The sequence below is a fragment of the Denitratimonas organivorans genome (genome assembly GCF_037478135.1).
Lineage (GTDB): Bacteria > Pseudomonadota > Gammaproteobacteria > Xanthomonadales > Xanthomonadaceae > Denitratimonas.
In genome coordinates this window covers 56,111-137,142 of record NZ_JBBHDV010000008.1, presented here as the reverse complement: position 1 = coordinate 137,142, position 81,032 = coordinate 56,111, and the positions used below count along the sequence as shown (strand labels likewise).

Genomic DNA, 81,032 nt, shown 5'->3' with positions numbered 1-81,032 from the left:
CTGCCCCCGCTTGACGGTGTTCGGGTGTGATTAGAGGTGTGGTGGGCGGGGGTGGTGTTGTGTGTGGGGGGCGGTCCCCCCCCCCGAACCCACCCCCCACCTGAGTCGCCGGCGGGGGGGGCGGGGGGGGGGGGGCCCCCCCCCGGGCGGGGGGGGGGGGCGCGCCCGCCGCCCCCCCACGCTACGGGGTTCGAAGCAGATGACGAGGGATTGATGGCATTCCGATTGCGATGGCCGGCCTGGCTGATGCTGGTGTTGCTGGCCGCCTGTGGTGATGCCGGCCAGGCACCCAGCGCGCAGCAAGTGCCCGTTGCGGCAGAACAGCCCCCGGCGCCTGTGTCCGCCTCCGCCTCCGCCGCATCGTCGCCGGATGGGCCGCAAACCGTGCCGCAAACGGAACTGCTCGCGGCATCCGCGCCCGGTGTCGAACAGGATGGGCATGAGCTGCCGGAAGAGTTTGCGGATGATGGCCAGGCCGGCTCATTGGAGGAGCGCATCGATCAGATCCGGGCTTTGCTGGAGACCGATTCGGCCAGCGCGGCGCGACGCGCGCTTCGTCGTGCACTGGATGCGATGCAGGCCATGGCGGCGGCAGACGTGACGGAAACGGTCGGCGCAGCTGACACAGCGGCCACTGCGGCCACAGCGCAGGGCGAGGAGGGCACAGCGGAAGACATCGCTGCGCAATTGGCCCCATTGGCGTCCCGTGCTGCCAGGCGCTTGCTGGGATGGAACCGGTTGGCACTGGCGCATGGCGGCGGCGCGCTTTCGCCGCGTGACCTGCCGCTGTTGCAACGCTGGGACGCAGAGGACGCCGAGGTGCAGGCGCTGGCCGCGCATCTGGCGCGGATCGAACAGGCCAGTGCCGTGTTGGCCGAGGCCAGGAGTCTGATCGAGGCCGGGCAGGTGCTGGAGCCGGCAGCGGAAAACGCAGTGGCGAAACTGCACCAGGTGCTGCGGATCGATCCGGACAACGTCACCGCCCGGCATCGCCTGGCGCGGGTCGAGGACAGTTTCCTGCGCGCGGCGATTTCGGCCGCCCGAAACAGCGATTTCGCCACCGCCGAAGCACGGCTGGCCGATGCCGGCCGGGTGAGGCCGGGTTCGGCGCTGGTGCTGGATGCCGCCACCCGTGTGGTCGAACTGCGTGAACAGGAGGCGCAGCGCTGGAAAGCCCGCATCGCGATGGAACTGGCGGCCGAGCGGCCCGATGCCGCCGAAGCGCTGCTGCCGCAACTGGATGCCGCCACCCTGGACGAGCGCGATGGCCAGTTGGCGCGTGCCGAAATCGAGCGGGTACGGCGGTACGGTGCCTACGATGCCGGCCAGTTGCTGTCCGATGTATTGGCAGGCGGCGGCCAGGGGCCGGGCATGATCGTGTTGCCGGTCGGGCGCTTCATGATGGGCAGTCCGCGCAGCGAGGACGGTCGCGAGCCGGCCGAAGGGCCGCGGCATGCAGTCACTTTCCAGCGCGGCTTCGCGCTGGCGCGCACCGAAACCACGGTGGCGCAATTCCGTGCCTTCGTCGAGGCCACCGGCTATCGCAGCAGTGCCGAGCGTGCGCGCAGTTCGGTGATCTATGACGAGCGCACCGGCGCCATGGTCGAACGGCGCGGGGTGGACTGGCGGCATGATTACGTTGGCAACCGTGCTGCGGCCGACGAGCCGGTGTTGCATGTGTCCTGGGAAGATGCCAGCGCCTATGTGCAATGGCTGTCGGACCAGACCGGCGCACGCTATCACCTGCCGAGCGAGGCGCAGTTCGAATACGCCCTGCGCGCCGGCAGCAGTACCCGTTTCCCCTGGGGTGACGGCGCTCCTCCTGCACGGGTCGAGAACCTGACTGGCGATGGCGATGTCTCGCCCGGCGGGCGGCGCTGGAACAACGCCTTCAGCGCTTACGAGGACGGCTACTGGGGGCCGGCGCCGGTGGCGCGCCACCGCAGCAACAGCTTCGGCCTGAGCGACATGAACGGCAATGTTTCCGAATGGGTCGAAGATTGCTGGCACGACAGCTACGCGCGCGCGCCGCGTGACGGCAGTGCCTGGGTCAATCCCGGTTGTGCGCGGCGGGTGGTGCGTGGTGGTTCCTGGGGCAGCTCGCCGGAACAGACCCGTTCGGCCTTCCGCGCATCTTCGCCGGCAGCGGCCACCAGTGCCCGGGTCGGCTTCCGCGTCGCACGCGAGCTCTAGCAGCGCGCGCCATTGCCGGCGGTCGCCGACATCAGGATGCTGCAAGGGCGCCGATTCTGGCACCATCGGCACCTTCTGATCCTGACAGCCGGAGCGACACCATGAACACGATGCGCCAGGGCCCCGCCACGCCACGTCGGCGCGGTGGTTTTCGATGGTGGGTGCTGATCCTGTTCGCGCTGTACGCCGGCTACTACTGGTTCTCCAACCAGCAGGATGCGGCCTTTACCGGGCGCACCCAGTTGATCAGCTCCGACCCGCAGCAGGAGGCGGCGATGGGCTTGCAGGCCTACCGCCAGATCCTGTCTGAATCCAATGTCGTGACGCAGGGCCAGTTGCCCGGTCAAGTCCGCGACATTGCTGCCCGTCTGATTCAAGTCGGGCCACGGGTCGAGGCCGATCTGGCCGCCGCGCGCGGGGTCAAGCCGTCGATCCAGTGGAATGCCTTCGACTGGGATGTGAGCGTGATCCAGTCCGATCAGGCCAACGCCTTCTGCCTGCCCGGCGGCAAGATCGCGGTCTACACCGGCATCATTCCGGTGGCGCAGAATCTGGATGCGCTGGCGGCGATCATGGGGCACGAGATCGCACATGCACTGCTGCGTCACAGTGCCGAGCGCATGGCGCAGCAGAAGCTGGCGCAGATCGGTTCGATGGCCACCGGCATGGCGGTCAGCGACATGGATCCGCAGCAGCAGCGCGCGGTGATGGCGGTGATGGGTGCCGGTGCGCAGTACGGCATGCTGCTGCCGTTCTCGCGCGAGCACGAAAGCGAGGCCGACGAAGTCGGGCTGATGCTGGCGGCGGCGGCCTGCTACGACCCGCGCGAGGCGATCGGCCTGTGGCAACGGATGGGACAGCTCAGCGCCGGACAGGCGCCGCCGGAGTTCATGTCGACCCATCCCAGCGGCGAAACCCGCATCGCCCGCTTGCAACAGCTGATGCCGCGTGCGCTGGAGATCCGCCAGGCGTACTGCGGCAACTGATTGTCATTGCCGCGCCCGGGCTGCGAACCGGGTCGCACTATGAACTCCCTCCATGGGCCTGTGTTGCCGCTTCAAGTTGGTGCATGCGACAATCCCGGGTCTTGGTGGGACGGATTTTGCAGTGCAGCATCCGCGCCCGCCGGCCGCGAGCCGGGTGCGGATGCTTTTTCCAGAGCGCCAACCGCACGGAACGCCAGCGTGATCGCCCCCTTCTCTTGGAAGGCGCGGATCGGGCTGGTCGAACCGCCCGCATCGCGGCATGCCGACGCGCCAGTGGCGCGATGAACGGTTGCAGACCTGCTGCAACGCTGCTCGAGTCGAGGATGACGTGCTGGGCGAATATCTGCCGATTCTTTTGTTCCTGATCGTGTCCGCGGGCATTGGTATCGCCCTGCTGGTCATCGGAAGCCTGTTGGGCCCACGGCAGCCCAGTGCAGAGAAACTCTCCCCCTACGAATGCGGCTTCGAGGCATTCGAGGATGCGCGCATGCGTTTCGACGTGCGCTACTACCTGATCGCCATCCTGTTCATCGTCTTCGATCTGGAAATCGCCTTCCTGTTCCCCTGGGCCGTGGTGTTCAAGGATCTGGGCATGCAGGCGATCGTGGCGATGACGATTTTCCTGGGCATCCTCGTCGTGGGCTTCGTCTACGAGTGGAAGAAGGGCGCACTGGACTGGGAGTGAGACGATGAGCATTTCGCAGTTTTTCCATAATCCCGAACCCCTTGGCCGCGTCGACGACATCCTGTTGCCGGAGGGCGAGAACCCGCTGCTGGAGCGTGGCTTTGCCACCACTTCGGTCGATGCGCTGCTGAACTGGGCGCGTACCGGTTCGATGTGGCCGGTGACCTTCGGTCTGGCCTGCTGTGCGGTGGAAATGATGCACGCCGGCGCCGCTCGCATGGACCTGGACCGCATGGGTGTGATCTTCCGCCCCAGCCCGCGCCAGTCCGACGTGATGATCGTGGCCGGCACCCTGGTCAACAAGATGGCCCCGGCACTGCGCAAGATCTACGACCAGATGTCCGGCCCCAAGTGGGTGATATCGATGGGCTCGTGCGCCAACGGCGGCGGCTATTACCACTATTCGTACTCGGTCGTGCGCGGCTGCGACCGGGTGGTGCCGGTGGACGTCTACGTGCCCGGCTGCCCGCCCACGGCGGAAGCCCTGGCGCACGGCATCCTGCAACTGCAGAAGAAGATCCGCCGCACCAACACCATCGCGCGCTGAAGCGCCGTCGTCACCCGTCTTTAAGGAAGGCAGCGGTTCCATGGCCGAGCCAGAAAACACCCTAGCGCAGCGTCTGCAGGCCCGATTCGGCGACCGGATCGTGGAATGCATCGAGCACACCTACGCCCATGCCCACGGCGAAGTCACCCTGGTGGTGGCGCCCGACCGCCTGCTCGAAGTGGCGCGCGTCCTGCGCGACGAGCCGGAATTCGGCTTCGAGCAGCTCACTGACCTGTGCGGTATCGACTATCTGGGCTACGGCCAGGTCGAATGGGACACCGAAGACGCCACTTCCGAAGGTTATTCGCGTGGTGTCGAAGGCCTGGGTCCGGGCCGTTTCGACTGGGATTCGCGCCCGCGTCCGGACCGCCAGGCAAAGCGTTTCGCCTCGGTCGTGCACCTTTTGTCGATCCGCAACAACCAGCGTCTGCGTCTGCGCACCTACGCCGGTGATGATGCGCTGCCGGTGATTCCTTCGCTGGTGGATGTGTGGCCGGGCGTCAACTGGTTCGAGCGCGAGGCCTTCGATCTGTTCGGCATCGTCTATGAAGGACATCCGGATCTGCGCCGCATCCTGACCGACTACGGTTTCGTCGGGCATCCGTTCCGCAAGGACTTCCCACTGATCGGCAATGTCGAAGTGCGTTACGACGCCGAACAGGAACGTGTCATCTACCAGCCGGTCACGATCGAGCCGCGCGTGCTGGTGCCGCGCGTGCTGCGCCAGGACTCGCGCCGCGAGCAGGCCGAAGCCGAAATCGCCAACGCGGCGGCGGGGAAATAAACCATGCAGGAAATCCGCAATTACAGCCTGAACTTCGGCCCCCAGCATCCGGCCGCGCACGGTGTGCTGCGCCTGGTGCTGGAGATGGAAGGCGAGGTCGTGCAGCGTGCCGATCCGCACGTCGGCCTGCTGCATCGCGGCACCGAAAAGCTGGCCGAATCCAAGCCGTTCAACCAGTCGATCGGCTATATGGATCGCCTGGACTACGTCTCGATGATGTGCAACGAGCACGCCTATGTGATGGCGATCGAAAACCTGCTCGGCATCCAGGTGCCCGAACGTGCGCTGTGGATCCGCACGATGTTCGACGAGATCACCCGTATCCTCAATCACCTGATGTGGGTCGGTGCCAACGGCCTGGATCTGGGCGCGATGGCGGTGATGCTGTACGCCTTCCGCGAGCGCGAGGAGCTGATGGACTGCTACGAGGCGGTCTCAGGCGCGCGCATGCATGCGGCCTACTACCGTCCCGGTGGCGTTTACCGCGATCTGCCGGATCAGATGCCGCAATACAAGGAAACCCCGTGGCACAAGGGCAAGGAGCTGAAGCGCCTGAACGCCTGGCGTGAAGGTTCGATGCTCGATTTCCTCGACGCCTTCTGCGACGACTTCCCGCAGCGCGTCGATGAATACGAAACCCTGCTGACCGAAAACCGCATCTGGAAGCAGCGCACCGTCGGCATCGGTGTGGTGTCGCAGGAGCAGGCGCTGGCCTGGGGCATGACCGGCCACATGCTGCGCTCCACCGGTATCGCCTGGGACGTGCGCAAGAAGCAGCCTTATGCCAAGTACGCCGAAGTGGACTTCGACATCCCGGTAGGCACCGCCGGCGACTGCTACGACCGCTACCTGATCAAGGTGGCCGAGATGCGCGAGTCGGCGCGCATCATCAAACAGTGCGTGGCCAAGCTGCGCACCCTCGAAGGCCCGGTGATGATCCGCGATTTCAAGATCGGACCGCCAAGCCGCGAGGAAATGAAGACCGACATGGAAGCGCTGATCCACCACTTCAAGCTGTTTACCGAAGGCTATGTCGTGCCGGAAGGCGAGACTTATGCCGCGGTGGAAGCGCCGAAGGGCGAGTTCGGCTGCTATCTGGTGTCCGACGGCGCCAACAAGCCGTTCCGGGTCAAGCTGCGTGCACCCGGTTTCGCCCACCTGTCCTCGATGGACGAGGTTGTGCGCGGGCACATGCTGTCGGACGTGGTGGCGATGATCGGCACCTACGACCTGGTGTTCGGCGAGGTGGACAGGTGAAGCCGGCAATCGGGAATCGGGCGTGGGGAATCGGGAAAGCGCAGCTTGCGTGCGCTCCGGTGTCTCGCACGTCCAGGCGCGTGCGGCCCTCGCGCGGTTCGGTGTTTCGAGCACCCCGAGGCATCCCTTCCGGCGGCTGTGCACCCGCTTTTCCCCATTCCCCATTCTCCATTCCCGATTCCCCATGAAAGCAACCGGCAATTTCGAGGCGGTCAAGGATGTCGATCCGCAGGTGGTGCTGAGCCAGCAGACCCGCGATCACATCGACCTGTGGTTAACCAAGTTTCCACCGGAGCGTTCGCGCTCGGCGGTGATCCAGGGCCTTTTTGCCGCGCAGGAGCAGAACCAGGGCTGGCTCAGTGATGAACTGATCGCCGCAGTGGCGCGCTACATCGGCATCGAGCCGATCTGGGCCTACGAGGTCGCCACCTTCTATTCGATGCTGGAGACCCGCCCGGTCGGCCGCAACAACGTCGCGCTGTGCACCAACATCTCGTGCTGGCTCAACGGTGCCGAGGACATCGTCCGCTATTGCGAAAAGAAACTCGGCATTTCGCTGGGCGAAAGCACGCCGGATGGCCGCATCTACCTCAAGCGCGAGGAGGAGTGCATCGCGGCCTGCTGCGGCGCGCCGGCGGGAACGGTCAACGGCCATTACCACGAAAAGCTGACGCCGGAAAAAATCGACGCCATTCTCGATTCACTGGAATGACACGCGCGCGGCCCTTCGCCGCGCACCTTGGATGAACCGCGCCGGGCCCGCCCGGTGCACTGGAATAAATCGGAACGGTCATGGCATTCGGACCTGTGCCCCAGGAACACAACGTCGTCTACACCACGCTGCACTTCGATCAGCCGTGGACGTACGAAAACTATCTGAAAACCGGCGGCTACCAGGCCTGGCGGAAGATCCTCGAAGAGAAGATCCCGCCGGAACAGGTGATCGAGATGGTCAAGCAGTCCGGCCTGCGCGGCCGTGGCGGCGCGGGTTTTCCGACCGGCCTGAAGTGGAGCTTCATGCCCAAGGGGCCGGGCCAGAAGTACATCCTGTGCAACTCCGACGAATCCGAGCCGGGCACCTGCAAGGACCGCGACATCCTGCGCTACAACCCGCATGCGGTGCTGGAAGGCATGGCGATCGCCTGCTACGCGGTCGGTTCGGATGTGGCCTACAACTACCTGCGTGGCGAGTTCCACCACGAGCCGTTCGAGCGTTTCGACAACGCCCTGAAGGAAGCCCGTGAACACGGCTGGCTGGGCGAGAACCTGCTGGGCAGCGGCGTCAATGTGCAGATCCACGCCGCGCTCGGCGCCGGCGCCTATATCTGCGGCGAAGAAACCGCACTGATGGAGTCGCTGGAAGGCAAGAAGGGCCAGCCGCGCTACAAGCCGCCGTTCCCGGCCAATTTCGGCCTGTACGGCAAGCCCACCACGATCAACAACACCGAAACCTATGCCTCGGTGCCGGCGATCATCCGCAATGGACCGGAATGGTTCATGGGCCTGGGCAAGCCGAACAATGGCGGCGCCAAGGTGTTCTCGGTGTCCGGTCACGTCAACAAGCCGGGCAACTATGAAGTCCGCCTCGGCACGCCGTTCTCCGAGCTGCTGGAAATGGCCGGCGGCGTGCGCAACGGCAACAAGTTGAAGGGTGTGATCCCCGGCGGCTCGTCGATGCCGGTGCTGCCGGCCGAGATCATGATGGACTGCACGATGGACTACGACTCGATCCAGAAGGCCGGTTCCGGCCTGGGTTCGGGTGCGGTCATCGTCATGGACGAAACCACCTGCATGGTGCGCGCCTGCCAGCGCATCAGCCGTTTCTACTACTACGAATCCTGCGGCCAGTGCACCCCGTGCCGCGAAGGCACCGGCTGGATGTTCCGCGCGCTGAACCGCATCGTCGAAGGCAAGGCCACGCTCGATGACGTGAACCTGCTGCGCAGCATCGCCGGCCAGATCGAAGGCCACACCATCTGCGCCTTCGGTGAAGCCGCCGCGTGGCCGGTGCAGGGCTTCCTGCGCCACTACTGGCACGAGTTCGAGTACTACGTGAACCACGGCCGTTCGATGGTGGACGCGCGCGCTGGCTCGGAGGTTGCGGCATGAACCTGCATACGGACTGCGCCGCGGGAATCGGGAGTCGGGAATCGGGAATGGCAACGATCGTCTCCCGCTTCTCCCCATTCTCCATTCCCCATTCTCCATTCCCTGCTCCGCAAGGAGTTGCCGCATGAGCGCTCAAACCACGCCGACCACGCCGCCGCCGGCGCCGGAAGGACACGTCAATATCGAGATCGATGGCGTGCCGATGACCGCACCCAAGGGCTCGATGATCATCCAGGCCGCCGACAAGGCCGGCATCCCGATCCCGCGCTTCTGCTACCACGAGAAGCTGCCGATCGCGGCCAACTGCCGCATGTGCCTGGTAGACGTGGAAAAGTCGCCGAAACCGGCACCGGCCTGCGCCACCCCGGTGATGGACGGCATGAAGGTCTACACCCAGTCCAAGCGCGCGCTGGATTCGCAGCGAAACGTGATGGAATTCCTGCTGATCAACCACCCGCTGGACTGCCCGGTCTGCGACCAGGGCGGCGAGTGCGAATTGCAGGATCTGGCGATGGGCTATGGCCGTTCGGTCAGCCGCTTCACCGAACGCAAGCGCGTCGTGCCCGACGAAAACCTCGGGCCGCTGGTGGCCAGCGACATGACCCGCTGCATCCACTGCACCCGCTGCGTGCGCGTCACCACCGAAATCACCGGCACCTACGAACTGGGCGGCATGGACCGTGGCGACCGGATGGAGATCGGCACCTATATCGGGCGTGCGATCGAGAGCGAACTGTCGGGCAACGTCATCGATGTGTGCCCGGTCGGCGCGCTGACCAACAAGCCCTTCCGTTTCCGAGCCCGCCCGTGGGAGCTGATCGCGCGTGAATCCATCGGCGTGCACGATGCGCTGGGCTCGAACCTCTGGCTGCATCTGCGCCGGGGTGAAGTGCTGCGCACGGTGCCGCGCGACAACGAGGCGATCAACGAGAACTGGCTGTCCGACCGCGACCGCTACAGCCATGCCGGGCTGGCGGCGGCCGACCGCCTGCAGGTGCCGATGGTGCGCCATGGCGACGACTGGCAGGAAGCCAGCTGGGAACAGGCCCTGGCGCGCGCCGCCGAGCTGATCGGTGCGCAGTCCGGCGATGGTCTGGGCGTGCTGGTGCATCCGTCCACCTCGAACGAGGAGGGCGCGCTGCTGGCGGCATTGGCGGCCGGTGCCGGCAGTGCCAGCATCGACCACCGCATCGCGCAGTCCGATCTGGCCGATGCGCCGGTCGCGCTGCCGTTCCAGATGCCGCTGGCCGATATCGAAAATGCCGATGTCATCGTGCTGGTCGGCTGCAATCCGCGCCACGAGGCGCCGATGCTGGGTCACCGTATCCGCAAGGCGCAGCGTACCAGTGGCGCCAAGGTGGTGGCGATCAACCCGCTCGACTTCGATTTCCATTTCGCCTGCGAACAGCGCCATATCCTGGCGCCGTCGGCGCTGCCGGATGCGCTGCTTGGCGTGGCGGCGGCGGCCGGCGCCAGCCTGCCGGCGGAAGCGGCATCCACGCCGATTTCCGCTGCCGATGCCAAGGCCATTGCCGAACTGCTCGCTGGTGCCGCGCGCGGTGTCGTGATCCTGGGCGAAGCGGCGGCCATGCATCCGCAGGCGTCCTGGCTGCGCGCCGCGGCCACGGCGTTGACCGAACGTACCGGCACCGCCCTGAACCAGCTTCCGATCGGCGCCAACGCCGTGGGTCTGGCGCGCGTTGGCGTGCTGCCCGGCGCACGCGATGCGGCAGCGATGCTGGCCGGTCAGTCCTGCAATGCCTATGTGCTGTACGGGATCGAACCCGAACACGATTTCGCCGATACCGCCACCGCGCTGCGCGCCCTGTCGCAGGCCAAGGTGGTGGCGTTCACCGCGTTCGCCGACGAAACCACGCGCAAGCTGGCGCAGGTGATGCTGCCGATCGGTCTGGCGCCGGAAATCGACGGCAGCTGGACCAATGTCGATGGTGTCACGCAAACCTGTGCGGCGGCCGCGAAGCTGCCGGGCCAGGCCCGTGCCGGCTGGCGCGTGCTGCGTGCGCTGGGTGGCCAGATGAAGCTGGATGGATTTGATTTCGTCGAGCTGGCGCAATGGCGCGAGCGCATGACGGTGCAGGATGTGGCCGCCGGCAAGGGTCTGGTGCAGCGCCCGGAAAAGACCGCTGCCGGCCTGGAAGCGGTCAGCACCCGCGCGATCTACGGCAGCGATGCATTGCTGCGCCGCTCGGCGCCGCTGCAGGCGCATCCACTGAGCCGCGGTGCGCGCATCGTGCTGAATCCGGAGGATGCACAGGCGCTGGGTCTGGAAGATGGCGCCATCGCACGGGTGGATGACGGGCGCGGCAAGGCCGGCCTGCCGCTGGAGACCAGCGTCCGCGTTCCGCGCGGCGCGGCATGGATCGAAAAAGGCTACGCCGCCACCGCCCCGATTGCGGGTAGCGGCGCATCGCTGACGGTGACGAGGGCCTGAGCGTGTTCGAACTTCTGAGCCAACCCATCGGCCTGCTGCGCGAGTTCTTCCTGAACTTCGGCACCATCGGCCTGCTGTTGTGGACACTGATCAAGATCCTTGCGGTGGCCGTGCCGCTGATCATCTGCGTGGCGTTCTACACCCTGTTCGAGCGCAAGATCATCGGCTGGATGCATGTGCGCCACGGGCCGACGAATATCGGCGGCATCTTCGGCATCGGCGTGATCCAGCCGTTCGCCGACGTGTTCAAGTTGCTGTTCAAGGAAGTGGTCACGCCGACCAATGCCAACACTTTCCTGTACCGGCTGGCACCGATCCTGACGCTGGCGCCGGCCTTCGCGGCCTGGGCCGTGGTGCCGTTCGAGGATGCGATGGCGCTGTCCAACGCCAATGCCGGCCTGTTGTACCTGCTGGCGATGACCTCGATGGGCGTGTACGGCGTGATCATCGCCGGCTGGGCCTCGAACTCGAAGTACGCCTTCCTCGGCGCGATGCGCTCGGCCGCGCAGGTGGTCAGCTACGAGATCGCGATGGGCTTTGCCCTGGTCGGCGTGCTGGTCTGCGCCGGCAGCATGAACATCACCGAGATCGTGCGCGCCCAGCAGGGCAGTGCCGGCCTGTTCGACTGGTTCTGGCTGCCGCTGCTGCCGCTGTTCCTGATCTACGTGATTTCCGGTGTGGCGGAAACCAACCGCGCGCCGTTCGACGTGGCCGAAGGCGAGTCGGAGATCGTCGCCGGCTTCCACGTGGAATATTCCGGTTCGGCGTTCGCGATCTTCTTCCTGGCCGAATACGCCAACATGATCCTGATCAGCTTCCTGACCGCGATCCTGTTCATGGGTGGCTGGCTGTCACCGTTCCCGGTCTCGTGGGGCGTGCTGGGTGAGCCGGGTATCTGGTGGCTGCTGCTGAAGGCGCTGTTCTTCGCATTCTGCTTCGTCTGGTTCCGCGCCACGTTCCCGCGCTACCGCTACGACCAGATCATGCGTCTGGGCTGGAAGATCTTCATCCCCATCACGATCGTCTGGATTCTCGTGGCCGCGTGGATGGTCCATCTGGGCTGGGTCAAGGCTGGAGTCTGAGGCATCTCATGAACCGCATCGTTTTCTATCTCAAGAGTCTGCTGCTGATCGAGCTGTTCCAGGGCTTGTGGCTGACGACCAAGTATTTCTTCCGGCCCAAGTACACGATGAACTATCCGGCCGAGAAAATCCCGCAGTCGCCGCGCTTCCGCGGTCTGCATGCGCTGCGCCGCTATCCGAACGGCGAAGAGCGCTGCATCGCGTGCAAGCTGTGCGAGGCGGTGTGCCCGGCGCTGGCGATCACCATCGATTCGGCCCCGCGCGAGGACGGCACGCGCCGCACCACGCGCTACGACATCGACCTGTTCAAGTGCATCTTCTGCGGTTTCTGCGAAGAGAGCTGTCCGGTGGATTCGATCGTGGAAACCCATATCCACGAGTACCACTTCGAGCAGCGCGGCGAGAACGTCGTCACCAAGTCTCAGTTGCTCGCCATCGGCGACCGGCTGGAACCTGAAATCGCCCAGCGCAAGGCGCTGGATGCGGCTTACCGGTGAGGACCAAGACATGACCGTTCAACTGGCTGCCTTCTATGCCTTTTCCATCATCACCGCGCTGGCTGCATTGGCGGTGATCAGCGTGCGCAACCCGGTTTATGCGGTGTTGAGTCTGGTGCTGACCTTCTTCTCCACCGCCTGCCTGTGGCTGCTGCTGGATGCCGAGTTTCTCGCGATCGCACTGGTGCTGGTGTACGTGGGAGCGGTGATGGTGCTGTTCCTGTTCGTGGTGATGATGCTCGACGTCAACGTCGATCCGTTGCGCGAGGGTTTCGCCCGCAATCTGCCGGTGGCGATCGTGGTGGCGGTGATCATGGCGCTGGAAATGATCGCGCTGATCGGCGTCAAGCGTTTTGGGCAACTGGTGGATTCGCCCGATCCAGCGCTGGCGGCCGGCATGCCGAATCTGGAATGGATCGGCCGTTCGATGTTCACCGATCACCTGCTGCCGTTCGAGGTGGCCGCGGTGCTGCTGACCGTGGCGATCATCGCCGCGATTGCGCTGACCCTGCGCCGCCGCGCCGGTACCAAGCACCAGAACGTTGGCCACCAGGTGCAGGTGCGCAAGGCCGACCGCCTGCGCATGGTCAAGATGGATCCCGTTGTGAAGGAGCGCACCCCATGATTTCGCTCGGTCATTACCTGGCGCTCGGCGCGGTGCTGTTCTCGATCAGCGTCGCGGGCATCTTCATCAACCGCAAGAACGTCATCGTGCTGCTGCTGTGCATCGAGCTGATGCTGCTGGCGGTGAACGTCAATTTCGTGGCGTTCTCGCGCTTCCTCGGCAACGTGGATGGGCAGGTCTTCGTGTTCTTCATCCTCACCGTGGCCGCTGCGGAAACCGCCATCGGCCTGGCGATCCTGGTGGTGCTGTTCCGCAACCGCGGCAGTATCGGCGTGGATCAGATCGATTCGATGAAGGGCTGACCAGAATGAGCTGTTGCACCGATTCCCGCTGTGCGGCGAGGGGAACCAATCCGTGATTACCCAGAACACCCTCCTGACCATCGCGCTGGCACCTCTGGTGGGCGCCATCGTCACCGGTTTCTTCGGTGGCCGGCTCGGCCGCCAGGCTTCGCACTGGATCACGATCCTGGGCGTGGCGCTGTCCTGCGCGTTGTCGATCAAGGTGCTGCATGCACTGGTCGCCGGCGGTGCCGCGCCGTACAACGCCAATGTCTACACCCTGTTCGACGTGGCCGGCTATTCGGCCCATGTCGGCTTCATGGTCGACAAGCTGAGCGCGATGATGATGGTGGTGGTGACCTTCGTGTCGCTGCTGGTGCACGTCTACACCATCGGCTACATGAAGGAAGACCCGGGCTACACCCGCTTCTTCAGCTACATCTCGCTGTTCACCTTCTCGATGCTGATGCTGGTGATGAGCAACAACTTCCTGCAGCTGTTCTTCGGCTGGGAAGCGGTGGGCCTGGTGTCGTACCTGCTGATCGGTTTCTGGTTCAAGAAGCCGAGCGCGGTGTTCGCCAACATGAAGGCTTTCGTCGTGAACCGGGTTGGCGATTTCGGTTTCCTAGTCGGCATCGCGGCGGTGGTGTTCTGGTTCGGCACGCTGGACTACGCGCAGGTGTTCACCAGCGTAGGCACGATCGAGGGCCGCAGCTTCACGCCGTGGGGTGATACGCAGTGGTCGATCGCCACCTTCATCGCGATCTGCCTGTTCATCGGTGCGATGGGCAAGTCGGCGCAGGTGCCGCTGCATGTGTGGCTACCCGATTCGATGGAAGGCCCGACCCCCATTTCGGCGCTGATCCACGCCGCCACGATGGTGACCGCCGGCATCTTCATGGTCGCGCGCATGTCGCCGATCTACGAGCTGTCGGAAACCGCACTGGCCTTCGTGCTGTTCATCGGTGCCACCACGGCGCTGTTCACCGGCCTGATTGGCATCGTGCAGAACGACATCAAGCGCGTTGTGGCCTATTCCACGCTGAGCCAGCTGGGCTACATGACCGTGGCGCTGGGCGTGTCGGCGTATTCGGCGGCGGTGTTCCATCTGATGACGCATGCCTTCTTCAAGGCGCTGCTGTTCCTGGGGGCTGGCTCGGTCATCATTGCGATGCACCACGAGCAGGACATGCGCCGCATGGGTGGCCTGCGCAAGTACATGCCGATCACCTTCATCACCATGGTCATCGGTACGCTGGCGCTGGTCGGTACGCCGTTCTTCTCCGGCTACTTCTCCAAGGACTCGATCATCCTGGCGGCGCAGGTCGCGGCCGGGCAGGGTGGCTGGGTCCAGACCTATGGCTACTGGGCGGTGCTGCTGGGCGTGTTCGTCACCAGTTTCTACAGCTTCCGCCTGCTGTACCTGACCTTCTACGGTGAAGAACGCTTCCGCCATGCGGTCGAGGCGCCGGCCGGACACGAGGTGCACGATGAGCATCATGGCCAGGTGCACGAGCCGCACGAGTCGCCGTGGGTGGTGACGCTGCCGCTGGTGCTGCTGGCGATTCCGTCGATCCTGATCGGTTTCTTCACCGTCGGCCCGATGCTGTTCGGCGATTTCTTCGCCGGTGCGATCTCGGTGTTGCCGGCGCATGACACGCTGGCCGCTGTTGCCAGTGCGGTCTGGCACGACGAAAACGGCTGGGTGTCGGCCGCGATCGGTTTCGGCCTGCACTTCTGGGCCTCGCCGGTGTTCTGGCTGGCGTTCGCCGGCTTCGCGCTGGCCACATACATCTATCTGTTCAACCCCGGTCTGGCGGACAAGGCGCGCCAGACGCTGGCGCTGCCGGTGCGGGTGCTGGAGAACAAGTACGGTTTCGATGATCTGTGGATCAAGGGCTTTGCCGGCGGCAGCGTGGCGCTGGGCCGGGCGCTGTGGAAGCGCATCGATGCCGGCCTGATCGACGGGGTTATCGTCAACGGTTCGGCGGCGCTGGTGGATCGCGTCGCCGGCATCGCGCGGACCGCGCAGACCGGGCGCGTCTACCACTACGCGTTCGTGATGATCGTCGGACTGATCCTGCTGCTGGGCGCGCTGCTGCTGGCGCTGCGCTGACAAGAACTCCAAGGACATAACGCACCATGTTGCCCCAAGGTTATCTTCTGAGCGTGTTGATCTGGCTGCCGATTTTCGGTGGCGCAGCCACGCTGCTGTTGTCCCGCAAGCCGGAGGCGGCGCGCTGGTTCGCGCTGGCCGTGGCGGTGGCTACTTTGCTGATCGGCATGCCGCTCTATACCGCGTTCGACATGGCCTCGCCGGCGATGCAGTTCGTGCAGGATCTGGCCTGGATTCCAGCTTTCGGCATCCGCTATCACCTGGGTGTGGACGGTATTTCGGTCGCGCTGATCCTGTTGACCGCGTTCACCACGATCCTGGTGATCATCGGCGCCTGGCGCGCGGTGCCGGATCGCTTCCCGCAGTACCTGGCGGCGTTCCTTATTCTTGAAGGCCTGATGATCGGCGTGTTCGCGGCGCTGGACACGATCCTGTTCTACGTGTTCTTCGAAGGCATGCTGATTCCGATGTTCATCATCATCGGTGTCTGGGGCGGCCCGCGCCGCGTCTATGCGGCACTCAAGTTCTTCCTGTACACCTTCCTGGGTTCGATCTTCCTGCTGATCGGCCTGATCTACCTGTACATCAAGGGCGGCAGCTTCCAGTTCGCCGACCTGTACGCGCTGCCGTTGGGCGGCACCGAGCAGATGTGGCTGTTCTTCGCGTTCCTGATCGCATTCGCGGTCAAGGTGCCGATGTTCCCGGTACACACCTGGTTGCCGGATGCGCACGTCGAGGCGCCGACCGGCGGCTCGGTGATCCTGGCGGCGATCATGCTGAAGATCGGCGGTTATGGCTTCCTGCGCTTCTCGCTTCCGATCCTGCCCGATGCCAGCGCCGAATGGGCCTGGCTGGTGATCGGCCTGTCACTGGTGGCGATCGTCGTGGTCGGTCTGGTGGCGCTGGTGCAGCAGGACATGAAGAAGCTGGTGGCGTATTCGTCGATCGCGCACATGGGCTTCGTCACGCTCGGTACCTTCGTGGCGCTGGCGCTGGTGCGCGAGGCCGACAACGGCGCTGCCGCGCAGCTCGGCCTGCAGGGCGCGATGGTGCAGATGATCAGCCACGGTTTCATTTCCGGTGCGATGTTCTCCTGCGTCGGGGTGCTGTACGACCGCATGCACACACGCATGATCAAGGACTACGGCGGCGCGATGACGATGATGCCGTGGTTCGGTTTCTTCATGATCTTCTTCGCGATGGCCAACTCCGGCCTGCCGGGCACTTCCGGTTTTGTCGGTGAATTCATGGTCATCGTCTCGGCCTTCCAGAACAACGTCTGGATCGCGGTGGCGGCGGCCAGCACGCTGATCATCGGCGCCGGCTATTCGCTGTGGCTGGTGAAGCGGGTGATGTTCGGGCCGGTGGCCAATCCGAACGTGGCCGCGCTGACCGACATCAACCGGCGCGAAGGTTTCGTGCTGGGCGCGTTCGCCGCGGCGGTGCTGCTGCTGGGTGTGTATCCCAAGCCACTGACCGATCTGATGCAGTCCTCCATCGCACAACTGGCGGTGCAGATCGCCACCTCGAAGCTGTAAGGAAAGGTTGATGATGATTACTTCCGCCGACTTCCTGCCGCTGCTTCCGGAAATCTTCCTGCTCAGCGCCACCTGTGCGCTGCTGCTGACGGACCTGTTCATCAGTCCGTCGCGTCGCGGTCTGGTGCATTTCCTGGCGCTGGCAATCCTGGCCGTGACCGCGATCCTGACGCTGCGCGGCGTGCCCGGTGTGGACCTGCCCGTGCGCGTGCTCTCCGGCAGCTTCCAGCGCGATGGCGCCGGTGACCTGCTGAAGCTTTTCGCCTATCTGGCCACGGCGTTGACCTTTGTCTATGCGCGCCCGTATCTGAAGGATCGCGGCCTGTTCAAGGGCGAGTTCTATCTGCTGGTGCTGTTTGCCTTGCTGGGCATGATGCTGATGATGTCGGCCGGTACCCTGATCGTGGCGTATCTGGGGCTGGAACTGCTGGCGCTGTCGTCCTATGCGCTGGTCGCGCTGGATCGCGACAACCGCCGCGCCACTGAGGCCGCAGTCAAGTATTTCGTGCTCGGTGCGCTGGCCTCGGGCATGCTGCTGTACGGCCTTTCGATGCTGTACGGCGCCACCGGCACGGTCGATATCGCACGCCTGTACGAAGCTGCATCCGCGCTGCAGGGCGAGGATCGGACCTTGCTGCTGTTCGGCGTAGTGTTCGTGGTGGTCGGCATTGGCTTCAAGTTCGGTGCTGCGCCGTTCCACATGTGGCTGCCGGATGTTTACCAGGGCGCCCCGACCGCGATGACGCTGTTCATCGGCTCGGCCCCGAAGCTGGCCGCGCTGGGCCTGGCCTACCGCCTGTTCGACAACGCCGTCGGCGGCATCGACATGAACTGGCAGGTGACGCTGGCCTGGCTGGCGGCACTATCGCTGGTGCTCGGCAACCTGATCGCGATCATGCAGACCAACCTGAAGCGCATGCTGGCCTACTCCACGGTGTCGCATGTCGGCTTCCTGTTCCTGGGTCTGGCCAACGGCACGCCGGAAGGCTATGCCGCCGCCGCGCTGTATGCGATCTGCTACGCGCTGATGGCGACCGGCTCGTTCGCCGCGATCATCCTGCTGGCACGGCAGGGCTTCGAAGCCGAGGAAATCTCGGATTATCGGGGTCTGTTCCGTACCCATCCGTGGTTCGCGCTGATGATCCTGCTGCTGATGTTCTCGCTCGCCGGCGTGCCGCCGCTGTTCGGCTTCTGGGCCAAGCTGGCGGTGATCAGCGCCGCAATCGATGCCGGCCTGCTGTGGTTGGCGATCCTGGCGCTGGTGTTCGCGGTGATCGGCGCGTTCTACTACCTGCGCGTGGTCAAGGTGATGTTCTTCGACCCGCCGTCCGATGATGTGCGGATCGAGCCGCAGGCCGATGTGCAGCTGCGTTGGGTGTTCTCGGCCAATGCGCTGGCGATGCTGGTGCTGGGGCTGTTCTGGAGCCCGCTGATGGAGATGTGCCTGCGCGCCTTTGGCGCCGCCTGATACGGCTCACGGCCCGGCTTCACCCGGTTGCTGTCACACATCCTGATCCGAAGGCCGGCATTCGCCGGCCTTCGGCGTTTTCGGTCGTGTGAGATCCATGTCCTGGTCGAAAATCAGGATGGACAGGCTCTGTGAAAGGACCTGCGGCGCGGCCTTGGGCGTGATGGGTGCTCTCAGAGTAGGTCGGCTCAAGCGCCGCAGGTGCGGAGCCGACAGCGGCTCGGGGTTGTCAGGATGAATTGTCGGCTCCACCGCTTCGCGGCTTGAGCCGACCTGCGGTGCACGGCAGCGCCATGCAGCAACCATCCGGGCCTCAACCGGGCAGCAGCCGCCCGACCAGCTCGATCACTTCATTGGACAGCGCCGCGCTTGCGGCGATCGTGCCGCAACCCAAGACCCACGCCACCAGCAACAATACCCCGTCACGTTCGATCAGCGCGATCGCGTAGAGCAGCAGCAACAGCGCGAACGGGTAGTTGGTTAACGGGATCGGCAGCGACAGCAGGATGCCCAGCGCGATCAGTTGCAGACCGGAGAACATGTGCGCAGCCACATGCTGCGTCAGCGCGGTCATGCGTGGCCGGCAGAGTCGTTCCAGACGCCCGAGAAAACGTTGCATGCGTTGCGCGAAGCGGCCGAGCGTGGTGCGCAGGATCTTTTGCTGGCGCGCTCTGCGTGGCAGCCACGGCGCTTGCAGGGTCAGCAGCATCTGGATGCCGATCACGCTGACCAGCGGACCGGATACCGCGCCGGCACCGATGGGCAGTGGCAGGAAGGCCGGCAGCAGCACCAGCATCAGCAGCACACCGTAGGCGCGGCTGCGGAAGCGCGACAGGATTTCGTCCAGCGTGATGCTGTCGCCGCTGCCGGATTGCGCCAGCATCGCCAGCATCGTGCTGCAGCGCAACGGCATGTCGGCGTCGGGCGGTGGCAGCGTTGGCGAGGCCGGGCTCACGCCCTCGTCACGCCGTGGAGGTTGGGCAGCATGGGTTTCACCGCATCAATCCAGGTTCAGATCCGGCGTATCGGGTTGCCGTTGCACCAGCAGCTGGTCGATCCGGGCGCCGTCCAGATCGACCACTTCAAAGCGCCAGCCGGAATGTTCGAACCACTCGCCCGGCGCCGGAATACGGCCGAAATGCGCCACCACCATGCCGGCGGCGGTGTTGTAGTCGTGCTCGTCCTCGTTCGGCATTTTCGCCAGATCCAGCAGTTCGCGCAGGTCTTCGCTGGAGAGGCTGGCATCGACCAGATAGCTCCCATCGCTGCGCTGCACCACCACGGCGTTCTCGCTGGCATCGATTTCCTGCTGCTGCATCTGGCCCAGCACCGCGCTGATCAGGTCGTTGAGCGTGACCAGGCCTTGAAGATCGCCGTATTCGTCGACCACCAGCGCCATGTGTGCGCTTTCGTCGCGGAAGATTTCCAGCAGCGTCAGGGCGCGGGTGGATTCGGTCACGAACAGCGGTTCGGCCAGATCATCGAGCAGGCTGTCGATATCGTCCGGGCGAGTCAGCAGGCGCACCAGTGATTTGGTTTCCATGATGCCGACCACATCGCTGTCCGAGCCGCGATAGACCGGATAGCGCGAGTAGGGATGCTCACGCAGCACCTGGATGTTCTCTTCGTGGCTGGCTTCCAGATCCAGCCAGGCGATGCGGGTGCGGGGCGTCATCAGGTTTTCGGCGGTGCGGTCGCCCAGGCGCATGACCCGGTTCATCATGTTGCGCTCGTCGGCGTCGATCAGGCCCTGCTCGTGGCCTTCGGCCAGCAGCATGCGGATCTCTTCTTCGGAGACCTGCGAGGCAGCGGTGTCTTTCAACCGCAGCAGACGCAGCAGGATGCTGACGCTGTGCGAGAGCAACCAGACGAAGGGTGCAGCCACGCGCGACATCGCCTGCATCGGCAGCGCGACATTGCTGGCGATGCGCTCGGATGCCAGCAGCGCGATGCGCTTGGGCAGTAACTCGCCGAACACGATGGTGAAAAAGGTGATCAGGCTGACGCTGACGGCCAGCCCGATGCCATGCGCCAGATCCGGGCCGATGCCCAGCGCGCCAAGGCCGGCCGCGATACGCGCACCAAATGCGGCACCGCCGAACATGCCGGTCAGGATGCCGACCAGGGTGATGCCGACCTGGACGGTGGAAAGGAAGCGCTCGGGCTGTTCGGCCAGTTCCAGCGCGGCGCGGGCACGACGGCTGCGGCTGGCCATCTGGCGCAGTCGCGGGCGGCGCGAGGTGACCACGGACATCTCCGACAGCGCGAAGAAACCATTGGCCAGGATTAGCAGGGCAACGACGACAAGTTCGAGTGTCATGGGTCGCCGGCACAGGGCCGACACGGGGTTCCTTGCAATGGTGGCGTGCCGGGATGGCGGCAAATGCGATCAAACTATGCCACAAGCGACGTGGAAACCGCGCCCGGCACTGTCTCGAAATTGTCTTTGCGCGGTAAACTTGGCGTCATATGGCGCCACCGCGCCCGGCGCCTCCCGAAACATCGGGTTGCCGCCGCATGTATTCCCCTTCAAGAGCGACGACCGATGTTTTCCCTGCAAACCATTTTCGGCAAGGGCGACCGCTTCTATGCCCTGCTCGAATCCGCCGCGATGGCGGCGAGCCAGAGCGCCGAAGCGCTGCAGCACCTGGTCAAGGACCACGGGACCGAGGCCACGCTGACCGAGTTCAAGATCGCGCGTCAGCGCGAGAAGGAAGTCTCCGAGCAGATCAGCCAGGCGCTGGTGGACACCTTCGTCACGCCGCTGGAGCGCGAGGACATCGAAGCTCTGGGCAATGCCATCTATCGCATCCCCAAGACCATCGAAAAGTTCGCCGACCGCTACGCGCTGGCTAGCGAGAAGCTGGAGAACATCGACTTCGGGCCACGCGCGGCCATGCTGCAGCAGGCCGCTGAGTTGGTGGTGGAAATGGTGCGGCTGCTGCCAAAGATGCGGATGGAGCCGATGAAACGCCTCTACGACCGCCTGCGCAATGTCGAGGCCGAGGCCGACCGGCTGATGCTGGAAACCTACCGCGAGGTGTACTCCGGCCAGTACGACGGTCTGGAAGTGCTGCTGATCAAGGACTTCTTCGAACTGCTGGAAAAGGCCATCGACCGCTGCCGTACCGCGGGCGAAGTCTGCTACCAGATCGTGCTGAAGAACTCCTGAGGCGCGCCCCATGCTCACCCTGGTACTGATGGTGGTGCTGTTCGCGCTGGTGTTCGAGTACATCAACGGCTTCCACGACACCGCCAACTCGATCGCCACCGTGGTGGCGACCAAGGTGCTTTCGCCGATGCAGGCCATCGCGCTGGCGGCCAGCATGAACCTGCTGGGTGCGCTGGCCGGCACCGCGGTGGCCAAGACCATCGCCTCGGGCCTGATCGATGCACAGGTGGTCGAGGTGACCTCGCAGGTGCTCATCTGCGCGCTGTCCGGCGGCATCATCTGGAACTTGATTACCTGGTATTTCGGCCTGCCTTCGTCCAGCTCGCACGCCCTGATCGGCGGCCTGTGCGGCGCCGCGCTGGGCGCTGCCGGGACCGACTGGAACGCGATCATCTGGGTCGAATCCGCGCAGCCGTGGTGGAAGGGCGCCGGTCTGCTGTGGAAGGTGCTGGTGCCGATGATCACCTCGCCGGTGATGGGTTTCTTGATGGGCTTTGCGATGATGGGCCTGCTGTTCGCGATCATCGCCGGCATGGCCGCCAGTGGCGGGCCGTTGGCGCGGCTGGCGCGGCCGCGCTGGGTCAATTCGTTCTTCGGCAAGGCGCAGATTGCTTCGGCCGGCTACATGGGGTTTGCGCACGGCCTGAACGACGCGCAGAAGACGATGGGCATCATCGCGCTGGCGCTGGTCAGCGCCGAGGCGACCGGCACGCTCAGCGACCTGCCGGCCTGGCTGGCCTTCCTGCATCCGTCCGAAGAAGCCCTGACCGAAGGCGATATCGACACCTGGATCAAGTTCACCTGCGCCATCGTGATGGCCGCAGGCACTGCCGCTGGCGGCTGGCGCATCATCAAGACACTGGGCCACAAACTGGTCAAGCTGCACCCGATCCACGGCTTCGCGGCCGAGGCCAGTGCCGCTTCGGTGATCACGCTGGCCTCCAGCCTCGGCATCCCGGTTTCGACCACGCACAATATTTCCGCCGCGATCATGGGCGTAGGCACGGCCAAGCGCCTGAACGCGATCAAGTGGGGCGTGGTGGAGCGCATGATTTGGGCCTGGATCCTGACGATCCCGGCTGCCGGCGGCATCGCCTATCTGATGATCAACACGCTGCGTTCACTCGGCTGGGCCTGAAGACGCGTTGCCGGATCCGCTGCGCGCAGCGTGATCCGGCCCGTGCTGCAGGCATAGGTTGGGGTTCGCGTGCTTACGCCAGCCTATGCGGTGATTCGACGGCTGATTCCCGTCGGCTGGAAACGAAAAGGGCACCTTGCGGTGCCCTTTTCGTTATTGCTGATGCGCGGTATGGCGGCAATGGAGGCGCAGCTTACTCGGGCTTCGGGGTGGTTGCGGTGCTGCGCGGCAGGGTCGGGTATTCGACCTTGGGCTGGATACCGGTCAGGGTTTCCAGGAAGCGCGCGATCGAGCCGGCCTCGTCATCGGTCAGGGTGTGGCCGAGCTGGCTGGAGCCCATGATCGCCACGGCCTGTTTCAGATCCCAGACTTCGCCGCTGTGGAAGTAGGGTGCGGTCAGGGCCACGTTGCGCAACGGTGAGGCGCGGAACACGTATTCATCGGTGGCGGTGTTGGTGACCGAGAAGCGGCCCTTGTCCTCGGCCGGCAGGATGTCCGCGCCGGGGCGCTGGATCACGCCGAACGGGAAGTAGGCCTGGCCGCCCAGGTTCACGCCGGAATGGCAGGCGATGCAGGCCTTGTTGATGAACAGCGACAGGCCCTGACGCTCTTCCGCGTCGAGCGCATCATCGGAGCCCTTCAGAAACAGGTCGAAGCGCGAATCCGGTGTCACCAGCGTGGACTGGAAGGCTTCGAGCACGCGCGCCATGTTGTCGAAGGTGACCGGTGATTCTTCGCCCGGGAACGCGGTGCGGAATGCTTCGACATACTCGGGCATGCTGCGCAGCGTGATTTCCACCTGCTCGGGCGTGTTGTTCATTTCTACGCTGGCCTGCACCGGGCCCTTGGCCTGTTCCATCAGGTCATCGGCGCGGCCGTCCCAGAATTGCGCGGCGTTGAACACGGCGTTGAACACCGTGGGCGAGTTGCGCGGACCCTTCTGCCAGCCGTGGCCGATCGACACCGGCACGTTGTCGGCGCCGCCGGTGCCGATGCTGTGGCAGGTGTTGCAGCTGATGATGTGGCTGCGCGACAGGCGGGGTTCGAAGAACAGCATGCGGCCCAGCTCGATCTTTTCCGGCGTGATCTTTTCGCCTCGGATTTCCGTGGGCGGGTCGGGAATCGGCTGGAAGATGGCGCTGGCCATCGAACGCAGCTCGGCGGCAGCAGGGGCGCTGGTGTTTTCCTTGGCGATGGCCAACGCACTGACCGTGGTGGCCAGTGCGGCGGCAAGGGCCAGGGTAATCGGGCGGAAATGTTTCATGGTGGGCTCCTTGGCTGGCGGGGGGGTGATGTCGGATTCCTGTGACCATGACATCGCAGAAGCGCGTTGCCGGTGTTGACTGCGATCAATCGCGGCTGGCCGCGCGCACCGCTCTTCAGCGCCGGGCGTGCTTCAGTTGCCCAGCTTTTGTTCCAGCGCCGCCAGTGCCAGCGGCGTACCGGCATCGGTCCAGTGCCCGCGGTGATGCCGGCCACCGATGCGGTCGCGATGCATGGCATGACGCAGCAGTGGCGCCAGCCGGAATGCGGGCGGATGGCCGTGGATGTCGTCGCGGGAAAATGCCGCGCGCCAGCCCGCGAACAGGGCGGGGTCGATCAGCGCGATGCCCGAGTAGGTCAGGCGCGGGCCGTCGCCATCGGGTGTCAGCCGGCCGGCGTCATCCAGATGGAAGTCGCCGGCGCTGCCTGCCGGGGGATCGACCATCACCAGCTGCGCAAGATCGGCCGAAGGAAGCGCCAGGTCGGCGAAGTCGACGTCGGCGTGGATATCCCCATTCACCACAAGGAACGGGGCATCGCCGAGCAGCGGCAGCGCGTTCAACAGGCCGCCACCGGTTTCCAGCGCACTGCTGCCTTCGTACGAATACGTGATCGACACGCCGAAATCCGCGCCATCGCCCAACATCGCGGGAAACTGCTCCGCCAGCCAGGCGGTGTTGATCACCAGTTCGCGCACGCCGGCGGCCGCGAGCGCTTCGATGTGGTGCACGATCAGCGGCTTGCCAGCGACCGGCAGGAGGGGTTTGGGGCAGGTGTCGGTCAGCGGGCGCAGTCGCTGGCCGCGCCCGGCGGCCAGGATGATGGCCTTCATGCCGGCAGCGCCATGGCCGGCACCCGGGGCAGCACATGGCGTTGAAGCAGTGCCTGCAACGGCGCCAGTTCTGGATAAATGGGCATTACCTGCATCAGATAGGTGATGAAGCGCGCTGCGTCGGCGACGTAGCGCGATTTGCCGTCGCGGTGGTGCAGGCGGGCGAAGATGCCCAGCACCTTCAGATGCCGCTGCACGCCGATCAGGTCGAAATCGCGCCGGAAATGTGCGGCGTCAGGCAGCGGAAGGCCGGCAGCGGCTGCGGCTTCCAGATAGGCGCTGATCCAGGCGTCGACCTGTGCTGCCGGCCAGCTGGTGAAGGCATCCTTGACCATGCACAGCACGTCATAGGCCATCGGCCCGCTCACCGCGTCCTGGAAATCCAGCACTGCCACACCATCGGGCAACGGCATCAGATTGCGTGGCATGAAATCGCGGTGCACCAGGATCTGCGGCTGGCCGAGGAAGGCATCCACGAGAACATCGGCCAGCTGCGCCATTTCGGCCTGCTCCGTGGCATCCAGTTCGACACCCAGATGACGGCGCAGGAACCATTCTTCGAACAGTCCGAACTCGCGCCGCACCAGCGCCGCGTCGTAGCGCGGCAGCCAGTCCGGCGGGGGGATGCGCTGGATGCGCAGCAGCTGTTCGAGCGCCTGTGCGAACCAGTGTGCGGCGTTGTCGCGGTCGAGTGTTTGCAGCAGTGTCGGACCGCCGAGGTCTTCCAGCAGTAGCAGGCCGGATGTGACATCGCGCGCCAGGATCTGCGGAACCCGCACGCCGCCGTCATCCAGCAGCTGGTGCAGGCGCAGCCAGGGACGTACGTCCTCCAGCTCGGGTGGGGAATCCATGACGATGGCGCTGTGTCCATGGCCGTCGCCACTGCGCCAGTAGCTGCGAAAGCCAGCATCGGACGAGGCCGCGGACGGTGCCGTGGCAGTGGTGCCCAGGTGCTCGCGGACGAAGGCCATGCGCAACGCGGCGCGCTGGGTCGAAGCATCGTTGTCAGGCGTCATCCGAGCAGCTCCCGCACATGTTCCACGCAGCTGTCACGCAAGGCCGCGATGTCGTAGCCGCCTTCCAGCACCGACACCACGCGGCCGTGGGCGTGACGTGTGGCGATCTGCAGCAGTTGCCGCGTGATCCACGCGAAGTCTTCGGTATCCAGGCACATATCGGCCAGCGGATCGGCGCGGTGTGCGTCGAAGCCGGCCGAAATCAGCAGCAGTTGCGGGCGGAAATCCTCCAGCTCCGGCAGCAGTTTCGTGTACCAGGCGGTGCGGAAGGCTTCCGAGCCCGAACCCTTGGGCAGCGGCAGGTTGTGGATATTGCCGGCGCCGCGCTCCCACGCCAGGCCGCTGTACGGATAGATGCCGCGCTCGTGCGTGGACAGGTACATCACGGCCGGGTCGTCCTCGAAACACGCTTGGGTGCCGTTGCCGTGGTGCACATCGAAATCCACGATCGCCACGCGTTCCAGAAAGTGCCGTTCGATCGCATAGCGCGCCGCCACCGCAGTGGCGTTGAACAGGCAGAAGCCCATCGCCGCATCCGGCGAAGCATGGTGGCCGGGCGGGCGGACCGCGCAGAAGGCGCGTTCGCATTCGCGCATCATCACCGCGTCCACCGCGGCGCAGGCGGCACCGACCGCACGCAACGCGGCCTCGGCGGAGAATTCGTTCATCGCAGTGTCCTGGTCCAGCGTGCGGCGACCCTGCACCGGCGTGTCCAGGATGTTTTCGATATGCGCCTGGGTGTGCACCAGGCGCAGTTGCGCGCGGGTGGCGGCCGGTGCATTGCACCATTCCACGCCACGCAGGCCGGCACCGCGCAGACCCTCGATCACCGCCGCCAGCCGCATCGGCGACTCGGGGTGGTGCTCGCCGTTCTCGTGCTTGAGGCAGACCTCGTGGGTGTAGATGCGCAGGGTTTCAAGCGACTGGTGGATGGCCGTTACCTCTCACGCAGTGCTGGCTGCCAGAGCACTTCCTGCCCATCATCGGCCCGGCTCAGCAGCCGCGCCAGCACGAACAGCAGATCGGACAGGCGGTTGACGAAAGCCAGCGCCTGCGGCCGCACCGCCGCCTCACGCGACAGCGCTACCAGCAGGCACTCGGCACGCCGGCAGGTGGTGCGCGCCAGATGGCAATGCGCGGCAGCCGGATTGCCGCCGGGCAGGATGAACTCCTTCAGCGGCGGTAGCGTGGCGTTGTGCTGGTCCAGACGTTCTTCCAGCCAGGTGATGTCGGCGTCCACGATTGCGGCATGACCCGGTATGCACATCTCCGCGCCCAGATCGAACAGCATGTGCTGCACCGCGACCAGTTCCTGCCGCACGGCGTCGGGCAGGCTATGGGTCAGCAGCAGGCCGAGCCAGGCGTTGGTTTCATCCAGCGCGCCCAGCAGACGGATGCGGGCGCTGTCCTTGGGCACGCGCTGCCCATCGCCCAGGCCGGTGCTGCCGGCATCGCCGGTGCGGGTGTAGATCTTCGACAGACGATGGCCCATGGAATGGCTCCGGAAAAGGTCAGTGGACGCTGCCGATGCGATCCGCCTGCGGCCGCGCGAGCCCGACGGCCAGCGCCGCGGCGTGCAGCAGTGCCGCGATGCCGACGTACATCGTCGTGACCTTCAGGAAGGGCAGGTACCAGTGCCCGAAATTGGCCAGCCATCCGTCCATGCTGGGCGCCGCGACAACATCGCTGAGCCAGTAGAAGCTGGCGTTGGAGATCAGGAAGCACAGGCTGACGGACAGCGGCAGGATGACCGCCAACGCAGCCAGCGTCTTCCAGCGCAGCCCGGCATCGTGTCGCGCCAGCCAGACGCCGCCCAGCCACAGCGCCGCATAGGCCGGCAACAGGCACCAGTAGGCCGGCGACATGCAGTAGTGGCTCCACAGCGTGATGCCGCTGCGCTGGATCACATACCAGTCCACCGCCACCGCGACTGCGATCAGTAGCGGGAACGCCCAGCGCCAATGCGCCCGCAGGTAGAAGCCGGCGACGAAGAACACCGCCCACGAGGCATCGGTGATCGCCGCGAAATGGTGCGCGCGGGTGAGGATCATCACCAGCACCAAAGTGGAAAGGATGGCGATCTGGTGGCGGAACGGAGCGGGCATGGCGGTCCACATGGGTGGCGGGGTAAGGACTTCATTGTAGGCCCGTGACTGCGGGTCGGGCACCTGCTGACAAAACTTGTCACTTACTCATAAAAAATGTGAATGATTTTTCTTTATTTCCAATAACTTGCAACAATTGTTGTCTTTCTTTCCCAGATCCTGGGCGATACAATATGGAGATGCAGTTCACGCTTTTTGCGTGCGCCGCCTCCCGCTTATCGCTACAGGGTCTCCCATGTCTTACTTCACTGTTTCCACCGCACTGGTGGAATCGCCGCGCTGCGCCACCGGCTGGTCAAGTCGTATCGCTCTGATCTTCCTGGTGACACTTGCGTTGCTCGGTCTGCCAGCAATTGCTTCCGCCCAGGTGATGTGCGGTATTCCCGGCAATGATGGGAATGGCAACGTCGGCGGTGTCGTCAACACCTATTACGCGGGTTCGGACACGCTGCCGGCCGGCGCCACCCAACTGACCCTGGGCGCGCGCAACACCGGCAGTGCCGCCGGCAACATCCAGGCCGGCGACCTGCTGCTGGTGATCCAGATGCAGGATGGCCAGATCAACTCTGCCAACAATGCCAACTACGGCAGCGGCACGGGCACCGGCTCGGGCACGACAACAATGGATAACGCCGGCCGGCACGAGTTCGTGCGCGCCAGCAATGGCGGCGCCGCCGGTGCCACCATCAGCTTCCAGCCGGCACTCACCTACACCTACACCCAGGCCAATGCCACCACCTCGCGCGGGCGCCGCAGCTACCAGGTGATCCGGGTGCCGCAGTACAGCTCGGTAACCATGGCTGGCGTGGTGGCGCCGCCGTGGGATGGCAACAGCGGCGGCGTTGTCGCCGTCGATGCCAGCGGCACCCTCACCCTGGGCTCGGCCACCGTCGAGGGCATTGCCAACCGGGCCGTGTTCCTGGCCGGGCGCGGTTTCCGTGGCGGCGCCGGCTTCCAGGGCAGCCAGGCCAGCAACGATCTGCCCTGGCGCCAGGTCGGCGGCACCACCGCCGCCACCACCGCCCACGGCGGCAAGGGCGAGGGCATCGCCGGCACGCCGCGCTATCTGGCCCGCAAGACCAACAACTTCGGCCTGGCCGTGACCACCACCGGCCACCTGGTGCGGGTGGACAATGGCGTTCAGGGCTATCCGCAGGGCGACCGCGCCCGTGGTGCGCCGGGCAATGCCGGTGGGGGTGGAACCGAGGGCACCTATTCGCCCGGTACGGCGGCCAATATTCGCAACGCCGGCGGCGGCGGTGGTGGCAACCACGCGCCGGGCGGGCTTGGCGGCCGTCCCTGGGATGCGCCGCTCAATGACACCAATGGCCGTGGTGGTGCCGGTTACGCCAGCCAGATCAGCTTCAGCCGCGTGCTGATGGGCGGTGGCGGCGGTTCCGGCGGCAACAACGACGGCACCGATGACGCAGCCTGGCACGAGAATAACGGCATCGCCTGTGGCACAAGCTCCGGCGGTGGCGCCAGTGGTTCCACTTTCGGGGCTGGCATCTGCTCCTCCGGCGCCAGCGGTGGCGGCATCGTCATCCTGCGTGCGCGCAGCATCGAAGGCACGGGCGTCATCGACGTGCGCGGCGGCCACGGCTACAACGTGCGCAACGATGCCGCCGGTGGCGGCGGTGCCGGTGGTTCGGTGGTGCTCTACACCCAGGAAGGCGGCCATGCCACCGTTGATGCTCGCGGCGGTGATGGCGGCAACGCCTGGGCCGGCAGCAATGCAGGATTGGTTGAGCGTCATGGCCCCGGCGGCGGCGGTGGCGGCGGCTTCGTGGTGTTTTCGCCGAACTCGATGATCGTCAACGCCAATGTCGATGGCGGCCAACCCGGCCGCTCCACCAACGGTGCCACCGATACCTATGGTTCGTTCGGCCACAACGGCGGCATTGCCACCTTCATGGCGCCGGATACTCCCGGTGTGCCGCCAGGCGCCCAGTGTGAACCGGACCTGCGCCTGAGCAAGGACAACGGTATCGATGTGCTGCTGACCTCGGGCAGCACCACCTACACCCTGAGCGTCAGCAACACCTCGGTGGTGCCGACCACCGGCCCGATCACCGTGGTGGACGTGCTGCCGCCGCAGCTGACCGTGGCCGACGGCCCGGTGCCGCTGGCCGGTCCGCAGGCCGGCGACTGGAGTTGCCTGGCCGCCAGCGACGTGCTCACCTGCACCAGCAACACCGTGATTCCGGCCGGTGGCACCAGCACGTTCAACTTCACCGCGATCGTCGATGCACCTTCCGGCACGGCGATCATCAACCGGGGCCGCGTCGGCGGCGGTGGCGACCCGAACAAGCCGATACCGACGCCGGGCAATACCGGCGCCTGCATCGACAATGATGTCGCGCCGGGCTGTGCGATCGATATCGATATCGTTGAAGCGCCGTTCCTCAGTCTGAAAAAGGCCAATGCCGGCACCCTGCTGGCCGGTGGCAGCGGCCAGTACACGCTGACCCTGACCAACCTGGGTTCGGCACCGACCAGCGGCCCGATCCGCATCGTCGACGTGCTGCCCGATGGCGTCAGCTTCGACAGCGGCTTCACCACCACCGGCGGCTTCAGCTGCAGCCATGCCGCCGGCGTGGTCGAGTGCAACAGCAGCGCGGTGCTGGCCGTGGGCGCCAGCGCCACGATCAGCTTCACCATCACTGTCGACGCCGATGCGCCGACTTCCGTCACCAACCGTGCCATTGCCGGCGGCGGCGGCGATCCGGCCAAGCCGGGCCTGCCTGGTGCTGGTGATGCCCAGGCCTGCCCGGCACCGGTTGCGCCGGCCGACAACGCCAGCAGTACGCTCACCGGCTGCGCCTCGGTCACCGATCCGGTGCGCCGCGTGCAGTTGACGCTGGAGAAGACCGACCATCAGAACTCGATGCCGGTGAACGGCCAGACCACCTACCACTTCACCGTGCGCAACAGTGGTGATGCCGATTCGGTCGGCACGATCCACTTCCGCGACGAACTGCCGGCGCCGATGACCTGGTCCAATCCGCTGGTCAAGGGCGGCGCCGATGGCGCCGACTGGACCTGCGTGCGCGAGGACAATGATTCGGCCACCTGCCAGAGTACTGCCGTGATTCCGGTTGGCGACAGCAGCACCTTCTCGCTGGTGGCCAACGTCAACGGCGCCAACCCGAGCCTGCAGTACATCAACAAGGGCCGCATCGGCGGTGGCGGTGATCCGGATCTGCTGCCGGGCATGCCCACGCCGGGCCAGGTCGGTACCGACTGCACCGGCATCAACGTCGGCCCGGGCTGTGCGCTGGATATCAACGTGCCGGTGGCGCAGCCGCAGATCCGCCTGGCCAAATCGCATCCGGATCCGCAGGCGGCGGGCCCGGGCGACACGATCAGCTTCAATCTGGTCGTCAGCAACAGCGGTGGCAATGCCAGCAGCGGCCAGATCCGTGTCGTCGACGTGATTCCGCCGGGCATGACCTATGTCGGCAGCAGCAGTTTCACCAGCGGCGGTTTCAGCTGCGATTTCACGGCCACGCCGGCGCCGGGTTTCCTGACCTGCAATAGCGGCACGGCGCTGGCCGCCGGTGCCAGCACCACCATCACCTACACCGCGCAGGTGGAGGCCGATGCCAGCAACCCGCTGGTCAACCGCGCCCAGGTGGGTGGCGGCGGTGATCCGGGTCTGCCGGGCGCGACCGGCATCACACCGGCCACCGCGCAGGAATGCTCGGCGCACATGGCGCCGTACCTGGGTTGCGCCATCGACCCGGTGCCGCTCAATGCCGATCTGCAGATCGGCAAGAGCCAGCGGCCGGGCACCAGTGGCGCCTTCCAGTCCGGACCGCTGACCGTGTTCCATGGCGATACCGTCCAGTTCAGCATCGTCATCGGCAACAACGGCCCGGCCACTGTGACCGGCGCCACCTTCACCGACATCATTCCGGCCCAGTTCTCGACGCTGTCGATTGTCAGCGCCGGCGGCAGCACCTCGCCGGAGTGCACCCTGGGCAGCTACGGATTGAGCGGCAATACGCTGTCCGGCACGGTCACCATCATCGCGCCGGGCGGTAACTGCACCCTGGTCGTGGAAGGCACGGCCAGCACCCTGGGTGTGGGCATCACCAATACCGCCACGGTGGCCGTGCCGCCGGGCGTGAACGACACCGATCCGGGCAACAACAGCTCCAGCACACAAACCGACATCGTTGCCATGGTGCCGGCGCTGGAAATCACCAAGACCAGCCCTGACACCCTGCTGATTCCAGGCGGCAGTGCCAGCTACACGGTCACCGTTGCCAACACCGGCAACATTCCGCTCAGCAATGTGATCGTGACCGACCCGGTACCGGCCGGCCTGACCGGCTTCACCTGGACCTGTACCGCCAGCAGCGGTGCCACCTGCCCGGCGGCCAGCGGCACTGGCGCCTTGAACGAGACCCTCGCCAGTCTGCCGGTTGGTGGCCAGGTGACGTGGGCGATCAGCGCCCAGGTAGAGAGCACACCCCCCAATCCGGTGGAGAACACGGCCAGCGCCAGTGCCACTGAAACCTGCACCACGCCGTGCCCGGCCACGGTCACCGTGCCTTCGAGCACAGCGCCGGCGGTGGCCAAGCAGTTCGATCCTGCCAGCATCGGTGTGGGTGGCAGCAGCACGCTGACCATCACCCTGACCAATGCCAATGCCGGTGTTGCGACCTTGACCGCCGACCTGGTCGACACCCTGCCGGCTGGCGTCACGCTCACCGGCGCGCCGGTCACCACCTGCGTCGGCACCGTTGCCGGCACGGCTGGTGGCTCGGCCATCTCGCTGCAGACCGGCGCCCAGATTCCGGGCGGCACGCCGGGCTCGTGCACGATCACCGCGCCGGTCACCGGCGATACACCGGGCACGTTCACCAACACCATCCCGGCCGGTGGTCTGGCGACCGATCTGGGCAACAACCCGGATCCGGCGCAGGCCGATCTCACTGTGCTGCCGGCACCGCTGGTCACCTATTCCAAGAGTGCCAATCCGGCCAGTGGCGAATTCGTGGGGGCCGGGCAGATCATCACCTATACGCTGACTGTGCAGGTGGCCAACGCCGCGACCCTGGGTGATGTGCTGCTGGAGGATGCGTTCGGCCCCGGCCTGACGCTTTTGCCCGCCTCCTTGCCGGTAGGCTGTGTCGCCAGCGCCGGTGGTGTGCGTTGCACCCTGGCGGGCGGCGCAACACCGGCCGGCAGCCCGTATGTATTCCAGTACCAAGCGCAGGTTGATGCCGGGGCCACCGGCGTTGTGCAGAACGTGGTGACGGCCTCCGGCGGTGCGCAGCCGGGCGTCGATCCGGCGTGTTCGGCACCGGGCGTGTGTGCGACATCGCATCCGATCCAGACGCCTGCGCTGGAACTGGTCAAGAGCGTCACCTCCAGCGGACCGTATTCGTACGGTGACCAGATCAGCTACGGCTTCAGCGTGACCAACACCGGCAACGTCAGCCTGACCGGCGTCTCGGTCAACGATCCGCTGCTCGGTGGTGCCATCAGCTGCACGCCCTCAACCCTTGCCCCGACCGAAGTGGCGTCCTGTGGCCCGGTGAACTACACCGTCGGATTGGAGGACGCCAATGCTGGGCAGGTGACCAATATCGCCACCGCCAGCGGCAACGCGCCGGATGACACGCCGGTAAGCGACACCGACACGGTGACAACGCTGATCATGCAGGAACCAGCGCTGGAACTGGCGAAGACTGTGACGTCCACTGGGCCGTACAGCGTCGGCAGCACGATCACGTACCAGCTTGTTGCGACCAACACGGGCGACGTGACGTTGACCAATGTGTCGATTTCGGATGCAGGTGCAACGCTTGGAACCTGCGCGCCTGTGCAGCCGGCGACGCTGGTTCCGGGTGCGGCACTGAGCTGTAGCGCGACGTACGAAGTACAGCCTGGCGATGTTGAGGCCGGTGATTACACCAACGCCGCTTCGGCTTCGGGCACTGCTCCGGACAACACGCCGGTCAACGACAACGATGCGGTGAACACACCGATTGCCCAGGCGCCCGGCCTGGAGCTGGTCAAGACCGTGACATCTACCGGCCCGTACTCGGCCGGCGATGTGATCGAGTACTCCCTGGTGGCGACCAACGCGGGTGACGTGACGCTGAGCAATGTGTCGATCACGGATGCTGGTGCAACACTCGGAGCCTGCACGCCATCCCAGCCGGCCACATTGGCGCCAGGCGATGCGCTGACCTGCGCCGCCAGCTACCAAGTGCTGCCTGCGGATGTGGAGTCGGGTGAGTACATCAACGCGGCTTCGGCTTCGGGTACCGCGCCGGATAACACGCCGGTCATCGACAACGATACGGTGACCACGCCGGTTGCCCAGGCACCGGCTCTGGATCTAGTGAAGACGGTGACGTCGACTGGCCCGTACTCGGCCGGCGATGTGATCGAGTACTCGCTGGTAGCGACCAACAGCGGCGACGTGACACTGTCTGGAGTGACCATTTCCGACACTGGCGCGACGCTTGGAACGTGTACACCGGCCCAGCCGGTCACGCTGGCTCCGGGCGATGCGCTGAGCTGTTCCGCTGCGTACGAAGTCCAGTCTGCGGATGTCGAAGCGGGTGATTACACCAACGCCGCTTCGGCCGCCGGCACCGCACCGGACAACACACCGGTCACCGGCAACGATGCGGTGAACACACCGATTGCCCAGGCTCCGGCTCTGGATTTGGTGAAGACGGTGACGTCGACTGGCCCGTATTCCGCTGGCGATGTCATCGAATATTCACTGGTGGCGACCAACGCGGGTGACGTGACGCTGAGCAATGTGTCGATCACGGATGCTGGTGCAACACTCGGAGCCTGCACGCCATCCCAGCCGGCCACATTGGCGCCAGGCGATGCGCTGACCTGCGCCGCCAGCTACCAAGTGCTGCCTGCGGATGTGGAGTCGGGTGAGTACATCAACGCGGCTTCGGCTTCGGGTACCGCGCCGGATAACACGCCGGTCATCGACAACGATACGGTGACCACGCCGGTTGCCCAGGCGCCCGGCCTGGAGCTGGTCAAGACCGTGACATCTACCGGCCCGTACTCGGCCGGCGATGTGATCGAGTACTCGCTGGTAGCGACCAACAGCGGCGACGTGACACTGTCTGGAGTGACCATTTCCGACACTGGCGCGACGCTTGGAACGTGTACACCGGCCCAGCCGGTCACGCTGGCTCCGGGCGATGCGCTGAGCTGTTCCGCTGCGTACGAAGTCCAGTCTGCGGATGTCGAAGCGGGTGATTACACCAACGCCGCTTCGGTCGTCGGCACCGCACCGGACAACACGCCGGTCACCGACAACGACGCGGTGACCACTCCGGTTGCCCAGGCCCCGGCGTTGGAGTTGGTCAAGACGGTGACGTCGACTGGCCCGTATTCCGCTGGCGATGTCATCGAATACTCGCTGGTGGCGACCAACGCGGGTGACGTGACGCTGAGCAATGTGTCGATCACGGATGCTGGTGCAACACTCGGAGCCTGCACGCCATCCCAGCCGGCCACATTGGCGCCAGGCGATGCGCTGACCTGCGCCGCCAGCTACGAGGTTCAACCTGCGGATGTCGAAGCGGGTGAGTACATCAACGCGGCTTCGGCTTCGGGTACCGCACCGGACAGCACGACGGTCACCGACAACGACGCGGTGACCACTCCGGTTGCCCAGGCCCCGGCGTTGGAGTTGGTCAAGACGGTGACGTCGACTGGCCCGTACAGCGCCGGCAGCACGATCACGTATCAGCTGGTGGCGACCAACAGCGGTGATGTGACGCTGACTAACGTGTCGATTACCGATGCCGGGGCGGTGATGGGCACCTGCACGCCATCCCTGCCGGCCATATTGGCACCGGGCGATGTGCTGACTTGTACCGCCAGCTATGAAGTCCAGCCTGCCGATGTGGAAGCAGGTGAATACGCCAATATCGCCACCGCTTCTGGCACGACGCCGGATGGTGGTTCGGCCGACGACCAGGACAGCACCACCACGCCGATTGCACAGAATCCGGGGCTGGAACTGGTCAAGGCGGTGACATCCAGCGGGCCTTACGGGGCGGGTGACACCATCGACTACAGCTTCACGCTGACCAATACCGGTGATGTGACGCTGACCGGTGTTGAAGTGGTCGACGACCTCCCGGACCTGGGCCCGCTCTCCTACGCGTGGCCGGGTGTGCCCGGCACGCTGGCGCCGGGACAGGTGGTGGTGGCCACGGCTGCCTATGTGGTCACGCCCGCCGATGTGGACGAAGGCCAGGTGTTGAACGTCGCCACCGCCGCCGGTACTCCGCCGGTACAGGATCCGCTGGATCCGCCGGCTCCGGTCGAAGCGCCGCCCAGCCAGGTGGAAACCCCGGTCGAGCCGGGCGTGCTGGATATCGCCAAGACCGGGCCGTCCTCGGCCGGGACGGGCGAGGATATCGTGTTCACGATCATCGTCACCAACACCGGGCAGGTGCCGGTTGCGAACGTGGTGGTGTCCGATCAGACGCCGCCGGGATTGGAGTTCGTCGGCAACAGCGGCGATTGCAGCGATCCGTTCCCGTGTTTCCTCGGCACGCTGGCGGCCGGCGATTCGCGCGTGATCGATGTGACGCTGCGGGTTCCGCACTGGTATAGCGGCCCGAACCCGATCACGAACACGGCCAGCGTCAGCAGCACCTCCACGGACGAGGAATCCTCATCCACCGCCACGGTGCCTTTGCGTCCGCTGGCGCCGTTGCTGATCCCGGTGGCTTCGCCGTTGGCTCTGCTGGTGCTTGCGTTGGCGATGTTGACCTTGGGCTGGCAGGTGAGGCGCCGCCGGAATTGAGGCTGAAGCGGTTTCCCGCAAGCTGAACCGAGGACCGCCCGGCCACCGCCGGGCGGTCTGCTGTCCGGGTATGGGCAGGCGGGAAGATCCGCAACGTGGCCGGTTACTTGCGGCAGTAGAGCGGTGCTTCAGTCCGTTCCTCAAGCCACGCTGCAGGATGAAGGTCACGCCGCCGCTCTATGGACGCTGCCCGGTGCGACCGGTAAAATCCCCGTTCGCCCCCATGCCCTTGCAGATCTCCGTCCGGCCACAGGCCGCGCGCGGAGTTTTCGCACAGCCGAGCGCCGGACTCCGGTCCGGACGCGGCAAGGGACCTTCCCCTGCACGAGGCGAACCCTGTGTTCCAACCCGCAATTCTAGCCCTGGCCGATGGCACGGTTTTCCACGGTGTGTCCATTGGTGCCGATGGGCTGCGCACCGGTGAAGTGGTGTTCAACACTTCAATGACCGGTTATCAGGAAATCCTGACCGACCCTTCCTACGCGCGACAGATCGTCACGCTGACCTATCCCCATATCGGCAATACCGGCTGTACAACCGTCGATGACGAGGCGCGTGCGATGCACGTGGCCGGTCTGGTTGTGCGCGAGGTGCCCACGCCGGCCAGCAACTGGCGCAGCGAATCAGACCTGCGCGACTGGCTGGTGGCACGCGATGTAGTGGCGATTGCGGAAATCGACACCCGCAAGCTGACCCGCATCCTGCGTACCAGCGGTGCCCAGAGTGGCTGCCTGATGGCGGGCGAGGGTGCCACGGCCGAGGCCGCACTGGCCCAGGCGCGCGGTTTCCCCGGCCTGGGTGGCATGGATCTGGCGCGCGAAGTCAGCACCACGCAGCCGTATCAATGGCACGAAGGTTCGCTGGATCTTGCCAGCGGCGATTTCATCGCACCGGCAACGCAGTTCCATGTGGTGGCCTACGATTTCGGCGTGAAGCTCAACATCCTGCGGATGCTGGCGGACCGTGGCTGCCGCCTGACCGTGGTGCCGGCGCAGACCCCGGCCAGCGAAGTGCTGGGGATGAATCCGGATGGCGTGTTCCTGTCCAACGGGCCGGGCGATCCGGCGCCGTGCGACTACGCGATCCGCGCCATCGGTGAGCTGCTTGCCGCCAAATTGCCGCTGTTCGGCATCTGCCTGGGCCACCAGTTGCTGGCGCTGGCCTGCGGTGCCAGCACGCACAAAATGAAGTTCGGCCATCACGGCGCCAATCATCCGGTGATCGATCTGGACAGCGGCCGGGTGATGATTTCGACCCAGAACCACGGCTTTGCGGTCGACGAATCCAGCCTGCCGGCGAATGTCCGTGTCACCCATCGCTCGCTGTTCGATGGCAGCAATCAGGGCATCGAACTGACCGATGCGCCTGCTTTCAGCTTCCAGGGCCACCCGGAAGCCAGCTCCGGCCCGCACGATGTGGCCGGGCTGTTCGACCGTTTCATCGAGGCCATGCGCCAGCGCGGCACGGCAGGAGAGAAAGCATGAATATCACGGCCGCTTTTCGTCCCTTTCTGATGCTGGTTCTGCTGGCGTTTGCCGGCTCTGCGTTGGCGCAGCGCCTGCCGGTCGGGGAGTTCTTCAAGGATCCGGAATTCACCAGCGTCTCGCTGTCGCCCGATGGCAAGCACATCACTGTCTCGGTGCCGCGCGGGGATCGCACCCAGCTGGCGGCATTCCAGGTGGACGGCATGAAGCTGGTCGGCAAATGGGATTACGGCGAAAACCGCCACATCGAGCGGGTGCGCTGGGTCAACGACGAACGCTTCATCATGTATGTGAGCCGCAAGACCGGTCGTTTCGATTTCCGCGTCGGCACGCCGGATCTGCACCTGAGCAATGTCGACGGCAAGAAGCGCACCGCCATCCCGAACGGCGGCACCTACCAGATCGTGGACATGAACTGGGACGATCCGGACACGATCCTGGTGCAGCGCTCGGTCGATGCCGCCTTCCTTTTCAAGATGAACGTTTACAGCGGCAGAACTTCGACCATGGCGCGTGCGCCGCTGCGTTACGGCAGCTTTGTCGTGGACAGCAAAAACCAGGTCAGATACGCCGTCGGGCAACGTACCGAAGACGGTCCGATCGTCACGCTGCGCCGCGATGGCGAAGACTGGGCCACGATCCACGAAGCGGAGATGGGTGAGTCGGTGATGCGCCCGCTGGGTTTTGATCGCGATGACGAACGCGTGCTGTTCGCGGTCAGTGACGCCGGCGAGCCGATGCGGCTGGCGCGGGTAGCGCCGGAAACCAATCAGCAGGAACTGCTGAGCCGCAATGAGCGGGTGGATTTCAGCGATTTGCTGCTGTCCGCCGACCAGCGCCAGGTGCTGGCGGTGCAGTACGAGGATGGCACGCCGGCTTACGATTTCATCGAACCCGAGCATCCCGAATCCAAGGTCTATGCCGGCCTGATCAACGCCTTCCCGAACCATGCGGTGAGTTTCGGTGGCATCAGCCGTGATGGCCGCTACATCCTGCTGCGCACTTACAGCGACGTCGATCCGGGTTCGTATTACCTGTTCGACCGTCAAGCCGGGCAGGCGCGCTTCCTGCTGGCCGCGCGCGAGTGGATCGATCCGGACAAGATGTCGCCGATGCGCGCCATTTCGCTGACCGCGCGCGACGGTACGCCGCTGCACGGCTATCTCACTGTGCCCAAGGGCAGCGAGGGCAAGAACCTGCCGCTGATCCTGAACCCGCATGGCGGCCCGCATGGCATTCGCGACACCTGGGGCTTCAATCCGGAGGTGCAGTTCCTGGCCAATCGCGGCTATGCGGTGCTGCAGATCAACTTCCGCGGCTCGGGCGGCTACGGCAACAGTTTCGAACGCAAGGGCTACCGCAACTGGGGCACCACGATGGTCGACGACATGACCGATGCGGTGGACTGGGCGATCGCACAAGGCATCGCCGATCCGCAGCGGGTGTGCACCTATGGCGCCTCGTACGGCGGCTATGCGGCGTTGCAGTCGGTGGTGCGCAATCCGGAAAAGTACCGTTGCACCGTTGGCTATGTCGGGGTTTACAGCATCCCGCTGATGTTCAAGGACGGCGACATCCCGCAGAGCGAGAGCGGCCGCGCGTATCTGCGCCGCATTCATCCCGAGTCGCTGGCCGAGCAGCAGGCGCAGTCCGCCGCGTTCAATATCGACAGAATCCGGATTCCGGTGATGCTGGTGCAGGGTGGCAAGGATGAACGCGTGCCGCCCTCGCAGTACCGCGCGCTCAAGGACGGCCTGACCAACGCCGGGCGTCCGCCGGAAGAAGACATCCTGGAGTCGAAGGAAGGCCACGGCTTCTACAACTTCGACAACCAGGTCAGGCTCTACACCCGGATGGAGCAGTTCCTGGATCGCCACATCGGCGCCGGCGCCCACTGAGCGCCGGTGGTCGACGGAGCCCGCGTTCGATGCCCCGGCTGCCTTACCGCGCCACCGCTGCCGATGGCCGTGTGGTCGAGGACTTCGTCGATGCCGTATCGGCACGCGAGGCTGTCGAGCAGTTGCAGGCCCGTGGTCTGAGCCAGGTCCAGTTGCTGGAAGAACCGGCGCTGGCCGAGCAGCATGATCAGGCTGCGGCCGACACCGTGCCGCTGCCGGATATCGCGCGTCTGCACGCCGCGATGACGCGTCCGGGCAGCGGCCTGCTGACCGTCTGGAAGCAGGTGCTGCGCGGCGCGCGCTGGTGGCTGGCGTTCGGTCTGCTGCTGGTGTTGTTTGGTCTGTTCAAGGCCAACGGCTTCTTCACCCTGCTGGGTGCGGCGATGCTGGTGCTGCCGTTCGCGTTGTCCGGCCTGAGCTGGCGCCATGTCGCACGCTACGAGGCGTTTCTGCGAGCCAGTGCGCATGGCCGGCGGGCGGAAATGCAGCGCCTGGCATCGTTGTTGCGCGGCGCGGTCAAGGATGCCGGCCTGCAGTTCGACCTGGCGGTGCACGAAGCTGGCTTCGTGGCGCGCGAACAGGGTCTGGATGCGGCCCTGGCAATGGTCGAGCCGCACCGTGACGCGGTTGCACAGCGCGCTCCGGAAATGTTCAACGCGCGTGTCGCGCTGCTGCATCTGGCCGCCGACGATGCCGAAGGCTTCGTGCGCCTGATGCAGCAGGCCTGCGAGGACAGCGGCCGCGATCCCAGCCGCGCGCTGGATGCTGCGCTGGCGCATGCGCGCTGCGGCGATCCGGCGCAGGCCCGCGCCTTGCTGGATGGTGTCGATACCCGGTTGCTGCCAGCACTGGCGGAAAGCTTCCACGCCTGGACCTGCGGCGTGCTGGCGCGGCACGAAGACGGTGACGGACGCGAGGCGTTTTCCCGTGCGCTGGCCGGTTTTTCCGAACACGCGCGGCTGCCAGCGGTGTGGTCGGCTGTCGCCACCTGCGGCTGCGATGCCGCGCTGGAACTGGCGCGCCACGGCCAGCACGCGGCGGCGCACGAACTGCTTGCGACGGTCTGGCCGGTCGCGCGCATCCATCTGGACACTGCCACCCGGCAGGCCCTTGCTTCCACTTTTCCCGACGGCCCGATGCCGCCGGCTTCGGACTCCTGACATGCCAAAACGTACCGACCTCAAGAGCATCCTCATCATCGGCGCCGGCCCGATCGTCATCGGCCAGGCCTGCGAGTTCGACTATTCCGGCGCACAGGCCTGCAAGGCGCTGAAAACCGAAGGCTTCCGCACCATCCTGGTCAACTCGAATCCGGCCACGATCATGACCGACCCGGAAACCGCCGATGCGGTCTACATCGAGCCGATCAACTGGCAGATGGTGGAGAAGATCATCGCCAAGGAGCGCCCCGACGCACTGTTGCCGACGATGGGCGGGCAGACCGCGCTGAACTGCGCGCTGGATCTGGCCGACAACGGCGTGCTGGAAAAGTACGGCGTGGAACTGATCGGTGCCAAGCGCGAGGCGATCCGCATGGCCGAGGACCGCGAACTGTTCCGCGTGGCGATGGGCGAGATCGGGCTGGAGTGCCCGCGTGCCGAAATCGCGCGCACCTACGAACAGGCGGTCGACATCCAGACCCGGGTCGGCTTCCCGACCATCATCCGCCCCAGCTTCACGCTCGGCGGCAGCGGCGGCGGCATCGCCTACAACGTCGAGGAGTTCGAGGAGATCGTCAAGCGCGGGCTCGAACTGTCGCCGACCAGCGAAGTGCTGGTCGAAGAGTCGGTGCTGGGCTGGAAGGAATTCGAGATGGAAGTGGTCCGCGACACGGCGGACAACTGCATCATCGTGTGCAGCATCGAGAACATCGACGCGATGGGCGTGCACACCGGCGACTCGATCACCGTGGCCCCGGCACAGACGCTGACCGACAAGGAATACCAGCGTCTGCGCGATGCCTCGATCGCGGTGCTGCGCAAGATCGGCGTGGATACCGGCGGCTCCAATGTGCAGTTCGGCATCAATCCGGAAAACGGCCGCGTGGTGGTGATCGAAATGAATCCACGCGTGTCGCGTTCTTCCGCGCTGGCGTCGAAGGCCACCGGTTTTCCGATCGCCAAGATCGCGGCCAAGCTGGCCGTGGGCTATACGCTGGACGAGCTGCGCAACGACATCACCGGCGGCCTGACGCCGGCCTCGTTCGAGCCGACCATCGACTACGTGGTGACGAAGATTCCGCGCTTCGCGTTCGAGAAGTTCCCGCAGGCCGATTCGCGTCTGACCACGCAGATGAAGTCGGTCGGCGAAGTGATGGCAATGGGCCGCAACTTCAGCGAGTCGCTGCAGAAGGCCTTGCGCGGCCTTGAAACCGGCAAGGTCGGGCTGGACCCCACTGGCTTGGATCTGGGCAACGAGGAAGATCTGGTGACGCTGCGCCGCCAGGTGCGCGAGGCCGGGCCGGAGCGCCTGTTCTACGTCGCCGATGCCTTCCGCGCCGGCCTGTCGCTGGAGGAAGTGCATGCGCTTTCGGCGATTGATCCGTGGTTCCTGCATTACATCCAGGCACTGGTGCGCAGCGAGGAGCAGGTGGCCGAAGCCGGGCTGGCGGCGCTCGACAAGGCACGCCTGTTCGCGCTCAAGCGGCAGGGTTTTTCCGATGCGCGCCTGGCGCAACTGGTCGGCACCGACGAGGCTGCGATCCGCGCGTTGCGTCGCGCCTTCGGCATCCGCCCGGTCTACAAGCGGGTGGACTCCTGCGCCGCCGAGTTCGCCACCGACACCGCCTATCTGTATTCCACCTACGAGGAGGAATGCGAAGCGCAGCCGAGCGACCGCGACAAGATCATGGTGCTGGGCGGCGGCCCGAACCGGATCGGGCAGGGCATCGAGTTCGACTACTGCTGCGTGCACGCCTCGCTCGCGCTGCGCGAGGACGGCTATGAAACCATCATGGTCAACTGCAACCCGGAAACCGTTTCCACCGACTACGACACCTCTGACCGGCTCTATTTCGAATCGCTGACGCTGGAAGACGTGCTGGAAATCGTCGAGCTGGAAAAGCCCAAGGGCGTGATCGTGCAGTACGGTGGCCAGACCCCGCTGAAGCTGGCGCGTGCGCTGGAGGCCAACGGCGTGCCGATCATCGGTACCTCGCCCGATTCGATCGACCTGGCCGAAGACCGCGAGCGCTTCCAGCAACTGATCGACAACCTTGGATTGAAGCAGCCGCCCAACCGCACCGCGCGCACCGCCGAGGAAGCGCTCGCGGCAGCGCGTGAAATCGGTTATCCGCTGGTGGTGCGGCCCAGCTACGTGCTCGGCGGGCGCGCGATGGAGGTGGTCTATTCCGACGCCGATCTTGAGCGCTATATCCGCGATGCGGTGCAGGTCTCGAACGATTCGCCGGTGCTGCTGGACCGCTTCCTCGACAACGCGGTGGAAGTGGACGTGGACATCATCGCCGACGCGCAGGGCGAGGTGCTGATCGGCGGCATCATGCAGCACATCGAGGAAGCCGGCGTGCATTCGGGCGATTCCTCGTGCTCGCTGCCGCCGTATTCGCTGTCGGCGCCGATCCAGGAGCGTCTGCGCGAACAGGTCCGCGCGATGGCGCGCGGGCTGGGCGTGGTCGGATTGATGAACACCCAGTTCGCGATCCAGGACGAGGAGATCTTCGTGCTGGAAGTGAACCCGCGTGCTTCGCGTACCGTGCCGTTCGTCTCCAAGGTCACCGGCCTGCCACTGGCCAAGATCGCGGCCCGCTGCATGGTCGGGCGCAGCCTCGCCGGGCAGGGCGCCACGCGCGAGATCGTGCCGTCCTATACCGCGGTCAAGGAAGCGGTGTTCCCGTTCGCCAAGTTCCAGAATGTGGACCCGATCCTGGGGCCGGAAATGCGCTCCACCGGTGAGGTGATGGGCGTGGGCCGGGATTTCGGCGCCGCCTTCGCGCGCGCCCAGGAAGCGGCCAATATCGGCGAGCCGCCGCGCGGCAAGGCCTTCGTTTCGGTGCGCGATCCGGACAAGGTGCGCCTGATTCCGCTGGCGCAGGCACTGGTCGACCACGGCTTCTCGCTGATCGCCACCGGCGGCAGCGCGCAGGTGCTCAACGATGCCGGTTTCAGCTGCGAGCGCGTCAACAAGGTGGCCGAGGGCCGTCCGCACATCGTGGATCTGATCAAGAACGGCGAAATCGTGTATATCGTCAACACCACCGAGGGTCGCCAGGCGATCGCGGATTCGTTCTCGATCCGCCGTGGCGCGTTGCAGCAGAAAGTCACCTATTCCACTACGGTGACCGGCGCGATGGCGCTGTTGCACTCGCTGGCCTGCCGCGGAGAAGGCGGCGTCCATTCATTGCAGGAACTGCACGGCGAGCTGAAGGCCGCCGGCAGCGGAGAATCAGGAACATGAGACCACCTTTGACGGTGCAGGGCGCGCAGCGCCTGCGCCAGGAACTGGAACACCTCAAGAGCGTCAAGCGCCCCGAGGTCATCGCAGCGATCGCGGAAGCTCGCTCGCATGGTGATCTGAAGGAAAACGCTGAATACCACGCCGCCCGCGAACAGCAGGGCTTCATCGAAGGCCGCATCCAGGAACTGGAGTCGGTGCTGTCCAACGCCCAGCTGATCGACGTGGCCACGCTCAACGCCGGCGACCGCGTGGTGTTCGGCGCCACCGTGGATCTGGCCGATGAAGACACCGACGAGGAAGTCACCTACCAGATCGTGGGTGAGCTGGAAGCGGACATCAAACAGGGCCGGATTTCGGTGTCGGCGCCGATCGCACGCGCGCTGATCGGCCGGCATGAGGGCGATTCGATCCAGATCGACGCACCCAGTGGCACCCGCAGCTATGAGATTGTTGCGGTGCGTTACGTTGTCTGAAACGTTATCGGGTAGCTGCTTTTGCTCCCCCTCTCCCGCATGCACCGGAGATGGGAGAAGCCTCGGAACGACGAGATACGTCCAATGTTTCCCTCTTCCCATACGGGGGAGAGGGAGTAGAGCAGACTGCACCACCATGATTTCCACCCACACCACCTCCCGCATGCGCCGGAGAAGGAGAAAGCTCCGAAGTTGCGGGATGGCTCCGATGTTTCCCTCTCCCCCGCTGGCGGGGGAGAGGGGCAGGGTGAGGGGGCGAGTGGTGAAGCCGCGAGTACTTTTGCCTTGTTGCACAAGCACGCCTCTCTTTCCAACCCTCTTCCGCCGTCAGTGGATGGAGAGGGAGTAGAGCAGATCGCAACACCATGATTCCCACCCACACCACCACCCTCTGGCTGCCGGCCTGGGCGCGTCTGGCCGATCAGCTCGCACCAGGCGACGTGCTGCACCGCATCGCCGCCCGCGCCGACAGGGAACAGGTCGATGCTGGCGACGAGGCCCGCGTCGCGCGCCGCTTCGACATCCTGCCGCGTGGTCTGCCGGTGGCGGCGCTGACCCGGCAGCTGGATGCCGGCGATGCGATGCAGTTCACCTGGTTGCGTGCCGATCCGGGCCATGTGCGTCCGGACATGACCTCGGTGCGGATGCTGGCCTGCGGTGATCTTGGTCTTTCGCCGGAAGAATGCGAAGCCCTGCTGAAACCGCTGAAACCGCTGTTCGGTGACGAAGGTTTTCCGATTTCCGCACCGCACCCGGCGCGCTGGTACCTGTGCCTGCCGCAGGAAGCGCGCCTGCCGGTCTTTCCGCCGCCGCGCGAAGTGCTGGGTGACGATCTGCTCGCGCACCTGCCCGAAGGCGATACCGGCCAGCGTTGGCGCCGCCTGCTGAACGAGGCGCAGGTGATCCTGCACAATCATCCGCTCAACGCGCAGCGCAGCGCGGCCGGAAAATTGCCCGTCAACACACTGTGGTTCTGGGGCGGTGGGCGGCTGCCGGATCATGTGCGCAGCGCTGTCAGTCAGCTGCGCAGCGGTGATGTGGTGTTGAATGCGCTGGCGGCACGCGCCGGCGTGCCTTGTGTGGCCGATGATGCGGTGGACAGTCTGCCGCCCGGCGCATTGCTGGATCTGCGTGGCCTGCACGATGCCGTGCTGCTGCAATCGCATTGGCTCGAACCGCTGCTGCAACGTCAGCGACGCGGAGATTTCGACACCCTCGAACTGGATTTCGGCGATGGCCACCTGCTGCGCTGGAAGGCCGGACACCGCTGGCGTTTCTGGCGCAGGCACGTGCCGGCGTGAGCAGAACCGGAAACATGCGCATCCGCCGCCGCCCGCAGCCTTCGCAATCACCGTGGCCGGGCGTGCATCCGGTGCTGCAGCGGGTCTACGCGGCGCGCGGAGTCGGAGACGCGGCGGAAGTACAGCATCGCCTCGCCGCCATGCTGTCGCCAGCACTGCTGGGCGGGCTGGATCGTGCCGTCGCGCTGCTGGCCGATGCGATCGCGCGGCAGCGGCGCATCTGCGTGATCGGGGATTTCGATGCCGATGGCGCCACCGGCACGGCGGTCGCGGTGCGCGGCCTGCGGCTGCTTGGTGCGCGCCATGTCGGCTTCCGTGTGCCGCACCGGATGCGCCACGGCTACGGCCTGTCGCCGGAGCTGGTCGCCGATCTGGCCGATGTTTCACCCGAACTGCTGCTCACCGTGGACAGCGGCATCGCCTGCATCTCCGGCGTTGCGGCGGCGCAGGCGGCCGGGATGCAGGTCATCGTCACCGATCACCATCTGCCCGGCGCGCAGTTGCCGGCTGCCGATGCCATCGTCAATCCGAATCTGGCCGGTGATGGTTTCCCGAGCAAGGCACTGGCCGGCGTCGGGGTGATGTTCTACCTGTTGCTGGCGCTGCGTGCGCATCTGCGCGGGCAGGGTGCATTCGCCGCCGGCGACGAGCCGGATCTTTCCACGCTGCTGGATCTGGTAGCGCTGGGCACGGTCGCGGACATGGTGCCGCTGGATGCCAACAACCGGATTCTCGTCGCGGCCGGGCTGCGTCGCCTGCGCCACGGCCGGGGGCAGCCCGGCCTGCGTGCGCTGATGCAGGTGGCCGGCCGTGAAACCGCGCATGCCGGCAGTTCCGACATGGGCTTCGCGCTCGGGCCGCGCATCAATGCCGCCGGTCGGCTGGAAGATATGGCGCTGGGCATCGAATGCCTGCTGACCGATGACGACGCCCACGCGCTGCGGCTGGCGACGCAACTGGACGCGATCAACCGCGAGCGGCGCGACCTGCAGGACCAGATGCTGCAACAGGCCGAAGCGATGGCTGCCGACTGCATCGCCGTAATCGAATCAGGCAGCGACAGCGGCGATGCCGCGCTGTGCGTGTTCGACGCCGAGTGGCATCCGGGCGTGGTCGGGCTGGTGGCTTCGCGCCTGAAGGAACGTCTGCACCGCCCGGTGATCGCGTTCGCGCCAGGTGGCGAGGATGGTTTGCTGCGCGGTTCGGCGCGCTCGATCCGCGGCTTCCATATCCGCGATGCACTGGCCGATGTCGCGGCGGCGCAGCCGGGCCTGATCAGCCGCTTCGGCGGACATGCGATGGCGGCCGGGCTGAGCCTGCCGGCTGAATGTCTGGACGCCTTCCGCGAGGCCTTCATCGCGCTGGCCAACGCGCGTCTGGATGCGGCCGATCTGCAGGCCGAACTGTGGAGCGATGGTGAACTCGGTGCCGAGGATTTCAGCCGCGACTTGGCCGAACAGTTGCGCGATGGCGGCCCTTGGGGGCAGGGATTTCCCGAACCGGTGTTCGATGACGAATTCCTGCTGGGTTCCTGGCGCACTGTCGGCAACGGCCATCTGAAAATGCAGCTGCGCCATGCCGTTTCCGGCCAGACCATTGATGCGATCCAGTTCGGCGGTTTCGATGGCAGCCCGCCGGCCGCGCGCCTGCATCTGGCCTATCAGTTGGAAACCGATGATTTCCGCGACCGTCGCGGGGTGCAGCTGCTGGTGCGGCACCGGATCAATCTGGACTGATGCTTTCCGCCGCGTTGTCGGCGTCATCTGTTCGCTTCAATCGCCCGCCCAGGCCACCGCAATGCGCCCAACCTGCGCCAGCACGGCCTCGTCCTGCGCGCGGATCCTGCCGGCATGGTGGGCATCGGATTCGTAATACGCGGCGACGATGACCGGCGCCCGGCCCGGCGGCCAGAACACCGCGACATCGTGGGTCTTGTTCGGCATCAGCGGCGCGATTGCAGAACCGGTCTTGTCGCCGGCCTGCCAGTGCGGTGGCGTGGCGGCGCGCAGGCGGGCAAGGCCGGTGCCGGTTTCAACCATCCATTCGCGCAGGCGTTCGCGGTCTTCGGGTACGAGCATCTCGGAGGTGAACAGACGGGCCACGTGCTGCGCCATCGCGCGCGGCGAGGTGCTGTCGCGCAGGTCGCCGGGCGGCAGCAGATTCATGTCTGGCTCCAGCCGGTCCAGCCGGCTCACTTCATCGCCACTGGCGCGCCAGAGTGCGGTGACGGCTTCCGGCCCGCCCAACTCGCGGATCAGCAGATTGGCGGCGGCGTTGTCGCTGGTCAGCTGGGTGGCGCGGGCCAGTTCGGGTGCGGTCAGCGTGCTGCTGCCGAGGGCCAAGTGTTCGCGCAGCACCGGTGAATGCGGCACCAGATCATCATCGCTGAAGTGGATCGGTGCGGTGCCGTCGAGCCGGCCCTGCCGTGCCGCATCCAGCACCGTGGCCGCCAGCAGCAGCTTGAATGTCGAGCACATGCCGAAGCGCTCGTCTTCGCGCCAGCCCAGACTGCGGCCACTGCCGGCATCCAGCACGAACACGCCCAGACGCCCGCCGCTGCGCAGTTCCAGTGCCGCCAGCGCATCGCTTGCGGTATCGGTTGCGTCATCGGGAGCGCGCGGCGCGCCAGCGCATGCGGCCAGCATAAACAGCAGCAATGCGGCCAGCGGCCATGCGCGGATCTGTGTGAAGTAAAGGAACATCGGCTGCGAACCTTGGCGAAGGGGCGGCCATGATGCACCCCGCATCTGGCATTTTCCGGGCACGGTGAGCGGCAGGACGAAGTCATCGGCGTATCGGCGCTGGGCTAGACTGCGCACCGTTTCTGATCGAATGCCGCGCCAAGCGCCGGCCTGGAGTATGGACATGCGTCATCACTGGGGATGGATCATCACGATGCTTGTGGCAACAACGGGTGTGGCGGCGGAATCCAGCGCGCCGGAACCGGCGAAGGCACCGATTGCGATCGCCTTGCACGGCGGCGCCGGCACGCTGGAACGCGCCAATCTGGGTGCCGAGGAAGAAGCCGCGATCCGCGCCGCGCTGGCGGCGGCACTGGATGCCGGCCACGCGGTGTTGAGCAGTGGCGGCACCGCGCTGGATGCAGTGACTGCCAGCGTCGCCGTGCTGGAGGACAGCCCGCATTTCAACGCCGGCAAGGGCGCGGTGTTCAACGCCGAAGGTCGCAACGAACTGGATGCCTCGATCATGGATGGCGCCAGCCAGCGTGCCGGCGCAGTGGCCGGCGTCAGCCGCATCGCCAACCCGATCCGGCTGGCGCGCGCGGTGATGGAGCAATCCGCGCACGTGATGCTGATTGGCGCCGGCGCCGAGCAGTTCGCGCAGGAAAAAGGCTTCGAGTTCGTGCCGCCGGACTACTTCCACACCCCGCACCGCTGGCAGCAGTACCTGGACCAGAAGGCGCGTGCCGAAGCGCAGGCCGGTGCCGTGCCCGCACCGGCAAACTATTTCGGCACCGTCGGTGCGGTCGCGCTGGATGCCGCCGGTCATCTGGCGGCCGCGACCTCGACCGGTGGCATGGTGATGAAACGCTATGGCCGCGTCGGCGACAGCTCGATCATCGGCGCCGGCACCTGGGCCGATGCGCAGTGCGCGGTATCCGGCACCGGCTGGGGCGAATACTTCATCCGCATGGCACTCGCGCACGAGATCTGTGCCCGCGTACGCCTGACCGGTCAGAGCCTGGCGCAGGCCGCCGACGCCGTGGTGATCGAAGAATTGCCGGCGCTGGGCGGCAATGGCGGCGTCATCGCGGTCGACGCGCACGGCAATGTGCACCTGCCGTTCAACACCAGCGGCATGTACCGCGCCAGCATCGATGCCGCCGGCAACCGCAACATCGCCATTTTCCGGGAATAGGTTTTGGCGACGGTGCCTCAAAGCGAGAACAGCTGCCGGCCAGCACGGTGAGTGGCAGCGTCGCGTCTGGCCGGCAGCGGCCAGTTCTTCCGCGAGCTGCGGGGCTGGTGAAAGTCCCTAGCCGGATTGATCGTGTCCAAACTCGGGCGCAGTGGCGCAGGACAATGTTTTTCTGACGATGCACCGGTGGTGAGCGTGTCGCTGATCCGTTGATCAGCATCCCGAACAGACCCCACAAGGGAAGAAATCCGGCACTGGGGTGTTACAACCCATGAGCGCGGCGGTTCCGCGCATGGGAAGCTGATCATGCAGAAGAACATCTGGCCGCTGGTGGCCATTCTCGGTCTGGGTTTGCTGGTGCTGTTCTTGGCACTGCGCGGCCCGTCGCTTTCATCGTCGGGCACAAGCTCCGATGGGCAGCTGGTGATGACGTATCCGGTTCCGCCCGAGCGTGGCGAGGCGATCCGCGATGCGTTGCGGGTCGTGTTGCTGACCACCCGGGAGGGTGTGCAGCCGCAGGGCCATGCCAGCTTGCCGATGCCCGGCATGCTGGTGGTGGCCGCACCGGCATCGATGCAGCCTTCCATCAGGACAGCGGTGGAGGAACTGTCGAAGGGAGCCGTCGCGGATGAAATCCCTGAAAGCACGGTGAGCTTCGATCTGTGGGTGCTGGCGGCCTCCGATGAGCCGGCGCAGCAGGATGACCCGGCGTTGCAGCCATTGGGTCCGTTGTTGGCACAGATACGCAACGAATTCGGGTTTGGGGCGCTGCAGCTGGTGGATCGCGGGATGGCGACAGTATCCAGGAACAGCCGTCACCCTGATCGGACATTTGCGCTTATGCAGACGCCGCAGATGACCTCCAGCGTTCATCTGTTCTCGATCACGGATACCCGGGTTGAAGCGGTGCTGGAGTTCCGCATGACCGAGGTGGTGGATCGTGCACGCCAGGATATGAGATTTGAATCCAGCTTCTCCCTGCCGCACAACCAGTGGATGGTTGTGGGGCTGCTGGGTGGTTCCGGCGATCGTCCGGAACGGCTGCTGCTGATGCGCCAGCGAATCCTCGCGCCGAACCCGTGACGGCATGGCACTGGATGCCGGTGAGCTGGAAGCCTGTTACCTGCGGGTGGAAGCCGGTCTGTTCAACGCGCTGCTCCGGATGCTGTGGGATGCGCCTGCGTGCCAGGACGTGATGCAGGAATGTTTCCTGCGCTTGTGGTCGCAACGCGCGAGGCTGGACGCGGGCCATCTGGATGCGCTGGCGTGGGCCACGGCGCTGAATCTGGCACGCAACCGGCTGCGCTGGCAGCGCTTGCGCCAATGGGTCGGACTGGAATCGCTGGAAGACGCCAGAACCGCGGCACCGGACGGTATCGACGCCGACCTGATGACCTTGCGGGCAGGGCTGGCCGGGCTCCAGCCCAGAGACAGGGAACTGCTGCTGTTGTCCGAGTACGCCGGGCTGGATACGCGTGAATTGGCGCGGTTGCTGGACATCGCACCGGGAACGGTGGCTTCGCGCAAGCACCGGGCGCTGCAGCGCCTGCGGGAGTTGTTGAAGGACGGGAACGATGGCGATACAGCAGCAACGCACTGAGGAATCGGGCTGGTCCTGGCGCACACCTCCGGCCGGTGGTTGGGAGCGGATACGCGCAGGCATGGACAAGTCTGCGGAAACGGCGGGCTCAAGGGCACTGGCGTGGTGCGCCGCAAGCATGGCTCTGGTCGCGCCTTTGCTGGCATGGCAGGCAGTGAAGGCGCCGGACATCTCTGCCGGCATCGTGCAGCAGGCGCAGTTGCTGGAGAGCAGCAGGCAGGCCTGGGTGGCACTGGATGCGGCCGATCCGGACGCATCTGTGCGGTTCTATCTGGCGCTGCCGGTGGCGGAAGAAAAGGTCAGCGCCGAGCGCTGAGATGCCCTTGCCGAAGCTCAGTTCAACAGTACCAGTGTGGCAAGACCGAGGAAGGTGAAAAAGCCCATCGAGTCGGTGATGGCGGTCAGGAAAATACTGCTACCCAGTGCCGGATCGAAACCCAGACGCTTCAATCCCACCGGAATCAGGACTCCTACCGAAGCTGCGAGAAGCAGGTTGCAGGTGAGCGCGGTGAAGATCACCAGTGAAAGGCCCACTTCCCGAAACCATACGAAGACGATAAGCGCCAACACGGCGCCCATCAGCAGCCCGTTCAGCATGGCCACGCGCAATTCCTTCCATAGCAGGGTCAGGAGATTGGAAGGGCCGACCTGATCGAACGCAATGCCACGCACCACCAAAGCCATGACCTGCGTACCGGCATTGCCACCCAGCCCGGCGACCATTGGCATCAACACGGCCAACGCCACGAGTTGATCGATGGTGGCCTCGAATTGGCCTACCACGTTGGCGGCGATAAAGGCCGTGCACAGGTTGATCGACAGCCACACCAGACGCCGTCGCACCGCGCGCGGTACTGAGCCGAACAGATCTTCGTCCTCGTCCAGGCCGGCGGCGGAGAGGGCGTGGTGTTCCCCCTGTTCGCGGATGATGTCGACCACGTCGTCGATCGTGATGCGGCCCAGCAGGATGTTGTTCCCGTCCACCACCGGCGCGGTGACCCAGTCGTGGTCGGAGAATTCGTTGGCGACGTGGCGCTCGCTGGCATCAACCCGGATCGCGGCCTGTTCGTCATCGAACAGTTCGTTGATCGGGGTCGAAGGTTCGTGCGTGAGCAGCGCGTGCAGCGAGAGCCGGCCCAGATACTGGTGGCGGCGGCTGACCACGAACAGATGGTCGGTATGGTCGGGCAGTTCGCCGCGCAGGCGCAGGTAGCGCAACACCACATCGACCGTGGTGTCGGCGCGCACCGTGACCACGTCCGGGTTCATCAGGCGGCCGGCGGTGCCTTCCGGGTACGAAAGCGCCTGCTCCAGCCGCTCGCGGTTTTCCCGGTCCATCGATTTGAGGACTTCGTCGATGACCTGGTCGGGCAGGTCGTCGGCCAGATCGGCCAGGTCATCGATGTCCAGGTCTTCGACCGCGGCGACCAGTTCGTCCGGGTCCATTTCCGCGATCAGGCTTTCGCGCACATCGTCGCCGACGTGCACCAGCACCTCGCCGTCATCCTCCGGATCGACCAGGCCCCACACCACTGTGCGCTTGGTGGTCGGCAGTGATTCCAGCAGGTTGGCGATTTCCGCCGGTGACAGCGTGTTGACCAGGCGCCGCACCGGTCCCAGGCGGCCGCTGTCCAGCGCATCGGAAAGTAGGCGCAGTTGCCGGGCGGTCTTGTCGTGGCGGGCGGCGTCGGCCATCGTGAAGCTCCGGCGGTGGGGGGGGGAGGCTCGCGCGCGCCGGTATCGCAGCGACGGGCCAGCGCGGTTGCGGGCAGGAGCGCTTCCTGCCGGCCTGCGTGGTGCATTATCGGTGGGCGGGCTAACATGGGCCAGTCCCGTGTCCGATACCGTTGTGGAATCAGGCAGGGTCTGCCCGGGTCATTCCTGTGGCGGTGGTCGTCGCGGAGGCACCGGATCCAGTCCGCCTTCGCACAGCGGCTGGCAGCGTGCCAGGCGTTTGATCGCCAGCCAGCCGCCACGCAGATGACCATGCACCTGGATGGCCTCGATGGCGTACATCGAGCAACTCGGATGGAAGCGGCAATGCTGTCCGAGCAATGGGCTGACAAAGCGCTTGTAACCGCGCAGCAGGAGAATGACAGGGGAGTTCATGCGGCCAGTGTCGATGGGCGAAGCAGCTTGCGGCAACATGCTTGCCGCTTTGGTATGACTAAGCTATAACACGCGGCCGCTGTTGCTTGGATGAGCACAAGTGAGGGTTCCGAACGTGGCAACGAAATCTAAATCGTCCGGCAAGTCGACCGGTAGTTCGACCGAAGCCCGCAAGGCGGCAGCCAAGCGCGTACCCGCCACAAAGGCCGCAGCGAAAAAGACGGCAGCAAGCAAGGCGGCGGCAGCGAAAAAGACAACAGCCAGCAAGGCTGCCGTGAAGAAGACCGCTGTCAGCAAGAGCGCCGTCAAAAAGGCAGTGGTGAAAAAAACGGCGGCCAAGAAGGCGGTCGTCAAGAAAACCGCAGTCAAGAAGGCTGTGGTGAAGAAGACCACGGCAAAGACCGCTACGTCTGCCAAGCCCAAGAGCGGCGTCAAGCGCCTGGCTGAAACCCTGGTTAGCATGGTCAAACCGGCTTCGCGCAGTGCCGCCAAGAGCCCGGCCAAGGCCCCGCCCGCCACGAAGAAGGCGGTGAAGAAGGTGGCAGCCAAGGCCGTAGCAAAGACAGCAGCCAAGGCCCCGGCCAAAACCGCCGCCACGAAGAAATCCGCAACAGCCAAAGCCGCCGCCACCGGCAGCGCGGTGAAGAAGACCACGCCGGCCACCGGCGTCACCACCACTTCCAGTGTCAAGAGCAAGACTTCGGCCGCAGTCGGGAAGACCGCGCCGGCAAAGGCTGAAAACGCGACACCTGCAAGGAACGCAAGGACCACAATGAGCAAAGCTGCAACCAAGACCAAGCCCCGCCCGATGCCGGCGCCGGATGTTTCCCCGCTGCCCGAGCGCCCGGACCTGCCCACCGGCTACCGTCCCAAGCCCGGCGAGGAATACATGAGCCCCGAGCAGCTCGAATATTTCCGCCAGAAGCTGCTGACCTGGCGCGGAGAACTGGTCGAGGAATCCAAGCAGACCATCGACAACCTGCGCGAGGAAGTACGCGATGTCGGTGACGATGCCGAACGCGCCACGCGTGAAACCGAGAACTCGCTGGAACTGCGCACTCGCGACCGCTACCGCAAGTTGATCGGCAAGATCGACAAGGCGCTCAAGCGCGTTGACGATGGCGAATACGGCTACTGCGAGGAAACCGGTGAGGAAATCGGCCTGGACCGTCTCGAAGCCCGCCCGATCGCGACGCTGTGCTTCGATGCGCAGGAGCGCTGGGAGCACCGCCAGAAACTGATGGGCGATTGACGCCCGGCACGCAGCCACTGGGGCTGCATGCCGTGTCCGCCAATCCAATTGAACAGCGCGGCTCCGGCCGCGCTTTTCATATGTGCCGGATCGTGCAGCAGCGCAGCGTGACGGCCGGTTGATCCCGATCAATACCCCGCCGTTGCCGTTCCGCGATGATCTCTGGGGTTCGTCCGTACCGGCGCGTATTGCAGGCACGGCGGCAACCGCCTGCCGGCCACAGCGACCGGCACCCATGCGGCAGTGCACGCCGCCGCCTGAGGCAAGGTTTTCCTGTCGTCATCACGGTCACCAGAATCCAGAGGTCCCGAAAGATCCATGAACCTGCTCGCCCGCATCAACCGACACCCGCTGCTGGTGCTTGCCGCCTTCGCCATCGTGCTGGCGGCGGCGTGGTGGCTCCTGCGCGACGGGCCGGAGGATGCCGCCGATGCCGGGCTGGTCAGCGGCAACGGGCGTATCGAGGCGACCGAGATCGATGTCGCGGCGCGGATGCCGGGCCGCGTCGTCGACATCCTGGTGCGCGAAGGCGATTTCGTCGTCGCCGGCCAGCCCGTGGCCAGGATGCAACTCGACACGCTCCAGGCACAGCACGCCGAGGCTCGGGCCGGGCGCCAGCAGGCCGAACATGCGGTCGCTGCCGCGCAGGCCCAGGTGCGTCTGCGCGAGGCCGATGTGGCCACCGCACGCGCCGTCGTGGTGCAGCGCGAAGCCGAGCTGGACGCGGCGCGGCGGCGTCTGGCACGCACCGAGGCGTTGTCGTCCGGCGGTGCGCTGTCGGTGCAGGAACTGGATGACGACCGCGCCCGGGTGCGTGGCGCCGAAGCCGCCCTGGTTGCCAGCCGCGCCCAGGTGGCTGCGGCACAGGCGGCCGTGGCTGCCGCGCAGGCGCAGGAAATCGGCGCGCGTTCCAGCGTCGATGCCGCCAGCGCCACCGTGGCCCGGATCGAGGCCGATATCGCCGACAGTGAGCTGGTCGCGCCCCGCGATGGCCGGGTCCAGGTGCGGGTCGCGCAGCCGGGCGAAGTGCTCGGCGCCGGCGGCCGGGTGCTGAACCTGCTGGATCTGTCAGACGTCTACATGACCTTCTTTGTGCCCGAAACCGCAGCCGGACGCATCGCGCTGGGCAGCCAGGTGCGGATCGTGCTGGATACCGCGCCCGATGTCGTGGTGCCGGCCTCGGTGTCGTTCGTCGCCAGCCAGGCGCAGTTCACCCCGCGCACCGTGGAAACCGCCAGCGAGCGGCAGAAACTGATGTTCCGGGTACGCGCGCGGATCGCGCCGGAACTGCTGCGCCGCCATATCGAACAGGTCAAGACCGGTGTGCCCGGCGTGGCCTGGCTCAAGCTCGATCCGCAGGCCGAATGGCCGCCCTGGCTGGCGCTGGATCCAGCGCTGCTGGCGGACTGATCCGGTGTCCACGCGGCAGGCTCCGCCGCCGGTCGTGCGTCTGCGTGAGCTGCGCCTGCGCTATCGCAGGGTGCTGGCACTGGGTGGCATCGATCAGGATATTCCCGCCGGTTGCATGGTCGGCCTGATCGGTCCGGATGGGGTCGGCAAATCCAGCCTGCTGGCGCTGATCGCCGGAGCGCGCCGCTTGCAGGAAGGCCAGGTCGACGTGCTCGGCGGCGACATGCGGCGCAGCCGGCACCGCGAGCGGGTCGGACCGCGCATCGCCTACATGCCGCAGGGCTTGGGACGCAATCTGTATCCGACCCTGAGCGTGGAGGAGAACCTGCAATTCTTCGCGCGCCTGTTCGGGCACGACGCGGCCGAGCGCCGCCGCCGTATCGACGCACTGACCCGCGCTACCGGCCTGCATCCGTTCCTGGCGCGGCCGGCGGGAAAGCTCTCCGGCGGCATGAAGCAGAAGCTCGGGCTGTGCTGCGCGCTGATCCACGATCCGGACCTGCTGATCCTGGATGAGCCGACCACCGGCGTGGATCCGCTGGCACGCGCCCAGTTCTGGCAACTGATCGCCGGTATCCGCCGCCAGCGCCCGCAGATGAGCGTGATCGTGGCGACCGCCTACATGGACGAGGCGCAGGGCTTTGATTGGCTGATCGCGATGGATGCGGGCCGGGTGTTGGCCAGCGGCACGCCGGATGAATTGCTCGAACGCACCGCCACCGATTCGCTGGAAGCGGCCTTCATCGCGCTGCTGCCGCAGGAAAAGACCCGCGACCACGCGGCGGTGACGATCCCGCCGTTGCAGGTCGACGAGGACGACATCGCGATCGAGGCGCGCGAGCTGACCATGCGCTTCGGCGATTTCGTCGCGGTCGACAGGGTCAGTTTCCGCATCCGGCGTGGCGAGATCTTCGGTTTCCTGGGTTCCAACGGCTGCGGCAAGACCACCACGATGAAGATGCTGACCGGGCTGCTGCCGGCCAGCGAAGGGCGCGCCTGGTTGTTCGGACACGAGGTCGATCCGCGCGATATCGCGACCCGCCGCCGCGTGGGCTACATGTCGCAGTCGTTCTCGCTCTACGGCGAGCTGACGGTGCGCCAGAACCTGGAACTGCACGCGCGCCTGTTCGAGGTGCCGGCGGCGCAGATTGCGGCGCGGGTGCAGGAAATGGCGGTGCGTTTCGGCCTGCAACAGCAGATGGACAGCCTGCCGGCGAGCCTGCCGCTGGGGCAGCGTCAGCGGCTGTCGCTGGCGGTGGCGATGGTGCACGCGCCGGAACTGCTGATCCTGGACGAGCCGACTTCGGGCGTGGACCCGGTGGCGCGCGATGCGTTCTGGCGCCTGCTGGTGGAACTGTCGCGGCGCGACCGGGTGACGATCTTCATTTCCACCCATTTCATGAACGAGGCGCAGCGCTGCGACCGCATGTCGATGATGCACGCCGGCCGCGTGCTGGACAGCGATACGCCGGCGGCGCTGGTGGAAAAGCGCGGCGCGGCCTCGCTTGAAGAGGCCTTCATGGGCTATCTGCTGGAGGCCAGCGGCGAGGTTATTGAACCACCCGCAGCCGCCGCACCCGCTGCGAAAGTGCAATCCGATGTGCGGTGCGACGGGCCGCCAGAGTCCGCCGTACCAGCGGCCGATCCGCAGCCGGCGCGAGCGCCGCGACATGCCTTCAGCCTGCAACGCCTGTTCGCCTATCTGTGGCGCGAGACGCTGGAACTGCAACGCGATCCGGTGCGCGCCACGCTGGCGCTGGCCGGCTCGGCGATCCTGATGTTAGTGATCGGTTTCGGCATCAGCATGGATGTCGAAGATCTGCATTTCGCCGTGCTCGACCGCGACCAGACCCAGCTCAGCCGCCAGTATGCGCAGAGCCTGTCGGGTTCACGCTATTTCATCGAGCGTGCGCCGCTGGTCGATTACGAAGATCTGGACCGGCGCATGCGCAGCGGCGAGCTGAGTCTGGCGCTGGAAATCCCGCCCGGTTTCGCGCGCGACGTGTTGCGCGGCGGGCAGGTGCAGATCGGTGCCTGGATCGATGGCGCGATGCCGCAGCGGGCTGAAACCGTGCAGGGCTATGTGCAGGGCATCCACCTGCACTGGCTGACCGAACAGGCCGCGCTGCGGCTGGGCGCAGCGCCGACCGGCCTGGCAGATATCCAGACCCGTTTCCGCTACAACCCGGACGTGCGCAGCCTGCCGGCGATGGTGCCGGCGGTGCTGCCGTTGTTGTTGCTGATGCTGCCGGCGATGCTGACCGCGCTGGCGGTGGTACGGGAAAAGGAAACCGGCTCGATCACCAATCTGTATGTCACGCCGGTCACGCGCAGCGAATTTTTGCTCGGCAAGCAACTGCCCTACGTGGCGCTGGCGATGCTGAACTTCGCACTGATGGCGCTGCTGGCGGTGACCCTGTTCGGGGTGCCGGTGAAGGGCAGTTTCCTGACGCTGGTGCTGGCCGCGCTGGTCTACAGCGTCTGCGCCACCGGCCTGGGCCTGCTGGCCTCGGCCGCGACTCGCAGCCAGATCGCGGCGATGTTCTTCGCGATGATCGGCACGATGATCCCGGCCACGCTGTTCTCCGGATTGATCGATCCGGTGTCCTCGCTGCAGGGCGCGGCGCGCTGGATCGGCGAGGTCTACCCGGCCACGCACATGATCGATGTGAGCCGTGGCGCTTTCAACAAGGCGCTGCATTTTTCCGATCTGCGGCATTCGCTGCTGCTGCTGCTGATCGCCGCGCCGCTGATCACCGGCGCGGCGATCGCGCTGTTGCGCAAGCAGGAGCGCTGAGCCGTGGGTGCACGTTTCCGCAGCGGATTCATTGCCAACACCTGGCGCCTCGGGGTCAAGGAGCTATGGAGCCTGTGGCGCGATCCGGCGATGCTGGTGCTGATCGCCTACGTGTTCAGCGTCGGTGTCTACACCGCAGCCACCGCGATGCCGGAAACGCTCAGCAACGCGCCGGTGGCGATTGTCGACGAGGACCGTTCGCCCTTGTCCCGACGCATCGCCGAGGCGCTGTATCCGCCGCATTTCAGCCCGCCGCAGCTGATCGGATGGGCGCAGATGGATCCGGACATGGACGCCGGCCTGCATACCTTCGTGCTGGTGATTCCGCAGGGTTTCCAGCGCGATGTACTGGCCGGGCGTGCACCGCAGATACAGCTCAATGTCGATGCCACGCGGATGAGCCAGGCCTTCGTTGGCAGCGGTTATCTGCAGCAGATCGTGATGGCCGAGGTCAGCGAATTCGCCCAGCGCCAGCGCGTGGCCACGGTGCTGCCGGTGGAGCTGGCGCTGCGTGCGCGTTTCAATCCGGCGCTGGAGCCGGCCTGGTTCGGGGCGCTGGTGCAGGTCATCAACTACATCACGATGTTGTCGATCATCCTGGCTGGCGCGGCGCTGATCCGCGAGCGCGAGCGCGGCACGATCGAACACCTGCTGGTGATGCCGGTGACGCCGGCGCAGATCATGCTGGCCAAGGTCTGGTCGATGAGTCTGGTGGTGCTGCTGGCGGCGGCGCTGTCGCTCGGCATCGTGGTGCAGGGCGTGCTGCAGGTGCCGGTGGCCGGTTCGCTGCCGTTATTCCTGGCCGGTGCTGCGCTGTGCCTGTTCGCGACCACATCGATGGGTATTTTCATGGCCACCATCGCGCGCAACATGCCGCAGTTCGCGATGCTGATGATGCCGACCATCATGCCGCTGCAGATGCTGTCCGGCGGCAGCACGCCGCGTGAATCGATGCCGGCGCTGGTGCAGAACCTGATGCTGGCGGCACCGACCACGCATTTTGTGCAACTGGGCCAGGCCATCCTGTTCCGCGGCGCCGGCATCGAGGTGGTGTGGCGGCCGTTCCTGTGGCTGCTGCTGATCGGTGCGGTGCTGTTTGCGCTGTCGCTGGCGCGCTTTCGCCGCACCATTGCCGGCATGGCGTAAGAGCCGGGCGATATGTTTTCCGATGTTTGTTTTCTTTTTCGAGGTTTTCCGATGTTCCATTGCACGCTGGTTGCACCAATTCTCCATTCGGGCGGAGATCGCTGATGCAAGGCTCGACGATACGCACCGCGCTGGTGACCGGCGGCATGGGCGGGTTGGGACAGGCGATCGCGCGCACCTTGCACGCTGCCGGCCACCGCGTGCTGGTGACCTGCACCGCCACCGATGACGATGTGCTGGGTTGGCTTGCGGCGCAGGCTGCGGCCGGGTTCGATTTTGCCGCCTACGAGGTGGATGTCGGTGATTTCGCTTCCTGCCAGACGATGGCACAGCGTATCGAGGCCGACAGGCACCAGGTCGATATCCTGGTCAACAACGCCGGCATCACCCGCGATGCGACCTTTCGCAAGCTGAGTTGGGAAGACTGGGATGCGGTGCTGCGGGTGAACCTGGATTCGATGTTCAACGTCACCAAGGTGTTCATCGACGGCATGACCACGCGCGGCTGGGGCCGGGTGATCAATATTTCCTCGGTCAATGGCAGCAAGGGCCAGTTCGGCCAGACCAACTATTCGGCTTCCAAGGCCGGGGTGCAGGGCTTCACCCGCGCGCTGGCGCAGGAGGTGGCGCGCAAGGGTGTCACGGTGAATGCGGTTTCGCCCGGTTATGTCGGCACCCAGTTGGTGATGGACATGCCCGAGGACATCCGTGCCCGGATCGTGGCGGAGATCCCGCTCGGGCGCCTTGGCCGGCCGGAGGAAATCGCCGCGCTGGTGGGCTTCATCGCGAGCGAGCCGGCCGGTTATATGACCGGCAGCAACGTGGCGATGAATGGTGGCCAGCACATGAGCTGAAGCACGGGATCAGCTTGCGTTCGCGCTGGCGGACAATGCCGGTTGCGGTATGTGGGTGGCTCAGACCGAATCTTCCAGTGCCACCACGCCCAGTTGCAGCCCGATCGCGGCCAGTTCTTCACGCTCGGCGGCCAGGTCGGCCTGGATCAGGGCGTGGTTGTCGAGCCAGTTGCGCGGCAGCGCGAGTTCGATGCTGTTCTCGTGCGCCTGCACCCGCATCGGTGGCAGCGGATTGTGGTCGTGGCTGCGGTGCAGCAGGATCGCCAGGCGCAGCAGCACGATATTGCGCAGCGCGGCCTGCGCCATGCGGCCGGGCAGGGCGCCGAGCATGTTCTGGTTAACGCTGCGCCGCTGGCAGCGCACCAGGGTCGCCAGTACGGCCTGTTCCTGGCGCGAGAAACCGTCGATGTCGGAATTGGCGATGACGTAGGCGCCGTGCTTCTGGTGCTGGCTGTGCGAGATCGCCAGCCCCAGTTCGTGCAGGCGCGCGGCCCAGCCCAGCATCAGGCGGTCGTCCGGGTCCAGCTCCCAGCTTTCGGCGACCTCGTCGAACATCTGCAGCGCGGTGTGTTCGATCCGCGCCGCGTGTTCGGTATCCATGCCGTAGCGCAGCACCAGCGCCGCGATCGCGGCATCGCGCGGGTCGCGCTGCTGGGTGCGGCCGAGCATGTCGTACAGAACGCCCTCGCGCATCGCGGTTTCGCAGACCCGCATCTGTGACAGGCCCAGGGCGCGGAAGCAGGTATCCATCACCAGCAGGCCGCCGGCGATCACCGGGCGCCGGTCGCTGGAGATGCCGGGCAGCTTGATGTCGTCGATGTGCTTGAACTTCAGCAGTGCATCCACCGCCTGTTCCAGGCCTGCGCCGGTGATGGTGCCGGCTGGCAGGTCCGGGCTGGCCTGCATCTCGGCAATCGCCTTGGCGGTGCCGGAGGAGCCGATCACTTCGCGCCAGCCGAGCGCATGGTAGGCAGCGGTGAACTGCTGCAATTGCAGGGTCAGTTCCAGTTGTCCCTGCTGCCAGCGCTTGCGGTTCAGGCGGCCATCGGGAAAGAAACGCCGGGTCGAGGCGATGCAGCCCATCTGGATGCTTTCGCGCTCCAGTGGCTGGAAACCGCTGCCGATGATGAATTCGGTCGAACCACCGCCGATGTCGATGACCAGCCGGCGCGCATCCGATGGCGGCATGCCGTGTGCCACGCCCAGATAAATCAGGCGCGCTTCCTCGCGCCCTGACACCACTTCGATGCCGTGCCCGAGCGCGGTTTCGGCCGGAATCAGGAAGGCTTGCGGGTTGCGCAGCTGGCGCACGGTATTGGTCGCGATTGCACGCACCCGATGCGGCGGCAGGGTGTGGATGCGTTCGCCGAAACGTGAAAGACAGGCCAGCGCGCGCTCGCGTGCGGCCGGGTCCAGATCGCCCTTGGCGTTCAGGCCCGAGGCCATGCGCACGGTTTCGCGCAGCCGGTCGATGATGCGCAGCTGGCCCAGTACGGCGCGCGCCACGACCATGTGGAAACTGTTGGAACCAAGATCGATCGCGGCCAGCAATTCGCCGTCGCGCAGGCTGGTGGAAGTCAGCGGCATAGTGAAGCCAGCAATCCGTTCTGGGCCGAATAGGGCATCTGGTCCTCGCCGGGTTGGATGCGTTCGTAGCTGCCGTCGCTGTTCAATTGCCAGGCCTGGGTGTTGTCGGCCAGGTAGTTGGCCAGTTCCTCATCGTAGACGCGTTGCGCCAGCGACGGGTCCAGGATCGGGAAGCAGGTTTCGATGCGGCGCAGCAGGTTGCGCTCCAGCCAGTCGGCGCTGGAACAGTAGATTTCCGGCTGGCCGTCGTTGCCGAACCAGTAGACCCGGCTGTGTTCGAGGAAGCGACCGACGATCGAGCGCACCCGGATATTGTCGGAAAAACCCGGCACACCCGGGCGCAGCGAACAGGCACCGCGCACGATCAGGTCGATCTGCACGCCGGCCTGCGAGGCTTCCAGCAGGGCCCGCATCACCTGCGGCTCGTTCAGTGCATTCATCTTGGCGATGATGCGCGCCGGCCGGCCTTCACGCGCCAGTGCGGTTTCGCGCGCGGTCTTGGCCAGTAGCGCGGCGTGCAGCGTGAACGGGGATTGCAGCAGCCAGGACAGCTTGAACGAGGGCACCAGACCGGAAAGCTGCTGGAACATGCGGTGCACGTCCTCGCCGATCTCCGGGTTGGCCGTCATCAGGCCGATGTCGGTGTACAGCCGCGCGGTGCCGGTGTGGTAATTGCCGGTACCCAGGTGCACGTAGCGCTGCAATTTGCGGCCTTCGCGCCGCACGATCAGCATCATCTTGGCGTGGGTCTTGTAGCCGACCACGCCGTAGACCACCTGCACCCCGGCTTCCTGCAACTGGTCGGCCAGCCCCAGATTGGCTTCCTCGTCGAAGCGGGCGCGCAGTTCGATCACCACGGTCACGTCCTTGCCGCTGCGCGCGGCCTCGACCAGGTGTTGCACCAGCACCGAATCCTTGCCGGCGCGGTACAGCGTCTGCTTGATCGCCAGTACATCCGGATCGCGGCTGGCCTGTTTCACCAGCGACACCACGGCGTTGAACGAGTCGAACGGATGGTGCAGCAGCACATCGCCGGCGCGGATGGTGTCGAACAGCTGTTCTTCCTCGACATCCGGGTGCTTGCGCGGCTTGAACGGCAGGAATTTCAGATCCGGGAGGTCGACCAGATCGTAGATCGCGGTGACGCGGTTGAGGTTGACCGGGCCGTTGATGCGGTAGACCGCATTGGGCGGCAGATCGAAGTTCTCCAGCAGGGTGTTGATGATCGGCTTCGGGCAGCTGTCGGCGATCTCCAGCCGCATCGCGCGCGCGAAACCGCGGCCGCGCAGTTCGTCCTGCACCGCGTCGGCGATGTTTTCGACCTCGTCCTCGTCCACGAGCAGTTCCGAATTGCGCGTCACCCGGAACTGGTAGGCGCCCTTGACCTGCATGCCGGGGAACAGCTCGTCGACAAAGCTGGACAGCACCGCCGACAGCAGCACGAAATCATGCTCGCCGCCGGAAACGTTCGGCGGCAGCTGGATGATGCGCGGCAGTGAGCGCGGCGCACGCACGATCGCCATCTTGCCGGCGCGGCCGAAGGCGTCCTTGCCTTGCAGCACCACCACCACGTTCAGGCTCTTGTTGAGGATGCGCGGGAACGGGTGCGCCGGATCCAGCCCGAGCGGCGAGAGCACCGGCAGGATGTCGCTGTTGAAATGCTGCTTGAGCCAGCGCTTCTGGCGCGCGTTCCAGGTTTCCGGCGACAGGATGCGGATGCCTGCATCGGCCAGCGCCGGACGCAGCACTTCGCGCCAGTAGCGGTACTGCTGCTCGACCAGGGTGCCGGCGCGTTCGTGGATCAGCTTCAGCAGGGCGCTGGGCGGGATGCCGTCCGGCGGCAGCGGGGTGCCGAACTCCTGCATATGCAGCACGCCGGCCACGCGGATTTCGAAAAATTCGTCCAGATTGGTGCAGGAGATGCACAGATAGCGCAGCCGTTCCAGCAGCGGCACGCTCTCGTCCATGGCCTGGGCCATGACGCGGAAGTTGAATTCCAGCTGCGACAGTTCCCGGTTTATGTACAGCGCGGGGTCGTGCAGGGTGTCCGGGTTGGTGGCGGGGACGGGCGAGGCGCGGTCGGATCGGGGTCGGCGTGGCATGTGGGCAGCATATCAATCGGGGATGGGGCTGTGCCCGTCGTCGTCGGGCGCCTGCCCGTCATCGTTGCCGGGCAGACGTGGCAGCAGGCGATTCTCGCCGAACTGGCAGGCGAAGGTGCTGCCGCGCCCGACCGCGCTTTCGATCGTCAGGCGCGCCTGGTGCAGATGCAGCACATGCTTGACGATGGAAAGCCCCAGGCCGGTGCCGCCCAGTTCGCGCGAGCGGCTGGTGGAAACGCGGTAGAAGCGCTCGGCCAGGCGTGGGATGTGTGCATCCGGGATGCCATGGCCGGTATCGGTGACCGCCAATCGCACGCCGTCGCCGTGGTGTTCCAGCCGGATACTGATGTGGCCGCCGCTGGGGGTGTAGCGCACCGCGTTGGAAACCAGGTTCGAAAACGCGCTGTGCAGATAGGCGGCCGAGCCGCGCAGATCCATGCCGAGCCGGTCTTCGCAGTGGATCTGGTGCTGGCCACGGCTCAGGGCCTGGGCTTCGCGTTCCAGCGTAAGCAGCATCGGTGCCAGAGCCACGCGTTCTTCCGGCAGGCCCTGCTGTGCTTCCAGTCGCGAGATCGTCAGCAGGTCTTCGACGATGCGGGTCATGCGCTGCGACTGGCTGCGCATTTCCGGCAGGATCGGCTCCAGTGCCGGGCAGTCGTCTTCGGAGAGCAGTTCCAGATAGCCGTGGATCACGGTCAGCGGAGTGCGCAATTCGTGCGAGACATTGGCGACGAAATCACGCCGCACCTGTTCCAGCCGGGTCAGGCGGGTGATGTCCTCGGCCACCAGCAGGTTCTGCTGCGAGGAAAACGGGATCAGCCGCAGCAGCAGGCGCCGCTCCGGATTGACCGGTGAAGGCAGTTCCAGCGGTTCCTGCCCGGTCTTGGCCAGCCATGGCTGGATTTCCGGGTGGTGTTGCCAGACCCGCAGCGGTTGCAGGGTATCGCCGGGGCGCTGCAGGCCGAGCAGGGTGCCGGCGGCGCGATTGAACCAGCGTACGTGGTGGTCGGCGTTGTCCAGCAGCACCAGCGGATCGGGAAAGGCCATCGCCGAGCGGCGGAAACCCAGCAAGGCCAGATGGCTGCGCATCGCGCGCTGCTGTTGCTGGCGGGTGTGGGCGGCCAGATGCCGCGCCAGTTCGCCGAAGGTGCCCTGCTGCGGCAGCGCGCCGGGGGAAAGCTCACCGTGCAGGAAACGTTCCAGGCGCCGCGCCTGGCTGGCCTGCCAGATCACGATGCCGGCCAGGGCCACGGCCAGCGCCGCCAGCGGGTAGCCGATCATCAGGCCGACCAGAAAGGCCAGCGTGCAGACGATGGCGCCGGGCAGCCAGATGCGCCATATGCGTCGTGCCGCCGCCGGGGCGGCTGCGGAAGGGGAATGCGGGCTATGCGGGCGGGCGCTCACTGGTTGAGCGAGAAGCGGTAGCCGGCGCCGCGCACGGTCTGCACGAAGCCATCCAGTCCGGCCGGCTCCAGAGTCTTGCGCAGACGCCGGATGTGTACATCGACGGTGCGCTCTTCGACATAGACGTTGCCACCCCAGACGTGGTCCAGCAGTTGCGAACGGCTGTAGACGCGATCGGTGTGGCTCATGAAGAAGTGCAGCAGGCGGTATTCGGTCGGGCCGATCGAGATCGGGGTGTCGTTGGCGAACACGCGGTGCGCGGCGGCGTCGATGCGCAGCGGGCCGACCACCAGATTGCCGTGTTCGTCGGCATCCGAGCCGCGCCGCAGCACGGCACGGATGCGGGCAAGCAGTTCGCGTGCCGAAAACGGCTTGACGACATAGTCGTCCACGCCCGATTCGAGCCCGGCGACACGGTCGTTTTCTTCGCCGCGTGCGGTCAGCATGATGATCGGGATATCGCGGGTCAGGTCTTCGCGCCGCCAGCGCCGCACCAGATCGATGCCGCTCATGCCGGGCAGCATCCAGTCCAGCAGGATCAGGTCGGGGACCTTCTCGGCCAGCGCCAGACTGGCCTCCTTCTGGTCGCCGGCGTGCACCGGCAGGTAATCGGCCTTGCGCAGCGCAAAGGCGACCATGTCACGGATGGCAGGTTCGTCATCGACGATGAGAATGCGTTTTTGCATGTTCCGCTCGGGTTCGGCAGGCCATGCCACAGTAGACGACAGTTTTATTACCGTTGTGTTACCGAAGACGCAAGGCCGGTGCTTGCAGGCCGGTTTCAGCGTCCAGCCGGTTGCTGGCGCCGCGCTGGTTCTGGCGTTGCTGTTCAAGCGCGTCGGGCATGATCGAGGCGATCCGCGCATCGATCCGCGCGCGCTGGTAGAAATCCAGTTCCGGCGTGTTCTTCAGCCGTTGCAGCTGGCCCAGGGCATCATCGGCGCGGCCGTTGAGCCAGGCCACTTCGGCGTGTGCTTCGGCGGCGCGCACGGTGTCGCCGGCCACTTCGCTGGCGCGCGCGAAGGTGCGCTGGAAGGCCGGATCATGGCCATGCGCGGCCAGCAGCGGACGCAACAGTTCCTGCGCGGTGCGGGCCGCTTCGACATTGCCGTATTCGGCCAGCGCGGCGGCATAGCTGAGCGTGATCGCGGTGTTGTGCGGGCGCTCGCGCAGCAGCTTTTCGTAGCGTGCCTGCGAGGCCGCGCGCAGGCCGCTGCGGTGCTCGTTCTCGGCCTGCGCCAACTCGATCCAGTAAAGCTGCGGATAGGCCTGCGCCAGCTGCCCGAACTCGCTGCCGGCCTGCCGGCTCTGGCCGGCCAGGCTCAGCGCCAGGGCGTGGCCGTAGCGCTGCGCCGGGGTGAACGTGCTTTCATCGGCGTTGCGCAGGCGCTGGTATTCGGCAGCGGCCTCGGCTGCGCTGGCGGCGGTCAGCACGCGCAGGCGTTCGCGCGCCAGGCCGAACAGTTCCGGCGCCAGCGTGGTATCGCTGATCGCCTCGGTGACGTAGTCGGGCAGCAGCGGATTGGGTTGGCGGCGCGGAGCGGCAAGCGCGAAGGACGAGCTGCATGGGGCGACGGAACGGTTGCCGGGTGTGTCTTCGGACGAATCCTGCAGCGGGCTGCACGTGCTGCCGATCTGCTCGGCGCGTGCCTTGGCCTCGCTGATGCGGGTGGTGGTGACCGGGTGCGAGCGCAGGTATTCGGGCAGTTGTGCGCCGCCGGTGTTGCCGCGCATCTGGCGTTCCATGCGGGCAAAGAAATCGGCCATCGCCACCGGCTCGTAGCCGGCGCGCGCCAGGGTCTGGATGCCGAGGCGGTCGGCTTCGTGCTCGTTGGAGCGGGTGTAGTTGATCTGGCGTTGCGCCATCAGCGACATGCCGCCAGCGATCGCGGCCTGGATGCCGTCGCCGCTGCCGCTCTGCGAGGCTGCCAGGATGGCGCCGAGCATGCCGAGCATGATCGGCAGCTGGTCGCGCTGGGCCTGTTCCACCGCACGCAGTACGTGGCGCTGGGTGACATGGGCGATTTCGTGCGCCAGCACCGCAGCCACTTCGTCCTCGCGTTCGGCGGTCAGGATCAGGCCGGCATTGGTGCCGATGTAACCGCCGATCGTGGCGAAGGCGTTGACCTGGCGCGAGCGCATCAGGAAAAAGGTGAAGGCTTGCCGCGGCTGATCGCTGCGCGAGGCCAGGCGATAGCCCAGGGCCTCGATATAGCCTTCCAGCAGCGGGTCATCGAGCACCATGCCGTAGCCGCGCAGTTGCCGTACCATCATCCCGCCGTAGGCCCGTTCCTGCGCGGGGGTCAGCAGTTCGCCGGCCGAGGAACCCATGTCCGGCAGGGTGCCCGTGTCCTGCGCAACGGCCAGCGGCAGGGCGGCGGAAAGGGCGACACAGAGCAACCAGCGTTTCATCGTGGATCAGGAATCCCGTGGTGGAGGGGCGATCATCGCGTGGCGGCGGAAAACCCGCGTTAACTGCTTGTAAACCCCGACATCGGGGACAATGGCGGCTGCTGCTTACCACTTCAAGTTGTTGCGGAGTCCTGATGAACAAGGTCCTGATGTATACCACCCGTGTCTGCCCGTACTGCGTGTCGGCCAAGCAGTTTCTTGCGCGCAAGGGCGTGGAGGTCGAGGAAGTGCGGATCGACGAGGATCCTGCGCGGCGCGCCGAGATGTTCGAGCGGGTCAAGCGCACCTCGGTGCCGCAGATCTTCGTGGGCGATACCCATGTGGGCGGCTTCGACGACATGGTCGCGCTGGACCGCAAGGGTGAGCTGGACCCGCTGCTGGCCACGCTGAGGGAATGAGGGCAGGAGCCGGCTGTCGCCAGCGGCGGTTCGCGTTGCGGCCGCCGCTACTGTCGCGCAGTGCGGTCAGTCCAGCCTGACGGCGACGGTGCGACGCAATTCCGCATCCCAGCCGGCGAGACGGCGCAGGCCGATCTCGGAGAACTCGATGGCATCGCCATCATCCAGTTCCAGCCGGCAGATCGACGGAGTGGCGGCACTCAGCCCACCGGGCAGGTCGCATTGCAGCCTGGCCTGGCCGTCGGCTTCGTGCAGCACGAAGCCGCCTTCGAACTCTTCGCTGCGGGAAAAATGCAGCCAGCGGCTGTCGCGCTCGCTGGCCTGGCTGCCGGCCACCAGCCAGTGGCCGAGCAGGGCTTCGCCCGGGTTCTGCGCGAAGCTGAAGCGGGTGATCGACAGCGGTTTCAGTTCCAGCGCGGTGCCGCCCGCGTCCACACGTGAGAACCACAGCACCGCGCGCGAGGGGCTCTGCACTTCGACATCGACCCAGCCGCTGAAGCGGATCGATTCGGGCGCGGCATAGCCGGAAAACGGCCCGGCGCCGCCTTCGAACTGGCCCAGCTCCAAGCGCGCAATGCCATCGTGCAGCTCACCGGCGCCGAAGTACCAAGCCGAACGGCCCTCCGCGTCGTAACCCATCGCGCTCAGGCTGATCAGCCCGGCCTGGGTTTCCACCGATAGGCCCAGACCCGGGCCGCCGTCGAATTCGCCGCCTTGTTCGGCCCACCAGAAGCCGGTTTCCAGCGTGGCGGCGGTTTGGGTGCCGTCCTGCAGCAGCGCGAAGCCGGCCAGACGGCCGGATGAGCCATCGGCATCTTCGATCAGCAGGCGCACCCGGTGGATGCCTTCGCCGGGCAACAGTTGCTGGGGTTCGAACGCCTCCGTACTGAAGGCATAGGGTGTGGGCGTGCTGCGGCAGCCGGCGCTTTCACGCACCGCCAGCAGCCGGACATCGCGGCCCTGGCTGGAAACCGAGGCCAGTTGCGGCGTGCAGGTGTCCGGCCAGATGCCGCTGACTTCCAGCCGCAGCTGCGTGGCGGAGACAGGGTCGGGCACCACCACGATGCGGGCCGGCTCGAATGCGGCCGCCAGCGCCGGCAGGAGCAGCAGAAGCATGAACGCCAGCAGGTGGATCGACAAAGGTCGCATGGCCGCAACTGTACCGCACTGTCGGCATGGACGATAATGGTTGATTGATGTGGCCGGGATTTTTCCGGCGGCTCGCATTCCCATTCAGCAAAAAACGAGGACCAGTGACGATGAAGCCAACGATTGCGGTAATCCGGGGTGACGGTATCGGCCCGGAGATCATGGAGGCCACGTTGTCGGTGCTCGATGCGATGGAACTGGGCCTGGGCTACGAGTTCGTCGAAGCCGGTCTGGGCGCCTACGAGAAGGAAGGCGAACTGCTGCCGGCCAAGACCCTGGAAACCATCGAACGCCTCGGCGTGGCGCTCAAGAGCCCGCTGACCACGCCGGTGGGCGAGGGCTTTTCCTCGATCAACGTCGCGCTGCGCCGCCGCTTCGACCTGTACGCCAACGTGCGCCCGGCGATTTCCTTCCCCAACACCCAGGCGCGCTATCAGGGCATCGACATCATCACGGTGCGCGAGAACACCGAGGGCGCCTATATCGGTGAAGGACAGGCGCTGTCGGCCGATGGCGAAGTCGCCACGCTGACCCAGAAGATCACCCGCAAGGGCTCCGAGCGCATCGTGCGCTATGCCTTCGAACTGGCCCGTTCGGCCGGCCGCAAGAAGGTCACCGTGGTGCACAAGGCCAACATCCTGAAGACCACTTCGGGCCTGTTCCTGCGCGTGGCGCGCGAAGTCGCGGCGCAGTATCCGGATATCGAGTTCAACGAGATGATCGTCGACAACACCTGCATGCAGCTGGTGATGTGGCCCGAGCAGTTCGACGTGATCGTCACCACCAACCTGTTCGGCGACATCATTTCCGACCTGTGCGCCGGTCTGGTCGGTGGCCTGGGCCTGGCGCCGGGCGCCAACATCGGCAAGGACGCGGCGATCTTCGAAGCCGTGCACGGCACCGCACCGGATATCGCCGGTCAGGGTCTGGCCAATCCGGTGTCGCTGATGCTGGGTGCCGCGCAGATGCTCGGCCACTTGAACATGGAGCAGGACGCCCAGCGTCTGCGCCACGCCATCGTGGCGGCGATGGAAGCACGCGACAGCCTCACCCGTGATCTGGGCGGCAGTGGTTCCACGATGGACTTTGCCCGCGCGATCGCGCGCCGCGTCACCGCCTGACGCCTGATGTGTTCACCGGCGTGGCGCGCATGCCACGCCGGTCAGCTTCTCCCGTCCTTGCCACAGTTCAGCGGCCTTGCCAGCCGTGGCCCAGTACCGAGACCTGGCTGCTGCCGGGGCGGATGGCATGTTCAAGCGCGCCGAACACGTAATCGCCGGCTGCCTCGCACGCGCTTTTGATGTCATGGCCCAGCGCCAGGTTCGCGGCGATCGCGGCCGACAGCGTGCAGCCGGTGCCATGGCCATCCACGTCCAGACGCGGCCGGGTGAAGCTGTGCAACTGCGCCCCATCCAGCAGCACGTCGACCACATCGTCCGTGGGCCGATGGCCGCCCTTCATCAGCACCGCCATGGCGTCATGCGTGCGCAGTTCGTGCGCCGCCTGCTGCATCTGTTCCAGTGACTGGATCGGATGGCCGACCAGCAACTCGGCTTCGTGCAGGTTCGGAGTCAGCACCCGGGTCAATGGAAAAAGCCGCTCGCGGATCGCGCGGATCGCGTCCGCTTCCAGCAGGCGCGCGCCGGAGGTGGCGACCATCACCGGGTCCAGCACCAGGTTGCGCACCTCGTGGGCGATCAGCGCGTCGGCCACCGTTTCGACGACCTGGGCATTGGCCAGCATGCCGAGCTTGACCGCGCCGATGCGGAAGTCGTCGAACAGCACGTCGATCTGGGCACGCAGGAAATCCAGCGGCGGCACATGCACCGCACTGACACCACGGGTGTTCTGCGCAGTCAGCGCCGCGATCGCGGTCAGGCCGTGCACGCGGTGCGCGGCGAAGGTCTTCAGATCGGCCTGGATGCCGGCACCGCCGCCGGAGTCGGAGCCGGCGATGCTCAGTACCGAAACGGGGCGAAAATCAGTGGGGTGTTGTTCCATTGCAACAGTCCAGCAGCAGAATGTGGCTAAAAAGTCCGGCCCGGTTCGGGAAACGGCTTGAAAGCGTGATTTGTCGCGTTGACGCGGTGTTGTTTGTTCACCATACTTGCGCCCGACATGGCTTCCATCCATCCATGAACACGATTCCGGCTCCTTCCCCGCTCAAGCGTACCGCCCTGGCTCTGGCCTGTGGCACGGTGTTTCTTGTCGCCCAGCCGGCGCTGGCCGCCGGTTCCGGTGCTGAAGCCTGGCGCGACTACGCGCGGCGCAGCATGATGCCCGATTATGCGTGGAACGATGCACCATCGGCGCAGAGCCTGGCGCCGACGCTGCGCGATGCGGTCCTGGGCGCGCAGCGGCAATCGCTGACGATGTGGCTTTCCGCTGATGCCGCCAGCTCGGTCCAACGCAGCCTGACGTTGTCATTCGGTGGCGCCGCCGGCCTGCACGCGCCCCTTGCCGCACCCGCCACGGTGGCACAGCCACTGGATCTGGATGCCCGCGTTTCGCCGCTGCACAGCCGCTTCCTGGACGCCACCTTCGAACAGGACTTCGGCCGCAGCAGCCGCTTCAGCGTCTCGGCGCTGGTGGCCAGCCAGTATTTCGCCACGCCGGGCTTCGGCCTGTTGCAGGGCATGATGTCCGAGCCGGCACTGCAGCGGATCCACGATGTGCGGCCGGGCTATTCCGAGTCCAGCCACGGCCAGGGCATGGGCGCCAGCGTGTACCAGTCGCTGGGACAGGATCTGGCCTGGCGTCTGGCGGCGCAATCCAGGCTGGACATGGGTACGTTCGAATCGGTGCGCGGCATCCACGCCGAACCGGGCGACTTCGATCTGCCCGGCCGGGTCGGTGCGCAACTGGAATGGAACGCATCGGCCAATACCGTCCTCGCCGCCGGTGTGGAACGGGTCTTCTACAGCGACATCACCCCGTTCACCAGTCCGGCGCTGCCGGCCCGCCTGCTGTCGCTGATGGCCGATGGCCATGCGCCGGCGTTCGAATGGCGCGATCTGACCGTCTATTCGCTGGAAGGCCGGGTTTCACACGGCACCGCCGGACAGTGGGTGCTGCGCTACACCACCCGCCAGCAGCCTTCACCCAGCGCCGACCTGTACCGCCGGGCACTGGACAGCGAATACACCAACCGCAACTTCGTGCTGGGCTATCGTCACGGCCTCGGGCAGTGGGGACAGGTCGCGGTGATGGCCAGCTATGCGCCGTCGATGGCCTTCCTCGGCGCCGGTCCGGTGTTTTCACCGGCCAGCACCTATGCGCGCGGCGCGCGGGCCGAAGTCGAAGCCCGCTGGGTGCTGCCGTTCTGACAGCGGCCTGATGCACCGCCCCGCAGCGCGAGGCGGCAGCAGGATTCCGTTGACGGTTTTCAGTCGCGGCCGGCCGGCAGCGTGCTTCCAGCTGCTTGCGGATGTGCATCCGGGGTGTGTTCCAGCCGTGTCGGCGCAGCGTGACGCCGTCCTTCCCTTGCGCCTTGCAGGCGGTGCTATCGTCCCCATCTAGGGGCGATACGGCAGTCTCCGCTGCCGCCCTGTGACATGGAGAGTTTTGATGTCCGATATCCCGTTGACCGAGCCTTCCGAACTGCCGGTGCTGCCCCTGCGCGATGTGGTGGTCTATCCGCATATGGTGATCCCGCTGTTCGTCGGGCGGGAAAAGTCGATGCGTGCGCTGGATGTGGCGATGGAACGCGACAAGCGCATCCTGCTGGTGGCCCAGACCAGTCCCGAAGTGGATGATCCCGGCGCCGCCGACCTGTACCAGATGGGTACCGTGGCGCAGGTGCTGCAACTGCTGAAGCTGCCCGATGGCACCGTCAAGGTGCTGGTCGAGGGCATCAGCCGCGCGCACGTGGCTGATTGTGCCGAGCGTGAAGGTGCGCTGTCGGCCACCGCGATGCCGGTCCAGTCCACCAGCGAGCGCGAAGAGCGCGAACTGGAAGTGACGCTGCGTTCACTGCTGTCGCTGTTCGAGCAGTACGTCAAGATGAACCGCAAGATTCCGCCCGAGCTGCTGTCCACGCTGGGCGGTATCGACGACCCCAGCCGCCTGGCCGACACCATCGCCGCGCATCTGGCGATCCGCCTGTCGGACAAGCAGACCCTGCTGGAAAACCTCGAAGTCGGCGCCCGTCTGGAGCAGCTGATCGGCTTCGTCGATGGTGAAATCGATGTGCAGCAGCTGGAAAAGCGCATCCGCGGCCGGGTCAAGTCGCAGATGGAGAAAAGCCAGCGCGAGTACTACCTGAACGAACAGATGAAGGCGATCCAGAAGGAGCTGGGCGATCTGGACGAACAGCCCAACGAGCAGGAAGACCTGGCGCGCAAGATCGCCGAAGCCAAGATGCCCAAGGCGGTCGAAACCAAGGCCAAGGCCGAACTCAACAAGCTCAAGCAGATGTCGCCGATGTCGGCTGAAGCCACTGTGGTGCGCAACTACATCGACTGGCTGGTCGGGGTGCCGTGGAGCAAGCGCAGCAAGGTGCGGCGCGATCTCAAGCAGGCCCAGAACGTGCTTGATGCGGACCATTACGGCCTGGAAAAGGTCAAGGAGCGCATCCTCGAATACCTCGCGGTGCAGGCCCGCGTGCGCCAGATGAAAGGCCCGATCCTGTGCCTGGTCGGCCCGCCGGGCGTGGGCAAGACCTCGCTTGGCCAATCGATCGCCAAGGCCACCAACCGCAAGTTCGTGCGCATGAGCCTGGGCGGCGTCCGCGACGAAGCCGAAATCCGAGGCCACCGCCGCACCTATATCGGTTCGATGCCCGGCAGGCTGGTGCAGAACCTGAGCAAGGCCGGCACCCGCAATCCGCTGTTCGTGCTCGATGAAATCGACAAGATGAGCAACGACTTCCGCGGCGATCCGGCCGCAGCGCTGCTGGAAGTGCTGGATCCGGAGCAGAACCACAATTTCAACGACCATTACCTGGAGGTCGATCTGGACCTGTCCGAGGTGATGTTCGTGGCCACCGCCAACTCGCTCAACATCCCCGGCCCGCTGCTGGACCGCATGGAAGTGATCCGCATCCCCGGCTATACCGAGGACGAGAAGATCGCGATCGCCACCAACTACCTGCTGCCCAAGCAGATCAAGGGCAACGGGCTCAAGCCCGAGGAAATCAAAGTCGGGATCGAGGCGATCCGCGAGATCGTGCGCTATTACACGCGCGAATCCGGGGTGCGTGGGCTGGAGCGGGAAATCTCCAAGATCTGCCGCAAGGTGGTCACGCAGATCGCACTGGCCGGACCGAAGCCGGTGCGCAAGGGACGCCGCAAGGAGACCGGCATCCGCATCACGCCGGCCAATATCGACACCTATCTGGGCGTGCGCCGTTACGACTTCGGTCGTGCCGAAGAGCAGGCCGAAGTCGGTCTGGTCACCGGCCTGGCCTGGACCGAAGTCGGCGGTGATCTGCTGCAGATCGAAGCCAGCCTCATGCCGGGCAAGGGCGGTCTGCTGCATACGGGCCAGCTGGGCGACGTGATGCAGGAATCGGTCAAGGCTGCACTGACCGTGGTGCGTTCGCGCGCCGAGCGTCTCGGTCTTGACCCGGAGTTCCACCAGAAGCACGACATCCATGTGCACGTGCCCGAAGGCGCCACGCCCAAGGACGGCCCCAGTGCCGGTATCGCGATGTGCACCGCACTGGTATCGGCGCTGAGCCGCGTGCCGGTGAAGGCCGATGTGGCGATGACCGGTGAAATCACCCTGCGCGGTCGCGTGCTTCCGATCGGCGGGCTGAAGGAAAAGCTGCTGGCGGCGCTGCGTGGTGGCATCCAGACCGTGCTTATCCCGCAGGAGAACGAGAAGGATCTGGCCGACATTCCGAAGAACGTTACCGCCGGCCTCAAGATCATCCCGGTGCGGTGGATCGACGAGGTGCTGGACCTGGCCCTGACCCAGCCGCTGCTGCCCAAACTGCACGGCCAGGGTGTGGCGACGGTGGAGAATGTTTCCGGCAAGACCGGCCCGGTACCGTCACGGGCACATTGATGCGCGGATCCGATTGACGCGGCAAGGCAACTGTGCATTGCCGCGTTATCGGCTCAAAACCGCATGGCACAAGGAAAATCGTATTGCGTGGTGCCCGGGTCGCTGGTATAAATCCAGCCCACCCGGGAGTTGGTGCAGGATGCACACCACGGTGGGATTGGTTGCTGCGCCCGCGCTCACGTCGAGGCTGCACGTTGCCGACACAACACAAACTGCGAAAACCTGAATTCGTACACTGGAGTGACAAATCAAATGAACAAGGCTGACTTTGTAAACGCCGTGGCTGCCGAGGCCGAGCTCTCCAAGACCGACGCCGCCAATGCGGTCGACGCCATCATCGAAGTCGTGAAGAAGGCCCTGAAGAAGGGCGACAGCGTGTCGCTGGTCGGCTTTGGCACCTTCGAAGTGCGCAAGCGCGCCGCCCGTACCGGCCGCAATCCGCGCACCGGCGAGACCATCAAGATCAAGGCATCGAAGATTCCTTCGTTCAAGGCTGGCAAAGCTCTGAAAGATGCTGTAAACTGAGCGTCTTCGCAGGGTGCTTAGCTCAGCGGTAGAGCGTCGCCCTTACAAGGCGAGGGTCGGGGGTTCGAAACCCTCAGCACCCACCAAAGCACCATGCAGCGTCAAAGCGCGGAGTGGTAGTTCAGTCGGTTAGAATACCGGCCTGTCACGCCGGGGGTCGCGGGTTCGAGTCCCGTCCACTCCGCCACTATGCCGAGGGCGCCTGATAGCAGGCGCCCTCTTTTTTTGTCCGACGCGGTCGTGCCGCCGGGTGCGGCGCGTCCCCATATGCGAGCGATGGTTCCGCCCGATGTTGCAGATTCTTCGTGAAAAGACTACAGGCTGGGTTGCGATTGCGGTCCTGCTGGTCCTGGCCGTCCCGTTCGCCTTTTTCGGCGTCGAGAACTACTTCCAACAGCGGGTGCCGACCTATGTGGCCAAGGTCAACGACACCGAAATCAGCCAGGATCAGTTCCGCGAACGTTTCGAGGACTACCGCAGCCGCATGCGGCAGATGCTCGGCGAACGCTACGACGCCCGCGAATTCGATACCCCGATCGTCAAACGTCAGGTGCTGGAAAGCCTGATTGACGAGCAGGTGCTGCGCCAGGCCGCGCACAAGTACGGGCTGGTGGTGTCGCCGACCATGCTGCAGCAGGAAATCGCCGGGATTGATGCTTTCCACGTCAACGGCCAGTTCAGTCCCGACCAGTACCGCATGGTGCTGGCCGGTGCCGGCATGTCCCCGCGCATCTTTGAACAGCGCATGGCGCAGGACCTGGTCACCCGTGCCCTGCCGCGCAGCATCAGCGCCAGCAGCATCGTCACCGATGCCTATGTCGATCGCTTCCTGGCCCTGCGCGACCAGACCCGCAGCTTCGACTACCTCCTGCTGCCGGCACCCGATGCTGAAGCCATCGGCGAGATCAGCGAAGCCGATCTGGCCGCCTACCACGAGAGCCACACCGACCAGTACCAGAGCCAGGAAACCGTATCGATTGAATACGTCGAACTGGACGTCAGCAAGCTGGAGCTTGATGAAAGCGTCGATGAGCTGACGCTGCGCGAACGCTACGAACAGAACAAGCACCGCTATATCGAACCCGAGCAGCGCCTGGCTTCGCACATTCTGATCCAGACCGATGCCAATGCCGACGCCGCCGCACAGCAGGAAGCGCAGGCGCGTGCCGCCGAACTGGTGCAACAGGCGCGTGCCGAAGGCGCGGATTTCGCGGAATTGGCGCGCACCAGCTCCGATGACCCCGGCTCCAAGGCCATCGGCGGTGACCTGGGCTGGATCGAGCAGGGCGTGACCGAGCCGGCCTTCGAAGAGGCGCTGTTCGCGATGCAGCCCGGCATCAGCGACCCGGTCAAGGGCAGCGACGGCTGGCACGTGATCTGGTTGCGCGAGGTGCGCGAATCCAGCGGCAAGGCATTCGAGGATGTGAAGACCGAGTTGGAAAAGGAATACTTGGAGTCCGAGCGCGAGCGCGCTTTCAGTGAGCGTTCCGGGCAACTGGTCGAAGCGATTTACCGTGATCCGACCACGCTGGACACTGCCGCCGCCGAACTGGGCTTGACGGTGCAGAAGGCCGGTCCGTTTACCCGGGCAGGTGGTGCCGGTATTGCCGCCAATCCGGATGTGCTGCGTGCGATGTTCTCCGACAGCGTCATGCGGGAAGGGCTGGTCAGCGATCTGATCGAACTTTCACCCAGCCACGGCCTGGTGTTGCGCGTCACCGAGCATTCGCCGGCCGCGACCCGTCCGCTGGACGAAGTGCGTCATCTGGTCGAAGCCGCGGTGCGTGAGCAGCGTCTGGATGAACTGGGCGCTGCGGCGCTGGACAAGGCACGCGAGCAGGTCACCTCGCTGGAATCGTTGCGTGAATACGCGCAGGCCAACGAACTGGAAATCCAGAGCGCGGAAGGCGTCGGGCGCAATGCCGCCACGGTGGATCCGGTGATCAATGCCGCAGCGTTCAAGCTGGCGCATCCGGAAGCCGGCAGCAGTGTCATCGGCGATGCCGCGCTGGCCGGTGGTGTCAATGCACTGATTGCACTGACGGCGGTCACCGACGGTGACGTGTCCACGGTCGAAGCCGGTACCCGCGACATGCTCAAGCAGCAGCTTGCGCAGTCGATCGGCACGCTGGAGGCCAGCGAACTGGTCAAGGCGCTGCGCCGCGAGGCGGAGATCCAGGTGGTCGAGTCGCGTCTGTAAGCAGCGCGGCCGTCAGTCACCGCGCACCGCGCGGAACTCCGGTTCCAGAAAACGCAAAACCCGGCAGCTGCCGGGTTTTTGCTTTTTCAGCTTCGGGAAAAGCGCGACGGCAGCCTGGATGGTGGCCGCCGCACCGGGCGGATCAGTCCAGCCCGGTCATGCCCAGGATGTTGTAACCGCAATCGACATAGGTGATTTCACCGGTCACACCGGCGGCAAGATCCGAACACAGGAAGGCGCCGACATTGCCGACATCCTCGATCGTGACGTTTCGGCGCAGCGGCGCCTGATCCGCCACATGGGTCAGCATCTTGCGCAGATTGCCCACGCCCGAGGCGGCCAGGGTTTTGATCGGGCCGGCCGAAACCGCGTTGACGCGGGTGCCTTCCGGGCCCAGGTTCATCGCCAGATAGCGCACCGAAGCTTCCAGCGCGGCCTTGGCCACGCCCATCACGTTGTAGTTCGGCAGTGCACGCTCGGAACCCAGATAGGTCAGCGTCAGGATGCTGCCGTTGCGGCCCTGCATCATCGGGCGCGCAGCCTTGGCCAGTGCTGCCAGGCTGTAGGCGGAAATATCCAGCGCGATACCGAAACTCTCGCGTGTGAGATTGTCGACGAAGCCGCCGTCCAGGGTTTCACGCGGTGCGAAGCCGACCGAGTGCACCAGGATGTCGAAGCCATCCCAGTGCTGGCCGAGCTGTTCGAACAGCGTTTCGATCTGCGCATCATCGGCCACGTCCAGCGGCAGCACGAGCTTGGAACCGTACTCGGCGGCTGCCTCTTCCACGCGCGACTTGAGCTTGTCGTTCTGGTAGGTGAAGGCCAGTTCGGCGCCTTCGCGGCGCATGGCCTCGGCGATGCCGTTGGCGATCGAGCGCTGGCTGGCGATGCCGACGATCAGCGCACGTTTACCGGCAAGAAATCCCATGAAGCGTACTCCTGAAAGTGTGGACGGAGGGGTGTCCGTCCGGGTGGATGGATGCATTTGCGCGGCAGCCTGGAGACTGCGGCGCAAAAGTGCGGAAACCGGGGTGGCAAGTGTGACGCCTGCGCCGTCAGGGTGCCAGCTTCAGGCGCTGGCCGGGGCGTAGGATCGAGCGCCCATCCAGGCCATTGAGCGACATCAGCGTGGCCAGCCGGATGCCGTGGCGGCGTGCGATCGCACCCAGCGTATCGCCACTGCGCACCACATAATTTCCACTCGCGCTTGCAGGCGAGGCGGGTGCGGGCGCAGGCGGCAGTTCGAACTGCTCGAAGCGCGGGCTCAGCGATTCGGGCAGCAGCAAGTGGCGTGGTGCGTTGCGCGTGATGTAGCCGTCACGAAAGCCCGGATTCAACCATTCCAGCAGGCCCGGTGGCAGCTCGCGGTCGCGCGCGATTGCCGCCAGGCTGGATTGACCGGCGGGCAACTGGATGCGCACCAGCGGATCGACCCGGGTGTCGTCAGGCAGCGTCAGATCGAAGCGTTCCGGCTGCGCCAGCAGGCAGGCCAGCGCCTTCATCTTGGCCACATGCGCATAGCTGGAGGCCGGCAGACCCGCAGGCAGGCGCGCATCGGCGGAAAAGCGTACGTCCGGCTGGTTTTCCAACTGCTTCTTCAGGCGGTAGGGGCCGGCGTTGAAGCCCAGCACGGCCAGCTTCCAGTCGCCGAACTGGTTCTGCATAT

62 protein-coding genes and 2 tRNA genes (1 of these 64 cut by a window edge) are annotated in these 81,032 nt (G+C 65.6%); 43 read left to right on the top strand and 21 right to left on the bottom strand.

What is annotated here, in order from left to right; all coding sequences use genetic code 11:
- The first annotated feature begins 213 nt into the window (after positions 1 to 213).
- The 16 genes from WDB66_RS10115 (at position 214) to nuoN (ending at position 18,620) form a co-directional block, all read left to right on the top strand.
- Positions 214 to 2,193, top strand: a complete 1,980-nt coding sequence (locus WDB66_RS10115) for an SUMF1/EgtB/PvdO family nonheme iron enzyme (RefSeq protein ID WP_339398447.1) — start codon at positions 214 to 216, stop codon at positions 2,191 to 2,193.
- A gap of 101 nt (positions 2,194 to 2,294) precedes the next feature.
- Positions 2,295 to 3,179 (top strand): M48 family metallopeptidase, encoded by an 885-nt coding sequence (locus WDB66_RS10110; RefSeq protein WP_339398446.1) that lies wholly within the window; start codon positions 2,295 to 2,297, stop codon positions 3,177 to 3,179.
- 328 nt (positions 3,180 to 3,507) lie between these two features.
- Positions 3,508 to 3,864, top strand: coding sequence for an NADH-quinone oxidoreductase subunit A (locus tag WDB66_RS10105; RefSeq protein ID WP_339398454.1), 357 nt, complete (start codon positions 3,508 to 3,510; stop codon positions 3,862 to 3,864).
- A gap of 4 nt (positions 3,865 to 3,868) precedes the next feature.
- A complete protein-coding gene (locus WDB66_RS10100; protein WP_339398444.1) occupies positions 3,869 to 4,411 on the top strand; it encodes a NuoB/complex I 20 kDa subunit family protein in 543 nt (180 codons plus the stop codon).
- Between the two features lie 40 nt (positions 4,412 to 4,451).
- Positions 4,452 to 5,195 carry an NADH-quinone oxidoreductase subunit C gene (locus WDB66_RS10095; protein WP_339398443.1) on the top strand — a complete coding sequence of 248 codons (744 nt, stop codon included), beginning with the start codon at positions 4,452 to 4,454 and terminating at the stop codon, positions 5,193 to 5,195.
- Positions 5,196 to 5,198: 3 nt separating this feature from the next.
- The gene (locus tag WDB66_RS10090; RefSeq protein ID WP_339398442.1) at positions 5,199 to 6,452 is read left to right on the top strand and encodes an NADH-quinone oxidoreductase subunit D; all 1,254 of its coding nucleotides are present in this window, start codon (positions 5,199 to 5,201) and stop codon (positions 6,450 to 6,452) included.
- Between the two features lie 184 nt (positions 6,453 to 6,636).
- Positions 6,637 to 7,164 carry an NADH-quinone oxidoreductase subunit NuoE gene (gene nuoE / locus WDB66_RS10085; RefSeq protein WP_339398441.1) on the top strand — a complete coding sequence of 176 codons (528 nt, stop codon included), beginning with the start codon at positions 6,637 to 6,639 and terminating at the stop codon, positions 7,162 to 7,164.
- 80 nt (positions 7,165 to 7,244) lie between these two features.
- Entirely contained in the window at positions 7,245 to 8,561 is a 1,317-nt protein-coding gene (nuoF, locus tag WDB66_RS10080; protein WP_339398440.1) for an NADH-quinone oxidoreductase subunit NuoF, read from the top strand.
- Between the two features lie 124 nt (positions 8,562 to 8,685).
- Entirely contained in the window at positions 8,686 to 11,013 is a 2,328-nt protein-coding gene (gene nuoG / locus WDB66_RS10075) for an NADH-quinone oxidoreductase subunit NuoG (RefSeq protein ID WP_339398439.1), read from the top strand.
- Between the two features lie 2 nt (positions 11,014 to 11,015).
- The gene (nuoH, locus tag WDB66_RS10070; protein ID WP_489670851.1) at positions 11,016 to 12,095 is read left to right on the top strand and encodes an NADH-quinone oxidoreductase subunit NuoH; all 1,080 of its coding nucleotides are present in this window, start codon (positions 11,016 to 11,018) and stop codon (positions 12,093 to 12,095) included.
- Between the two features lie 8 nt (positions 12,096 to 12,103).
- A complete protein-coding gene (gene nuoI, locus WDB66_RS10065) occupies positions 12,104 to 12,592 on the top strand; it encodes an NADH-quinone oxidoreductase subunit NuoI (protein ID WP_339398438.1) in 489 nt (162 codons plus the stop codon).
- Positions 12,593 to 12,602: 10 nt separating this feature from the next.
- A complete protein-coding gene (locus WDB66_RS10060) occupies positions 12,603 to 13,217 on the top strand; it encodes an NADH-quinone oxidoreductase subunit J (protein ID WP_339398437.1) in 615 nt (204 codons plus the stop codon).
- Complete coding sequence (gene nuoK, locus WDB66_RS10055; protein ID WP_339398436.1) at positions 13,214 to 13,519, top strand: NADH-quinone oxidoreductase subunit NuoK; 306 nt, start codon at positions 13,214 to 13,216, stop codon at positions 13,517 to 13,519. Before WDB66_RS10060 ends, nuoK begins: the two co-directional genes overlap by 4 nt.
- 28 nt (positions 13,520 to 13,547) lie before the next feature.
- Entirely contained in the window at positions 13,548 to 15,614 is a 2,067-nt protein-coding gene (gene nuoL / locus WDB66_RS10050; RefSeq protein WP_489670852.1) for an NADH-quinone oxidoreductase subunit L, read from the top strand.
- A 26-nt stretch (positions 15,615 to 15,640) separates the two neighbouring features.
- The gene (locus WDB66_RS10045) at positions 15,641 to 17,152 is read left to right on the top strand and encodes an NADH-quinone oxidoreductase subunit M (protein WP_339398433.1); all 1,512 of its coding nucleotides are present in this window, start codon (positions 15,641 to 15,643) and stop codon (positions 17,150 to 17,152) included.
- A 13-nt stretch (positions 17,153 to 17,165) separates the two neighbouring features.
- Entirely contained in the window at positions 17,166 to 18,620 is a 1,455-nt protein-coding gene (gene nuoN, locus WDB66_RS10040) for an NADH-quinone oxidoreductase subunit NuoN (protein WP_339398452.1), read from the top strand.
- Positions 18,621 to 18,653: 33 nt separating this feature from the next.
- Here the strand turns inward: nuoN and WDB66_RS10035 are convergent, their stop codons facing one another.
- From WDB66_RS10035 to WDB66_RS10025, 3 genes are read right to left on the bottom strand one after another with little or no spacing between them, the layout of a single operon-like run.
- Positions 18,654 to 18,926 carry a hypothetical protein gene (locus WDB66_RS10035; RefSeq protein WP_339398432.1) on the bottom strand — a complete coding sequence of 91 codons (273 nt, stop codon included), beginning with the start codon at positions 18,924 to 18,926 and terminating at the stop codon, positions 18,654 to 18,656.
- Between the two features lie 7 nt (positions 18,927 to 18,933).
- On the bottom strand, positions 18,934 to 19,575 hold the full coding sequence (locus WDB66_RS10030) for an exopolysaccharide biosynthesis protein (protein ID WP_339398431.1): 642 nt from the start codon (positions 19,573 to 19,575) through the stop codon (positions 18,934 to 18,936).
- A gap of 45 nt (positions 19,576 to 19,620) precedes the next feature.
- On the bottom strand, positions 19,621 to 20,940 hold the full coding sequence (locus WDB66_RS10025) for a hemolysin family protein (protein WP_339398430.1): 1,320 nt from the start codon (positions 20,938 to 20,940) through the stop codon (positions 19,621 to 19,623).
- A 225-nt stretch (positions 20,941 to 21,165) separates the two neighbouring features.
- Between WDB66_RS10025 and WDB66_RS10020 the strand changes: the two genes are divergently transcribed.
- Both WDB66_RS10020 and WDB66_RS10015 read left to right on the top strand, forming a co-directional pair.
- Complete coding sequence (locus WDB66_RS10020; protein ID WP_339398429.1) at positions 21,166 to 21,792, top strand: DUF47 domain-containing protein; 627 nt, start codon at positions 21,166 to 21,168, stop codon at positions 21,790 to 21,792.
- Positions 21,793 to 21,802: 10 nt separating this feature from the next.
- Positions 21,803 to 22,930 (top strand): inorganic phosphate transporter, encoded by a 1,128-nt coding sequence (locus WDB66_RS10015; protein WP_339398428.1) that lies wholly within the window; start codon positions 21,803 to 21,805, stop codon positions 22,928 to 22,930.
- A 193-nt stretch (positions 22,931 to 23,123) separates the two neighbouring features.
- Here the strand turns inward: WDB66_RS10015 and WDB66_RS10010 are convergent, their stop codons facing one another.
- The 6 genes from WDB66_RS10010 to WDB66_RS09985 all read right to left on the bottom strand — a co-directional run bounded on the left by WDB66_RS10010 (position 23,124) and on the right by WDB66_RS09985 (position 28,146).
- Positions 23,124 to 24,194 carry a cytochrome-c peroxidase gene (locus tag WDB66_RS10010; protein WP_339398427.1) on the bottom strand — a complete coding sequence of 357 codons (1,071 nt, stop codon included), beginning with the start codon at positions 24,192 to 24,194 and terminating at the stop codon, positions 23,124 to 23,126.
- 132 nt (positions 24,195 to 24,326) lie between these two features.
- Positions 24,327 to 25,025: an N-acetylmuramate alpha-1-phosphate uridylyltransferase MurU gene (gene murU, locus WDB66_RS10005; protein WP_339398426.1), complete on the bottom strand. Its 699-nt coding sequence runs from the start codon at positions 25,023 to 25,025 to the stop codon at positions 24,327 to 24,329.
- Entirely contained in the window at positions 25,022 to 26,041 is a 1,020-nt protein-coding gene (locus WDB66_RS10000) for an aminoglycoside phosphotransferase family protein (protein WP_339398425.1), read from the bottom strand. Before WDB66_RS10000 ends, murU begins: the two co-directional genes overlap by 4 nt.
- Complete coding sequence (locus WDB66_RS09995; RefSeq protein ID WP_339398451.1) at positions 26,038 to 26,952, bottom strand: histone deacetylase family protein; 915 nt, start codon at positions 26,950 to 26,952, stop codon at positions 26,038 to 26,040. Before WDB66_RS09995 ends, WDB66_RS10000 begins: the two co-directional genes overlap by 4 nt.
- Before the next feature lie 26 nt (positions 26,953 to 26,978).
- Positions 26,979 to 27,533 (bottom strand): cob(I)yrinic acid a,c-diamide adenosyltransferase, encoded by a 555-nt coding sequence (locus WDB66_RS09990; RefSeq protein WP_339398424.1) that lies wholly within the window; start codon positions 27,531 to 27,533, stop codon positions 26,979 to 26,981.
- A 19-nt stretch (positions 27,534 to 27,552) separates the two neighbouring features.
- On the bottom strand, positions 27,553 to 28,146 hold the full coding sequence (locus tag WDB66_RS09985) for a hypothetical protein (RefSeq protein WP_339398423.1): 594 nt from the start codon (positions 28,144 to 28,146) through the stop codon (positions 27,553 to 27,555).
- A 235-nt stretch (positions 28,147 to 28,381) separates the two neighbouring features.
- Between WDB66_RS09985 and WDB66_RS09980 the strand changes: the two genes are divergently transcribed.
- The 8 genes from WDB66_RS09980 (at position 28,382) to recJ (ending at position 48,269) form a co-directional block, all read left to right on the top strand.
- Positions 28,382 to 36,964: a DUF7507 domain-containing protein gene (locus tag WDB66_RS09980; RefSeq protein WP_339398422.1), complete on the top strand. Its 8,583-nt coding sequence runs from the start codon at positions 28,382 to 28,384 to the stop codon at positions 36,962 to 36,964.
- A gap of 338 nt (positions 36,965 to 37,302) precedes the next feature.
- Entirely contained in the window at positions 37,303 to 38,448 is a 1,146-nt protein-coding gene (gene carA / locus WDB66_RS09975) for a glutamine-hydrolyzing carbamoyl-phosphate synthase small subunit (RefSeq protein WP_339398421.1), read from the top strand.
- Positions 38,445 to 40,346, top strand: coding sequence for a S9 family peptidase (locus WDB66_RS09970; protein WP_339398419.1), 1,902 nt, complete (start codon positions 38,445 to 38,447; stop codon positions 40,344 to 40,346). The genes carA and WDB66_RS09970 overlap by 4 nt, the downstream gene beginning before the upstream one ends.
- 29 nt (positions 40,347 to 40,375) lie before the next feature.
- Positions 40,376 to 41,506 carry a hypothetical protein gene (locus WDB66_RS09965; RefSeq protein ID WP_339398418.1) on the top strand — a complete coding sequence of 377 codons (1,131 nt, stop codon included), beginning with the start codon at positions 40,376 to 40,378 and terminating at the stop codon, positions 41,504 to 41,506.
- A 1-nt stretch (position 41,507) separates the two neighbouring features.
- Entirely contained in the window at positions 41,508 to 44,759 is a 3,252-nt protein-coding gene (gene carB, locus WDB66_RS09960) for a carbamoyl-phosphate synthase large subunit (RefSeq protein ID WP_339398417.1), read from the top strand.
- Positions 44,756 to 45,232, top strand: a complete 477-nt coding sequence (greA, locus tag WDB66_RS09955; protein ID WP_339398415.1) for a transcription elongation factor GreA — start codon at positions 44,756 to 44,758, stop codon at positions 45,230 to 45,232. Before carB ends, greA begins: the two co-directional genes overlap by 4 nt.
- A gap of 365 nt (positions 45,233 to 45,597) precedes the next feature.
- A complete protein-coding gene (locus WDB66_RS09950; protein WP_339398414.1) occupies positions 45,598 to 46,533 on the top strand; it encodes a phosphoglycerate mutase in 936 nt (311 codons plus the stop codon).
- A gap of 14 nt (positions 46,534 to 46,547) precedes the next feature.
- Positions 46,548 to 48,269, top strand: a complete 1,722-nt coding sequence (gene recJ, locus WDB66_RS09945) for a single-stranded-DNA-specific exonuclease RecJ (RefSeq protein ID WP_339398450.1) — start codon at positions 46,548 to 46,550, stop codon at positions 48,267 to 48,269.
- A 36-nt stretch (positions 48,270 to 48,305) separates the two neighbouring features.
- Here the strand turns inward: recJ and blaPME are convergent, their stop codons facing one another.
- Entirely contained in the window at positions 48,306 to 49,235 is a 930-nt protein-coding gene (blaPME, locus tag WDB66_RS09940; RefSeq protein ID WP_339398413.1) for a PME family extended-spectrum class A beta-lactamase, read from the bottom strand.
- 193 nt (positions 49,236 to 49,428) lie between these two features.
- Here blaPME and WDB66_RS09935 point away from each other — a divergent pair, with 193 nt between their 5' ends.
- The 4 genes from WDB66_RS09935 to WDB66_RS09920 all read left to right on the top strand — a co-directional run bounded on the left by WDB66_RS09935 (position 49,429) and on the right by WDB66_RS09920 (position 52,328).
- Positions 49,429 to 50,412 (top strand): isoaspartyl peptidase/L-asparaginase family protein, encoded by a 984-nt coding sequence (locus WDB66_RS09935; protein ID WP_339398412.1) that lies wholly within the window; start codon positions 49,429 to 49,431, stop codon positions 50,410 to 50,412.
- 306 nt (positions 50,413 to 50,718) lie between these two features.
- A complete protein-coding gene (locus WDB66_RS09930; RefSeq protein ID WP_339398411.1) occupies positions 50,719 to 51,495 on the top strand; it encodes a hypothetical protein in 777 nt (258 codons plus the stop codon).
- 4 nt (positions 51,496 to 51,499) lie between these two features.
- A complete protein-coding gene (locus tag WDB66_RS09925; RefSeq protein ID WP_339398410.1) occupies positions 51,500 to 52,012 on the top strand; it encodes an RNA polymerase sigma factor in 513 nt (170 codons plus the stop codon).
- A 118-nt stretch (positions 52,013 to 52,130) separates the two neighbouring features.
- Entirely contained in the window at positions 52,131 to 52,328 is a 198-nt protein-coding gene (locus WDB66_RS09920; RefSeq protein WP_339398409.1) for a hypothetical protein, read from the top strand.
- Between the two features lie 17 nt (positions 52,329 to 52,345).
- Here WDB66_RS09920 and mgtE read toward each other — a convergent pair whose 3' ends face one another.
- Both mgtE and yidD read right to left on the bottom strand, forming a co-directional pair.
- The gene (gene mgtE / locus WDB66_RS09915) at positions 52,346 to 53,707 is read right to left on the bottom strand and encodes a magnesium transporter (RefSeq protein WP_339398408.1); all 1,362 of its coding nucleotides are present in this window, start codon (positions 53,705 to 53,707) and stop codon (positions 52,346 to 52,348) included.
- A 180-nt stretch (positions 53,708 to 53,887) separates the two neighbouring features.
- A complete protein-coding gene (gene yidD, locus WDB66_RS09910; RefSeq protein WP_339398407.1) occupies positions 53,888 to 54,121 on the bottom strand; it encodes a membrane protein insertion efficiency factor YidD in 234 nt (77 codons plus the stop codon).
- 115 nt (positions 54,122 to 54,236) lie between these two features.
- On the opposite strand from yidD, the gene dksA reads away from it, so the two are divergent.
- The 5 genes from dksA (at position 54,237) to phbB (ending at position 61,580) form a co-directional block, all read left to right on the top strand.
- Entirely contained in the window at positions 54,237 to 55,373 is a 1,137-nt protein-coding gene (gene dksA / locus WDB66_RS15240; protein WP_489670850.1) for an RNA polymerase-binding protein DksA, read from the top strand.
- A gap of 318 nt (positions 55,374 to 55,691) precedes the next feature.
- Positions 55,692 to 56,783, top strand: coding sequence for an HlyD family secretion protein (locus WDB66_RS09895; protein ID WP_339398404.1), 1,092 nt, complete (start codon positions 55,692 to 55,694; stop codon positions 56,781 to 56,783).
- Positions 56,784 to 56,787: 4 nt separating this feature from the next.
- Positions 56,788 to 59,580 carry a ribosome-associated ATPase/putative transporter RbbA gene (gene rbbA / locus WDB66_RS09890; RefSeq protein ID WP_339398403.1) on the top strand — a complete coding sequence of 931 codons (2,793 nt, stop codon included), beginning with the start codon at positions 56,788 to 56,790 and terminating at the stop codon, positions 59,578 to 59,580.
- A 3-nt stretch (positions 59,581 to 59,583) separates the two neighbouring features.
- Positions 59,584 to 60,726: an ABC transporter permease gene (locus WDB66_RS09885; protein WP_339398402.1), complete on the top strand. Its 1,143-nt coding sequence runs from the start codon at positions 59,584 to 59,586 to the stop codon at positions 60,724 to 60,726.
- Positions 60,727 to 60,830: 104 nt separating this feature from the next.
- Entirely contained in the window at positions 60,831 to 61,580 is a 750-nt protein-coding gene (gene phbB / locus WDB66_RS09880; RefSeq protein ID WP_339398401.1) for an acetoacetyl-CoA reductase, read from the top strand.
- Between the two features lie 60 nt (positions 61,581 to 61,640).
- On the opposite strand, the gene ppx is transcribed toward phbB, so the two are convergent.
- From ppx to WDB66_RS09855, 5 genes are read right to left on the bottom strand one after another with little or no spacing between them, the layout of a single operon-like run.
- Complete coding sequence (gene ppx, locus WDB66_RS09875; RefSeq protein WP_339398400.1) at positions 61,641 to 63,167, bottom strand: exopolyphosphatase; 1,527 nt, start codon at positions 63,165 to 63,167, stop codon at positions 61,641 to 61,643.
- Positions 63,158 to 65,269 carry a polyphosphate kinase 1 gene (ppk1, locus tag WDB66_RS09870; RefSeq protein ID WP_339398399.1) on the bottom strand — a complete coding sequence of 704 codons (2,112 nt, stop codon included), beginning with the start codon at positions 65,267 to 65,269 and terminating at the stop codon, positions 63,158 to 63,160. Before ppk1 ends, ppx begins: the two co-directional genes overlap by 10 nt.
- 12 nt (positions 65,270 to 65,281) lie before the next feature.
- The gene (gene phoR, locus WDB66_RS09865) at positions 65,282 to 66,673 is read right to left on the bottom strand and encodes a phosphate regulon sensor histidine kinase PhoR (RefSeq protein WP_489670849.1); all 1,392 of its coding nucleotides are present in this window, start codon (positions 66,671 to 66,673) and stop codon (positions 65,282 to 65,284) included.
- Positions 66,670 to 67,359: a phosphate regulon transcriptional regulator PhoB gene (gene phoB / locus WDB66_RS09860; RefSeq protein WP_339398398.1), complete on the bottom strand. Its 690-nt coding sequence runs from the start codon at positions 67,357 to 67,359 to the stop codon at positions 66,670 to 66,672. The genes phoR and phoB overlap by 4 nt, the downstream gene beginning before the upstream one ends.
- A 58-nt stretch (positions 67,360 to 67,417) precedes the next feature.
- A complete protein-coding gene (locus WDB66_RS09855) occupies positions 67,418 to 69,085 on the bottom strand; it encodes a M48 family metalloprotease (RefSeq protein ID WP_339398397.1) in 1,668 nt (555 codons plus the stop codon).
- A 134-nt stretch (positions 69,086 to 69,219) separates the two neighbouring features.
- On the opposite strand from WDB66_RS09855, the gene grxC reads away from it, so the two are divergent.
- Positions 69,220 to 69,483, top strand: coding sequence for a glutaredoxin 3 (gene grxC, locus WDB66_RS09850; protein ID WP_339398396.1), 264 nt, complete (start codon positions 69,220 to 69,222; stop codon positions 69,481 to 69,483).
- A gap of 66 nt (positions 69,484 to 69,549) precedes the next feature.
- Here grxC and WDB66_RS09845 read toward each other — a convergent pair whose 3' ends face one another.
- Positions 69,550 to 70,599 carry a hypothetical protein gene (locus WDB66_RS09845; RefSeq protein ID WP_339398395.1) on the bottom strand — a complete coding sequence of 350 codons (1,050 nt, stop codon included), beginning with the start codon at positions 70,597 to 70,599 and terminating at the stop codon, positions 69,550 to 69,552.
- A gap of 143 nt (positions 70,600 to 70,742) precedes the next feature.
- Here WDB66_RS09845 and WDB66_RS09840 point away from each other — a divergent pair, with 143 nt between their 5' ends.
- The gene (locus tag WDB66_RS09840) at positions 70,743 to 71,753 is read left to right on the top strand and encodes an isocitrate dehydrogenase (protein ID WP_339398394.1); all 1,011 of its coding nucleotides are present in this window, start codon (positions 70,743 to 70,745) and stop codon (positions 71,751 to 71,753) included.
- A gap of 67 nt (positions 71,754 to 71,820) precedes the next feature.
- Here WDB66_RS09840 and thiD read toward each other — a convergent pair whose 3' ends face one another.
- Positions 71,821 to 72,633: a bifunctional hydroxymethylpyrimidine kinase/phosphomethylpyrimidine kinase gene (thiD, locus tag WDB66_RS09835; RefSeq protein ID WP_339398393.1), complete on the bottom strand. Its 813-nt coding sequence runs from the start codon at positions 72,631 to 72,633 to the stop codon at positions 71,821 to 71,823.
- 134 nt (positions 72,634 to 72,767) lie between these two features.
- Here thiD and WDB66_RS09830 point away from each other — a divergent pair, with 134 nt between their 5' ends.
- The 6 genes from WDB66_RS09830 (at position 72,768) to WDB66_RS09805 (ending at position 79,366) form a co-directional block, all read left to right on the top strand.
- The gene (locus WDB66_RS09830; protein WP_339398392.1) at positions 72,768 to 73,958 is read left to right on the top strand and encodes a hypothetical protein; all 1,191 of its coding nucleotides are present in this window, start codon (positions 72,768 to 72,770) and stop codon (positions 73,956 to 73,958) included.
- Between the two features lie 241 nt (positions 73,959 to 74,199).
- A complete protein-coding gene (gene lon, locus WDB66_RS09825) occupies positions 74,200 to 76,641 on the top strand; it encodes an endopeptidase La (protein WP_489670848.1) in 2,442 nt (813 codons plus the stop codon).
- Positions 76,642 to 76,893: 252 nt separating this feature from the next.
- A complete protein-coding gene (locus WDB66_RS09820) occupies positions 76,894 to 77,166 on the top strand; it encodes an HU family DNA-binding protein (RefSeq protein ID WP_339398391.1) in 273 nt (90 codons plus the stop codon).
- Positions 77,167 to 77,177: 11 nt separating this feature from the next.
- Positions 77,178 to 77,252 (top strand) — tRNA-Val (locus WDB66_RS09815).
- Between the two features lie 24 nt (positions 77,253 to 77,276).
- A tRNA-Asp gene (locus WDB66_RS09810) sits at positions 77,277 to 77,353 on the top strand.
- 102 nt (positions 77,354 to 77,455) lie between these two features.
- Positions 77,456 to 79,366: a SurA N-terminal domain-containing protein gene (locus tag WDB66_RS09805; protein WP_339398390.1), complete on the top strand. Its 1,911-nt coding sequence runs from the start codon at positions 77,456 to 77,458 to the stop codon at positions 79,364 to 79,366.
- Between the two features lie 142 nt (positions 79,367 to 79,508).
- Here WDB66_RS09805 and WDB66_RS09800 read toward each other — a convergent pair whose 3' ends face one another.
- Together WDB66_RS09800 and WDB66_RS09795 are read right to left on the bottom strand one after the other, a co-directional pair.
- Positions 79,509 to 80,294, bottom strand: coding sequence for an enoyl-ACP reductase FabI (locus tag WDB66_RS09800; protein WP_339398389.1), 786 nt, complete (start codon positions 80,292 to 80,294; stop codon positions 79,509 to 79,511).
- A gap of 127 nt (positions 80,295 to 80,421) precedes the next feature.
- Positions 80,422 to 81,032: the 3' portion of a transglycosylase SLT domain-containing protein gene (locus tag WDB66_RS09795; RefSeq protein WP_339398388.1), read on the bottom strand. The gene runs 574 nt beyond the window's last position; the window shows 611 of its 1,185 coding nt (coding positions 575-1,185); its start codon lies off the right edge, out of view; the stop codon is at positions 80,422 to 80,424.

What these genes read in the sequence shown, in the direction of transcription:
- WDB66_RS10115 (WP_339398447.1), top strand. Translation starts at nt 214, where the DNA reads ATGGCATTCCGATTGCGATGGCCGGCCTGGCTGATGCTGGTGTTGCTG.
- WDB66_RS10110 (WP_339398446.1), top strand. Translation starts at nt 2,295, where the DNA reads ATGAACACGATGCGCCAGGGCCCCGCCACGCCACGTCGGCGCGGTGGT.
- WDB66_RS10100 (WP_339398444.1), top strand. Translation starts at nt 3,869, where the DNA reads ATGAGCATTTCGCAGTTTTTCCATAATCCCGAACCCCTTGGCCGCGTC.
- WDB66_RS10095 (WP_339398443.1), top strand. Translation starts at nt 4,452, where the DNA reads ATGGCCGAGCCAGAAAACACCCTAGCGCAGCGTCTGCAGGCCCGATTC.
- WDB66_RS10090 (WP_339398442.1), top strand. Translation starts at nt 5,199, where the DNA reads ATGCAGGAAATCCGCAATTACAGCCTGAACTTCGGCCCCCAGCATCCG.
- nuoE (WP_339398441.1), top strand. Translation starts at nt 6,637, where the DNA reads ATGAAAGCAACCGGCAATTTCGAGGCGGTCAAGGATGTCGATCCGCAG.
- nuoF (WP_339398440.1), top strand. Translation starts at nt 7,245, where the DNA reads ATGGCATTCGGACCTGTGCCCCAGGAACACAACGTCGTCTACACCACG.
- nuoG (WP_339398439.1), top strand. Translation starts at nt 8,686, where the DNA reads ATGAGCGCTCAAACCACGCCGACCACGCCGCCGCCGGCGCCGGAAGGA.
- nuoI (WP_339398438.1), top strand. Translation starts at nt 12,104, where the DNA reads ATGAACCGCATCGTTTTCTATCTCAAGAGTCTGCTGCTGATCGAGCTG.
- WDB66_RS10060 (WP_339398437.1), top strand. Translation starts at nt 12,603, where the DNA reads ATGACCGTTCAACTGGCTGCCTTCTATGCCTTTTCCATCATCACCGCG.
- nuoK (WP_339398436.1), top strand. Translation starts at nt 13,214, where the DNA reads ATGATTTCGCTCGGTCATTACCTGGCGCTCGGCGCGGTGCTGTTCTCG.
- WDB66_RS10045 (WP_339398433.1), top strand. Translation starts at nt 15,641, where the DNA reads ATGTTGCCCCAAGGTTATCTTCTGAGCGTGTTGATCTGGCTGCCGATT.
- nuoN (WP_339398452.1), top strand. Translation starts at nt 17,166, where the DNA reads ATGATTACTTCCGCCGACTTCCTGCCGCTGCTTCCGGAAATCTTCCTG.
- WDB66_RS10035 (WP_339398432.1), bottom strand. Translation starts at nt 18,926, where the DNA reads ATGGTTGCTGCATGGCGCTGCCGTGCACCGCAGGTCGGCTCAAGCCGC.
- WDB66_RS10025 (WP_339398430.1), bottom strand. Translation starts at nt 20,940, where the DNA reads ATGACACTCGAACTTGTCGTCGTTGCCCTGCTAATCCTGGCCAATGGT.
- WDB66_RS10020 (WP_339398429.1), top strand. Translation starts at nt 21,166, where the DNA reads ATGTTTTCCCTGCAAACCATTTTCGGCAAGGGCGACCGCTTCTATGCC.
- WDB66_RS10015 (WP_339398428.1), top strand. Translation starts at nt 21,803, where the DNA reads ATGCTCACCCTGGTACTGATGGTGGTGCTGTTCGCGCTGGTGTTCGAG.
- WDB66_RS10010 (WP_339398427.1), bottom strand. Translation starts at nt 24,194, where the DNA reads ATGAAACATTTCCGCCCGATTACCCTGGCCCTTGCCGCCGCACTGGCC.
- murU (WP_339398426.1), bottom strand. Translation starts at nt 25,025, where the DNA reads ATGAAGGCCATCATCCTGGCCGCCGGGCGCGGCCAGCGACTGCGCCCG.
- WDB66_RS10000 (WP_339398425.1), bottom strand. Translation starts at nt 26,041, where the DNA reads ATGACGCCTGACAACGATGCTTCGACCCAGCGCGCCGCGTTGCGCATG.
- WDB66_RS09990 (WP_339398424.1), bottom strand. Translation starts at nt 27,533, where the DNA reads ATGGGCCATCGTCTGTCGAAGATCTACACCCGCACCGGCGATGCCGGC.
- WDB66_RS09985 (WP_339398423.1), bottom strand. Translation starts at nt 28,146, where the DNA reads ATGCCCGCTCCGTTCCGCCACCAGATCGCCATCCTTTCCACTTTGGTG.
- WDB66_RS09980 (WP_339398422.1), top strand. Translation starts at nt 28,382, where the DNA reads ATGTCTTACTTCACTGTTTCCACCGCACTGGTGGAATCGCCGCGCTGC.
- WDB66_RS09970 (WP_339398419.1), top strand. Translation starts at nt 38,445, where the DNA reads ATGAATATCACGGCCGCTTTTCGTCCCTTTCTGATGCTGGTTCTGCTG.
- WDB66_RS09965 (WP_339398418.1), top strand. Translation starts at nt 40,376, where the DNA reads ATGCCCCGGCTGCCTTACCGCGCCACCGCTGCCGATGGCCGTGTGGTC.
- carB (WP_339398417.1), top strand. Translation starts at nt 41,508, where the DNA reads ATGCCAAAACGTACCGACCTCAAGAGCATCCTCATCATCGGCGCCGGC.
- greA (WP_339398415.1), top strand. Translation starts at nt 44,756, where the DNA reads ATGAGACCACCTTTGACGGTGCAGGGCGCGCAGCGCCTGCGCCAGGAA.
- WDB66_RS09950 (WP_339398414.1), top strand. Translation starts at nt 45,598, where the DNA reads ATGATTCCCACCCACACCACCACCCTCTGGCTGCCGGCCTGGGCGCGT.
- recJ (WP_339398450.1), top strand. Translation starts at nt 46,548, where the DNA reads ATGCGCATCCGCCGCCGCCCGCAGCCTTCGCAATCACCGTGGCCGGGC.
- blaPME (WP_339398413.1), bottom strand. Translation starts at nt 49,235, where the DNA reads ATGTTCCTTTACTTCACACAGATCCGCGCATGGCCGCTGGCCGCATTG.
- WDB66_RS09935 (WP_339398412.1), top strand. Translation starts at nt 49,429, where the DNA reads ATGCTTGTGGCAACAACGGGTGTGGCGGCGGAATCCAGCGCGCCGGAA.
- WDB66_RS09930 (WP_339398411.1), top strand. Translation starts at nt 50,719, where the DNA reads ATGCAGAAGAACATCTGGCCGCTGGTGGCCATTCTCGGTCTGGGTTTG.
- WDB66_RS09925 (WP_339398410.1), top strand. Translation starts at nt 51,500, where the DNA reads ATGGCACTGGATGCCGGTGAGCTGGAAGCCTGTTACCTGCGGGTGGAA.
- WDB66_RS09920 (WP_339398409.1), top strand. Translation starts at nt 52,131, where the DNA reads ATGGCTCTGGTCGCGCCTTTGCTGGCATGGCAGGCAGTGAAGGCGCCG.
- mgtE (WP_339398408.1), bottom strand. Translation starts at nt 53,707, where the DNA reads ATGGCCGACGCCGCCCGCCACGACAAGACCGCCCGGCAACTGCGCCTA.
- yidD (WP_339398407.1), bottom strand. Translation starts at nt 54,121, where the DNA reads ATGAACTCCCCTGTCATTCTCCTGCTGCGCGGTTACAAGCGCTTTGTC.
- WDB66_RS09895 (WP_339398404.1), top strand. Translation starts at nt 55,692, where the DNA reads ATGAACCTGCTCGCCCGCATCAACCGACACCCGCTGCTGGTGCTTGCC.
- phbB (WP_339398401.1), top strand. Translation starts at nt 60,831, where the DNA reads ATGCAAGGCTCGACGATACGCACCGCGCTGGTGACCGGCGGCATGGGC.
- ppx (WP_339398400.1), bottom strand. Translation starts at nt 63,167, where the DNA reads ATGCCGCTGACTTCCACCAGCCTGCGCGACGGCGAATTGCTGGCCGCG.
- ppk1 (WP_339398399.1), bottom strand. Translation starts at nt 65,269, where the DNA reads ATGCCACGCCGACCCCGATCCGACCGCGCCTCGCCCGTCCCCGCCACC.
- phoB (WP_339398398.1), bottom strand. Translation starts at nt 67,359, where the DNA reads ATGCAAAAACGCATTCTCATCGTCGATGACGAACCTGCCATCCGTGAC.
- WDB66_RS09855 (WP_339398397.1), bottom strand. Translation starts at nt 69,085, where the DNA reads ATGAAACGCTGGTTGCTCTGTGTCGCCCTTTCCGCCGCCCTGCCGCTG.
- grxC (WP_339398396.1), top strand. Translation starts at nt 69,220, where the DNA reads ATGAACAAGGTCCTGATGTATACCACCCGTGTCTGCCCGTACTGCGTG.
- WDB66_RS09845 (WP_339398395.1), bottom strand. Translation starts at nt 70,599, where the DNA reads ATGCTTCTGCTGCTCCTGCCGGCGCTGGCGGCCGCATTCGAGCCGGCC.
- WDB66_RS09840 (WP_339398394.1), top strand. Translation starts at nt 70,743, where the DNA reads ATGAAGCCAACGATTGCGGTAATCCGGGGTGACGGTATCGGCCCGGAG.
- thiD (WP_339398393.1), bottom strand. Translation starts at nt 72,633, where the DNA reads ATGGAACAACACCCCACTGATTTTCGCCCCGTTTCGGTACTGAGCATC.
- WDB66_RS09830 (WP_339398392.1), top strand. Translation starts at nt 72,768, where the DNA reads ATGAACACGATTCCGGCTCCTTCCCCGCTCAAGCGTACCGCCCTGGCT.
- lon (WP_489670848.1), top strand. Translation starts at nt 74,200, where the DNA reads ATGTCCGATATCCCGTTGACCGAGCCTTCCGAACTGCCGGTGCTGCCC.
- WDB66_RS09820 (WP_339398391.1), top strand. Translation starts at nt 76,894, where the DNA reads ATGAACAAGGCTGACTTTGTAAACGCCGTGGCTGCCGAGGCCGAGCTC.
- WDB66_RS09805 (WP_339398390.1), top strand. Translation starts at nt 77,456, where the DNA reads ATGTTGCAGATTCTTCGTGAAAAGACTACAGGCTGGGTTGCGATTGCG.
- WDB66_RS09800 (WP_339398389.1), bottom strand. Translation starts at nt 80,294, where the DNA reads ATGGGATTTCTTGCCGGTAAACGTGCGCTGATCGTCGGCATCGCCAGC.